Source organism: Cognatishimia sp. MH4019, assembly GCF_020177595.1.
Lineage (GTDB): Bacteria > Pseudomonadota > Alphaproteobacteria > Rhodobacterales > Rhodobacteraceae > JAHTBL01.
In genome coordinates this window covers 1-110,383 of the sequence record NZ_JAHTBL010000004.1, presented here as the reverse complement: position 1 = coordinate 110,383, position 110,383 = coordinate 1, and the positions used below count along the sequence as shown (strand labels likewise).

The 110,383-nt window shown below is 58.6% G+C and carries 119 protein-coding genes, 1 tRNA gene, 1 other RNA gene, 2 pseudogenes and 1 riboswitch (1 of these 124 cut by a window edge); of the genes and pseudogenes, 76 read left to right on the top strand and 47 right to left on the bottom strand.

Going from position 1 to position 110,383, the window contains the following annotated elements:
- Nucleotides 1-720, bottom strand: partial view of a polyprenyl synthetase family protein gene (locus KUW67_RS08645; protein WP_224824899.1) — the 5' portion only. The gene continues 282 nt to the left of window position 1, outside the view; the window shows 720 of its 1,002 coding nt (coding positions 1-720); its start codon is at nt 718-720; its stop codon lies off the left edge, out of view.
- A 65-nt stretch (nt 721-785) separates the two neighbouring features.
- Between KUW67_RS08645 and KUW67_RS08640 the strand changes: the two genes are divergently transcribed.
- The 3 genes from KUW67_RS08640 (at nt 786) to KUW67_RS08630 (ending at nt 1,989) form a co-directional block, all read left to right on the top strand.
- On the top strand, nt 786-1,001 hold the full coding sequence (locus KUW67_RS08640; RefSeq protein WP_224825140.1) for a DUF2007 domain-containing protein: 216 nt from the start codon (nt 786-788) through the stop codon (nt 999-1,001).
- Entirely contained in the window at nt 998-1,720 is a 723-nt protein-coding gene (locus KUW67_RS08635) for a tRNA1(Val) (adenine(37)-N6)-methyltransferase (RefSeq protein ID WP_224824898.1), read from the top strand. The genes KUW67_RS08640 and KUW67_RS08635 overlap by 4 nt, the downstream gene beginning before the upstream one ends.
- A 104-nt stretch (nt 1,721-1,824) precedes the next feature.
- Nucleotides 1,825-1,989 carry a YdcH family protein gene (locus KUW67_RS08630; RefSeq protein WP_224824897.1) on the top strand — a complete coding sequence of 55 codons (165 nt, stop codon included), beginning with the start codon at nt 1,825-1,827 and terminating at the stop codon, nt 1,987-1,989.
- A 3-nt stretch (nt 1,990-1,992) separates the two neighbouring features.
- Here KUW67_RS08630 and KUW67_RS08625 read toward each other — a convergent pair whose 3' ends face one another.
- The 5 genes from KUW67_RS08625 to KUW67_RS08605 all read right to left on the bottom strand — a co-directional run bounded on the left by KUW67_RS08625 (nt 1,993) and on the right by KUW67_RS08605 (nt 7,054).
- Nucleotides 1,993-2,856 carry a DMT family transporter gene (locus KUW67_RS08625; protein ID WP_224824896.1) on the bottom strand — a complete coding sequence of 288 codons (864 nt, stop codon included), beginning with the start codon at nt 2,854-2,856 and terminating at the stop codon, nt 1,993-1,995.
- A complete protein-coding gene (locus KUW67_RS08620; RefSeq protein WP_224824895.1) occupies nt 2,853-3,794 on the bottom strand; it encodes a transcriptional regulator GcvA in 942 nt (313 codons plus the stop codon). Before KUW67_RS08620 ends, KUW67_RS08625 begins: the two co-directional genes overlap by 4 nt.
- A 311-nt stretch (nt 3,795-4,105) precedes the next feature.
- Nucleotides 4,106-4,831, bottom strand: a complete 726-nt coding sequence (phbB, locus tag KUW67_RS08615; protein ID WP_224824894.1) for an acetoacetyl-CoA reductase — start codon at nt 4,829-4,831, stop codon at nt 4,106-4,108.
- A gap of 98 nt (nt 4,832-4,929) precedes the next feature.
- Nucleotides 4,930-6,105: an acetyl-CoA C-acetyltransferase gene (locus KUW67_RS08610; protein WP_224824893.1), complete on the bottom strand. Its 1,176-nt coding sequence runs from the start codon at nt 6,103-6,105 to the stop codon at nt 4,930-4,932.
- A gap of 172 nt (nt 6,106-6,277) precedes the next feature.
- Complete coding sequence (locus KUW67_RS08605; RefSeq protein WP_224824892.1) at nt 6,278-7,054, bottom strand: EAL domain-containing protein; 777 nt, start codon at nt 7,052-7,054, stop codon at nt 6,278-6,280.
- A gap of 177 nt (nt 7,055-7,231) precedes the next feature.
- On the opposite strand from KUW67_RS08605, the gene KUW67_RS08600 reads away from it, so the two are divergent.
- Nucleotides 7,232-7,810, top strand: a complete 579-nt coding sequence (locus KUW67_RS08600; RefSeq protein WP_224824891.1) for a DNA-3-methyladenine glycosylase I — start codon at nt 7,232-7,234, stop codon at nt 7,808-7,810.
- On the opposite strand, the gene KUW67_RS08595 is transcribed toward KUW67_RS08600, so the two are convergent.
- Nucleotides 7,793-8,344, bottom strand: coding sequence for a TlpA disulfide reductase family protein (locus tag KUW67_RS08595; protein ID WP_224824890.1), 552 nt, complete (start codon nt 8,342-8,344; stop codon nt 7,793-7,795). The two genes, KUW67_RS08600 and KUW67_RS08595, sit on opposite strands and share 18 nt — an antisense overlap.
- Nucleotides 8,345-8,369: 25 nt before the next feature.
- Between KUW67_RS08595 and argH the strand changes: the two genes are divergently transcribed.
- The 5 genes from argH to KUW67_RS08570 are packed head-to-tail and all read left to right on the top strand — an operon-like array spanning nt 8,370 to nt 14,217.
- A complete protein-coding gene (gene argH, locus KUW67_RS08590; RefSeq protein WP_224824889.1) occupies nt 8,370-9,758 on the top strand; it encodes an argininosuccinate lyase in 1,389 nt (462 codons plus the stop codon).
- The gene (locus KUW67_RS08585; RefSeq protein WP_224824888.1) at nt 9,755-9,949 is read left to right on the top strand and encodes a hypothetical protein; all 195 of its coding nucleotides are present in this window, start codon (nt 9,755-9,757) and stop codon (nt 9,947-9,949) included. Before argH ends, KUW67_RS08585 begins: the two co-directional genes overlap by 4 nt.
- Nucleotides 9,950-10,264, top strand: coding sequence for a DUF2834 domain-containing protein (locus KUW67_RS08580; protein WP_224824887.1), 315 nt, complete (start codon nt 9,950-9,952; stop codon nt 10,262-10,264).
- An 11-nt stretch (nt 10,265-10,275) separates the two neighbouring features.
- Nucleotides 10,276-11,541: a diaminopimelate decarboxylase gene (gene lysA / locus KUW67_RS08575; RefSeq protein WP_224824886.1), complete on the top strand. Its 1,266-nt coding sequence runs from the start codon at nt 10,276-10,278 to the stop codon at nt 11,539-11,541.
- 36 nt (nt 11,542-11,577) lie between these two features.
- Nucleotides 11,578-14,217, top strand: coding sequence for a TIGR02302 family protein (locus tag KUW67_RS08570; protein ID WP_224824885.1), 2,640 nt, complete (start codon nt 11,578-11,580; stop codon nt 14,215-14,217).
- 48 nt (nt 14,218-14,265) lie between these two features.
- On the opposite strand, the gene KUW67_RS08565 is transcribed toward KUW67_RS08570, so the two are convergent.
- The 3 genes from KUW67_RS08565 to KUW67_RS08555 form a co-directional block, all read right to left on the bottom strand.
- Entirely contained in the window at nt 14,266-14,805 is a 540-nt protein-coding gene (locus KUW67_RS08565; RefSeq protein ID WP_224824884.1) for a GNAT family N-acetyltransferase, read from the bottom strand.
- 24 nt (nt 14,806-14,829) lie between these two features.
- Nucleotides 14,830-15,057, bottom strand: coding sequence for a YjhX family toxin (locus tag KUW67_RS08560; protein ID WP_370634951.1), 228 nt, complete (start codon nt 15,055-15,057; stop codon nt 14,830-14,832).
- 282 nt (nt 15,058-15,339) lie between these two features.
- Nucleotides 15,340-16,143: a zinc-ribbon domain-containing protein gene (locus KUW67_RS08555; protein ID WP_224824882.1), complete on the bottom strand. Its 804-nt coding sequence runs from the start codon at nt 16,141-16,143 to the stop codon at nt 15,340-15,342.
- 145 nt (nt 16,144-16,288) lie between these two features.
- On the opposite strand from KUW67_RS08555, the gene KUW67_RS08550 reads away from it, so the two are divergent.
- The 5 genes from KUW67_RS08550 to KUW67_RS08530 all read left to right on the top strand — a co-directional run bounded on the left by KUW67_RS08550 (nt 16,289) and on the right by KUW67_RS08530 (nt 20,106).
- Nucleotides 16,289-16,966, top strand: coding sequence for a cell division ATP-binding protein FtsE (locus KUW67_RS08550; protein ID WP_370634950.1), 678 nt, complete (start codon nt 16,289-16,291; stop codon nt 16,964-16,966).
- Between the two features lie 29 nt (nt 16,967-16,995).
- A complete protein-coding gene (locus tag KUW67_RS08545) occupies nt 16,996-17,868 on the top strand; it encodes an ABC transporter permease (RefSeq protein WP_224825139.1) in 873 nt (290 codons plus the stop codon).
- Complete coding sequence (locus KUW67_RS08540) at nt 17,868-18,599, top strand: 1-acyl-sn-glycerol-3-phosphate acyltransferase (protein WP_224824880.1); 732 nt, start codon at nt 17,868-17,870, stop codon at nt 18,597-18,599. The genes KUW67_RS08545 and KUW67_RS08540 overlap by 1 nt, the downstream gene beginning before the upstream one ends.
- The gene (locus KUW67_RS08535; RefSeq protein WP_224824879.1) at nt 18,586-19,188 is read left to right on the top strand and encodes a pyridoxamine 5'-phosphate oxidase family protein; all 603 of its coding nucleotides are present in this window, start codon (nt 18,586-18,588) and stop codon (nt 19,186-19,188) included. The genes KUW67_RS08540 and KUW67_RS08535 overlap by 14 nt, the downstream gene beginning before the upstream one ends.
- Nucleotides 19,189-19,272: 84 nt before the next feature.
- The gene (locus KUW67_RS08530; RefSeq protein WP_224824878.1) at nt 19,273-20,106 is read left to right on the top strand and encodes a hypothetical protein; all 834 of its coding nucleotides are present in this window, start codon (nt 19,273-19,275) and stop codon (nt 20,104-20,106) included.
- A 6-nt stretch (nt 20,107-20,112) separates the two neighbouring features.
- On the opposite strand, the gene KUW67_RS08525 is transcribed toward KUW67_RS08530, so the two are convergent.
- Nucleotides 20,113-21,075, bottom strand: coding sequence for an acetyl-CoA carboxylase carboxyltransferase subunit alpha (locus KUW67_RS08525; protein WP_224824877.1), 963 nt, complete (start codon nt 21,073-21,075; stop codon nt 20,113-20,115).
- A 117-nt stretch (nt 21,076-21,192) separates the two neighbouring features.
- Between KUW67_RS08525 and KUW67_RS08520 the strand changes: the two genes are divergently transcribed.
- Nucleotides 21,193-22,029 (top strand): GyrI-like domain-containing protein, encoded by an 837-nt coding sequence (locus tag KUW67_RS08520; protein ID WP_224824876.1) that lies wholly within the window; start codon nt 21,193-21,195, stop codon nt 22,027-22,029.
- Between the two features lie 77 nt (nt 22,030-22,106).
- Here the strand turns inward: KUW67_RS08520 and KUW67_RS08515 are convergent, their stop codons facing one another.
- On the bottom strand, nt 22,107-23,063 hold the full coding sequence (locus KUW67_RS08515) for an L-malyl-CoA/beta-methylmalyl-CoA lyase (RefSeq protein WP_224824875.1): 957 nt from the start codon (nt 23,061-23,063) through the stop codon (nt 22,107-22,109).
- A 244-nt stretch (nt 23,064-23,307) separates the two neighbouring features.
- Here KUW67_RS08515 and dgcN point away from each other — a divergent pair, with 244 nt between their 5' ends.
- From dgcN to KUW67_RS08490, 5 genes are all read left to right on the top strand, one after another.
- On the top strand, nt 23,308-24,309 hold the full coding sequence (gene dgcN, locus KUW67_RS08510; RefSeq protein ID WP_224824874.1) for an N-acetyltransferase DgcN: 1,002 nt from the start codon (nt 23,308-23,310) through the stop codon (nt 24,307-24,309).
- Between the two features lie 9 nt (nt 24,310-24,318).
- On the top strand, nt 24,319-25,269 hold the full coding sequence (gene dgcA, locus KUW67_RS08505) for an N-acetyl-D-Glu racemase DgcA (RefSeq protein WP_224824873.1): 951 nt from the start codon (nt 24,319-24,321) through the stop codon (nt 25,267-25,269).
- 10 nt (nt 25,270-25,279) lie between these two features.
- Entirely contained in the window at nt 25,280-26,134 is an 855-nt protein-coding gene (locus KUW67_RS08500; RefSeq protein WP_224824872.1) for a D-amino-acid transaminase, read from the top strand.
- Between the two features lie 114 nt (nt 26,135-26,248).
- Nucleotides 26,249-26,446 (top strand): hypothetical protein, encoded by a 198-nt coding sequence (locus KUW67_RS08495; RefSeq protein WP_224824871.1) that lies wholly within the window; start codon nt 26,249-26,251, stop codon nt 26,444-26,446.
- Nucleotides 26,447-26,666: 220 nt separating this feature from the next.
- Complete coding sequence (locus tag KUW67_RS08490; RefSeq protein WP_224824870.1) at nt 26,667-27,545, top strand: IS1595 family transposase; 879 nt, start codon at nt 26,667-26,669, stop codon at nt 27,543-27,545.
- 96 nt (nt 27,546-27,641) lie between these two features.
- On the opposite strand, the gene KUW67_RS08485 is transcribed toward KUW67_RS08490, so the two are convergent.
- From KUW67_RS08485 to KUW67_RS08470, 4 genes are all read right to left on the bottom strand, one after another.
- Complete coding sequence (locus KUW67_RS08485) at nt 27,642-28,106, bottom strand: ImmA/IrrE family metallo-endopeptidase (RefSeq protein ID WP_224824869.1); 465 nt, start codon at nt 28,104-28,106, stop codon at nt 27,642-27,644.
- Complete coding sequence (locus tag KUW67_RS08480; RefSeq protein ID WP_224824868.1) at nt 28,106-28,489, bottom strand: hypothetical protein; 384 nt, start codon at nt 28,487-28,489, stop codon at nt 28,106-28,108. The genes KUW67_RS08485 and KUW67_RS08480 overlap by 1 nt, the downstream gene beginning before the upstream one ends.
- Nucleotides 28,490-28,905: 416 nt before the next feature.
- The gene (locus KUW67_RS08475) at nt 28,906-29,205 is read right to left on the bottom strand and encodes a DUF1244 domain-containing protein (protein WP_224824867.1); all 300 of its coding nucleotides are present in this window, start codon (nt 29,203-29,205) and stop codon (nt 28,906-28,908) included.
- Nucleotides 29,206-29,217: 12 nt separating this feature from the next.
- The gene (locus KUW67_RS08470; protein ID WP_224824866.1) at nt 29,218-29,952 is read right to left on the bottom strand and encodes an N-formylglutamate amidohydrolase; all 735 of its coding nucleotides are present in this window, start codon (nt 29,950-29,952) and stop codon (nt 29,218-29,220) included.
- Between the two features lie 105 nt (nt 29,953-30,057).
- On the opposite strand from KUW67_RS08470, the gene pyk reads away from it, so the two are divergent.
- The 8 genes from pyk (at nt 30,058) to KUW67_RS08430 (ending at nt 36,957) form a co-directional block, all read left to right on the top strand.
- On the top strand, nt 30,058-31,506 hold the full coding sequence (pyk, locus tag KUW67_RS08465; RefSeq protein WP_224824865.1) for a pyruvate kinase: 1,449 nt from the start codon (nt 30,058-30,060) through the stop codon (nt 31,504-31,506).
- A 34-nt stretch (nt 31,507-31,540) separates the two neighbouring features.
- Nucleotides 31,541-31,765 carry a hypothetical protein gene (locus KUW67_RS08460; RefSeq protein WP_224824864.1) on the top strand — a complete coding sequence of 75 codons (225 nt, stop codon included), beginning with the start codon at nt 31,541-31,543 and terminating at the stop codon, nt 31,763-31,765.
- A 115-nt stretch (nt 31,766-31,880) separates the two neighbouring features.
- Entirely contained in the window at nt 31,881-32,081 is a 201-nt protein-coding gene (gene rpmI / locus KUW67_RS08455) for a 50S ribosomal protein L35 (protein ID WP_014873788.1), read from the top strand.
- A 17-nt stretch (nt 32,082-32,098) separates the two neighbouring features.
- On the top strand, nt 32,099-32,461 hold the full coding sequence (gene rplT / locus KUW67_RS08450) for a 50S ribosomal protein L20 (RefSeq protein WP_224824863.1): 363 nt from the start codon (nt 32,099-32,101) through the stop codon (nt 32,459-32,461).
- 217 nt (nt 32,462-32,678) lie between these two features.
- A complete protein-coding gene (pheS, locus tag KUW67_RS08445; RefSeq protein WP_224824862.1) occupies nt 32,679-33,752 on the top strand; it encodes a phenylalanine--tRNA ligase subunit alpha in 1,074 nt (357 codons plus the stop codon).
- Nucleotides 33,753-33,962, top strand: coding sequence for a phenylalanyl-tRNA synthetase subunit beta (locus KUW67_RS08440; protein WP_224824861.1), 210 nt, complete (start codon nt 33,753-33,755; stop codon nt 33,960-33,962).
- A gap of 69 nt (nt 33,963-34,031) precedes the next feature.
- Entirely contained in the window at nt 34,032-36,428 is a 2,397-nt protein-coding gene (gene pheT / locus KUW67_RS08435) for a phenylalanine--tRNA ligase subunit beta (protein WP_224824860.1), read from the top strand.
- A 58-nt stretch (nt 36,429-36,486) separates the two neighbouring features.
- Nucleotides 36,487-36,957: a YtoQ family protein gene (locus tag KUW67_RS08430; RefSeq protein WP_224824859.1), complete on the top strand. Its 471-nt coding sequence runs from the start codon at nt 36,487-36,489 to the stop codon at nt 36,955-36,957.
- On the opposite strand, the gene KUW67_RS08425 is transcribed toward KUW67_RS08430, so the two are convergent.
- On the bottom strand, nt 36,938-37,633 hold the full coding sequence (locus KUW67_RS08425; RefSeq protein WP_224824858.1) for a glutathione S-transferase family protein: 696 nt from the start codon (nt 37,631-37,633) through the stop codon (nt 36,938-36,940). The two genes, KUW67_RS08430 and KUW67_RS08425, sit on opposite strands and share 20 nt — an antisense overlap.
- 149 nt (nt 37,634-37,782) lie before the next feature.
- On the opposite strand from KUW67_RS08425, the gene mscL reads away from it, so the two are divergent.
- Nucleotides 37,783-38,205, top strand: a complete 423-nt coding sequence (gene mscL / locus KUW67_RS08420) for a large conductance mechanosensitive channel protein MscL (protein ID WP_224824857.1) — start codon at nt 37,783-37,785, stop codon at nt 38,203-38,205.
- A 123-nt stretch (nt 38,206-38,328) separates the two neighbouring features.
- A complete protein-coding gene (locus KUW67_RS08415; RefSeq protein WP_224824856.1) occupies nt 38,329-38,523 on the top strand; it encodes a hypothetical protein in 195 nt (64 codons plus the stop codon).
- Here the strand turns inward: KUW67_RS08415 and ald are convergent.
- On the bottom strand, nt 38,520-39,638 hold the full coding sequence (ald, locus tag KUW67_RS08410) for an alanine dehydrogenase (protein WP_224825138.1): 1,119 nt from the start codon (nt 39,636-39,638) through the stop codon (nt 38,520-38,522). The two genes, KUW67_RS08415 and ald, sit on opposite strands and share 4 nt — an antisense overlap.
- Before the next feature lie 130 nt (nt 39,639-39,768).
- Between ald and KUW67_RS08405 the strand changes: the two genes are divergently transcribed.
- On the top strand, nt 39,769-40,227 hold the full coding sequence (locus KUW67_RS08405) for an Lrp/AsnC family transcriptional regulator (protein ID WP_224824855.1): 459 nt from the start codon (nt 39,769-39,771) through the stop codon (nt 40,225-40,227).
- An 81-nt stretch (nt 40,228-40,308) separates the two neighbouring features.
- Here the strand turns inward: KUW67_RS08405 and rpsU are convergent, their stop codons facing one another.
- Complete coding sequence (gene rpsU / locus KUW67_RS08400) at nt 40,309-40,515, bottom strand: 30S ribosomal protein S21 (protein WP_008207378.1); 207 nt, start codon at nt 40,513-40,515, stop codon at nt 40,309-40,311.
- Between the two features lie 106 nt (nt 40,516-40,621).
- On the opposite strand from rpsU, the gene KUW67_RS08395 reads away from it, so the two are divergent.
- Nucleotides 40,622-41,323 carry a COQ9 family protein gene (locus tag KUW67_RS08395; protein ID WP_224824854.1) on the top strand — a complete coding sequence of 234 codons (702 nt, stop codon included), beginning with the start codon at nt 40,622-40,624 and terminating at the stop codon, nt 41,321-41,323.
- A gap of 116 nt (nt 41,324-41,439) precedes the next feature.
- On the top strand, nt 41,440-42,420 hold the full coding sequence (locus tag KUW67_RS08390; RefSeq protein ID WP_224824853.1) for an NAD(P)H-quinone oxidoreductase: 981 nt from the start codon (nt 41,440-41,442) through the stop codon (nt 42,418-42,420).
- A 13-nt stretch (nt 42,421-42,433) separates the two neighbouring features.
- Here KUW67_RS08390 and KUW67_RS08385 read toward each other — a convergent pair whose 3' ends face one another.
- On the bottom strand, nt 42,434-43,063 hold the full coding sequence (locus KUW67_RS08385) for a ribonuclease T2 (RefSeq protein WP_224824852.1): 630 nt from the start codon (nt 43,061-43,063) through the stop codon (nt 42,434-42,436).
- Nucleotides 43,064-43,198: 135 nt separating this feature from the next.
- Here KUW67_RS08385 and KUW67_RS08380 point away from each other — a divergent pair, with 135 nt between their 5' ends.
- Nucleotides 43,199-43,948, top strand: coding sequence for a DUF1013 domain-containing protein (locus KUW67_RS08380; protein ID WP_224824851.1), 750 nt, complete (start codon nt 43,199-43,201; stop codon nt 43,946-43,948).
- A 70-nt stretch (nt 43,949-44,018) separates the two neighbouring features.
- Complete coding sequence (locus KUW67_RS08375) at nt 44,019-45,164, top strand: FAD-binding oxidoreductase (protein ID WP_224824850.1); 1,146 nt, start codon at nt 44,019-44,021, stop codon at nt 45,162-45,164.
- Nucleotides 45,165-45,329: 165 nt separating this feature from the next.
- Here KUW67_RS08375 and recR read toward each other — a convergent pair whose 3' ends face one another.
- From recR to KUW67_RS08360, 3 genes are read right to left on the bottom strand one after another with little or no spacing between them, the layout of a single operon-like run.
- Nucleotides 45,330-45,926 (bottom strand): recombination mediator RecR, encoded by a 597-nt coding sequence (gene recR, locus KUW67_RS08370; RefSeq protein WP_224824849.1) that lies wholly within the window; start codon nt 45,924-45,926, stop codon nt 45,330-45,332.
- 3 nt (nt 45,927-45,929) lie between these two features.
- The gene (locus KUW67_RS08365; RefSeq protein WP_224824848.1) at nt 45,930-46,274 is read right to left on the bottom strand and encodes a YbaB/EbfC family nucleoid-associated protein; all 345 of its coding nucleotides are present in this window, start codon (nt 46,272-46,274) and stop codon (nt 45,930-45,932) included.
- 9 nt (nt 46,275-46,283) lie between these two features.
- Nucleotides 46,284-48,038, bottom strand: coding sequence for a DNA polymerase III subunit gamma/tau (locus KUW67_RS08360; protein WP_224824847.1), 1,755 nt, complete (start codon nt 48,036-48,038; stop codon nt 46,284-46,286).
- Nucleotides 48,039-48,239: 201 nt separating this feature from the next.
- Between KUW67_RS08360 and KUW67_RS08355 the strand changes: the two genes are divergently transcribed.
- Nucleotides 48,240-49,748, top strand: a complete 1,509-nt coding sequence (locus KUW67_RS08355; RefSeq protein ID WP_224824846.1) for an ankyrin repeat domain-containing protein — start codon at nt 48,240-48,242, stop codon at nt 49,746-49,748.
- A 9-nt stretch (nt 49,749-49,757) separates the two neighbouring features.
- On the opposite strand, the gene ffs is transcribed toward KUW67_RS08355, so the two are convergent.
- Nucleotides 49,758-49,856, bottom strand: an RNA gene (gene ffs / locus KUW67_RS08350) — signal recognition particle sRNA small type.
- Nucleotides 49,857-50,096: 240 nt separating this feature from the next.
- Nucleotides 50,097-51,542 (bottom strand): annotated as a pseudogene (locus tag KUW67_RS18475) (5'-nucleotidase C-terminal domain-containing protein); the annotation flags it as partial.
- A gap of 195 nt (nt 51,543-51,737) precedes the next feature.
- Between KUW67_RS18475 and nudC the strand changes: the two are divergent.
- Together nudC and KUW67_RS08335 are read left to right on the top strand one after the other, a co-directional pair.
- Entirely contained in the window at nt 51,738-52,694 is a 957-nt protein-coding gene (gene nudC, locus KUW67_RS08340) for an NAD(+) diphosphatase (protein WP_224824845.1), read from the top strand.
- Nucleotides 52,695-52,732: 38 nt separating this feature from the next.
- Entirely contained in the window at nt 52,733-53,200 is a 468-nt protein-coding gene (locus KUW67_RS08335; protein WP_224824844.1) for an SRPBCC family protein, read from the top strand.
- Here KUW67_RS08335 and KUW67_RS08330 read toward each other — a convergent pair whose 3' ends face one another.
- Nucleotides 53,201-54,040 carry a prephenate dehydratase gene (locus tag KUW67_RS08330; protein WP_224824843.1) on the bottom strand — a complete coding sequence of 280 codons (840 nt, stop codon included), beginning with the start codon at nt 54,038-54,040 and terminating at the stop codon, nt 53,201-53,203.
- Between the two features lie 116 nt (nt 54,041-54,156).
- On the opposite strand from KUW67_RS08330, the gene KUW67_RS08325 reads away from it, so the two are divergent.
- The 5 genes from KUW67_RS08325 (at nt 54,157) to KUW67_RS08305 (ending at nt 60,631) form a co-directional block, all read left to right on the top strand.
- Nucleotides 54,157-54,666 (top strand): cytochrome c family protein, encoded by a 510-nt coding sequence (locus tag KUW67_RS08325; RefSeq protein ID WP_224824842.1) that lies wholly within the window; start codon nt 54,157-54,159, stop codon nt 54,664-54,666.
- 238 nt (nt 54,667-54,904) lie between these two features.
- Nucleotides 54,905-56,818 (top strand): extracellular solute-binding protein, encoded by a 1,914-nt coding sequence (locus tag KUW67_RS08320; RefSeq protein ID WP_224824841.1) that lies wholly within the window; start codon nt 54,905-54,907, stop codon nt 56,816-56,818.
- 19 nt (nt 56,819-56,837) lie between these two features.
- Nucleotides 56,838-57,917 (top strand): microcin C ABC transporter permease YejB, encoded by a 1,080-nt coding sequence (locus tag KUW67_RS08315; RefSeq protein WP_224824840.1) that lies wholly within the window; start codon nt 56,838-56,840, stop codon nt 57,915-57,917.
- A complete protein-coding gene (locus KUW67_RS08310; protein WP_224824839.1) occupies nt 57,918-59,024 on the top strand; it encodes an ABC transporter permease in 1,107 nt (368 codons plus the stop codon).
- Nucleotides 59,021-60,631, top strand: coding sequence for an ABC transporter ATP-binding protein (locus KUW67_RS08305; RefSeq protein ID WP_224824838.1), 1,611 nt, complete (start codon nt 59,021-59,023; stop codon nt 60,629-60,631). Before KUW67_RS08310 ends, KUW67_RS08305 begins: the two co-directional genes overlap by 4 nt.
- On the opposite strand, the gene KUW67_RS08300 is transcribed toward KUW67_RS08305, so the two are convergent.
- The 3 genes from KUW67_RS08300 to KUW67_RS08290 form a co-directional block, all read right to left on the bottom strand.
- The gene (locus KUW67_RS08300; RefSeq protein WP_224824837.1) at nt 60,618-61,295 is read right to left on the bottom strand and encodes a fumarylacetoacetate hydrolase family protein; all 678 of its coding nucleotides are present in this window, start codon (nt 61,293-61,295) and stop codon (nt 60,618-60,620) included. The genes KUW67_RS08305 and KUW67_RS08300 overlap by 14 nt on opposite strands.
- 42 nt (nt 61,296-61,337) lie before the next feature.
- Nucleotides 61,338-62,723 (bottom strand): D-alanyl-D-alanine carboxypeptidase family protein, encoded by a 1,386-nt coding sequence (locus KUW67_RS08295; RefSeq protein ID WP_224825137.1) that lies wholly within the window; start codon nt 62,721-62,723, stop codon nt 61,338-61,340.
- A 265-nt stretch (nt 62,724-62,988) separates the two neighbouring features.
- Nucleotides 62,989-63,687, bottom strand: a complete 699-nt coding sequence (locus tag KUW67_RS08290) for an HAD family hydrolase (RefSeq protein ID WP_224824836.1) — start codon at nt 63,685-63,687, stop codon at nt 62,989-62,991.
- A 91-nt stretch (nt 63,688-63,778) separates the two neighbouring features.
- Between KUW67_RS08290 and clpS the strand changes: the two genes are divergently transcribed.
- From clpS to KUW67_RS08275, 3 genes are read left to right on the top strand one after another with little or no spacing between them, the layout of a single operon-like run.
- Nucleotides 63,779-64,117: an ATP-dependent Clp protease adapter ClpS gene (gene clpS, locus KUW67_RS08285; RefSeq protein WP_224824835.1), complete on the top strand. Its 339-nt coding sequence runs from the start codon at nt 63,779-63,781 to the stop codon at nt 64,115-64,117.
- 10 nt (nt 64,118-64,127) lie between these two features.
- Entirely contained in the window at nt 64,128-65,123 is a 996-nt protein-coding gene (locus KUW67_RS08280; protein ID WP_224824834.1) for a class I SAM-dependent methyltransferase, read from the top strand.
- A gap of 35 nt (nt 65,124-65,158) precedes the next feature.
- The gene (locus KUW67_RS08275) at nt 65,159-65,962 is read left to right on the top strand and encodes an SDR family NAD(P)-dependent oxidoreductase (protein WP_224824833.1); all 804 of its coding nucleotides are present in this window, start codon (nt 65,159-65,161) and stop codon (nt 65,960-65,962) included.
- Here KUW67_RS08275 and KUW67_RS08270 read toward each other — a convergent pair.
- On the bottom strand, nt 65,959-66,333 hold the full coding sequence (locus tag KUW67_RS08270) for a hypothetical protein (protein WP_224824832.1): 375 nt from the start codon (nt 66,331-66,333) through the stop codon (nt 65,959-65,961). The genes KUW67_RS08275 and KUW67_RS08270 overlap by 4 nt on opposite strands.
- 105 nt (nt 66,334-66,438) lie before the next feature.
- Between KUW67_RS08270 and hemF the strand changes: the two genes are divergently transcribed.
- Nucleotides 66,439-67,332 carry an oxygen-dependent coproporphyrinogen oxidase gene (hemF, locus tag KUW67_RS08265; protein ID WP_224824831.1) on the top strand — a complete coding sequence of 298 codons (894 nt, stop codon included), beginning with the start codon at nt 66,439-66,441 and terminating at the stop codon, nt 67,330-67,332.
- A gap of 3 nt (nt 67,333-67,335) precedes the next feature.
- Here hemF and KUW67_RS08260 read toward each other — a convergent pair whose 3' ends face one another.
- The 3 genes from KUW67_RS08260 to hemE all read right to left on the bottom strand — a co-directional run bounded on the left by KUW67_RS08260 (nt 67,336) and on the right by hemE (nt 69,291).
- Complete coding sequence (locus KUW67_RS08260) at nt 67,336-67,530, bottom strand: hypothetical protein (protein ID WP_224824830.1); 195 nt, start codon at nt 67,528-67,530, stop codon at nt 67,336-67,338.
- Between the two features lie 67 nt (nt 67,531-67,597).
- Nucleotides 67,598-68,161 (bottom strand): hypothetical protein, encoded by a 564-nt coding sequence (locus tag KUW67_RS08255; RefSeq protein ID WP_224824829.1) that lies wholly within the window; start codon nt 68,159-68,161, stop codon nt 67,598-67,600.
- Between the two features lie 89 nt (nt 68,162-68,250).
- The gene (hemE, locus tag KUW67_RS08250; RefSeq protein ID WP_224824828.1) at nt 68,251-69,291 is read right to left on the bottom strand and encodes a uroporphyrinogen decarboxylase; all 1,041 of its coding nucleotides are present in this window, start codon (nt 69,289-69,291) and stop codon (nt 68,251-68,253) included.
- A 102-nt stretch (nt 69,292-69,393) separates the two neighbouring features.
- Between hemE and hemC the strand changes: the two genes are divergently transcribed.
- The 4 genes and pseudogenes from hemC to KUW67_RS08230 all read left to right on the top strand — a co-directional run bounded on the left by hemC (nt 69,394) and on the right by KUW67_RS08230 (nt 71,836).
- On the top strand, nt 69,394-70,341 hold the full coding sequence (gene hemC / locus KUW67_RS08245; protein WP_224824827.1) for a hydroxymethylbilane synthase: 948 nt from the start codon (nt 69,394-69,396) through the stop codon (nt 70,339-70,341).
- A gap of 174 nt (nt 70,342-70,515) precedes the next feature.
- Nucleotides 70,516-70,592 (top strand) — tRNA-Met (locus KUW67_RS08240).
- A gap of 139 nt (nt 70,593-70,731) precedes the next feature.
- Nucleotides 70,732-71,222: pseudogene (locus tag KUW67_RS08235) on the top strand (twin-arginine translocation pathway signal).
- A complete protein-coding gene (locus tag KUW67_RS08230; protein WP_370634937.1) occupies nt 71,219-71,836 on the top strand; it encodes a ferric reductase-like transmembrane domain-containing protein in 618 nt (205 codons plus the stop codon). Before KUW67_RS08235 ends, KUW67_RS08230 begins: the two are co-directional and overlap by 4 nt.
- Here KUW67_RS08230 and KUW67_RS08225 read toward each other — a convergent pair.
- From KUW67_RS08225 to KUW67_RS08190, 8 genes are all read right to left on the bottom strand, one after another.
- Nucleotides 71,833-73,047 carry a mandelate racemase/muconate lactonizing enzyme family protein gene (locus KUW67_RS08225; RefSeq protein ID WP_224824826.1) on the bottom strand — a complete coding sequence of 405 codons (1,215 nt, stop codon included), beginning with the start codon at nt 73,045-73,047 and terminating at the stop codon, nt 71,833-71,835. The genes KUW67_RS08230 and KUW67_RS08225 overlap by 4 nt on opposite strands.
- Nucleotides 73,047-74,126, bottom strand: coding sequence for a zinc-binding dehydrogenase (locus KUW67_RS08220; RefSeq protein WP_224824825.1), 1,080 nt, complete (start codon nt 74,124-74,126; stop codon nt 73,047-73,049). The genes KUW67_RS08225 and KUW67_RS08220 overlap by 1 nt, the downstream gene beginning before the upstream one ends.
- A gap of 69 nt (nt 74,127-74,195) precedes the next feature.
- On the bottom strand, nt 74,196-75,416 hold the full coding sequence (locus tag KUW67_RS08215; protein WP_224824824.1) for a TCR/Tet family MFS transporter: 1,221 nt from the start codon (nt 75,414-75,416) through the stop codon (nt 74,196-74,198).
- A 55-nt stretch (nt 75,417-75,471) separates the two neighbouring features.
- Nucleotides 75,472-76,224: an alpha/beta fold hydrolase gene (locus KUW67_RS08210; RefSeq protein ID WP_224824823.1), complete on the bottom strand. Its 753-nt coding sequence runs from the start codon at nt 76,222-76,224 to the stop codon at nt 75,472-75,474.
- A 3-nt stretch (nt 76,225-76,227) separates the two neighbouring features.
- Nucleotides 76,228-77,412 (bottom strand): endonuclease/exonuclease/phosphatase family protein, encoded by a 1,185-nt coding sequence (locus KUW67_RS08205; RefSeq protein ID WP_224824822.1) that lies wholly within the window; start codon nt 77,410-77,412, stop codon nt 76,228-76,230.
- A complete protein-coding gene (locus tag KUW67_RS08200) occupies nt 77,409-78,389 on the bottom strand; it encodes a threonine/serine dehydratase (RefSeq protein ID WP_224824821.1) in 981 nt (326 codons plus the stop codon). Before KUW67_RS08200 ends, KUW67_RS08205 begins: the two co-directional genes overlap by 4 nt.
- Complete coding sequence (locus KUW67_RS08195) at nt 78,386-79,207, bottom strand: alpha/beta fold hydrolase (protein WP_224824820.1); 822 nt, start codon at nt 79,205-79,207, stop codon at nt 78,386-78,388. Before KUW67_RS08195 ends, KUW67_RS08200 begins: the two co-directional genes overlap by 4 nt.
- Nucleotides 79,208-79,894 (bottom strand): haloacid dehalogenase type II, encoded by a 687-nt coding sequence (locus tag KUW67_RS08190; protein ID WP_224824819.1) that lies wholly within the window; start codon nt 79,892-79,894, stop codon nt 79,208-79,210.
- A gap of 157 nt (nt 79,895-80,051) precedes the next feature.
- On the opposite strand from KUW67_RS08190, the gene KUW67_RS08185 reads away from it, so the two are divergent.
- Together KUW67_RS08185 and KUW67_RS08180 are read left to right on the top strand one after the other, a co-directional pair.
- On the top strand, nt 80,052-80,285 hold the full coding sequence (locus tag KUW67_RS08185; protein WP_224824818.1) for a YdcH family protein: 234 nt from the start codon (nt 80,052-80,054) through the stop codon (nt 80,283-80,285).
- A gap of 66 nt (nt 80,286-80,351) precedes the next feature.
- Nucleotides 80,352-80,738 (top strand): VOC family protein, encoded by a 387-nt coding sequence (locus KUW67_RS08180; RefSeq protein ID WP_224824817.1) that lies wholly within the window; start codon nt 80,352-80,354, stop codon nt 80,736-80,738.
- Nucleotides 80,739-80,770: 32 nt separating this feature from the next.
- On the opposite strand, the gene KUW67_RS08175 is transcribed toward KUW67_RS08180, so the two are convergent.
- From KUW67_RS08175 to fabA, 3 genes are read right to left on the bottom strand one after another with little or no spacing between them, the layout of a single operon-like run.
- Nucleotides 80,771-81,559 carry an enoyl-ACP reductase gene (locus tag KUW67_RS08175; RefSeq protein ID WP_224824816.1) on the bottom strand — a complete coding sequence of 263 codons (789 nt, stop codon included), beginning with the start codon at nt 81,557-81,559 and terminating at the stop codon, nt 80,771-80,773.
- A 7-nt stretch (nt 81,560-81,566) separates the two neighbouring features.
- Complete coding sequence (fabB, locus tag KUW67_RS08170) at nt 81,567-82,793, bottom strand: beta-ketoacyl-ACP synthase I (RefSeq protein ID WP_224824815.1); 1,227 nt, start codon at nt 82,791-82,793, stop codon at nt 81,567-81,569.
- Between the two features lie 15 nt (nt 82,794-82,808).
- Nucleotides 82,809-83,321, bottom strand: coding sequence for a bifunctional 3-hydroxydecanoyl-ACP dehydratase/trans-2-decenoyl-ACP isomerase (fabA, locus tag KUW67_RS08165; protein WP_224824814.1), 513 nt, complete (start codon nt 83,319-83,321; stop codon nt 82,809-82,811).
- A 171-nt stretch (nt 83,322-83,492) separates the two neighbouring features.
- On the opposite strand from fabA, the gene irrA reads away from it, so the two are divergent.
- Nucleotides 83,493-83,909 (top strand): iron response transcriptional regulator IrrA, encoded by a 417-nt coding sequence (gene irrA, locus KUW67_RS08160; protein ID WP_224824813.1) that lies wholly within the window; start codon nt 83,493-83,495, stop codon nt 83,907-83,909.
- 130 nt (nt 83,910-84,039) lie between these two features.
- Here irrA and KUW67_RS08155 read toward each other — a convergent pair whose 3' ends face one another.
- Nucleotides 84,040-84,903: a hypothetical protein gene (locus tag KUW67_RS08155; protein WP_224824812.1), complete on the bottom strand. Its 864-nt coding sequence runs from the start codon at nt 84,901-84,903 to the stop codon at nt 84,040-84,042.
- 101 nt (nt 84,904-85,004) lie between these two features.
- Between KUW67_RS08155 and miaB the strand changes: the two genes are divergently transcribed.
- The 12 genes from miaB to KUW67_RS08095 all read left to right on the top strand — a co-directional run bounded on the left by miaB (nt 85,005) and on the right by KUW67_RS08095 (nt 96,369).
- Complete coding sequence (gene miaB, locus KUW67_RS08150; RefSeq protein WP_224824811.1) at nt 85,005-86,324, top strand: tRNA (N6-isopentenyl adenosine(37)-C2)-methylthiotransferase MiaB; 1,320 nt, start codon at nt 85,005-85,007, stop codon at nt 86,322-86,324.
- 90 nt (nt 86,325-86,414) lie between these two features.
- Nucleotides 86,415-86,831 carry a VOC family protein gene (locus KUW67_RS08145; RefSeq protein ID WP_224824810.1) on the top strand — a complete coding sequence of 139 codons (417 nt, stop codon included), beginning with the start codon at nt 86,415-86,417 and terminating at the stop codon, nt 86,829-86,831.
- 333 nt (nt 86,832-87,164) lie between these two features.
- Nucleotides 87,165-87,803, top strand: a complete 639-nt coding sequence (locus KUW67_RS08140; protein WP_224824809.1) for an OmpA family protein — start codon at nt 87,165-87,167, stop codon at nt 87,801-87,803.
- Nucleotides 87,804-87,815: 12 nt separating this feature from the next.
- Nucleotides 87,816-88,142: a hypothetical protein gene (locus KUW67_RS08135; protein ID WP_224824808.1), complete on the top strand. Its 327-nt coding sequence runs from the start codon at nt 87,816-87,818 to the stop codon at nt 88,140-88,142.
- A gap of 151 nt (nt 88,143-88,293) precedes the next feature.
- Complete coding sequence (locus KUW67_RS08130; protein WP_224824807.1) at nt 88,294-89,307, top strand: PhoH family protein; 1,014 nt, start codon at nt 88,294-88,296, stop codon at nt 89,305-89,307.
- A gap of 6 nt (nt 89,308-89,313) precedes the next feature.
- Nucleotides 89,314-89,817, top strand: coding sequence for an rRNA maturation RNase YbeY (gene ybeY, locus KUW67_RS08125; RefSeq protein WP_224824806.1), 504 nt, complete (start codon nt 89,314-89,316; stop codon nt 89,815-89,817).
- A gap of 42 nt (nt 89,818-89,859) precedes the next feature.
- Nucleotides 89,860-90,714, top strand: a complete 855-nt coding sequence (locus KUW67_RS08120; protein ID WP_224824805.1) for a hemolysin family protein — start codon at nt 89,860-89,862, stop codon at nt 90,712-90,714.
- Nucleotide 90,715: 1 nt separating this feature from the next.
- Nucleotides 90,716-92,233: an apolipoprotein N-acyltransferase gene (lnt, locus tag KUW67_RS08115; RefSeq protein ID WP_224824804.1), complete on the top strand. Its 1,518-nt coding sequence runs from the start codon at nt 90,716-90,718 to the stop codon at nt 92,231-92,233.
- A gap of 17 nt (nt 92,234-92,250) precedes the next feature.
- Nucleotides 92,251-92,299: riboswitch (SAM-SAH riboswitch) on the top strand.
- 5 nt (nt 92,300-92,304) lie between these two features.
- Complete coding sequence (gene metK / locus KUW67_RS08110) at nt 92,305-93,486, top strand: methionine adenosyltransferase (protein WP_224824803.1); 1,182 nt, start codon at nt 92,305-92,307, stop codon at nt 93,484-93,486.
- Between the two features lie 146 nt (nt 93,487-93,632).
- Nucleotides 93,633-94,346, top strand: a complete 714-nt coding sequence (gene trmB, locus KUW67_RS08105; protein WP_224824802.1) for a tRNA (guanosine(46)-N7)-methyltransferase TrmB — start codon at nt 93,633-93,635, stop codon at nt 94,344-94,346.
- Between the two features lie 59 nt (nt 94,347-94,405).
- Nucleotides 94,406-95,752, top strand: coding sequence for a 3-phosphoshikimate 1-carboxyvinyltransferase (gene aroA, locus KUW67_RS08100; RefSeq protein ID WP_224824801.1), 1,347 nt, complete (start codon nt 94,406-94,408; stop codon nt 95,750-95,752).
- The gene (locus KUW67_RS08095) at nt 95,749-96,369 is read left to right on the top strand and encodes a d(CMP) kinase (protein ID WP_224824800.1); all 621 of its coding nucleotides are present in this window, start codon (nt 95,749-95,751) and stop codon (nt 96,367-96,369) included. Before aroA ends, KUW67_RS08095 begins: the two co-directional genes overlap by 4 nt.
- A gap of 281 nt (nt 96,370-96,650) precedes the next feature.
- On the opposite strand, the gene KUW67_RS08090 is transcribed toward KUW67_RS08095, so the two are convergent.
- A complete protein-coding gene (locus KUW67_RS08090; RefSeq protein ID WP_224824799.1) occupies nt 96,651-97,427 on the bottom strand; it encodes a helix-turn-helix transcriptional regulator in 777 nt (258 codons plus the stop codon).
- Between the two features lie 140 nt (nt 97,428-97,567).
- Here KUW67_RS08090 and KUW67_RS08085 point away from each other — a divergent pair, with 140 nt between their 5' ends.
- The 10 genes from KUW67_RS08085 to rpsA all read left to right on the top strand — a co-directional run bounded on the left by KUW67_RS08085 (nt 97,568) and on the right by rpsA (nt 108,512).
- Nucleotides 97,568-98,629, top strand: a complete 1,062-nt coding sequence (locus KUW67_RS08085; protein ID WP_224824798.1) for an ABC transporter ATP-binding protein — start codon at nt 97,568-97,570, stop codon at nt 98,627-98,629.
- The gene (locus tag KUW67_RS08080) at nt 98,626-99,204 is read left to right on the top strand and encodes an ABC transporter permease (RefSeq protein ID WP_224824797.1); all 579 of its coding nucleotides are present in this window, start codon (nt 98,626-98,628) and stop codon (nt 99,202-99,204) included. Before KUW67_RS08085 ends, KUW67_RS08080 begins: the two co-directional genes overlap by 4 nt.
- On the top strand, nt 99,093-99,518 hold the full coding sequence (locus KUW67_RS18470; protein WP_370634949.1) for an ABC transporter permease: 426 nt from the start codon (nt 99,093-99,095) through the stop codon (nt 99,516-99,518). The genes KUW67_RS08080 and KUW67_RS18470 overlap by 112 nt, the downstream gene beginning before the upstream one ends.
- 23 nt (nt 99,519-99,541) lie before the next feature.
- A complete protein-coding gene (locus KUW67_RS08070) occupies nt 99,542-100,303 on the top strand; it encodes an ABC transporter permease (protein ID WP_370634948.1) in 762 nt (253 codons plus the stop codon).
- A gap of 27 nt (nt 100,304-100,330) precedes the next feature.
- A complete protein-coding gene (locus KUW67_RS08065) occupies nt 100,331-101,353 on the top strand; it encodes an extracellular solute-binding protein (RefSeq protein WP_224824795.1) in 1,023 nt (340 codons plus the stop codon).
- Between the two features lie 64 nt (nt 101,354-101,417).
- Nucleotides 101,418-102,455 (top strand): histone deacetylase family protein, encoded by a 1,038-nt coding sequence (locus KUW67_RS08060; RefSeq protein WP_224824794.1) that lies wholly within the window; start codon nt 101,418-101,420, stop codon nt 102,453-102,455.
- Between the two features lie 32 nt (nt 102,456-102,487).
- Entirely contained in the window at nt 102,488-103,765 is a 1,278-nt protein-coding gene (locus KUW67_RS08055; protein WP_224824793.1) for an FAD-binding oxidoreductase, read from the top strand.
- 18 nt (nt 103,766-103,783) lie between these two features.
- Entirely contained in the window at nt 103,784-105,127 is a 1,344-nt protein-coding gene (locus tag KUW67_RS08050; RefSeq protein WP_224824792.1) for a glutamine synthetase family protein, read from the top strand.
- A 276-nt stretch (nt 105,128-105,403) separates the two neighbouring features.
- Complete coding sequence (locus KUW67_RS08045; RefSeq protein ID WP_370634935.1) at nt 105,404-106,357, top strand: aldehyde dehydrogenase family protein; 954 nt, start codon at nt 105,404-105,406, stop codon at nt 106,355-106,357.
- A gap of 472 nt (nt 106,358-106,829) precedes the next feature.
- A complete protein-coding gene (rpsA, locus tag KUW67_RS08040) occupies nt 106,830-108,512 on the top strand; it encodes a 30S ribosomal protein S1 (RefSeq protein WP_224824791.1) in 1,683 nt (560 codons plus the stop codon).
- A gap of 192 nt (nt 108,513-108,704) precedes the next feature.
- Here rpsA and KUW67_RS08035 read toward each other — a convergent pair whose 3' ends face one another.
- Nucleotides 108,705-110,003: a PAN domain-containing protein gene (locus KUW67_RS08035; protein ID WP_224824790.1), complete on the bottom strand. Its 1,299-nt coding sequence runs from the start codon at nt 110,001-110,003 to the stop codon at nt 108,705-108,707.
- Nucleotides 110,004-110,383 lie beyond the last annotated feature (380 nt).

The window sequence follows — 110,383 nt, the reverse complement described above, 5'->3', positions numbered from 1 at the left end:
GAAATCATCGCCAAGATTCTTGCCAGTCGCAGACGGATCGCCTGCGTAATCCAGCAGATCGTCCACGATCTGGAACGACACACCCAGCGCGTCGCCATAATCATAAAGCGCCTGCACCTGATCTTCTGCGACCTCTGCGATCACGCCGCCTACTTGTGTCGCGGCGGAAAAAAGCGCCGCCGTCTTGCCGCGCACGACCTTGAGATAGACGCCCTCATCCGTCGCCAGATCCCGTGCTGCTGTCAGCTGAAGCACTTCGCCTTCGGCAATCGTCGCCGCCGCGTTTGCCAGAATGTCTAGAACGCGCAGCGATCCGGTTTCGACCATCAACTGGAAGGACCGCGCGAACAGGTAATCGCCGACCAACACGCTGGATGTGTTGTCCCAAAGCAGGTTCGCCGTAGGCCGCCCGCGCCGCTTGTCGCTTTCATCCACGACATCATCGTGCAGCAGCGTCGCAGTGTGAATGAACTCAACCGTGGCGGCCAGATGCACGTGATACGGCCCGCCATAGCCGCACATTTTAGCCGCCGCCAAGGTCAGCATGGGGCGCAAACGCTTGCCCCCGGCTTCCACCAAATGGGCCGTCACTTCGGGGATGCGCGGGGCGTGTTCAGACGCCATCCGGTCGCGGATCAGTGCGTTCACCGCGGTCATTTCATCAACCAGATCGGCGCTCAGGCGTTCATGGGGTTTGGTTGCCGCTTGATCCAAGCTCATCACCGCTCCGTCAGTTCGTGTCTCTGCGCCTCGACATAGCTGCGCAGGCCCCTTACGTCTATGGCATGAAAGAGCTTTTGCGCACCAATGATCCGACAATCATCGCCTTCGCGACGGCACTTCTGTCCGGCGAAGGCATTCAGAGCTTTACGATGGACGCGAATATGAGCGTGCTTGAAGGCTCCATCGGCATCATGCCGCGCCGCCTGATGGTGCGCGAGGCTGATTGGTTCATCGCCTCAAGCGTGATGCGCGACAACGATATCCACGTCTCGGAATGAGCCTGACGCAGGACGCTTTTCTAGGTGGACGGGTTCAGGCCTACCAACCGGCGAAAGGCTTTCGGTCCGGCATTGATGCGGTTTTGATGGCTGCGGCCGTGCCCGCCAAAGATGGCCAATCGGTGCTGGAGCTGGGCTGCGGCGCAGGCGTCGCCAGCCTGTGCCTTAAGGCTCGCGTCACGGTCGACGTCACCGGGCTGGAGCGGCAGGCCGATTACGTGGCGCTTGCTCAGCAGAACGGGCTACATGCGTTGCACGGCGATCTGGCGCATATGCCCGACTTGCTGCGCCAGAAAAGCTTTGATCACGTGATGGCGAACCCGCCCTATTACCGCGCGTCCGATCGTTCTGCCGCGCGAGATGCAGGGCGCGAGGCGGCCCTCACCGAAGAAACGCCGCTTTTTGCCTGGGTCGACGCCGCCATTCGCAGGCTCAAACCCAAAGGCTATCTGACAATGATCCAGAACGCGGATCGGCTGCCGGATGTGTTGTCCGCGATGGATGCCCGCCTTGGGTCGATCCGCGTTTTGCCTCTTGCCCCGCGCGCTGGCAAAGACGCACATCTGGCACTCGTGCAGGCCCGCAAAGGTGGGCGCACGCCGTTTGTCCTGCGCGCACCGCTGATTCTGCATGAGGGCGACACACACGCGCAGGACGGCGAAAGCTATCGACCAGAGGTCCGCGCAGTCTTGCGAGACGCCGCCGCACTGCCCATCTGATAAGCATCCACTGGGCGAGAGATGTCTTATGCTGCACCTGCGGCGTGACATTAACCTTTTTGCGTGGTGGACTATAAACACAACCAACAGAGAGGAGTTTGCCTATGTCCGTAAGTTCGCATGTTCAGGAACTGAGGAAGAAACACCAGAATCTCTCGGAGACAGTTGAACAAGCGCAACGAAGTCCGGGGGTGGACGATCTACAGATCGCCGCTCTCAAGAAAGAGAAACTTCGGCTCAAGGAACAGATTGAGCGCTTGTCGAGCTAAGGCTCAGTGACGACTGGCGCGGGCAGCCAGGATTGCCCCGCCAGTGATCAACGCCGCCGCAAGGGCGAGCGATAGGGTGGGTTCCGCCACCCCCGCCATCACCAAAATGAGCGTCGACAGCAACGGGGCCGCATAGGATGCGACGCCCAAAAGCTGGATATTTCCGCGCTTTACGCCGATATCCCAGACATAGAAGGCCAGCCCGACCGGGCCCAGGCCTAGTGCAATGACAGAAAGCCAACTTCCGGCGTCGTCGGGCCAGATCGTAGGTTCTAGCGCGAGATGTGCGAGCGCAGACAGAAGGGCTGTTGTCACGCAGAACACAGCGACGCTTTCGGTGGGCGTGTCGCCTAACCTGCGTGAAAATACCGAATAGCCAGACCACGTCAGCGCACACAGTAACGCCAGCCCGTAGCCGGGAAGGGCGGCTTGATCGACCGCGCCAATGCCATCCGCAAAAAGGATGACGGCAGCACCGCACAGACCGATCAGCGCACCAATGACATGACCCGTGCGCAGTGATTCTCCGGGCAGGAGGCCAGAGAACAGCACGATGAGCAGAGGCCAAAGATACGCAATTAGCCCGGCTTGGGCAGGCGGCGCCATTCTAAGCGCGGAAAAATACAGAAAATGGTATCCAAATAGCCCCGCCGTTCCGAAAACATAGACACCCAACGGGACCGCTTTCAGGCGTTTCGGATTGCCCTTCGTCACCAACCAGATCAACCCGATCACCCCCCCGACCGTGAAGCAAAGCGCGTTCAGTAGAAGCGGCGGCACAGGGCGGGACCCTTCTGTGAAAAGCGCCAGCATCGACCAAAGCAGGATCGCACCAAACCCCAGCAGTGTCGCCTTCGGAGCGCTCATACGATGCCTTCGACAGGTGTAATGCTCCGGCCTTCGCTGAACGCACCGATCTCGTCGGCCTGCGCCATGATCCACGCTTTGAAAGCGGCAACTTGCGGGCGGGTTTCGGCCCCTTTCGGGCAAATAAAGCGAAACCGGGCTTCTGAGGAGATACCCTGCATCAGTGGCGCCACAAGTCGCCCGGCCTTGATATCCTGATAGGCCAAGGACGCCCGGGCCAGAACAACGCCGCCGCCCGACAAGGCCGCGTCAATCGCGTGGTCTGCTTGGCTGAAGCGCGGGCCGCTGGTCACATCAGCGACAACACCCGCCGCGTTGAACCACGCGTTCCAGTCGCAGGGTGGGGAAAGAAATGCGATGCTGTCGTCATGCAAAAGCGGCATTCTCAACAGGTCCGAGGGCTGCGAAACCTCGCGCGCCAAGGTAGGCGTCATCACCGGTGTCATCCATTCACGCGACAGCGGTTCGGAATATAGACCGGTATCGGGGCCATAACCAAAGCGGATTGCAACGTCGATGTCGTCTCGGTTGAAATCCATGATCCGAAGCGAGGCGGAAAAGCGCAACTCAATTTCAGGGTGGGCTTGGGCGAAATCGTAAAGCCGCGGGGCAAGCCATTTTGCCGTGAAGGCCGGGCCGGCGGTCACCGTGAGTGACGTGGAATCGGTCAACCGTTTCGCGCCGCGCCATGCTGCCGTCAGGGCATTGAACCCGTCTGATGTGCCGGGAAGCAGGGTGCGCCCGGCCTCGGTCAGATCAACGGCACGGTTCAATCGGATGAACAGGGGTTGGCCCAAATGCTCTTCCAGCGACTTGATCTGGAAGCTGAGGGCTGCGGGCGTGACGTTTAACTCGGCCGCTGCTTTGGCAAAAGACATATGCCGGGCAGCGGCTTCAAAGGCGCGTAACGCAGTGAGTGGGGGGAGCCGATCTGACATACGTCAGTTCAATATCTCTTAACTGACGCGTTGGGAAGTCTCGTTTGTAAGAATTGTTAGCGAGGGTCATATTAGGGACAGTTCAGAAATTCATATGCTCAAGAAGGAGCCCCCCATGTTCGAGACACCGACAAACGCCCGCACCCGTGACGCCATCCGCGCAGCTCATAAAGAGCGCGCCGACGTTTTTGCCGCTGGCCTGCGCTGGATCACGCGGCGCAAGTAAGCGCCCTTTGATAGTCGCCTTCCTTACGGCAAATAAAAAGGGCCGGTCGCCATGACCGGCCCTTTTTCTATCCTGATGTTCTGTCTTAGACGAAGAACTGCGCGCCGTTGGCCGAGATGGTCGAGCCGTTGATGAAACCTGCATCATCCGACACCAGAAAGGCGACACACCGCGCGATTTCCTCGGGCTCGCCAAGGCGACCGGCAGGGATCTGCGGAATGATTTTTTCATTCAAGACCTTCTCGGGAATGGCGCGGACCATTTCGGTGCCGATATAGCCGGGGCAAACCGCATTGGCTGTAATGCCTTTGGCGGCACCTTCCTGGGCAAGGCTTTTGACGATGCCCAGATCGCCCGCTTTCGTCGCCGCATAGTTGACCTGACCGAACTGGCCTTTCTGACCGTTGATCGACGAGATGACAACGACACGGCCAAAGCCACGCTCGCGCATGCCGTTCCAGACAGGGTGAACAGTGTTGAAGACGCCGGTAAGGTTGGTGCCGATAACCTCGTTCCACTGCTCGGGGCTCATGCGGTGGAACGGCGCGTCACGGGTGATGCCCGCATTGGCGACGACCACTTCGATGGGGCCGAGGTCTGCCTCCACCTTGGCCAGACCTTCGGCGGACGCATCATAATCGGCGACATTCCACTTGTAGGTTGCGATGCCTGTCTCTTCGGTGAATTTTGCGGCGGCTTCGTCATTGCCAGCGTAGGTCGCGGCAACGGTGTACCCATCGGCTTTCAGTTTCTTGGAAATAGCTTCGCCGATACCACGGCTTCCGCCGGTCACTAGGGCTACACGGGACATTGGGGTCTCCTCATTCGTTCAGTCAGAAATGCCGGGATTTTTGAAGGCGGCCCGGTCATGGAAAAAGTAGGGGCGGCCGTTACAGCCGCCCGTCTGGATCAGTCGCGCTCGAGGCACATGGCAACGCCCATGCCGCCGCCAATGCACAGCGTGGCGAGGCCTTTCTTGGCGTCGCGGCGCACCATTTCGTGCAGCAGCGTGTTCAGGATGCGCGCGCCGGAGGCACCGATCGGGTGGCCGATGGCAATCGCGCCGCCGTTGACGTTCACGATCTCGGGGTTCCAGCCCATATCCTTGTTCACGGCGCAGGCCTGCGCGGCGAAGGCTTCATTGGCTTCGACCAGATCAAGGTCTTCTGCCTTCCAGCCCGCCTTTTCCAGCGCTTTGCGGGATGCATAGATCGGGCCGACGCCCATGATCGATGGGTCCAGACCAGCCGTTGCGTAGGAGGCGATGCGCGCGAGCGGCTTGATGCCACGCTTTTCTGCATTGTCAGCCGACATCAGCAAGGCACCGGCAGCACCGTCGTTCAGACCGGAAGCGTTGGCCGCCGTGACCGAGCCGTCTTTGGTGAAAGCCGGGCGCAGTTTCTGCATCGCTTCCATCGTTGCGCCGTGGCGGATGTATTCGTCTTTATCGACAACGATGTCGCCTTTGCGGGTCTTCACGGTAAAGGCTGTAACTTCGTCGTCAAACTTGCCAGCCTTCTGTGCGGCTTCGGCTTTGTTTTGCGATGCAACGGCGAATTCGTCTTGCTGCTCACGGCTGATCTGCCATTTTTCGGCAACGTTCTCGGCGGTTTGACCCATGTGGTAGCCATTGAACGCGTCCCACAGACCGTCGCGGATCATGGTGTCGATGTATTTGACGTCGCCCATTTTGTGACCGGCGCGAAGATGTGCGGCGTGGGGGCTGAGGGTCATGTTTTCCTGACCACCTGCTGCCACAATGTCGGCGTCACCCAGTTGGATGTGCTGAGCGGCCAAAGCCACGGCGCGCAAGCCAGAGCCGCAGACCTGGTTCAGCGACCAAGCCGCGCTTTCTTGCGGAAGACCAGCGTTGATGTGGGCCTGGCGCGCAGGGTTCTGCCCTTGCGCGGCTGTCAGAACCTGACCGAGGATCGTCTCGGAAACCTCACCTTTTTCGATGCCGGCGCGGGCAACGATTTCCTCAAGCACGGCTGCGCCGAGGTCATGGGCAGGCGTGTTGGCGAATGATCCGCCAAAACTTCCAACAGCCGTCCGGGCTGCGGAGGCGATTACGACATTGGTCATATTTGGTCCTCTTCAAGTCAGTTCCTGACGAGGACCAAGGTGGGCATTCTTATATGCCAGCCACCATGTGACGGGCCTCGCCCCATCACTGCGACTCGTATGTGCTGGAAAAACAGGGTTCAACGGGCGTTTCGTCTCACTTTGTGATTTGATTGGCCGGAAATAGGATGGCTTACGCTGTTTTTTGCGCCGCCGGCTGTCGCCACGGTGCCCGGATCGAGGGCGGGGCAAAATGATATCCTTGCAGGCAATCAACCCCAATCGAGGTCAGAAAATCGGCGTCCTCCGCCGTCTCGACCCCTTCGGCAACTGTAAACATCTCAAACTGCTGTCCGATCCCTGTCAGGGCTTTCACCAGAACCTGATTATCAGGGTCATGGTGAACATTGCGCACGAACTGACCGTCAATCTTGAGGATGTCGAAGTAGAAATCCTTGAAATGGCGAAGTGAGGTGAACCCCGCGCCGAAGTCATCAAGGGCAAAAGCAATGCCGCGCGACTGCAGATCATCCATGAAAGAGCAGACCAACTCAGGCACGGTCAGCGCCGAGGTCTCGGTAATCTCAAGGATCAGCCGCTCACCAATTGTTGGGCAGCGCCGCAATCCGGCATTCAGCACGTCCATCCATTCGCGATACCCGATAGAGCGCGCAGACATGTTGATCGACAGGCGCAGCCCCGGTTCTTCTGCCAGCGAGGCCAGGCCCATTTCCAAGGCGCGGCAGTCGATCTGGCGGCCAAGTTCCACTTCTTCGATCTGGTCGATGAATTGCCGCGCTGGAATAATCCGCCCGGTTTCATCCATCACGCGGATCAGCCCTTCGTAAAAGGCGACGCGTTTGTGATTTTTGGCCTGCACGACGGGTTGATAGGCCATCATCACGCGTTTCAACGCGACGGCACTGCGCACCATTTCCATCACGTTGCGGTCGCGTTGTTGTATGGCCATAGACAGCGGGCTTGTCCGTTTGCCCTTCTTTCCTTTGTTTTGCCGCATCGACGGGACCTTCGTGTGGAATCATGCTTTGTGCCCAAGCTGCGCCATAATCCCTAAGAGCCGGTAAAGATTCACATTTTGTTCTAATTGTCGTAATCAGGGCTCAGGACAAAGACGAAAGGGCTTTTCATGGGCGAGCGATGCGGCTGGGTCGGGCAAGAGCAGATTTATATCGACTATCACGACACCGAATGGGGCGTGCCCGAATGGGACAGTCGCGCGCTTTGGGAGAAGCTGATCCTGGATGGGTTTCAAGCGGGCCTCAGCTGGATAACCATCTTGAAAAAGCGCGAAAATTTCCGCGAGGCGTTCAATGGGTTTGATCCGCGCGAGATCGCCGGGTGGGGCGCGCCTGAGGTGGAGCGGCTGCTCCAGAACCCGGGTATCATTCGCCATCGCGGCAAGATCGAAGCGACCATCGGCAATGCGCAAGCGTGGTGCCGGATTGAGGATCGGATCGGATTTGATACGTATCTTTGGAATTATATGGGCGGCACACCGCTCCAGAACAGCTTTCGGACTTTAGAAGAGGTGCCCGCTGCGACGCCGCTTTCGACGCAAATCTCGAAGGATCTGAAGAAAGAAGGCTTCAAATTCTGCGGTCCGACGATTGTTTATGCGTTCATGCAGGCGGTGGGCATGGTCAACGATCATCTGATCACCTGTCCGCGCCACAAAGACGTCGCCGCTTTAGCTTTGCGCAAGTAGCGCCGCGATAATCGCTTTCGCGCTGTCACTGTCCCATTCGGCATCGCCGATCAGGCGCGCAATCTCGCGGCCCTCGGGATCAAGAATGACCGTGATCGGCAGGCCCAGCACCGCCATCTCGCGGGCCAGCTTCTGACGTGGGTCACGGTAGAGGGGCAGATTATCGACGCTGATTTCATCGAAGAACTTCCGCATGCCGGTCAGCGAGTTGCGACCGGTGGCGATGGTGACCACCTCGAACGTATCGCTCTGAAATTCGGTCTGTAGGTTCGACAGCATCGGCATTTCGTGACGGCAGGGCGCGCACCATGTGGCCCAGAAATTCAGCACCACGTATTTGCCGCGATAGGCTTCAAGCGACAGTTCGGCATCGCTTGCGTCAACAAACGCGGTTGATGGCACGACTTGTGGGTCTGAATGGAAGGTCAGCTTCTTCATGTCGCCTTCGCGCAGGGCCTCAAGCGCTGGGTCGGCATGTGCTGCAATTGCACCAAAGGCGAGGGCCGTATAGAGAGCCAGAGACTTGAGATACATTTTCCCTCCGAGGGTTCAGGACGACATGACAGACAGCGCTAATACAATGTGGGGTGGCCGGTTCTCCGGTGGGGTCGACGCCATCATGGAGGCGATCAACGCGTCCATAGATTTCGACCAGCGGATGGCGGCGCAAGACATTGCAGGTTCACGCGCCCATGCGAAGATGCTCGCCGCACAGGGTATCCTGACCAATAAGGACGCCGAGGCGATCCGGGAAGGCCTCCTCACAGTGTTGTCAGAGATTGAAACGGGGGATTTCCCGTTCTCGAAAGCGCTGGAAGACATCCACATGAATGTCGAAGCGCGTCTGAAAGAGATTATCGGAGAGCCCGCAGGCCGTTTGCACACGGGCCGGTCGCGCAACGATCAGGTGGCGACGGATTTCAAACTGTGGGTCCGCGATCAGCTGGATGCGGTGGACGGCGCGTTGGCGGCGTTGATGACCGCGCTTGTCGGGCAGGCCGAGGCCGGGGCCGATTGGGTCATGCCGGGCTTCACCCACTTGCAGGTCGCGCAGCCGGTCACATGGGGCCACCACATGTTGGCTTATGTTGAAATGCTGGGCCGGGATCGGTCGCGCTTTGCGGATGCACGGCGGCGGATGAACACATCGCCCTTGGGAGCGGCTGCCTTGGCGGGCACGTCCTTTCCGATTGATCGGGAGATGACCGCGAAAGAGCTGGGCTTTGACCGCCCCGCGGCCAATTCGCTGGATGCGGTGGCGGATCGCGACTTTGCGTTGGAGTTTCTTGCCGCGTCCTCCATCTGCGCGATGCATCTGAGCCGCTTGGCCGAAGAACTGGTGATCTGGTCCTCGGCGCAGTTTCGATTTGTGACGCTGTCCGACAGCTTCTCCACCGGGTCTTCAATCATGCCGCAGAAGAAAAACCCTGATGCGGCCGAGCTGATCCGCGCCAAGGTGGGGCGCATTTTCGGGGCCAATGCGGGTCTGATGATGGTGATGAAGGGGCTTCCGCTGACCTATTCCAAGGACATGCAGGAGGACAAGGAACAGGTCTTTGACGCGGCCGACAACCTGATGCTGGCGCTGGCTGCGATGGAAGGCATGGTCAAGGACATGACCGCCAACCGCGCAGAACTGCGCGCGGCGGCGGCCACCGGCTTTTCCACCGCGACGGACCTTGCCGACTGGCTGGTGCGCGAGCTGGGCCTGCCGTTCCGCGATGCGCATCACATCACCGGATCGTTGGTCGCACTGGCCGAATCCAAGGGCTGCGACCTGCCGGATCTGAGCCTTGAGGACATGCAATCCGTTCATGCTGATATCACGAAGACAGTTTTCGACGTTCTTGGGGTGGAAAACTCGGTCGCGTCGCGCATGTCTTATGGCGGCACGGCACCGACACGTGTCCGCGAACAAGTTGCCCGCTGGAAGGAAATCCTTGGATGAGACCGCTTCTTCTGATCGCTCCACTGATCCTCGCTGCTTGCGGCGCCGATGGCCCGCCGACGCCCCCGCCGCCAAAAGACGCGGAGGTGATCGTTCCGGCAGAGCCAATCACGACCCCGACGGACACCTCGACCGTGGAGGGCGACCTGTCGCGCCCCATCGACCCCTCGACCGTGACTGAGGGCGCATAGATGTCGCCGCTCCGCCTGACATACCTGGCCCTCGCGATCTGGGGGTCGATCCATCCGATGTATTACTTCATCAGCTGGTTCAATGAGAACGGCTATGACCTGATGGCGATGGTCGATGCGTGGCACGTGAATGCGGCAACAAGCGGGCTGGTCTGGGACCTGACGATTGCCGCCGTGGCCCTGACGGTCTTCATCATTTCCGAGACGCTGGTGCGCCGGAACTGGATCGCCCTCATCGCGATCCCGGCGACGTTCTGTATCGGCGTCAGCTGCGGTTTGCCGCTGTATCTGTTCCTGCGTTCACGACCGGTTTAGGGGCCCGCCTAATGGATCATTTCCTCTATCGAGACGGCGTTCTTTACGCTGAAGATATCCCCGTGTCCGAGATTGCGGCCAAGGTTGGCACGCCGTTCTATCTGTATTCGTCGGCCACGCTCTTGCGTCACTTCACGCTGTTTGATGACGCGTTGGATGGCATGCCGCATCTGGTGTGTTTTGCGATGAAATCAGCCTCGAACCAGGCAATCCTCAAGCTGTTGGCGGATGCGGGCGCAGGTATGGATGTGGTCTCTGGCGGCGAATATATGCGGGCCAAGGCGGCAGGTGTTCCGGGCGACAAAATCGTTTTCTCCGGCATTGGGAAGACCGCGGATGAGATGCGTCTCGCCCTCGAAGGCGGGATTCGGCAGTTCAACGTCGAATCTGAGCCTGAGATGCAGGTGCTGTCTGCTGTCGCCACGCAACTCGGCAAGACCGCCCCGATCACTGTCCGTGTGAACCCCGACGTGGATGCGAAGACCCACGCCAAGATCGCGACGGGTCGCAAGGAAGACAAATTCGGCATTCCCATCGCACGCGCGCGCGATGTTTATGCGCTGGCCGCCTCGCTTCCCGGTCTCAAAGTGATCGGAATCGACGTGCATATCGGGTCGCAACTCACCGAACTGGCCCCGTTTGAAGCGGCTTATCAGAAGGTTGCCGAGCTAACTGAGCAACTTCGCGCCGATGGACACGAGATTACGCGTCTGGACCTCGGCGGAGGTCTGGGCATCCCTTACACGCGCTCGAACGAGGCGCCGCCACTGCCCACAGAATACGGCGCGCTTATCAAGAATACCGTCGGCCATCTCGGCTGTGAGATCGAGATTGAGCCGGGGCGCCTGATCTCGGGCAATGCGGGCATCATGGTCAGCAAGGTGATCTATGTGAAATCGGGCGAAGGGCGCGATTTTCTTATATTAGACGGGGCAATGAACGATCTGATCCGCCCCGCGATGTATGAGGCTTATCATGACATTATCCCGGTGATTGAGCCTGCTCCGGGTGTCGATCAGCAGCCCTATGACATCGTCGGGCCGGTCTGCGAAAGCGGCGACACATTCGCCAAGCAACGCGATATGCCGCCTCTGAAAGCGGATGATCTGGTGGCGTTCCGTTCGGCCGGTGCCTATGGCGCTGTTATGTCCAGCGAATACAACACCCGCCCCCTGATCCCCGAAGTTCTGGTGCAAGGCGATCAATTCGCTGTCATTCGGCCCCGTCCCACCTTTGACGAAATGATAAATCGCGATACCATTCCCGAATGGCTTTGATCGCTATCCCGCGATGTGAGCCTTTGGGAATGATGTATGGCCAACACCACCCCTTTGCCTGATACCACCACGCGCGCCCTGCGCTGGCCTATTCGGTTGACCCGTCTCGGCATGCTGGCCGAGCGTGTCTTGCGGGGGTTCTGGCCACTTTTTTCGATCATTTTCCTTGTTGCTGCGCTCCTGATGATGGGCGTGCAGGACGAACTTGCGGTGGAGGCCGTCTGGGCCATCGCCGTCGCGTCCTTCGGCGGGGCGCTTTACGCGGTCTATTACGGCATCCGCAGTTTCATATGGCCCACCTGGGACGAGGCGTTGGACCGGTTGGATCAAACGCTTCCCGGTCGTCCAATTGCAGCGATCACGGACACGCAGGCCATTGGGTCGCAAGACCCCGCTTCGCAAGCCGTGTGGGACGCCCATATCGACCGAATGGCCGAGCGTGCGAAATCTGCCAAGCCGGTTCAGCCTGATCTGACCATCGCCCGCCGCGATCCGTTCGCGCTGCGCTATGTGGCCCTTTTGGCGTTTGTCACAGCGTTGATTTTCGGCTCTGTCCTGCGAGTGGCATCGGTCACGCAAATGACCCCCGGCATGGCGGATCAACTGGCCACGGGCCCTGCATGGGAAGGCTGGGTTGAACCGCCCGCCTACACTGGCGCACCAAGCCTCTATCTGAACGACATCACCAATGACGCATTCCGCGTTCCCGAAGGCAGTCGCCTCACGCTGCGCCTTTATGGTGAAGTGGGCGCGTTGACCGTATCCGAGACGGTGTCTGGCCGAACTGAAGATGTCGGCTCTGCCGCTGATATCAATCAAGAGTTTGAGGTCACGAAAAGCGGCACATTGTCCATCGACGGGCAGGGCGGGCGCAGCTGGAATATCGTCATGGTTCCAGATAGCGCGCCGTCCGTCTCGCTTTCCTCCAATATGGAGTCCGAGGCCGACGGCCAGATGCAACAGCGATTTCTGGCGACGGATGATTTTGGCGTCGTTGGCGGCACAGCGACGATCAACATTGACCTTGTGAATGTCGACCGCCGTCACGGGTTGGTTGTCGATCCAGACCCGCGTGAGCCGATTGTGCTGGATGCGCCGATGCCGATCTCTGGCAATCGGGCGGAGTTCGAAGAAACGCTGATCGAGAACCTGTCGGAACATCCTTTCGCGAACCTACCTGTGACGTTGCAGATCGAGGTTGAAGACGCGCTGGGCCAGACCGGTCAGACAGCCCTTGCCGAGGTCACGCTTCCGGGCCGCCGCTTCTTTGATCCGCTTGCGAAGTCGGTGATCGAGCAGCGCCGCGACCTGCTTTGGTCAAAGTCCAACGCGCCGCGCGTGGCGCAGATCCTGCGGACGGTCTCGCATCGCCCGGAAGATATCTATCGTTCAGAAACCGCCTACCTGCGCACCCGCATGATCATCCGCCGCCTTGAGGCTTTCGCGGCGTATGGTTTTGGCGATGAAGAGCAGGAAGAGATCACGCAGGCCCTTTGGGATCTGGCTATTCTGCTTGAAGATGGCAGCCTGTCGGACGCGCTGGAGCGTCTGCGTCGCGCGCAAGATCAACTGTCTGAGGCGATGCGCGACGGTGCCAGCGACGAGGAAATCGCAGAGCTGATGCAAGAACTGCGCGAGGCGATGCAGGACTACATGCGCCAGCTTGCCGAACAGTCAGACCCGCAGGATGGCCAGCAAAGCGCCGAAAACATGCAGGAGATCACGGGCGATCAGCTGCAAGACATGATGGACCGCATTCAAGAGCTGATGGAGCAAGGCCGTATGGCCGAAGCGCAGCAGCTTCTTGATCAGCTCAACCAGATGATGGAGAACATGCGCGTCACTCAAGGCCAGCAAGGTCAACAGGGCCAGCAAAGCCCCGGTGAACAGGCGATGGAAGGTCTGGCCGAGACGCTGCGCGAACAGCAGGGTCTGAGCGACGAGGCCTTCCGCGATCTGCAAGAACAGTTCAACCCGAATGCCCAAGCGGGCGAGAGCGCGCAGAATGAAGGCCGTTCTGGCGGGCAAGGTCGTGGGCAAGAGCACACCCAGCAGGGGCAGGGCCAGGGTCAGGGCGAACAGCAGGGCGAAGGCCAGCAACCCGGTCAGCAGCAAGGCTCTGGCCAGGGTCAGGCGCAGAACCAGCAGGACGGGCAAGGGGGCCCGGGCAGCCAAGCCGACACCCTCGCGGATCGTCAGCAAGCCCTGCGCGATGAGTTGAGCCGTCAGCAAGGCAGCATGCCCGGTGCCGGAACGCCGGAAGGCGATGCGGCGCGTGAGGCGCTGGGCCGGGCCGGTGAAGCCATGGATAATGCCGAAGAAGCGCTGCGCCAGAACGATCTGGCGGAGGCGATTGATAATCAGTCAGCAGCGATGGAAGCGCTCCGTGAAGGGATGCGCAACCTGGGCGATCAGATGGCCCAGCAGCAGCAACAGCAAGGTCAGGGCGAGCAAGGCGACCAGTTCGGTCAGAACGCCCCCAGCCAACGCGACCCGCTTGGTCGCGAGCAAGGCAATAGCGGCGGTCAACTTGGCACCGAACAGGGGCTTTTGCAGGATGAAGACGTCTATCGCCGTGCCCGCGATCTGCTTGACGAAATCCGCCGCCGCTCTGGCGAGACAGAGCGCCCCGAGGTCGAACGCGACTATCTGCGTCGCTTGCTGGACCGCTTCTGATCTGGGCGGCCAGACACCCGAGCTTTGCATCCGGATGTCTGCCTTACCTCACCAATACGCCGGATCGTTCAGCGCCTCGACACAATGAGACGATCCTTTAAGAGGCGCGAAGCCGTCGCCTTTCAACGACTGCCCAAGCCACCCATGGGGATAGCGCAACGGTAAGGGCGGTTGAGCCTGCGCGTCGGTGATCTGAGCAAATCCGACCTTTGTGTAGTACTTGATGTTGCCATAGGTCAGCGCCACATCGACGCCCGCGTCCCGCAGATGCTTCAGGCCGTAGTGCAAAAGCTGCTGCCCAACACCTTGCCCTTGATGGCTGGCGCCGATGGCGACAGGGGACAGCACAAACACCGTCCGAGGGTCTTGCGGATAGCTGATGCGCGTGAACATGATCGCGCCAACGATCTTTCCAGCCTCAAGGGCCGTGAAAACCAGCAGATCGTCCTTCGCGACAGTTGCCAGAATGTCAGCCGCCATCCGGCCGACCAACTGGCCTTCTGCATCGCCCTCCGAGGCGGCGAAGGTCGACGTGATCAGCGCGACAATCTCGCCGCCGCGCTCTTTGAAATTGGACGTAAGTTCCATTGTCTGGTCCTTTCGTGTTGTCTGTTAGCGTTGGTTCAGTTGCGCGCGCACGGCTTTGATCCCCAAACGCGAGGCGCGGTAGGGGCGTCCGTTTTGCGAGCGGATAAAGCGCCGTTTCTTGAGGCGCAGAAACACGGGCATCGTGCAGTCGGTTAAGACGTGACCAGCGCGCGTGTAACAGGTGACGGAACGTATTTTACCGTTCTCGCACCGTTCATGGTGGATGGATCCACCAAGGGCGAGTTCGTGCAAAACACGTTGTTCGTGCTTTGAGATATTCAACGGAGTGTCTCGATTTTATGAGAGTATACGAAATGAAGGCCACCCAGCGTCGCGCGTGCGTGTCCTTATCTGTTACTGACGTTCCTGAAAGGTGAGATCAGGAACGGGCTTATGCCCGGGGCTCTCGCATAAAATCTCCATCACATCAGGCGAAGGCCTGCTGCTGATGTAAGGGTAAGTATCAGGATGGGCGCGGGCAAGATGTGCCGCGCCACGCGGCTCCAACCGTGGATTTTTGGCCACGGCGGTCGGTCAACCCTCGCCACCATTCATCGTGTCGACGGCTATTTTCAGCTGGTTGTCGATGCTGATCCGCAATTGATCGACCTGCGCGACATAGCTGGTCAGCATGTCCGCCAGACCCGGCATCGCGGCACTGATCTGCGGCGCATAGACATAAGTAAGGGTCAAAGCAGCGGCGATCATCAAGGCCAGACCAAAGCCGATCCGAAAGCCACGACGGCCCTCGTTCACCGGTTCCTCGACTGCATCCGATAGCGGGACCGACGCATGCTCCAACCCGCCGCGCAGGGTCGAGTTGATCTCTTCAATATCGGGCAGCAATTCCTTGCGCGTCGGCTCTGCCGGTGGTTCCGGGGCGCTTTCGGGGTCTTCCGGATCCAGACCGCGCAGGCGGGCCATACGCTCGCGCGCCTGCACATCGCGGGGGCTTTCCTCCATCGCGCCGGACAGGCCTAAATCCTGTTGATATTCAAGGGCTTCAGCTTCTGCCTTGCGCGCTGTTTCCTCGTAAGCAGCTTCTTCCTGCAGCACCGCTTGCACGTCTTCGGGCAAGGGGCGTCGCGTGGGTTCACGCTGTGGTTCGGGCGCATCATCAAGGTCGCCATCGGTAAGCTCGTCTTCGTCTGCCGGGGGGCTCAGATCGACCTCTTCGGGGATCGGATCCTCGTCTGTTTCGTCCTCGACAGGGGTCTTTGCAGAGGTTTGAAACCACGTGTGCCCACAATTGGAGCATTGCACATCGCGCCCGTCTTCCGGGATCGCGTCGTCACCGATTTCGTATTGCGCCCCGCAATTCGGGCAGATCAGTCGCATCAGGCCCCCCTCGCCCAGTGTCCACCTTGGTTCATGCCATTTGTAGCAACCATTTGACGAAGGGCAATGAAATTGAGCTTCAGCATGATTGAAACCGAACCGTTGTTGAGGCATGACAACGGTTAACCAAACGCGGGGTGGAGACGTGATCGAGTTGCAGGAGGCAGGCTACGGCTATGACGGGAGCGCCCTGCTATCGGGCATGTCGCTGACGTTGGCGCCGGGCTCGTTTCACTTTCTGACCGGTCCGTCCGGGGCGGGCAAGACGACGTTTCTCAAGCTGCTTTATGCTGAACTGACCGCGACCAGCGGGCGGGTGCATATCTTTGGTCAGGACCCCAGACAGCTAAGCCGGGACGAGGTGTCGGACATGCGCCGTCGCATTGGGGTCGTGCATCAGGATTGCCAGTTTCTGGATCACCTTTCGATGCGCGAAAATGTGGCCTTGCCTCTGACCGTTGCGCGTCGTGACGTGAGCGCAGAGGCTTCAAATCTTGACGAACTGCTCAGCTGGGTGGGGTTGGCGCAGCAAGCGCGTTCACTGCCGCCAGAGCTGTCGGGTGGTGAACGGCAGCGCGCCGCCTTGGCCCGTGCGGTCATCACCTCGCCTGAGATCGTGTTGGCCGACGAGCCGACCGGCAATGTTGATTGGGAGATGTCCCAGAAGCTGCTCAATCTTCTGGTGCAGCTTAATAAAATGGGCAAGACGATCGTTATCGCGACTCATGATCTGAACCTGATACGGGCTGCGAAAGCGCAAGTCGCAACACGCGTCCTGCGGATCGTTGGCGGTTCGATCCAGGCCGCTGGAGCGGACTTGTGAACGCGCTTCTCTCTCGTCTCAACGCGCTCATGTCGCCTGAAAGCGGTGCTGACCGTGTCGTTCCGCCCAGCGGCTTTACGGCCTCACTGACCATGTTCAGCGCAGGCGCGATGGCCTTTCTGGCGGTTTTTGCGATGGCCCTGTCACTCGCCACGTCCCGGCTGGCGGATCGTTGGGGGGCCGAGCTTGCGCGCAGCTCCACCGTCCGCATCTCCGCGCCCGAGGAACAGATGGCTGCACAAACAGCCGCGGTCGTCGCGATCCTGCAAACAACACCGGGTGTCCGCGCGGCCCGCGCGCTCACCGATGAAGAGCAAACTGCGTTGCTTGAGCCGTGGTTTGGGCCCGATCTGCCGCTTGATACCTTGCCCGTTCCGCAACTGATCGAGGTGATCGAGGACACAGACGGGTTCGACCCCCAAGGACTGCGCTTGCGTCTGCAAGCCGAGGCGCCCGGCGCTGTTCTGGATGACCACACCCGTTGGCGTCGCCCATTGGTTGATGCCGCGAACAGGTTGCGCACACTTGGTATCATGTCCCTCCTGCTGATTGCTGCGACCACAGGCGCGATGATTACGCTGGCTGCAAACGCCGCCCTTTCGGCCAATGCGCAAGTGGTGTCGGTGCTGCGCCTTGTGGGCGCGCGCGACCGCTATATCGCCAACGCCTTCGTGCGTCGCTTTACCTTGCGCGCTTTGGTTGGTGCGCTGGGCGGCACTGCGCTGGGAATGATCTCCATCGCGCTCTTGCCCGAAGCCTCGACGGCTGGGGGGTTCCTGACCGGGCTTGGCTTTCAAGGCGTGCATTGGTTCTGGCCGCTGATCGTGCCGCCGCTGGCCGCCCTCGTCGCACTCATCGCCACGCGGGCCGCCGCTTTGCGTGTTCTGAAAGGGCTGACCTGATGGGTTACGCAATCCAGTGGCTGCGCTCGTTGATTTTCAATGCGCAGATGTATCTGATCATGCCGCTCTGGGGTTTGGCCTTCTTCCCATGGGCGCTGGTTGATCAGCGCGGCGCATTCGTCTGCTGCAAGTCTTTCTCGCGCTACATTCGATGGACAGCTTCCTGGATGATCGGCCTCAAGGTCGAGATCCGAGGCACACCGCCCACAGGCAATGTGCTGGTCGCCGCAAAGCACCAGTCTTTCCTTGATGTGATGATGATCTTCACCGCTCTGCCGCGCGGCAAGTTCATCATGAAAAAGCTGCTCAAATACGCGCCCGTCGTGGGGCAATACGCTGTGCGTCTGAACTGCGTCATGGTGGATCGCGGCAAACGCGGCGCCGCCATCCAGAAGATGATCGAAGACGTTCGCGCGGGCCATGGTGAGGGCCAGCTGATCATCTACCCTCAAGGCACGCGCATCGCGCCGGGCGTCAAGGCCCCCTACAAGGTCGGCACGGCTGTGCTTTATGAGCAGCTTCAACAGCCCTGTGTGCCGGTGGCCACAAATGTTGGCGTCTTTTGGCCAAAGCGCGGAATCTACCGCAAACAAGGCACGGCGATCTTCGAGTTTCTCGATCCGATTGAACCGGGCCTGCCGAAGAACGTGTTTTTGCAGAAGCTCGAAGAGGTGATCGAGACCCGCTCAAACGCGCTGAATGCAGAGGCGGGCTTTCATGCGGATCGTTAAGGACATCCCGGCGCTTGAGGCGCTTTACGGCACGCCCGGAGAGGCCTCGCTCCGCAAGGTCGCGCCTTGCCTGACGCCGACCTATCGCAAATGGATCATCACCTCGCGGTTCTGCATCCTGACGACTGTAGGGCCGGATGGCACAGACGGCTCGCCGCGTGGCGATGATGGCCCCGTTGTGCGAGAGCTTGCTCCACAGACCCTCGCGCTGCCCGATTGGCGCGGCAATCAGCGCTTGGATTCGCTGCGTAATATTGTCGTCGATGGCCGCGTTTCGCTGATGTTCATGGTGCCGGGGTCAAACACTGTCGTGAGGGTCAACGGCTCTGCTGTGCTCAGCGATGACCCGGAGCTTGTCGGCCAGTTTGAACAAAAGGGCCGGCATCCAGCGACCGTGATCGTTGTGCGCATTGCCGAGGTCTATACCCAATGTGCCCGCGCATTGATCCGTGCAGGTCTTTGGTCGCGCGATGACAGCGCCGAACTACCCAGCGTGGGTGAAATCATGACGGATGTCACAAACGGGGATTTCGACGGTGTCACCTACGACGCTGATTGGGCTGCGCGCGCGGCGAAAACGATGTGGTAACGGCAGCATTTCACCGGTTTGCAGGATGGTCTGACCGGCTTTGATGACAGCACCTTCCGCCCGTGCCATCCTTGCCCCATGCGAATGCTTGCCGCTTTCAGCCTCTTTTGTGCCATGGCCATGCCCGCCGCTGCGTCAGGCACGCTTTACCTGAACATGACCGACGGCTCGCAGATCGCGCTCGAGCCGATGGCGGATGGCACAGGCTCTGCAGGCCTTGTGATTGCGCCAGATGGGTTGGGTTGCCCAATGATCCATGATGGCGAGGCGATTGAAAGCGTTTCGGTTGAAAAGCCAAACCGCCTGAACGCCGTGCATCCTTTGGTCCGACGCGAGGATCTTGTGAGGATATCGCCCGAAGGTCTGGGCGTTATCAACTGTGTGCGCTGCGCGACGTCTGATCCTGACCAGCAGCTTGTCGGCAACCGCGTGGCGTTCTCTGGTGAGAATATTCGCGCGACTGAAGGCGAGGGGATGACCAGATATCAAATCCATCCCGTCGCCTTCACCTTGCGCGTGCGCTGGCAACAAGGCGACCGTAGCAACCGCGCGCCCATCCTTGGGTTTGTGCTGCGCACAGAGCGGTGGCTTTTTCCGTTGATGACGATGCGGACAGCGGCGCAGTTGGGGCAACTCTCGGATGCGGACCCGGCGTTCGCAAAAGCGACAAACGGGCTTTATGCCAGCGATGGTGCCTGCCTGTCCCCGCTTTTTGCGGAATTGGCAGATCGGGCGCGTGAGGTTCCTCAACCCATGGAGCAGCAAACCCGAACGCGTTGGCGCCCCCTGTTATGTTATGATCCTGATCGCGATCTTACATTCCTGCACATGCCCGGCGGGATGAGCCGCTGTGGCGGGGACAGCTACCGTATCTCGGAAATGGATTATCTCGCACGCGAGATTGCCGACGGGCGCTGACAAGCGTCAGGCGGCCAGCCCTTTGCTTCCCATCGACAGGAATTTCTTGCGCCTGTTCGACAAGATCACCTCTGGTGCTTCATTGCTGAGGTCTGCCAAGGCCGCGGCAATCGCCTCGCGAACACTGTCGATTGCGGCGTCCTTGTCGCGATGCGCGCCACCCAGCGGTTCGTCGATGATCCGGTCACACACGCCCAGCTCCTTGAGGTTTTGCGCCGTCAGCCTCAAAGCCTCTGCCGCTTCGCGCATCTTTTCCGCGTCTTTCCACAGGATCGACGCGCAGCCTTCGGGGCTGATGACCGAATAGACCGAATGCTCCAGCATCAGAACGCGGTTGGCGGTGGCGAAGGCCACAGCACCACCGGAACCGCCTTCACCAATGATTGCGGTGATCAGGGGCACTTTCACCTGCAGGCATTTCTCGGTCGAGCGGGCAATCGCTTCGGATTGACCACGCTCTTCCGCACCTTTGCCGGGATAGGCCCCGGCAGTGTCCACCAATGTAATGATCGGCAGACCAAACTTGTCTGCCATCTCCATCAAGCGGATCGCCTTGCGATATCCTTCGGGACGGGCCATGCCAAAGTTCCGCTCTATCCGGGACTTGGTATCGTTCCCCTTTTCCTGACCGATCACAACGACAGGCTGGTCATTGAACCGTGCAAGCCCACCCATCACCGCATGGTCGTCGGCAAAGTTCCGGTCGCCGGCCAGCGGCGTGTATTCGGTGAACAGCGCCTCGATATAGTCTTTGCAATGCGGGCGGTCCGGGTGGCGTGCCACCTGACATTTCCGCCAGGGCGTCAGCGACTTGTAAAGATCGACCAGCAGATCCGCGGCCTTCTTGTCCAGCGCTTTGGCTTCATCCTCGACATCCATTTCCTCGTTCGAGCGCGCCATGGCCCGCAGCTCTTCGGCTTTGCCTTCAATCTCGGCCAGCGGTTTTTCAAATTCGAGGTAATTGGTCATCGGGGGCTCCAAACTCACTGCAGGCTATATGACCAGACGTTGCGGAAAGTTCAACTCAGCAAGATTTGTGAAACGGGCCTGTGTCATGACATCCTTGGAACGAGGGAGACGACGACCATGGCTGCAAGCTACCACGACCGTATTCTGCGCGTGCTGGACTACATCCACGAAAACCCGGCAGGCGATCTGTCCCTGGACCGGCTTGCGGATGTGGCCGCCATGTCGCGGTTTCACTGGCACAGGGTGTTTCACGGCATGACCGGCGAAACCTGTGCGCAAGCCGTGCGCCGTGTGCGTCTGCACCGCGCGGCCTGCATGTTGGTGCAAACCGATGCCTCGGTTGCCTATGTGGCTCAGATCTGCGGCTATGACAGCGTGCAAGCGTTCAGTCGCGGGTTTCGCAAGGGCTTTGGCATGTCCCCGTCTGCGTTCCGTGTCCGCGGTGATCTCAGATCGCCGCTCAACAGCCCGGAAAAAGGAGAAAGACCGATGTTTCTCGTAGAAACCACAACCACCCCTGCACTGACCCTTGCCGCCTTGCCGCACAAAGGCCCCTATCTTGAGGTGGGTCAGGCGTTTGAGACGCTGCAACAGATTTGCACCGCGCAGGATCTGTGGCCCCATGTGCGCGGCATGACGGGTGTTTACTATGATGACCCGAACGCTGTTGCGGCTGCCGATCTGCGCAGCCATGCCGGGGTGGTGATCGCTGATCCTGGCGTTATCCCTGACACGCTTGAACGGGTCGACCTGCCTGAGGGTCGCGTCGCCGTGATGCACTACAAAGGCCCCTATGCCGGTCTCAAGGCAGCCTATGATTACCTCTACGGCGTCTGGTTGCCCCAAAGCGGCGAAGAAACGCGCGATGCGCCCCCGACCGAGGTCTATCTGAACGCGCCCCATGACACCGCGCCAGATGATCTTCTGACCGATGTCTGCGTCCCGATCCGTTAACCAAAAAGAGCGCGCGTTAACCTTAACGCGCGCCCTCTTGCTGTTTCACTTTTGCGAAAATACTCCCGCCGGAGGCATCAGCCCGCTATCATCTCGGACTGGTTCACGATCACCTCGGCCTGCTTGATTGACGCGATATCGACCAGACGGCCTTTGTAAACCGTGGCCCCTTCGCCATTGGCTTTGGCGGTTTCCATCGCCTCCAAAATTTCGCGTGCTTCGGCGACCGCTTCTGCCGACGGTGTGAACACCTCATTGGCAAGTGCGACCTGCTTGGGGTGGATCGCCCATTTGCCGACCATGCCCAATGTGGCGGATCGTTTGGCCTGCGCGACAAACCCATCATCATCGCTGAAATCGCCATAAGGCCCGTCCACCGGAAGAACGCCATGGGTCCGGCAGGCGGCGACAATCGCGGCTTGTGCCCAGTGCCATGGATCACCCCAATGCTTGGTGCCTTCGTGGATGATGTAATAGTTTTCCTGCGTGCCGCCGATGCCGGTCGTCTGCATCCCCATCGAGGCCGCGAAATCCGCAGCACCCAGGCTCATCGCCGTCAAACGCGGTGAGGCCGCCGCAATCGCCTCCACATGCGCAATGCCTGCCGCACTTTCGATGATGACCTCAAAGCCCAGCGACTTCGTGCGCCCCGTCGCACGCTCAACAGCCGTCACCAGCGCATCGACCGCATAAAGATCCTCGGCACAGCCAACCTTCGGGATCATGATCTGATCCAGACGTTCGCCACCTTTTTCCAGCAGATCGACCACATCGCGATACCAATAGGGCGTGTCCAGGCTGTTGATCCGCACCGACAGGGTCTTGTTGCCCCAATCAACCGCGCTGATGGCCTCAATCACATTGGCCCGGGCGCTGTCTTTGTCCGACGGGGCGACGCTGTCTTCCAGATCAAGGTTAATGACGTCTGCAGCGCTGGCCGCCATCTTTTCGAAAATGGCCGGGCGCGAGCCGGGGCCAAAAAGCTGGCAACGGTTCGGACGGGCAGGGGGCGTGGGCTGGAGACGGAAAGACATAGCGGCCTCTTGGTAAGGAAATTTCGATTTTTTCGCCGCAAGAGTTAGAATATTGCTCAAATGCAAGCAACCGGATTCGTGCAGGTGCAGCGTAAAATGCGGCATTGCAGCAATACGAAGCCAGATATCCTGAGCTTCATTCTTCTTACGGAAGAATCTTCGAAAATGAGACTGAAATGTGCAGTTTTACGAAGCACTTTGCCCGGCGTATCGGCGAAACCATCTCAGACATTTGGAGGCTGCCATGCTCAAAACACCTTATCTGCTTTTTCTGGGCGATGCCCCTGATGCTCTGGCCGCAAAGGTTGCGCAAGGCATCAAGGACTGGCGTCCCGATCACGTGGTTGGCCAGTTGCGCTTGCCCGGCTGTGGCGCGGATATGAAAGTGGCCGATATGGGCTTGGAAGAGGCCTATGCCGCCGGCGCGCGCACCTTGGTTATTGGCGTCGCCAACCGCGGTGGCGTGATCTCGAAGGCGTGGATGGAGGTGCTCAAAGACGCGCTGCGCCACGGCTACGATTTGGCCAGCGGTTTGCACAACTTGCTCAAGCACGAACCCGAACTCGTCGCCTTGGCCTATGAGTTGGGCCGTGCACTGCATGACGTGCGGGTGCCGGAAGTGATGTATCCCATCGCCAATGGCATCAAGCGCGCGGGCAAGCGGTGCCTTGCTGTCGGCACGGATTGTTCGGTTGGCAAGATGTATACCGGCCTCGCCATGGATGCCGAGATGCGCAAGCGTGGCTTGAAATCCACCTTCCGGCCCACTGGCCAAACCGGCATTCTGATTACCGGCGACGGCGTTCCACTGGACGCGGTGGTCGCAGATTTCATGGCGGGGGCTGTCGAATATCTGACGTCAGATAATGATGCCGATCACTGGGATCATATCGAAGGGCAGGGCAGCTTGTTCCACGTCTCTTATTCCGGTGTGACGATGGCGCTGATCCATGGTGGCCAACCCGACGCGCTGGTACTCAGCCACGAGCCGACCCGCACCCATATGCGCGGCCTGCCGAGCTATGATCTGCCCTCTCTCGAGGCACTGCGGGACATGGTTTTGCCCATCGCGCAGGTTGCCAATCCAAACGTTCGGATTATCGGCATTTCGGTGAACACCCAACATCTGGCGGAAGACGATGCGCTGGCCTATCTGGCCGAGGTCGAAGGTCGTATGGGCCTGCCCACGGTCGATCCGTTCCGTCAGGGTGCGGGACGTCTGGTCGATGCGCTTGCGGCCCTTTAGGGTCAGCGCATGATTACGGTTTCCAAAGACGTCTTCCCGCTCGCGCAGGTCTTCACCATCTCGCGCGGCTCACGCACCGAAGCGCAGGTCCTGACCGTCCGCGCAGGGCGGGGCTGGGGTGAATGCGTGCCCTACGCGCGGTATAGTGAAACGTTGGAGAGTGTGACGGCTCAGATCGAAGCGCTCCCCAAAGATGTGACGCCCGCCACGTTGCCAGAGCTTCTCCCCGCTGGCGCCGCCCGCAATGCCGTCGATTGCGCCTTGTGGGATCATGCCGCCAAAACCGCAGGCAAGCGGGTGTGGGATCTGGCTGGTCTGCCCATGCCTGGCCCTGAAATCACCGCCTATACGCTTTCACTCGATACGCCCGAGAAGATGCAAGCGCAGGCTGCACAAAACGCGCACCGCCCGCTGCTTAAGATCAAGCTTGGCACGCCTGACGACATGCCCCGCCTTGAGGCAGTTCGCAAAGGGGCGCCCACCGCCCGTATCATCGTGGATGCCAATGAAGGCTGGACGGCAGAGGTCTATTCCGACCTTGCCCCGCATCTGGTCCGCCTTGGCGTTGAGCTGGTCGAACAACCGTTGCCTGCTGGCGATGACGACATGCTGTCCGAGATCGCAAGGCCCTTGCCCGTCTGCGCAGATGAAAGCTGCCATGATCGCGCCAGCTTGCCTGCGTTGAAGGGCAAGTATGATCTGGTGAACATCAAACTGGACAAGACAGGTGGGCTGACCGAAGCACTCTTGCTCAAGAAAGAGGCCCAGGCCCAAGGCTACGGTGTCATGGTCGGCTGCATGGTCGGCAGTTCGCTTGCCATGGCGCCTGCCACGCTTCTTGCGCAAGGTGTGGCGTTTACCGATCTTGACGGGCCGCTGCTTCTGGCCGAAGACCGGGACAACGCTTTGCAATTTGATGACGCCGGAGTGCACCCGCCTGAGGCAGTACTCTGGGGCTAGGGAGACGATCATGAGCCGCACCGTTTACGTCAATGGAGACTACGTCGCCGAAGAGGATGCCAAGGTCTCTGTCTTTGACCGCGGCTTTCTGTTTGCCGATGGCGTCTATGAGGTCACCAGCGTTCTGGGCGGCAAGCTGATCGATTTTGATGGTCACGCCAAGCGGCTTGAGCGCTCTTTGACGGAGCTTGAGATGACCTCGCCGGTGACGATGGACGAGCTGTTGGAAATCCATCGCCAACTCGTCGAACGCAATGATGTCGAAGAAGGCATGGTCTATCTGCAGATCACGCGCGGCGCCGCGGATCGCGATTTCGCCTATCCCAAGGATGCGACGCCGACGATTGTGCTCTTTACCCAAGAAAAGAACCTGATCGAAAGCCCTGCGGCGAAGACCGGGATGAAGGTCATCTCGATTGAGGATCAGCGCTGGGGCCGTCGCGATATCAAAACGGTGCAGCTGCTCTATCCGTCCATGGGCAAGATGATGGCCAAAGCCGCAGGTGCCGATGATGCCTGGATGGTCGAGGACGGATTTGTGACCGAAGGCACCTCCAACAACGCCTATATCGTGACGAAAGAGGGTGTTCTTGTGACCCGCCATCTTGGCAACGAGATTTTGCACGGTATCACCCGCGCCGCCGTTCTGCGCTTTGCCCGCGAAGCCCAGATGAAGGTCGAAGAACGTCCTTTCACGGTCGAGGAAGCCAAGAATGCAGCCGAGGCGTTTATCACCTCTGCCTCCACCTTCGTGATGCCGGTCGTCGAGTTTGACGGTGACGCCATTGGGGAAGGCACACCCGGCCCTGTGGCCGCCCGCCTGCGCGAGATTTATCTGGACGAAAGCCAGAAGAAGGCGGTCTGAACGCCGCATTTGCCGCTTCCGGTGTTGCAGGCGCGGACGCTCTGTGGTGACGTAGTGATGATATCAACGGCGCGACCCACTTCGGGGCGTCCGGTCAACCTCAGGAGAGACCTCATGACCAAAACAACACTCACCACTATCGCCCTGATGACTGCTGCCGCTCCGGCACTTGCCCATGGCGATCATGGCACGGGTCTTGAGACCGTGCTGCATTTCGCGCTCAGCGCCGATCATCTGCTTGGCGCTGTCGTTGGTGCTGTCCTGACACTGGTTGTCATCGGTGGGCTGAAGTGGCTGCGCCGCGCGCGCTGATCCAGCAACATTCATCCAGACATATTCAAAGCCCGCGCTGAGCCTACAGCGCGGGCTTTTTCGTGTCTGACAGGCGGTCCGGGGGCTTGCCTCAAACCGTTTGCGAAGACGCGCTTTGTGGCGCTCATAAGGCAGTGACCGCCTCAGATGCGCCTCAAATCCGACATAGTTTGGGGTGTATCCCCTTGACATACGGTAGTCCAATGCCTGCATAAAGGGTATGAAACAGACCAATGTCCGCCAGTTCTTCCAGCAATTCCCCACAGATGAGGCTTGTCTTGAGCATTTGTTTAACGTCCGTTTTGGTCAGGGCCATGTCTGCCCCAAGTGTGAGCGTGAGGCTAAGTGGTATCGCCTGACCAATGAGCAGGCTTTCTCCTGCCAGTGGTGCGGTCACCACATTCATCCGATGGTTGGCAGCATTTTTGAAAAGAGTCGGACGCCCTTGCAGCTTTGGTTCTATGCGATTTTCTTGTTCACCACGTCCAAGCATGGCGTCAGCGGCAAGGAATTGCAGCGTCAGCTTGGCGTCACCTACAAGACAGCGTGGCGCATGGCGAAGCTGATCCGCGAACATATGGCTGCGGTAGACGGTGAAGAGCCTATTGGCGGCGAAGGCGTGGTTGTTGAGGTCGATGAGACTTTTGTGGGCGGCAAGACTACCGGGATGGACTGGCGCAAGCGCAAGAGCGTCGTTATGGCGATGGTAGAGCGCGATGGCACCGCGATTGCCAAGGTGGTTCCAGACCAGACACGCGGCTCTCTCAAGCCTCAAATCCTCGCCAACGTAGAGAAAGGCTCAGAACTACATACTGACGAACTGCGGGCCTATCAGAAGACGTTCCACCCTGCGGAATACACTCACAAGACAGTGAACCACGGTCAGGGTGAATATGTGGCCGAAGACGGTACCACGACCAACCAAGTAGAGAACTTTTTCCGCCACCTAAAAAACTCAATCTCAGGGACGCACATCAGCGTGTCGCCCAAGTATCTTGAGACCTACGTCAAAGAATTTGAGTACCGCTTCAATCGTCGGATGCGTCCTGAGACGATGCTGGGCGAGTTGCTTTCCCGCTTCCCTGAGTTGGACGCTTAATCACGGCGTCCAGCTTGTCGAGGTCACCTTCTGGGCCTGCCTCGTGCTCTTTGATGAAATCTTCAAGTCCTTGTTTTCTTGCTTCTCTAAGGCTGGTCACGTCGGAAGCCCAAGCCGGATGGACATTGCGGTAGGGGACACGCCGAATGTGTTCGCAAGGCCAGATACTGTCGAATTGCCTTGCTCCATTTCCTTTTGAATCAAGTCCATTGGCATCAAAAGGGCGGCAGCAAACTTATTTGCTTCTACCTCTTGCTGATTGCTCATGTTCTCAGAGCGCAACAGGTAGTTGTCTTCATTGCGCTCCCCAACAGCATCCCTGTGAAGAACAAAGTGACCAAGTTCGTGTGCCGCCGTGAACCGTTGACGATAAGACGGCTCATCAGAGTCCACAAAGATGACAAACCCAGATTGTGAACCATAGGACGGATCCCGCAGCAATACGCCAGACACTTTGTCCGCCAGTTTCGCTGAGAAGACCTGCACGCCCAACCGACGAGCCGCTTCCAGCACATCAACAGGAGCGGTTTCGGTAACCGATCTGATCTCTGCTGGTATCATTATTTCGCCTCCGGTGCTTGCGGGAAGGGATCTGGATCATCCCCGGACGGTTCCTCAGTTAGGTTGGCCAGGATTACCTTCTCACCAACACGAGACTTTACCTCCTGACGAACGTTTTTTTCGAGAACATTTGTGAACATTTCACTCTTAATATACTCATCAATGGCATCTTTTGCAATTTTTTCGGCTCGACGGCGCGCTGATCTGGCAATGAACCCCCAACCAAATAAGGCGATCAAAGCGATGATGATTGCAAACACCGCCAATACCCACATTGAGAGATTGAGAAGTGTATCAATCGACGTAAGGGCGCGATCAGCAACGTCCAAAGCCTTTGTTTGCTCAGTTTCGAGTGCGTCCTTGAGTTCTTGTATGGAAGCCACAGTTACCCCTCAAATTCTTGTGGGTAACACTGTGCAGCAATTGGAGGATTCTGCAACTACGTATGCTGAGGGGATACACCCCCATAGTTTTGCCGGAATCCTTTGCTGATTGGTTAACAATTCAACGGGCAGTGGGGTGTATTTGATATGCTGCCTAGGGGTTTCTGACGATTTTCAGAGGAACGGGACATGACATTGGAAATCGCATTTGTCTTTCTATGCCTTGCGCAGATTGTGCATTTTTCAAGACGCTGGTTTGTCTTGAGCGCTGATCTGCTGGAAAACTTTCGAGATACTCAAAGGCGCAAGGCCGTGGACTGGCGCGCGGGACAGCCTCGCGTGAAGCGCAAACCAAGTTTACTGTCGGAAGTCTTCAAGAAGCCGCGCGCGCCGTACTAGCGCAACGCTGCGACCCCTCATCCGTGCTCTTTATGGCTGACCTCAAACGCCGCTTTCTGAGCGTCATTCGCCTCGGTCTGATACTTCTCGCGCCACTCTGCGTAAGGCATCCCGTAAAACGCTTCGCGGCCTTCTTCTTTTGACATCTCGATGCCGCGCGCGTTGGCGGCTTCCTGATACCAGCGCGATAGGCAGTTCCGGCAGAAGCCCGCCAGGTTCATCATGTCGATATTCTGCACATCCGTGCGCTCTGCCAAATGGGCCTGCAGGCGGCGAAAGGCGGCGGCTTCAAGCTCAAGTTTGGTCTGGTCATCCATCAGTCATCTCCCTTAAAGGCCCGTTTCGGCCAAGACACGGATCAGCAATGGCGCGAGCCGGTCGGCCCAGTATTGCTGTCCCTTTGCATCAGATATGAGGTCGTTGCGCAGTTCGATCAATATGTTGGGATGACCTGCGCTAAGCGCGTGACGATCCACAGCGTCTCCGGGCAGGTGTCCCGCGTAGGGCTGGTTCTCGCCCACGGTCAGATCGCCCTCGGCCCGCAAGGCCGCAATCAGTGGATGCGCCAAGCGTGCGTCAGTGGCATAAAGCACACCCACTTCCCACGGTCGTGGAGAGCGGCCATTCAGCCGAGGCGTGAAGCTGTGAATCGCCAGCATTACCGGGTCGGGCCGCTGCATCAATTGGGCCAGAGCCGCATGATAAGGACGGTGATACGCGTTGAGCCGCGCCTCTATATCGGCGAGGATCACGTTGCGATTGGCCGGAATAATGGTGCCGTCATAGAGCCGCATTAGCAGCGTCGGATCATCCTCGCCGCGATTGGGATCAATCACCAGCCGCGAAAAGTTCGACAGGATTGCGGGGCTGTCCAGATGCTTGGCCAGTGCCTTTGTCACACCGGCAGCGCCCACATCATAGGCGATATGGCGGGCCATGTCGGCCTCAGGCAAGCCAAGCGTGCCGCCCAGTTCCGGCGGCACTGTGTTTGCCGCATGGTCGCAGGTCACAACCCAGCGGCCGGGCCGCTCGGCCCCTAAAATCTCAAATGGTTGATATGTCATTCGCGTGTCATCCCGTTCCCGCATTTGATAGGTCAGTTGTGGTGGGAATGGAATTGCGCGATAAGCACTTAAACCGACGTTAGCGGTAACAATCCGGGATGTAGAATGAGACGACTGAGAAATGTGAAAATCGTGGCGACGCTGGGACCGGCCTCCAACGATTACGAAATGATCCGCAAGCTGCATGAGGCCGGGGCCGATGTGTTCCGTCTGAACATGAGCCATGGCGATCATTCCGAGATCAAAGCCCGTCACGAGATCATTCGTCAGGTGGAAAAGGATCTCGACAGCCCGATTGCCATTCTGGCCGACCTGCAAGGCCCCAAGCTGCGTGTCGGCACTTTTGCCAATGGCGAAGAAGAGCTGGTCGAAGGGGCCGCGTTCCGCATGGATCTGGATGAGGCCGAGGGCGACGAAAGCCGTGTGCGCCTTCCGCATCCGGAGATTTTCGCAGCCCTTGAGGTGGGCGCGCATCTGTTGGTGAATGACGGCAAGATCCGTCTGGAAGTGACCGCTTGTGGCGCGGATTTCGCCGATTGCGTGGTGATCGCAGGCGGCACAATCTCGAACCGGAAAGGCGTGAACGTGCCGGATGTGGTGCTGCCACTGGCCGCTCTGTCGGACAAAGACCGCGCCGATCTGGAGTTTGTCTGCCAGTTGGGCGTCGATTGGCTGGCGCTGTCCTTCGTGCAGCGGGCCGAGGACGTGAACGAGGCGCGCGAGCTGGCACAAGGGCGCGCTGCGATCCTGTCGAAGATCGAAAAACCTGCTGCCGTGAAAGCGTTCAACGAAATCCTTGAAGTGTCGGACGGGATCATGGTCGCGCGGGGCGATCTGGGCGTAGAACTGCCTGTGCAGAACGTGCCGCCGATCCAGAAGCAGTTGATCCGGAAATGCCGGGCTGCGGCGAAGCCGGTAATCGTGGCGACCCAGATGCTGGAAAGCATGATCGAAAGCCCGATGCCCACCCGGGCCGAGGTCTCGGACGTGGCGACGGCGATCTATGAAGGTACTGACGCGATTATGCTCTCGGCGGAATCTGCGGCGGGCAGCTACCCGATTGAGGCGGTGACCACGATGAACAACGTGGCGATCGAGGTTGAGGATGATCCGACCTATCAGGAGATTATCGAGGCGTCCCGCACCGCCAATCGCACGACCGTGGCCGACGGCATCGTCGCTGCAGCGCGCGAAATTGCCGAGACGACGGATGTGAAAGCGATCTGCTGTTTCACGCAATCTGGCACCACCGCACTGCTGACCGCGCGCGAGCGCCCGCGCGTGCCAATCATCGCGCTGACCCCGCTGGTGGGCACTGCGCGCAGGCTTTGTCTGAGTTGGGGCACCAACGTGTTTCTCACCGGGGGCGATGTCGAGCGGTTCAAGATGGCCGTTGTCGGGGCAGCCCGTGCGGCACGTATGATGGGGCTGGCCGAAGAGGCCGATCAGATCGTCGTGACCGCCGGTGTGCCGTTCAACGTGACCGGTTCCACCAATATCCTCAGGGTTGCGCCTTGTGAAGAAAGGTTGATTTTCCGCACTGATCCTGAATGATAGAGTCCATTCTTCACCGCGTAACGTGGTTTAAATGGATAATGATCTTCTTTTTGTGATTGGCCTGGTCTTAGGCGGATTTTCTATTCCCGCAATTTTGTCGGCCCTGTCGGATGGCCGCGCGCCGCGCGTGGCCACGATCGTTGTGGTCCTGTCCGGGGTGATGGTGGTCTATGCGATCTCGAATAAACCGGGTGGCTATAAGATTAACGAAATCCCGGAAGTCTTCGTCGACGTCGTTGGCCGCTACATCCTTTAAATTAGGACTTGCCCTGAACCCGCGCCCTTCGTATACGGCGCGCCTGAGTTCGTGCGTCCGGCCCAAGCGGCATGCCGAGTCGCGCGTAAAGCGAACCTGAACGTAGGAGACGGAAATGCCCAAGATGAAGACAAAGTCGAGCGCCAAGAAGCGCTTTAAAGTGACGGCGACCGGTAAGGTCCTGGCTGGTCAAGCTGGCAAACGCCACGGCATGATCAAGCGCACCCGCAAATTCATCCGCGACGCACGTGGCACGACCACGTTGTCCGCTCCCGATGCCAAAATCGTCAAGGGCTTCATGCCCTATGACCGCTAAGTCGAAGGAGATTTGAGATGCGCGTTAAAGGTGGCACCACAACCCATGCCCGTCACAAGAAAGTAACGGATGCCGCGAAAGGCTATTACGGCCGTCGCAAAAACACCTTCAAGGTGGCCCGTCAGGCCGTCGACAAGGCAAACCAATATGCAACCCGTGACCGCAAGAACCGCAAGCGCAACTTCCGCGCTTTGTGGATCCAGCGGATCAACGCAGCTGTGCGCAGCCATGACGAAGCGCTGACATATTCGCGCTTTATTAACGGTCTGACGCTGGCTGGCATCGAGGTGGACCGCAAGGTTCTGGCCGATCTGGCCGTGAACGAGCCGGACGCATTTGGTGCGATTGTTGAGAAAGCACAGGCGGCGCTGGCTGCCTGATCCGTCGGGATCGGTTCTGAAAGATTGAAGCGCCGCTCCTGAATGGGGCGGCGTTTTTGGTTTTGAGGTATTGCGCCGCGGCTTCGCCTGCGTCGCGATGCTGGGGGGATTTCATCCCCCCAGACCCCCCTAGGATATTTTGAAAAAGCGAAAGAGGGGTGGGCTTGCTTTGGCCGCTGTCGCTTAGTAGCAGGTTTGCAACGAATTGGAGGGTCCGATGGACGATCTCAGAGACAAGTATATTTCGGCGATTTCCGGTGCTGCAGACGAGGCCGCGCTTGAGGATTTGCGCGTGCAGGCCGTTGGCAAAAAGGGCGAAGTGTCCTTGAAGATGCGCGAATTGGGCAAAATGACGCCCGAAGAGCGTCAAGTGGCAGGCCCTGCGCTGAATGCGTTGAAGGACGAGATCAATTCGGCTTTGTCGGCCAAGAAGGCAGCGCTGGCGGATGCGGCGTTGAACGAGCGGTTGAAGACTGAGTGGCTGGATGTCTCCTTGCCAGCGCGGGAGCGGCGGGTTGGGACGATTCATCCGGTGTCCCAGGTGTCGGAGGAAGTGACGGCGATCTTCGCTGATATGGGATTTGCTGTGGCCGAAGGTCCGCAGATCGAAAGCGATTGGTATAATTTCGATGCTTTGAACATTCCGGGCCACCACCCCGCACGGGCCGAGATGGATACATTTTATACGCATCGCGCCGAGGGCGACAATCGCCCACCCCATGTGTTGCGGACTCATACATCTCCAGTGCAGATCCGGTCGATGGAGGCGCAAGGCGCGCCCATTCGCGTGATTTGTCCGGGTCGTGTGTATCGCGCCGATTACGACCAGACCCATACGCCGATGTTCCATCAGGTTGAGGGTTTGGCGATTGATACCGATATCTCGATGGCGAACCTGAAATGGGTGTTGGAAGAGTTCTGCCGCGCGTTCTTTGAAGTGGACGGCGTAGAGCTGCGCTTCCGCGCCTCGCATTTCCCGTTCACCGAACCTTCGGCCGAGGTCGATATCCGGTGCAGCTGGGAAGGCGGCACGCTCAAGCTGGGCGAGGGCGACGACTGGCTGGAGATTTTGGGCAGTGGTATGGTGCACCCGAAAGTGCTTGAGGCGGGTGGCATTGATCCGGCCAAGTATCAGGGCTTTGCCTTTGGTATGGGGATCGACCGGATCGCGATGCTGAAATACGGCATCCCCGACCTGCGCGCGTTCTTCGACAGCGACCTGCGCTGGCTGCGCCATTACGGGTTTGCCGCGCTGGATCAGCCGAGCTTGCAGGGCGGGTTGTCGCGCTAGATGCGCCTTCGCCACGCCGTCATCGCCCTCCTAACGCTCGTTGTCATTGCCCACGTCTTCCTGTGGCTGTCCGACCGGATGCCGTTTGAAACGAAATGGCGGCTGACAGTGATTAATGCGCTGGGCTGGGCCGCTGTTTTGATCCCGGCCTATGGCGTCGGTAAGTGGCTGGATCATCGCTTTCCGGATCGCGACAAGACCAAGGACTGACCCGCTCTTTCCCCCGCGCATGCAATCGGATATGCCCTGCCCAAACCCGCCCCGATAGGACGAAATGCTATGAAATTCACGCTGAGCTGGCTCAAGGATCATCTGGAGACCGATGCGTCTTTGGACGATATCCTTTATGCGCTGACCGATTTGGGATTGGAGGTCGAGGGGGTCGAGAACCCGCTGGACCGGCTGGCTGATTTTACCATCGGCAAGGTCATGAGCGCGGAAAAGCACCCAGATGCGGACAAGCTGAAGGTCTGTCAGGTCGCCACCGACGCGGGCGAGACGCAGATCATTTGCGGTGCGCCGAATGCGCGGGAAGGCATCACTGTGGTGATCGCCAAACCGGGGGTTTATGTGCCGGGCATTGATACCACGATTGGCGTCGGCAAAATCCGTGGGATCGAAAGCTACGGCATGATGTGTTCCGAGCGCGAGATGGAATTGAGCGAGGAGCATGACGGCATTATCGAGCTGCCCTCGGGCGAGGTTGGGGATCGCTTTGTCGATTGGTTGGCCGCGCATGACCCGTCGAAGGTTGATCCGGTGATCGAAATTGCGATTACGCCGAACCGCCCCGATGCGCTGGGCGTGCGCGGGATTGCGCGCGATCTGGCGGCGCGTGGTTTGGGCGTGATGAAGGCGCGGGATTGCGATCCGATCAAGGGCAGCTTCCCCTGCCCGATCAACGTCACGATTGATGCGGATACGCTGGATCAGGCGCCTGTTTTTTATGGCCGCGTGATTAAAGGTGTGAAGAACGGGCCGAGCCCTGCGTGGCTGCAACAGGCGTTGAAAGCCATCGGGTTGCGCCCGATTTCGACACTGGTCGATATCACCAACTTCTTCACCTATGACCGCAACCGCCCGCTGCATGTGTTCGATGCGGACAAGGTGCAGGGCGATCTGCGGGTGCACCGCGCCAAGGGGGGCGAGACGTTCCTTGGGCTGGACGAAAAAGAATACACGCTGGCCGCTGACATGACCGCGATTTCCGATGAGAACGGCGTTGAAAGCCTTGCCGGGATCATGGGTGGGCTGGACACGGGCTGCACCGAAGAGACGGTGAACGTCTTTGTCGAGGCTGCGTTCTTCGATCCGATCCGCACCGCCTATACGGGCCGCGCTTTGAAGATCAACTCGGACGCGCGGTATCGGTTTGAGCGCGGGATTGATCCGGCGTGGACGCCCGTGGGCCTTGAGCATGCGACGCGGATGATCCTGGACTTGTGCGGTGGGGAAGCCTCGGATGTGGTGGTTGCGGGGGAAATCCCCGACCATTCGCGCGCCTACAAGCTGGACACGGCGCGGGTCGAAAGCCTTGTCGGGATGAGCCTGCCTGCGGATGAGCAGCGCGCGTCGCTCGAAGCGTTGGGCTTTGTGATGGATGGCGACATGGCGCAAGTGCCGTCCTGGCGGCCTGATGTGCAGGGCGAGGCTGATCTGGTGGAAGAAGTCGCGCGGATTGCGTCGCTGACCAAGCTGGAAGGCAAGCCGCTCAAGCGCGCCCATGCGGGTGTGCCAAAGCCGATCCTGACGCCGATGCAACGTCGCGAACAGGCCGCACGGCGGACCGCTGCGGCGCTGGGTTATAATGAATGCGTGACCTATTCATTCATCGACAAAGCTTCGGCCAGCCTGTTCGGCGGCGGTGATGATGCGACGATGCTCGAGAACCCGATTTCCTCGGAAATGAGCCATATGCGGCCTGCGCTGTTGCCCGGCTTGCTGCAAGCGGCTGCGCGCAATCAGGCGCGTGGCTTTAACAACCTCGCGCTGTTCGAGGTGGGTGCGGCCTTCCACGGCGGTGAGCCCGGTGAGCAGAATTTGCAGATCAGCGGTTTGATCGTGGGTCAGACTGGCCACAAGGATGTGCATGGATCGCAGCGCCCCGTCGATGTGTTCGACGTGAAGGCGGATGCCGAGGCTGTGCTGGCCGCTATCGGTGCCCCTGCCAAGGTGCAAATTCTGCGCGGTGCGCCGGAGTGGTGGCATCCGGGGCGGCACGGGATGATTTGCCTTGGGCCCAAGAAAGTGCTGGGCGTTTTCGGTGAATTGCATCCCAAAGTGCTGCAAGAGATGGACGTTAAAGGCCCTGCGATGGCCTTCACCGTTTTCCCTGCCGAAGTGCCGCTACCCAAGAAGCGCACGACCTCGCGCGGGGCGCTTGCGATGACCGATCTGCAAGCGGTCGAGCGGGATTTCGCGTTTGTCGTGGATGGAGACGTCGAGGCTTTGACATTGGTAAACGCCGCCGCCGGGGCCGACAAAGCGCTGATCGAAGAGGTGCGCGTGTTCGACGAGTTCATCGGCGGATCACTGGGTGAGGGTAAGAAATCGCTCGCGATCACGGTGCGCTTGCAGCCGACAGACGCAACTCTCAAGGACGCGGATATCGAAGCCGTCAGCGCCAAGATCGTCGAGAAGGTGACAAAGGCCACGGGCGGCACATTACGCGGATAGGGTCGAAATTCGGCCCATCCGCGCTATATCTGTGATAACGCAATAGGAGATCCGACCCATGACCCTCAACGTATACCTGTCCGGCGAAATTCACACCGATTGGCGTGAGCAGATCACCGAAGGGGCCAGCGGTCTTGATGTGACCTTCAACAGCCCCGTCACCGATCACGACGCGTCCGATGATTGCGGCGTGGCGATCCTTGGGGCCGAGCCGAACAAGTTCTGGCACGACAACAAGGGCGCTAACATCAACGCGATCCGCACCCGCAAGGGGATCGAGGATGCCGATATCGTGGTGGTCCGCTTTGGCGAGAAATACAAACAGTGGAACGCGGCGTTTGATGCGGGCTACGCGGCGGCGCTAGGTAAATCCCTGATTGTCATGCACGGGCCCGAGCATCAGCACCCGCTGAAAGAGGTGGATGCCGCGGCGCTGGCTGTGTGCGAAGAGCCGCGGCAAGTGGTTGAAATCCTCAACTATGTGCTGACAGGCAAGCTGCCCGAAGCGGCTATCCGCGCGGCGGAATAGTCAGACCTTTCGCAACGGCGGGGCGGGCCACGAACCGCTCCAGATAGGCGACGAGGTTGGGGTGATCGTCCCAGCCCAGCGTCTCTTTCGCGCCGTAGAAATCGAGCGCGCGCAGCCAAGGGGCAATCGCGATATCCGCGATGGAATAGTCGCCAGTGATCCAATCGCGACCCTCAAGCTGCTTTTCCAGCACGGCCATCAGGCGCTTGGCTTCGTTGATATAACGCTCGCGGGGGCGGGGGTCTTCGATCTCGGCCCCAGCGAATTTGGTGAAAAAGCCAAGCTGGCCAAACATCGGGCCAAGCCCGCCCATCTGGAACATCAACCATTGGATCGTCTCGGCTTTCTGCACCGCAGTCGATCCAATCAACTGGCCCGATTTTTCGGCCAGATAGATCAGGATCGCGCCGCTTTCAAACAGACCCAAGGGACCGTCCGGACCGTCGGGATCAATGATCGCGGGGATCTTGTTGTTGGGGTTCAGCGACAGGAATTCCGGGCTTTTCACATCCGCATCAGACAGGGTCACGGTGTGGGCCTCGTATGCCAGCCCCATCTCTTCCAGAGCGATCGAGATTTTCACGCCATTGGGCGTCGGAAACGAATAGAGCTGGATCACGGACGGGTCTTTGGCGGGCCAGCGTTTGGTGATCTCGAATTGGGATAGATCGGACATGGGAACTCCTTTGAAATTTTCCCACCAGACATACTCTTCTTTGATGCGTAAAAAACCCATGGTTCGGTTGAGAAATGCAGTTATGATTGTGCGTGGGTGAGCAGGCAAAGATCTGCGCCCCGTGTAAAAGACAGTGGAGATAGCCAAATATGTTACAAGAATTCAAAGACTTCATCGCCAAGGGCAATGTCATGGACATGGCGGTCGGTATCATCATCGGTGCTGCGTTTACCGCGATTGTGTCCTCGCTTGTCGGGGATTTGATCAACCCGATTATCAGCCTCTTTATGGGCGGCATCGATTTTGCGGGTCAGTATGTGCTGCTGGGTGAAGGCGAGTATGCCTCGATGGCGGAAGCCGAAGAAGCGGGGGCTGCGGTCTTCGCATGGGGCCGTTTCGTTATGGCGATCCTCAACTTCCTGATCATCGCGTTTGTGGTGTTCCTGCTGGTCAAGGCAGTCAACCGTGCCAAGGACGCAGCCGCCAAGGAAGAAGAGCCCGCCCCGGAAGAGCCGAAAGGCCCGACCCAGGAAGAGCTGCTGATGGAGATTCGCGACGCGCTCAAAAAGTAAGTAACCGAAGATTTGGTTCGAAGGCCCGCCCTGATCGGCGGGTCTTTTTATGTGCGACGAGGCGACCCGGAACACGTGCGGGACTGATGCGTTTTTCTATTGCCAAATATTTGTGGAGATAGAATGACCCGACTACAAATCGCAGCAGTTATATCCTTTGTTCTGGTTGGCCTCTCCGGTCTGGCCGAGATACTTTTTTACGGAGATATAGGCCCCCACGGCGCTGTGAACGAAAGTCTGTTCCTTCCTTTGACTTTCGTCTTTCTCGTCGCTGGCGTGGTCTTCCTCATCCTCTCGCATTTTGTGAACCGTCGCTAAGCTTTGAGCGCGAGTGTGGGTGACATTACATCCATCCCAAGAGCCTTGCCGACCGCGTAGTAGGTCAGATGGCCTGCATGGACATTCAGCCCGTTCAACAGATGCGGGTCGTCCTCGCAGGCTTGCCGCCAACCCTTGTCTGCCAGCGCCAGCATGAACGGCATCGTCGCGTTGCCCAACCCGATGGTTGACGTCCGCGCGACAGCGCCAGGCATGTTGGCAACGCAGTAATGCATGATGCCGTCGACCTCATAGATGGGATCCTGATGGGTCGTCGCCTTAGACGTCTCAAAGCAGCCGCCTTGGTCAATCGCCACATCAACGATTGCCGCGCCGGGCTTCATATCTGACAACTGCGCGCGGGTGACCAGTTTGGGGGCTGCCGCACCTGGGATCAGGACGGCGCCGATAACCATATCGGCGTCGGCCACCAGCTCGGCGGTATTGCCAGCGCTGGCAAAGCTCGTCTTGAAGAGGCCGCTGAACGCGTCATCCAGATAGCGCATCCGCGGCAACGAGCGGTCGAGCACTGTGACATCGGCGCCCATACCGGCTGCGACACGCGCCGCGTGGGTGCCAACAACACCTCCGCCGATGACAGCGACACGCGCCGGGCCGACGCCGGGGATACCGCCCATCAAAACGCCACGCCCACCATTTGCCTTTTGCAGCGTCCACGCGCCAACTTGCGGGGCCAGTTTGCCTGCAACCTCCGACATCGGGGCAAGCAACGGCAAACCGCCCGCAGCATCAGTGACGGTTTCATAAGCAATTGCTGTGCAGCCTGAGGCGAGCAAGTCTTTGGTCTGCTCTGGGTCGGGGGCGAGATGCAGATAGGTGAAAAGGATTTGGTTCTCGCGAAGCATCTTGCGCTCGACGGCCTGAGGCTCTTTAACCTTCACGATCATGTCGGCGGAGGCAAAGATTTCCTCTGCCGTGTCGGTGATTTGCGCGCCCGCCGCGATGTAATCCTCGTCTGGGAAGCCAGCGCCGGCACCAGCCTGTGTTTGCACAGAAACAGTGTGGCCGTGCGCCACCGCCTCGCGGGCGGCATTGGGCGTCAGGCCAACGCGAAATTCCTGTGGTTTGATCTCTTTCGGGCAACCGATATGCATGATGTAATCCTCCTGATCTGGGACCATATTCCCCTGCATAAGAATTGTGTCGCGATCTTAGGGCGTATCGTGTATTTTCGACGTAGATTTTTCCGCCGATCATGCATTTCTCCGAAGGAATTTCGACGCGATGACTTTAGACAGTATCGACCAACGCATTCTGGGGGTGTTGCAAAAGCAAGGCCGGATCTCCAACGCGGATCTGGCCGAGCGGATCAACCTCTCTGCGTCCGCCTGTCACCGCCGCGTGCAGCAACTGGAAAGCGCAGGCTTCATCCGGGACTACGTGGCGCTGGTTGATCCGCGCAAGGTTGGGCGGCAAACGACGGTCTTTGTCGAGATCACGCTGAGCGGTCAAACTGACGATGTGCTGGAGGCGTTCGAGAAAGCCGTGGCGCGCGTTCCGGATGTGCTGGAATGCCATCTGATGGCGGGGACGGCGGATTACATGCTGAAAGTTGTGGCCCGCGATACCGAGGATTTCGCCTCGATCCACCGCCGGTCTCTTGCGACCCTGCCGGGGGTGCAAGGGATGCGGTCGAACTTTGCACTGCGCACGGTGTTCAAGACGACGGCTTTGCCGGTCTAGTCTTTGATCTGATCCCCGGAAACGACAAACCCCCGAGCGATGCCGGGGGTCGTCAATTCGTGTCTGTCAAAGCTGAGGTGCTTAGAGCATCCCTTCGCGCTGGGCCTTTTTACGAGCCAACTTGCGAGCACGGCGAATCGCTTCGGCCTTCTCGCGCGCTTTTTTCTCGGACGGTTTCTCGAAATGTTGCTTGAGCTTCATCTCGCGGAAAACGCCTTCGCGCTGCAGCTTTTTCTTCAGGGCACGGAGCGCCTGATCGACATTGTTGTCGCGAACACTAACCTGCATGTGGTTTTCACCACCTTTCTAGATTGAGTTGCAAGGATTTGCAGGAAGTGGCCGTATAGCAAAGCGGCTCTAGCTTGTCTAGGGTAGCCGCCGACAGGAGACCCCGATGCCCAAAGCCCCCTATGAGATCGTGACCGACCAGCTTTTGGATGCCGCACTGGCCCATGTGGCCTTTGATGGCTGGTCCGATGCCACATTCCGTGCGGCCATCGCCGATACCGAAGTGGACCCGGCTTTGGCCCGGTCGGTTTGCCCGCGCGGCGCGGTTGATCTGGCGATTGCGTTTCACAAGCGCGGCGACGCAGAGATGGTCGCGCGGATCAAAGCCTCCGACATGTCGGAGATGCGGTTTCGCGACAAGATCGCGGCGGCTGTGCGCCACCGGATCGAGGCGATTGACGACAAGGAGGCAGTTCGCCGAGGGTCCACGCTGTTTGCCCTGCCGCATCTGGCTGGTGACGGCGCAAAGCTGGTTTGGGGAACCGTCGATCTGATCTGGGACACGCTGGGCGACAGCTCGGATGATGTGAATTGGTATACGAAACGCGGCACTTTGGCGGGTGTGTATGGCGCGACCGTGTTGTTCTGGCTGGGCGATGACAGTCTTGAAAATCAAGCAACATGGGAGTTTCTGGATCGGCGCATCGACAATGTCATGCAGATCGAGAAAGTGAAGGCACAGGTGAAGGAAAACCCGCTGCTCAGCAAGCTGTTGGCCGGTCCGAACTGGGCACTGTCGCAGATCAAAGCGCCGGGCCGTATGGCGCGCAGCGATGTGCCCGGCACATGGAGCGATCCGCAATCCTGAAGAGCGCGCCTGCGGCGCATTTTTACATTTTATTGAGGCGCTGCCTCAAACTCCGGGATATTTGACAAAAGCGAAGCCTGCGAAAGCCGGGCGGCGTTTTTGCGAAGGATAAACCCATGACCCAAATGATGCGCGCTGTTGAGATTAGAAAACCCGGTGGGCCGGAGGTATTGGCCACGACGGAGCGCCCGGTGCCCAAGGCGCGCGCAGGCGAAGTGGTCCTGAAGATCGCCTATGCGGGGGTCAACCGGCCAGACGCGTTGCAACGCGCGGGGCTTTATGATCCGCCCAAAGGGGCCAGTGATCTGCCGGGGCTTGAGGCGTCAGGCGTGGTTCATGTGATTGGCGCGGGGGTCAGCGATCTGGCGGTCGGGGACACGGTCTGTGCGTTGCTGCCCGGCGGTGGTTATGCCGAGTATGTCGCGACACCTGCTGCCCATTGCCTGCCTGTGCCGGAAGGGATGTCGCTTGATCAGGCCGCTTGCCTGCCGGAGACGTTTTTCACCGTGTGGTCGACCGTCTTCATGCGCGGCGGCTTGCAGGCGGGGGAACGCTTTTTGGTCCATGGAGGGTCCAGCGGGATCGGGACAACGGCTATTCAATTGGCGCGCACCTTTGGTGCGCGTGTTTTTACGACCGCTGGGTCGGATGAGAAATGTGCCGCTTGCGTCGCTTTGGGAGCCGAGCAGGCGATCAATTACCGTGATGCGGATTTTGTTGAGGTTCTGCGCGGTGAAGGCGGGGCGGATGTGATCCTGGATATGGTCGGCGGGCCTTACATCCCGCGCAATATCAAAGCCTTGGCAGATGATGGGCGGCTCGTGCAAATTGCGTTTCTGCAAGGCCCGAAGGTTGAGATGAACTTTGTGCATTTGATGGTGCGCCGTCTGACAGTGACCGGAGCCACCTTGCGACCGCAAAGCGATCTGGCCAAGGCGCGCATTGCTGACGCGCTTCGGGAGCATATCTGGCCCTTGTTGGCCGCAGGCACGGTTGCGCCTGTCATGGATAGCCAGTTTGCGCTGGAAGATGCGACCAAGGCCCATGCGCATATGGAAAGCTCTGCCCATATCGGGAAGATCGTGCTGAAGGTTTAGCGCACGGGTAGATTTAGCGCACCGGGTCCAGAAGCGCGTCGGACATCTGGCAGTCGCGGATCACATCTTGCCCGCAGGGAACGGGCGTAAGGTCTTTGGACAGGCAGATGCGTGCCTCTTGAATGCGGCCCTGGCGACAGGTGATCGTGATCATATCCGGTTCAAGCGCTGGGTTGACCTCAAGAAACGCCTCTTCCACTACCGAGGCGGGGACCTTCACGGCGTTCTCGAGCTTGCGGAAAACCGAAGGCCGCGCGATGCTGCCATAGGCGTCACGCGACAGCTCGTAATAGGCCTCGGCGCTCAGCCCTGAACACACGCCGTGCTTTTTCCACTGATGCCAAGCCAGACCGCCGCTGCCCATGATGTCGGCCATGGCCCCCGTTTGCCCGCGTGAGGGCGACCGCTGCGCTGTGCGGCAATAGGACGGCCAACCGCGATGAAACTGTGGCCAAAGGCCGTGCAGCGTCCAGCCGTGGTCATGGCGCGCGGCGCATTGATCAGAGCCGCGCGCATCGCCTTCCAACGCGCACCATGTGGGCGACCAGCTGAGCGCCATGACGTAGTAGTCGAACACGCCAGCGCGTTCCCCGTCCGCACGGGCCATGCCTGCCAGTAAAACCAGTATCAGCGCAAATCGCATTCGCTCTTCCCTCTTCGCGTCGGCTTGACTATATAGCGTCCAAGTTCCCCGACAATGCGAACCCGTTTCGGCCTCCGAAACCGCCATTCAGGCGCCAGGGAAGACGTGGTTCGCGCGAAGACAAGGAGAGACCTGATGGGCAAACCGATTATGGCAAAAGCGACCGCTGTCTGGCTGGTCGACAACACGACGCTGACCTTCAAGCAGGTCGCGGATTTCTGTGGTCTGCACGAGTTGGAAGTGCAGGGCATTGCGGATGGTGACGTGGCCGCGGGCGTGAAGGGCTTTGATCCGATCGCTAACAATCAGCTCACGCAAGAGAACATCGACGCGGCTGAGAAAGACCCGCTGGTCAAGCTGGAGCTCAAGTTCAACGCCGCTGCTGTGGGTGAAGAAAAGCGCCGTGGGCCGCGGTATACGCCGCTGTCGAAGCGTCAGGACCGCCCGGCGTCGATTCTGTGGTTGGTGAAGTTCCACCCGGAACTGACCGATGGTCAGATCAGCAAGCTGGTAGGCACCACAAAGCCGACCATTCAGGCGATCCGCGAGCGGACCCACTGGAACATCTCGAACATCCAGCCAATTGATCCGGTGGCTTTGGGCCTCTGCAAGCAGTCCGAACTGGACGCAGCTGTGCAGAAGGCAGCTGCCAAGAAAGCCCGTGACGGCGAAGTGATGAGCGATGACGAGCGCCGCAAGCTCGTCTCGACCGAGCAATCGCTGGGCATGGACAGTGAGCCGAAAATCCCCACGGCGATTTCCGGGCTGGAGACGTTCACGCTCAACACCGATGTCGAGGAAGAAAAGGAAGAGGCCGTGCCGGATGCGGACAGCTTCTTCAATCTGCCGGACGACAAGAAGGACGAGGACGACGACAAGTCTTGATTGGTTGTCACATTGTGGCAAAACTCGACGGGCGTGCTGAAAGGCGCGCCCGTTTTGCATTGGAGCGACTATGCGCATTGCCGTTATCGGACGCGGCCTGATCGGGTCCGCTGCCGCTCGTCATTTGGCTGAGGCGGGTCATGAGGTGGTTTTGATCGGTCCTGGAGAGCCAGCAGATTATGCTACGCATAGCGGGGTATTCGGCAGCCATTATGACGAAGGCCGGATCACCCGCGGGTTGGATCGCATGCCGTTTTGGAGTGCGGTCAGCCGCGCCTCTATCGCGCGCTACCGGGCGCTTGAAGCGGCAACGCAGGTGCCTTTTTATTCAGAGGTGGGCACGCTGATGGCAGGACCGGAGGGGACTGCGGGCGTGTCAGATGTTGGGGATGTGGCGCAACAATCGGGTATCACATGCGAGCGATTTGACCGCGCTTCGCTTGCGGCCCGCTTTCCCTTTTTCGACTTTCCATCTGACACGATTGGTTATTTCGAGGCGCAGAATGCTGGCTATATCAGCCCGCGTAATCTGGTGCGGGCGCAAGGCATTGCTGTTGAGGCTGCAGGTGGACAGATCGTTGATGCCGAGGTGACCGGATTTGAGGAAATCGCGTCTGGCGTGACCATTGATGTCGCAGGTGACAGGTTCAAGGCTGACCGTGTTTTGATTGCGGCAGGCGGTTTCACAAATGGCCTTCTGGGCGACGCTCTGCCGCTCAAGGTCTATGCGCGCACGGTTGCGCTGTTTGAGATTGATACGGCAGAGGCCACGCGCCTCGCCGCGCAGCCATCGCTGATCTATCTGGGGCCGAATGGCGAAGACCCCTATCTGCTGCCACCAATCCGATATCCCGATGGTAGAACATATCTCAAGCTGGGCGGCGATGTGGTCGACAGGGATTTGACAACGCAAGAGGCGCGTCAGAACTGGTTCCGCGCCGGTGGTTCGGTGGAGGTCGGGGTCATGCTGACCGACCATATCCGGGCGCGTATGCCGGAGCTTGAGATCCGCTCCACGCATATCCGACCTTGCGTGACGACGTACACGCCAACCGATTTGCCGATCATTGATTTGCTGTCCGGGCGTGTTGCCGTGGCCGTTGGGGGCAATGGCAAGGGTGCCAAGAATAGCGATGAGCTTGGTCGGTTGGGCGCCGAGGCTGTTCTGGGCGATGTTCGCCCCGATCTGGCGCTGGCCGCCTCAATGGTGGCGTGAGCGTTTCGGGCTTCTGAGGGAGCCTCCGGCGGGAGGTATTTTTGCACAAAAGATAGGCAGATAGGCGCGTTAACCTTAATCGATGCTTAATTGCTTAATTGCTTAATTGCTTAATTGCTTAATTGCTTAATTGCTTAATTTTTGTGCAGAATCGAGGGTCTGGTTTCAGAACCCTTTGCGCGCTTTCAGGGCGGCGGTGATGGTGCCGTCGTCAAGGTAATCCAGTTCGCCCCCGATCGGGACGCCTTGCGCGAGGGATGTGACTGTCACCCGATGTTCGAGTTGGTCTGCGATGTAATGGGCCGTCGTTTGCCCATCTATTGTGGCATTCAGCGCGAGGATCACTTCGGTAATGCCTTCCGAGGTCACACGATCCAAAAGTTTGGGGATGCGCAGTTCATCCGGGCCGATTGCGTCGAGCGCGGAGAGTGTGCCGCCCAGCACATGATAGCGCCCCTTGAAGACTTGCGCGCGTTCCATGGCCCAGAGGTCTGCAACATCTTCGACGATGCATAGTTCCCCATTGGCGCGTTTTTCGCTTTCGCAAATCTCACAGATATCGCGTGTGCCGACATTGCCGCAATTCAGGCATTCGCGCGCTGTGGCGGCCACGGCTTGCATCACATCGGCCAAAGGCGTCAGCAGCAATGCGCGTTTCTTGATCATATGCAGCACAGCGCGGCGGGCCGACCGCGGGCCAAGCCCCGGGAGCTTGGCCATCATCTCGATCAGCGCTTCGATATCGCTGGGCGCGTTGGCCATCGCCTAGAAGGGCAGCTTCATGTCGGCGGGCAGACCCATGCCTTCGGTGAGCTTGCTCATTTCCTGCTGTGCCTTCTCGGATGCTTTCTGCTGAGCGTCCTTGATTGCGGCGAGGATCAGGTCCTCGACGACTTCCTTGTCATCACCGGAAAAGATCGAAGGATCAATGTCGAGCGCTTTCAGCTCGCCCTTGGCAGAGGCGGTCGCTTTGACAAGCCCTGCACCGCTTTCGCCGGTGACCATCATGCTGTGCATTTCTTCCTGCAACGTGGCCATTTTGCCCTGCATCTCCTGCGCGGCTTTCATCATTTTGGCCATGTCGCCCATGCCGCCAAGTCCTTTGAACATCTTGCTCTCCTAGTCTTCTTCGAACGGATCCCACTCTTCGTCGACCTCAGGGAGGGCGTCGAGAGCGGCTTCCGCCTCGTTTGCTTTTGGGGTTCTGATTTCGGTTATTTTCGCGCCGGGGAAGGCCGTAAAGACGGACTGCACCAGCGGGTGTTGCTTTGCTTCTTCTTCCAATGCCAGCTTTTCGGCGTCGCGCAGTTCGGCGATGGTTTTGCCGCCACCGGATGCGATGGAGACGGCCCAGCGTGCGCCCGTCCAGGCTTGTAGCTTGGCGCCAAGACGTTGGGCCAGATCACGGGGCGCGGTGTCGGTCGGTTCCATCTCGATCCGACCAGGGGAGTAGCTGACGAGGCGCAGGGTCGTTTCGACCTCGACCAGCAGCTTCACGTCGCGGTGCGCGCGGATCAGTTCCACGACATCCTCAAAGCGCGCATAACGCGCCAGCGCGTTTTCGCTTTCAACCGCGACCGCCGGAGCAGCCGAGGCGACAGGTCCGCGCGGGGCGGAATGTGTCGGGGCCGGGGTCCCTTGCGCGATGGTTGTGCCACCGGCTTGCGGTGCCATGCTGCCGCCACCGCCGCCGCCGGGGGGTGGGGGCGGTGTGTCGCCCAGCTTGCGCACCAGTTCTTCAGGTGTCGGCAGATCGGCCACATGGGTCAGCCGGATCACGGCCATTTCCGCGGCCATCATGGCGTTGGGGGCCGCGGCGACTTCTTCCAGCGCCTTGAGCAGCATCTGCCACATACGCGACAGTACACGCATCGGGAGCGCTTCGGCCATCGCCTGACCACGTGTGCGCTCATCAGGGCTGATCGTGGGGTCTTCGGCGGCATCGGGTGTGATTTTCACGACGCTCACCCAATGGGTGACTTCGGCCAGATCGCGCAGCACCGCCATCGGGTCGGCCCCATCGGCATATTGCGCGCTCAGCTCTGCCAAGGCACCTGCCGCATCGCCCTTCATGATAAGATCAATCAGATCGAGGATACGCCCCCGATCCGCCAGACCCAGCATCGCACGGACCTGATCGGCGGTCGTCTCGCCTGCACCGTGGCTGATGGCCTGATCCAGCAGCGAGGTCGCATCGCGGGCGGAGCCTTCTGCAGCGCGGGTGATCAGCGCCAACGCGTCATCGGTGATTTCGGCCTTTTCGGCGGTGGCGATCTTGCGCAGAAGGCCGATCTGGTCTTCCGGCTCGATCCGGCGCAGATCGAAGCGTTGGCAGCGCGACAGCACGGTCACGGGGACTTTGCGAATCTCGGTTGTGGCGAAGATAAACTTCACATGCGCTGGAGGTTCTTCCAGCGTCTTGAGCAGCGCGTTGAAGGCGCTGGTCGAGAGCATGTGAACCTCGTCGATGATGTAGATCTTGTAGCGGGCCGAAGCCGCGCGGTAGTTCACGCTGTCGATGATTTCGCGGATGTCGCCAACGCCTGTGCGTGACGCCGCGTCCATCTCCATTACGTCGACATGGCGGCCTTCCATGATCGCCACGCAATGCTCGCATTTCCCGCAAGGTTCGGTCGTGGGGCCGCCTTGGCCGTCTTCACCGATGCAGTTCATGCCCTTGGCAATGATCCGTGCGGTTGTGGTTTTGCCGGTGCCGCGAATGCCGGTCATGATGAAGGCCTGCGCGATGCGGTCGGCCTCAAACGCGTTTTTCAGCGTGCGGACCATGGCGTCCTGACCGACCAGATCGGCAAAGGTCTCGGGCCGGTATTTCCGGGCGAGGACTTGGTAGCCGCTGTCGGGAGTTTCGCTCATGGGGGGCCTTTGCCTACTAACCTGCCAAACCTAGGCGAGGCATTGGCAGAGGTCCAGCAATCCTCTAAGGATATTTGCAGGCCGACAGGGCGGCCACCTGGTTCGCGGAAAGCGTATGCACCCTCTCATCTCAAGACGACACCATATTTCGGTATGTCTCTGGCCCGATCAGCGAACCTTGGGCCGCGATGGAGGACACCGATGACCGATCCCCTAGAGCCGTTAAAACGGTCCGCGAAGGCTTTGCAGAAAGCCTATGAAGCGCGTGACAAGAATGCCTGCCTGCAGGTGCATTCCTTTGTTCCTGCCACCAAGACGTTGAAACGTGCGGATTTCCTGTACGTGATCGCGCGGCAGAAAAATTTTGAAAGCTGGCCCAAGCTGAAGGCAGCGGTAGAGGCGCGGGGTTTGGCCCGTGTCGAGGCACAGGAGCGGTTGAAGATCGCGCTATTTCTTGGCCAAAGGCCGATTGTTGACCGTTTGCTGGCCGATATGCCTGATTTGGCCTCTGATCACTTTGGTCTGCAGATCGCTCTTTATGATCGCGCGGCGGTCAAAGCGACCTTGTGGAGCGATCCCTCCCTTGCCACGCGCCTGATTGGCCCGCGTCGTCCGATCTTGCATCTGACATTCTCGCGCTATCATCAGATGGCGCCCGAACGTGAGGCCGATATGCTGGCGATTGCGAAAATGCTGCGTGATTGCGGTGCGGATGTGAACGAAGCCTACCCCCATCAGCCCGGCAGTGATGAATTGCTCTCGGCGCTTTATGGCGCGGTGGGGCATTCCGGGAATATGCCGCTGGCGCGTTGGCTTCTGGAACATGGTGCTGACCCCAATGACGGAGAATCGCTTTATCACGCGACAGAGCTTGGTCATCACGAGGGTCTCAAGCTGTTGCTGCACCATGGTGCCACTCCGCGCGGGACCAACGCGCTGCTTCGGGCGATGGATTTCAATGACCACAAAGCGGTTGAGATGCTGCTTGCTGCCGGGGCGGACCCAAACGAGGATCTGACCGACCATGGGTTCACGGCCCTGCATCAGGCGGCGCGGCGTATGTGTGATGGTGCCATGGCAAATCTGTTGTTGCAGGCTGGTGCAGACCGCGACCGGCTTTGGAATGGCCTGACCGCGCTGAGTCTTGCCCGGCTTCATGCCAATGATGCGGTGTCTGACGCCTTGAGCGAGGCTGGTGCGACTGCGCAAACGGACCCCGCGCTTGAGAACATCATCGCTGTTGTTCAAGGCAAGCCTCACACGCCGATTGATCCTGCAAAGCTGCCTGATGCCATTGGCGAATTGCTACATCATCTTATTACTTTGCCGGGGTCCGAGCGGCAGGTCGAACGGCTTGTTATCGCTGGTTGGCCCTGGGATGGCGTGGACAACTATAACATGACGCCCGTGCAATTGGCCGGATGGCAGGGCTTGCCAAGGATGATGCGCTTTTTCCTGCGGATGAAACCTGATCTGGGCCATGTGAACGGCTATGGAGGTACGCTTCTCAGCACGATTATCCATGGTTCGGAAAACGCACCAAGTCGCGAAGGGCAAGATCATGTCGGCTGCCTGATCCTTGCGCTTGAAGAAGGTGTTGCCTTGCCACGTCCCGCGATTGAATTGGCGGGTCGCGAGGATGTTGCCGAATTCCTCAAGGACTGGGCCAAACGCTATCCCAGTCAGGTTGTGGCGCATGGGATTGGATAAAGAGGGGTAGGGTGAGAGGCTGGACAACGACCCAAGCGGGGCTCGTTACGGCTGCTTCCTTCCGGACCTGACCGGGTTGGCGAGGTGCTCGCCCGCGCCAACCTCTCGACTCTCCATATAGGGCGACTGAAACTCTTGCGCAAGCGTCTGCAAAGTGTCTGACCCCAGGCTGATCACTTGGGCGCGCAGCGCATCGCCGAAGGTCAAAACGGCTGACTGGCCTTCTTGGGGTGTAAGCTCCCAACCCAAGGCGGACTTGGGGGACACGCGCCGGTGGGTGGCCAGATACTGCTCCATCATCAGGGTAATGGGGATCGTGTCTGCCCAGACGATCTTGGCCTGAGGGAAGGCGCCACCGCCATTGGCGCGGTAGGTTGATGTGGCCAGCAAGAAACTGGCCTCGGGCGTCACGGCTTGCCCGTCATGGCGCAAATCGCGGATCCGGTCGCCGGTCGGGGCGAACGGATCAATGCGGTAGCTTAGCCCATGCAGCGTGTCGAAGTTATAGCTTGGCACGGTTGCGTCGATCAGCGGACCGACGATGCCCTCGTGGTGTTTGGCAAAGAAATGCGCTGCATGCTCCAGCCAGTCTTTTATCCCTGAACCGGTCATGCGCAGCACACACATGGCATTGGGATAAGGATAGAGCGTGAAGAGATCGCAACGGCTGATCGGGCCGGGCGGCAGGCATAGACCGCCGGGCGCGGTCGGAATGCGGTACGGGGCGGTGGCAACGATCAGCGGTGCCTCAAGATGCATCTGCGTGCCGACGCGCCAGCGTTTGGCGTCCGCCATCAAGGATTGACCGGCGTCAAAGCCAAAGGCGAAGCCAGTGCCTGAGATCGGTGCGTCGGTTGTTGCGATCATCCTTGTAATGAAGCGCTTGGTGCGTGCGTGCTGCGGGGCGAGTGTCGCGGTGAGTTCAGGGCACGGCGCGTGGTCCTCAAGTGCGATCAGCCTCGCTTCATGTGTGGCGACCCGCCAGCGCCCGCCATCCTTGGTGAGCCGCAGGTCCATCTGCGCGATATGGCTGGCATTCGCACCGGGCATCATGGTGGGTGTTCCCGCAAGTCTCGCCGCATCCGTATCAACGCCGGGCATGTCGTTATAATCTTCAGATGGCAGCGCTTTGTGGCTGTGGCCTGCCAGAACGATATCGACATCCGGCAAGGCTGCGATCTCATGCGCGCGGTTCTCGGCCCCGGTGGGCTGTGGGCCGGACGCGGGAGCCGTATGTGCCAAGGCGATAATCAGATCGGCACCTTCCGAGCGCAGCTTTCGGGCCGCACGCATGGCCGCATCAACCATATCTTCGACGGTTACGCGTCCCAACAGTTTGTCGCGGTCCCATTTGAGGATCTGAGGCGGCAGGACGCCCAGAAGCCCGATCTTGAGCGGATGTTCGTCACCCGCTGTGTCGCTCAAGGTCCGCTCCAGCAGAACTGTGGGGGAGAAAAGCGATGCGCCATCTGCGTCGGACACATTGGATTGAACAACAGGGCAGGTGAGTGCGCTGTAAAGTCTGGTCGCGGTCTCAAGCCCGAAATTGAAATCATGATTGCCAAGCGTTACCGCATCATATCCCAAGGCCGTGATTGCTTTGCAGGCCGGATGCTCGTTTGGCGCGTTTTGCGCGAAAAGCGTGGCCATTGGTGTGCCTTGCAGCAAATCGCCCGTATCCAGAAGCAAGGTTGTGCCTTCACGACGCGCCGCGTCGATCACCGGGACGGCGCGAGCTAGCCCGCGCATCGGGTCGGGTGCGTTTCGGAAATAGTCGTAAGGCAGGATATGCATGTGCACATCACTGGTCTGCAGTATCCGCAATGTCCCCGTAACTGGCATTCAAACCCTCCCCTTGCCAGCCAAGCTGCGGCTCTCGCCGTAAATTGCAACCTTCGCGTGTGGTTGCCGCGGCCATTGCGTCAAAATGCCCATCGTGCGATGGGTCGGCAAAACAAGAGCCAGCACAGCAGGGGTCGAGGGCAGATCATGAAATTGGCGGAAACGGTGACATTTGGCGGCTCTGCCTTGGATCGGGCTGCGCAGTTGCGCGACAAGACAGATACACTTGCGGCTTACCTGAGTGAAGGCACGCCCGTCTTGATGATCTGGCGCGGCAAACCGCTGGTGGACGGTGATGCGCTGGGCTGGGTGGCTGCGACGCATCCGCTTGTCGCAGATCATCACGCCAAGACCGTGTTTCTGGGGCTGGACGACGGGCAGCCCCGGTTTGCAGTCGATGTCTCTGATTGGGAGCCTGAGGACCTGGACGGGGCCGAGATTGGCGGTTTTGTCGATTTGAGCGAGCAACGCCCGATGGACGTCCCCGACACTGCCGGATTTGCAGAGTTGCGCGCGACGATGACCCGTCTGGGTCCACGAGACGCAGAACTGGCCGCGACCGGCAAAGCGGTTCTGGATTGGCACCGCTCACATCGGTTTTGTGCGCGCTGCGGGGCTGAAAGCGCGATGGCCATGGCCGGGTGGCAGCGCAATTGCCCGTCTTGTGGCGGCAAGCATTTTCCACGCACGGACCCGGTGGTCATCATGTTGATTACCCATGGCAATTCTGTTCTGATCGGGCGCTCGCATTTCTGGCCTGAAGGCATGTATTCGTTGCTTGCGGGCTTTGTGGAGCCTGGCGAAACCGTAGAGGCCGCCGTGCGCCGCGAAGTGTTCGAGGAAGCGGGCGTGCAGGTTGGGCGCGTCGACTATCTTGCCTCGCAACCCTGGCCATTCCCGGCCTCGCTGATGATTGGCTGCCACGGCCACGCGACCAGCACCGACATCACAATCGACCCGGTCGAGATTGAAGACGCGTTCTGGGTCACCCGCGAGCGCATGATGGACGTCTTTGCGGGCAATGACCATACAATCAAGCCGGCCAGAAAGGGCGCAATCGCGCATTTTCTTCTGGCAAACTGGCTTGCGGACACTCTCGATTAGTCGAAATATGCGGCACAAAGAAAAGCAGGGGGAGGCAAATGCAGTTTAAGGCCAGCGAGGACATTGAAGTTCCGATCGACTTTGTCTTCGAGCAACTCTCTGATTTCGAACGGTTTGAGCGCACGGCACTGCGCCGCGGTGCGGATGTTGTACGGACGGATGCGCTCAAGCAGCCGGGCGTCGGAATGGGCTGGCAGGCACAGTTTGTCTTTCGTGGAAAAGCCCGTGAAATGCGCGGTTCCCTCAGCGAATATGACCCGCCCAACCGCCTGAAATTCGATGCCCGCGTCGGGGGGCTTGAGGTTGTGATGGCGATTGATCTGGTTGCTTTGTCCAGAGCGCGCACACGGGTCATGGTCGTGTCAGATCTGAAGCCGCACAATATCCCTGCGCGGCTGCTTTATCAGTCAATCAAGCTGGTGAAGACAAACATGATGCGCCGGATGAACACGCGTCTGGCCGACTATGCCGAGGAACTTGAAGACCGCTACGCGCGCATTGCGTGATCACTTGTCCGACGGAATTTGTCCGGCGGGATAAACGCCCAAAAGCTCTAGCTTGTCGGTGAAATAGTCCAGCTCTTCAAAAGCCAGTTGCACGCTTTTGTCGTCCGGGTGGCCTTCAATATCGGCATAAAACTGGGTCGCGGTGAAATGGCCGTCAACCATGTAGCTTTCCAGTTTCGTCATGTTGATGCCGTTCGTCGCGAAGCCGCCCATCGCCTTGTAAAGCGCGGCTGGAATGTTGCGGACCCGGAAAACAAAAGTGGTCTTCATACCAACCCTGCCGCGCCGCTTCATATCCATATCTCGTGACATGATCAAAAACCGGGTCGTGTTCTTGTCGTGATCCTCGATATGACGTGCGAGCACATTCAGCCCATAGATTTCGCCCGCAAGCTCCGAGGCGAGTGCGGCGCATGTCGGATCGCCCAGTTCGGCAATGTGCTGGGCCGAACCTGCAGTATCCGCGCCGATCAACGGAGCGATATCATTGTCGCGTAAGAAGTCGCGACATTGGCCGAGCAGCACCGTGTGGCTTTGGGCGATTTTGACGTCACTCAGCTTCGCACCCGGCACCACGAGCAGGTTGATATGCACGCGCACGAAACACTCTTCGATGATCTTCAAACCACTGTCGGGGAGCAGCTGGTGAATGTCCGCCACCCGCCCATAGGTCGAGTTCTCGACCGGCAGCATCGCTTGCACGGCGTCGCCCTTGCGCACGGCCTCGATGGCGTCCTCGAATGTGGCGCAGGGGAGGGGCTCCAGATCGGGGCGCGCTTCGCGGCAGGCCTGATGCGAATATGCACCCGGTTCTCCTTGAAAGGCGATACGATTTGTCATTGAGGCCCCTTCGCGCATTCGCCCCAAAATGGGCGTTTGGTCGCGCCTTCTACATCTTGCACACCGACGCGTGAACCGAATACATAGCGGCTAGCAAAAAGCCAAATGGATGCGACATGTTCGACACAATGACGATAACAAAAGCCGGTGGCGCTTTGTGCGGTGCACTTCTGGTCTTTCTTCTGGGCGCTTGGGCAGCGGAAGAGCTCTATCACACCGGCGGGCACGGCAAGCACAGCGAACAGGCTTACGTGATTGAAACCGGCGATGATGAGGTCGCTGAAGTTGAAGAAGAAGTGCCGTTCGAGGTGGTCCTTGCGTCCGCCGATCCTGATCGCGGAGAGCGCGTTTTCGGAAAATGCCGCGCCTGTCACAAACTTGAAGACGGTGCCAACGGCACAGGTCCGCATCTTTATGGTGTTGTGAACCGTGCGGTTGCGTCCGAGGATTTTGGCTATTCCGGCGCCCTGTCCGAGGTAGCCGAGGTGTGGACGCCCGAAAACCTCAACGGTTTTCTTGAGAGCCCGCGCAACTATGCGCCCGGCACATCCATGGGCTTTGCGGGCCTGCCTGATGTTGAAGATCGCGCGAACCTGATTGCGTATCTGGCCAATATCGGCAGCTAAGCCGCATTATATCGCAGACCAAGGGCCGCCTTTCTGGGCGGCCTTTTTTTTGTTTCGGCACGCCCCCCCGTTCTGTGCCTGCTCAGGTGTCCGATCACGCGCTCGATCACGCGCTCGATCACGCGCTCGATCACGCGCCCGATCACGCGGTTGTCACGGAATCTCGCCTTGAACAGTCGACAAATCAGGAATTACCTTACTTTTTAAAGAACAGTTGTCGTCAAACAGGAGAGTTTGGATGCAGAAATCTCGTGCGCGCGGTGTTGCGATTCCTCGGTTGCGGGTCGGACAGACCCTTTTGTTTGCTGGGCTGACAAGCCTTGTTATTGCCTTCGCGGCACTGCAAGCCAAAGCCACCGACGGCTCTGCACAACCTCTCATCAAGTCGCACGGCATCTCGACCTTCGGGGATCTTAAATACTCCGCCGACATGACCCATCTCGATTATGTGAACCCGGACGCGCCCAAGGGTGGCGAGATCTCCATCTGGGGGTTTGGTGGGTTTGACAGCCTCAACCCTTATACACCCAAAGGACGCGCTGCGCGTTTGTCGTCTATTTTCTACGAAAGCCTTCTGGTTGGCACCGCGGACGAGATCGGCAGCAGCTACGGGCTGGTCGCCGAAAGCCTTGAGTATCCCGAGGACCGGTCTTTTGTCATCTTTAACTTACGCGAAGACGTGACCTTCTCGGACGGTTCGCCGCTGACAGCCGAAGACGTTGTCTTTTCATATGAACTGTTCCTCGAAAAAGGTCTGCCCAGCTTCCGTGCCGTGCTGTCTCAGCAGGTCGACACGGCCGAGGTGCTTGGCCCCCACCGCGTCAAATACACCTTCAAGGAGGGCTTTCCGACCCGTGACTTGCCCGAAACCGTGGGCGGCTTGCCGATCTTCTCGAAAGCGCATTACGAGGCAAATGACCGCGATTTCGAGGAAAGCTCGCTTGAACCGCTCCTTGGCTCTGGCCCATACGTTCTGGACGAGGTCGATGTGGGCCAGTCCATCACTTACAAGCGCAACCCTGATTATTGGGGCTGGGATCACCCGCTGATGGCCGGGCGCAGCAACTTCGATGAAATCACGGTCGAGTATTTTGGGGATTACAACGCCGCCTTCGAGGGCTTCAAAGGCGGGGCTTATACGTTCCGCAATGAGGCGAGTTCGAAAAGCTGGGGCACTGGGTATGACTTCCCGGCTGTGACAGAACGCGGCTGGATCAAGAAAGAGGCGGTGCCGGACGGCACCCTTGCCACGGGTCAGTCTTTCGTTCTGAACACCCGTAAAGAGCGCTTTCAAGACCCGCGCGTCCGCGAAGCGATCGGCTTGATGTTCAATTTCGAGTGGTCGAACGAGACCCTGTTTTATGGCCTCTATGCCCGCGTCAACTCGTTCTGGGAAAATTCGGAGCTTGCCGCCGAAGGTTTGCCGTCTGAGGCAGAGCTGGCCTTGTTGGAGCCGCTTGCAGAACATCTTCCCGCTGGCGTTTTGGATAGCGAGCCGGTGATGGCCCCTGAATCCAGCGCGCGATCGTCCACGGATCGCCGCAATCTGCGTCGTGCGTCCGCTCTGCTGGACGAAGCTGGCTGGGAGGTCGGCGCTGACGGTCTTCGCCGCAAGAATGGGGAAACCCTGCGCGTGGAGTTTCTGAATGACAGTCAGACCTTTGATCGGGTTATCAATCCTTACGTGGATTCCCTGCGCCAACTGGGTGTCGACGCGATCCACAACCGGGTCGATCAAGCCGAAGCGGTAAATCGCGAGCGTGCTTATGATTTTGACATCGTCACCACCCAGTTCCCGATGGGGTATATTCCCGGCGCCGGCCTGAAGCAGTTTTTCGGGTCTGAAACGGTCGATGTCTCGACCCGCAATCTGATGGGGCTCCAAAACCCGGCTGTTGATGCACTGATCGACCATGTGGTCGCCGCAACCTCTCAAGAAGAGCTTGAAACTGCCGTCTCGGCGCTTGATCGCGTCCTGCGGGCCGAGCGTTTCTGGATCCCGCAATGGTATAAGGATGCCCATACCATCGCTTACTACGATATCTACGAATACCCTGATCCGTTGCCGCCATATGCGCTGGGCCAGTTGGATTTCTGGTGGTATAACGCAGAAAAAGGCGAAGCACTGAAGGCCGCAGGCGCCTTCCAATAATAAAGGCAGAGCAGGGTAAATGGGCGCCTATATTCTCCGGCGATTGCTGCTGATCATTCCGACTTTGTTCGGTATTATGGTCATCAATTTCGCATTGATCCAATTTGTGCCCGGTGGCCCGATCGAACAGATCATCGCCCAGCTTGAAGGCGAAGGCGATGTGTTTGAAGGCTTTGCAGGTGGCGGTGATGCCGGCATTCAGCAAGGCGGCGGAGATGAGCGCTATCTGGGCGCGCGTGGCCTGCCGCCGGAATTCCTTGAGGAACTTGAGCGCGAGTTTGGCTTTGACAAGCCGCCTCTGGAACGTTTTCTCAACATGATGTGGAACTACATCCGGCTCGATTTTGGAGAGAGCTATTTCCGCTCGATTTCCGTGATTGATCTGGTGATTGAAAAGCTGCCCGTGTCGATCACGCTGGGGCTTTGGTCCACGCTCATCGCTTATCTGATCTCTATCCCGTTAGGTGTGCGCAAAGCGGTGAAGGACGGCACGCCGTTCGACACCTGGACCTCGGGCGCGATCATCGTCGGCTATGCGATCCCCGGCTTTTTGTTTGCGATCCTGTTGCTGGTTTTGTTCGCGGGGGGGTCTTATTTCCAGATCTTTCCGCTGCGCGGCCTGACGTCGGACAACTGGGAAGACCTAAGCCTTCTCGGCAAAATCGGTGATTATTTCTGGCACATCACGCTGCCCGTTTTGGCCTCGACCATCTCGGCCTTCGCGACGCTGACATTGCTGACGAAAAATAGCTTTCTGGATGAGATCAAGAAGCAATACGTGATGACCGCCAAGGCCAAGGGTCTGACCGAGCGACGCGTGATGTATGGCCACGTGTTCCGCAACGCCATGCTGATTGTGATCGCCGGGTTCCCGGCCGTCTTTATCGGCGTTTTCTTCGGCGGCTCGCTTATTATCGAAACGCTCTTCTCCCTCGATGGGCTCGGCCGACTGGGGTTTGAGGCCGCGGTTTCGCGCGACTACCCGGTCATGTTCGGCACGCTTTTCGTCTTTGGCCTGATCGGTCTTGTCGTCGGCATCCTGTCGGACCTGATGTATGTCTTCGTCGATCCGCGCATCGACTTCGAGAGGCGCGGATAGATGGCGCTTTCTCCGCTCAACCAGCGCCGCTGGCGCAACTTTCGCCGCAACGGGCGCGCATACTGGTCGCTGATCATTTTCACGGTGCTTTTCGGTCTGTCGCTCTTTGCTGAGTTTATCGCGAACGACAAACCGATCCTCGTCAGTTATCAGGGCGAGCTGCATATGCCGATCTTCAATTTCTACCCGGAGACGAAATTTGGCGGCGACCTGCGGACCGAAGCGCAATACCGCTATGAAGACGTGCAATGTCTGATCATCACGGGCGGCATGGTCGACTGCTACGACATCCCCGAAGAACTGATTGAGGATGCAGCAGACGGCAACATTGCCGGTGCCGAGATTGACAAAGGCTGGCTGATCTGGCCGCTGATCCGCTACAATTACTCTACCATTGTGGATCGCGGCGGCGTGGCGCCCGCGCCCCCTTCTGCCGAGAACCTGCTGGGCACCGATGACACCTCGCGTGATGTGCTTGCCCGCGTGATTTATGGCTTCCGGCTGTCGGTGCTGTTCACGTTGATGGTCACGGCATTGGCCGCCTCCATCGGGATCATCGCAGGTGCGCTGCAAGGTTATTTTGGTGGCTGGCTCGACCTGATCTTCCAGCGCATCCTGGAAATCTGGGGTTCTACCCCATCGATCTACATCATTATCATCATGTTCTCGGTGCTGGGGCGAAGCTTCTGGCTGTTGGTCTTTTTGATGGTCCTCTTTGGCTGGCCCGCACTTGTCGGCGTCGTGCGCGCTGAATTCCTGAGGGCGCGGAATTTTGAATATGTCCGCGCGGCCCGCGCGCTGGGCGTGTCGAACTGGACGATCATGTTCCGCCACATGCTGCCCAACGCGATGGTCGCAACCTTGACCATGCTGCCCTTCATTATCACCGGCACCATCGGCGGCCTCGCCGCCTTGGACTTCCTGGGCTACGGCCTGCCATCCTCGGCCCCGTCGCTGGGAGAACTCACGCTGCAAGCCAAGCAGAACCTGCAAGCGCCTTGGCTGGGCTTCACCGCCTTCTTTGCCTTCGCTCTCATGCTGTCCCTGCTGGTCTTCGTCTTCGAAGGCATCCGTGACGCGTTCGACCCCCGAAAGACTTTCACATGAGCGTGCTTCTTGATGTCAAAGACCTGCGCGTCAGCTTCTCTCAGGATGGGGAGGTCAGCCACGCAGTGCGCGGTGTCTCCTTCCAGCTTAACAAGGGCGAGACGGTCGCGCTGGTTGGTGAATCCGGCTCTGGCAAGTCCGTCACTGCGCTTTCGACTGTGGACCTTCTGGCGGACAGCGCGACCGTCGAAGGCTCCATCACCTATGACGGCCAACAGATGGTTGGGGCGGATGAAAACATGCTCCGCAAAGTGCGCGGCAACGATGTCAGCTTCATCTTTCAAGAGCCGATGACCTCGCTCAACCCGCTGCACACGCTTGAAAAACAGTTGCGCGAAAGCATTGAGCTGCATCAGGGTTTGCGCGGCGATGCCGTGCGCGAAAAGATTGTCGAATTGATGAACAAGGTTGGCATCCGCGACGCGGAAAGCCGTCTCAGCGCTTACCCGCACGAGCTTTCCGGGGGCCAGCGCCAGCGCGTGATGATCGCCATGGCGCTTGCCAACGGCCCGGAGCTTCTTATCGCGGATGAGCCGACAACCGCGCTTGATGTCACGATCCAGGCGCAAATCCTCGACCTGCTTGCGGACCTCAAGGAAGCTGAAGGCATGTCGATGCTCTTCATCACCCATGACTTGGGCATCGTGCGCAAGATCGCTGACCGCGTCTGCGTGATGAAAGACGGTGAGATCGTCGAACACGGGCCCACGGCAGAGATTTTCGACAACCCGAGGCACCCCTATACCCAAATGCTGCTCAGCGCCGAAGCGACCGGTGTGCCTGTTGAAGTGCCCGCTGGTGCAGAGACGATGGTCACCACCGATGCCCTGCGCATCTGGTTCCCGATCCATGCAGGCTTGCTGAAACGGACCGTCGGTCATGTCAAAGCGGTGAACGCTGCCACCATTGATGTCAGGGCAGGGGAGACGTTGGGCATCGTCGGTGAATCCGGGTCCGGCAAGACGACGCTTGCGCTGGCCATCATGCGGTTGATCCGCTCTGAAGGGCCAATCAGTTACATGGGTCAGCGGATTGACCAGTGGAACAGCCGTAAACTGCGCGATTTGCGCAAGGACATGCAGATCGTCTTTCAGGACCCATACGGATCGCTTTCTCCACGCATGACGGTGGAGCAGATAATCTCGGAAGGGCTGGGCGTTCACGGGACACCCTCTGGGCAGAACGCACATGATATGGTGGCCGAGATCATGGCCGAGGTTGGCCTTGATCCGAATACGATGCATCGCTACCCGCACGAATTCTCAGGAGGCCAGCGTCAGCGTATCGCCATCGCCCGTGCCATGATCCTGCGCCCCAGGCTGGTCGTGCTTGACGAGCCGACAAGTGCTTTGGACATGACCGTGCAGGTGCAGATCGTAGAGTTATTGCGAAACCTTCAGCAAAAATACCAACTGGCCTATCTGTTCATCAGCCACGACCTGAAGGTCGTCCGCGCGCTGAGCCACAAGGTGATGGTGATGAAGCAGGGCGATGTCGTCGAATTCGGGTCCCGCGACCAGATATTCGATAGCCCCGAGACAGATTACACCAAGGCGCTTATGGCCGCTGCGTTTGATCTCAAAGCGACTGCCGCTATCCCAGCGTAACAGTCGCCTCGGCCAGTCCCTCAATCTTAACGGTGCATACCTGACCGGGCCGAATTTGCCCGACGCCCGCAGGGGTTCCTGTCATGATCAAATCGCCCGCGCGCAGATGCACCAAGCGGCTGAGATAAGCGATGATGTCGGGCACCGGCCATGTCATATCCGCGATATCAGCGTCCTGTTTGACCTCACCCTCCAGCGTGCAGGTGATGCGCGCGGTGTCTCGGTTCCAATCGGCAATCGGCGTGATCGCCCCGATGACGGCAGAGTTGTCAAAGCCCTTCGCCATGTCCCAAGGCCGCCGCGTCTCTTTAGCTTGTGCCTGTAGATCGCGGCGCGTCAGGTCGTTCCCGGCGGCATAGCCGAACACGTGATCAAGCGCGGTATCGCGGTTAATTGCAGAGCCGTCGGTGCCAATCGCGACCACCAGTTCGGCCTCAAAATGCAGGTTCTCGGTTGCGACAGGGAAGGGCAGCTTTGCCCCGCTTTCGATCACCGCATCGGCGGGTTTGGTGAAGAAAAACGGTGGGTCCTTGGGGTTGTTCCCAAATTCTTTCGCGTGGTCTTCATAGTTACGGCCTACGCAGAAGATCCGCCGCACAGGGAAGCGCGCATCGGTGCCTTGAACCGCCACGGACGGCGTCGGAAGATCGAAGAGATATGTCATATGCGGACCCTTGCACGGGGTCCGCGAGGGCTCAAGCCTGCATCAGGAGGGCCCGAGCGTTTGGCATTCCGTCCCGCGCGCGGCAAGGCGTCGGCACGCCAGGTCGGCGGTTTCTTCGGTCAGACCCATGAAGTTCGCATCGAACCCGCCCGAGCGCTGAATGATTTTGCGGATTGAGCCGTCAAGCGAGGCCATCTCCATCAGGGCAGTCTTCAACAGGACCTTCTCGGCTGCGTGGCGCGAGCCATAGCGCCCTACGTTGATCCCGTAATGGCGCCCTCCCGAACTGGACAGGCGCGAGACGATCTCGACCACCGGGTCGGCGACCACCTCGGGCTGAATTGACGCGACCGCCACTTGTGTCGGGCGCGCCACTGGCTTTGGAGCGTCCACGATCACTGTCGCATTTTTTGTCACTTCAACCGGTTGTGCCTCGGTCTGCTCGGCCGCTGAGGCCAAGGCCGCCGCATTTGCATCCGCAACAGCGTCTTGAATTTCTTGCTTCATCGCCAAAAGCATCGGATCCGGCTCGGCGCCGGGACGTGAGGTGGGCCGATCACTACGCTTCACGGCTGTCACCAGACGGATCGTCTTGCCAGCAGCGCCTGCAGGCGCGGTCTCGTCGGGCAGGTTATCGTAACGTGGCGGCGCAGGCTTGCGCACGGCTACGCGGCTTGGGGCGCGGTTGAAGCCCATATCCAGCAGCTCGGCCACACGTGCATTGCGTGTTGCGGTGGAGCGGCCGCCAAATACCGTCGCGATGATACGCTCGTTGCCGCGCTCAGCCGAGGCGACAAGGTTAAATCCTGCGGCGCGCGTGTAGCCCGTCTTGATCCCGTCTGCGCCGCGATAGGCGTTCAGCAGGCGGCGGTTGGTGTTGTTCACGCTGGCAATGCCCGCATCGGTGGAGCGGCGCGAGAAGAGGTTGTAGTATTCGGGATAGTCATAGAACAACCGCCGCCCCAGCGTGGTCATGTCCCGCGCGGTCGACAGATGCCCGGATTCGGTCAGGCCGTGGGCGTTCTTGAAGGTCGTCTTGGTCATGCCGAGTGCTTTGGCAGTACGGTTCATCCGGCGGGCAAACGCAGCCTCGGAGCCGGAGATCGCTTCGCCAATTGCTGTGGCCGCGTCATTGGCAGATTTCACGGCGGACGCGCGGATCAGGTAGCGCAGCTCAATACGCGATCCGGCCCGCAGCCCCAGTTTCGAGGGGACCTCCGATGCGGCTTTCTTGGAAATGTGCACTTTGGTGTCGAGAGAAATCTCACCGCGCTCAATCGCTTCAAATGCCACGTAAAGTGTCATCATTTTGGTCAAAGAGGCGGGGTGGAGCCGCGTGTCGGCGTTGCGCGAGTGCAAAACCTCACCCGTGCGCGCATCAATCACCATCGCCGCGTAAGGAGCTGCCATCGCTGGTGGCACAGCCATCAGCAAAACAATAAATACAGTCACGAATAGTCGACGGACGCACTGCCCCAGCTGCGTTTCCACGTTTAACACCTATGATCTGCCTCATGCCGCGCGGTTTTTTGGTGCGCGATCATTTCTGCTGGTAGCCTAACATGGACGGCATTTTCAGAAAATACCTTATTTTCAAGAACTTTACCGATGCGCGCCCAAACGCTACCCCCAGATGTAGCGGGGAGGATGGGGTCAGACTCAAGATCGTGAATGTGGCAGGAATGTGGCAGGGCTAGCCAAGTGACCGAACGAGGTTTGGCAACGCACCCAAATCAGTCAATTCGCGAAACCGTGGCGCATCTGTTGGCGGCTCTGACTGTTCGATGACCCATGTCAGATCGTGGGGCACGTAAACGCCCCAAGCGCCGCTTTCCAACGCTGGCACCACGTCTGAGCGCAAAGAGTTACCGACCATCATCGCCGCCTTGGCACCACCATCAAAGCTGGCGAAAATGCTTTCGTAGATCTGGGGTGTCTTATGGCTCACAATCTCGACACGGTCGAAAAGATCGCCCAACCCGGATTGTGCCAGCTTGCGCTCTTGATCCAGCAGATCCCCCTTCGTAATCAAGACAATCGTATGCGCTTCGGCCAGCGCCCCAACGGCTTCAGCCGCATGGGGCAACAAATGGATCGGATGGCGCAGCATATCCCGCCCTGCCGCCATGAGCTCTGCAATCACAGAGGCCGGGACCCGTTCGTCAGTAACCTCAATCGCTGTCTCAATCATCGACAGAACAAAGCCTTTCACACCAAATCCATAATGCCCCAGGTTGCGCCTTTCGGCTTCCAGCAAGCGCGCGTGCAGGTGATCAGGCTCTGCGAAATCGGCGAGCAGATTGGCAAAACGGTCCTGCGTGATGCGAAAGAACTGCTCGTTTTGCCAAAGCGTGTCATCGGCATCAAAGCCGATTGTCTTGAGTTTCGCCACGTTCTGCCTCCTGCAAAGCCATGCTTGCCCCTTTTCACATCATCTACGTCGATTATATAGTCCACCAACCCAGCCAATGGATTCGCACTTCATGTCGATGCAGCCTGTGACGATGTCAGACAAGAAAGACGACGACGGAGATGTCGGTGTCGTCCTTGAGACGCGTCAGAAGACGCAAAAACCACCGATGTATAAGGTGATGATTTTGAACGATGATTACACTCCGATGGAGTTCGTCGTTCACGTGCTGGAGCGTTTCTTTGGCATGACCCATGCTCAGGCGTTCGAGTTGATGTTGACTGTTCACAAGAAGGGGCTTGCCGTTGTCGGTGTCTTTTCTTTCGAAGTGGCAGAGACAAAAGTGACCCAAGTGATGGATTTCGCCCAGCGTCATCAGCACCCGCTGCAATGCACAATGGAAAAAGAATAACCTTTCCCAGATGCGCCCTACACGATTGAGCCTTGCCCAAGATGGCGGCACCTTTGCGCTGCCCGATGAAGGTACGATTGCTGTGTTCCGTCCACGCTGGGGCGATGATCTGGCCGCGCTGCCGAAAGAGCGCGTTCAGATCGTGCAGGGCTTCAAACCCGATCACGACGCATTCGCCCAAGCGGGCTATGATGCGCAGATCGCGCCGCAGGGCCGTTTTGCGTTCAGCATCGTCTGCATTCCTCGTGCCAAGGCCGAAGCGCGCGTGCTGATCGCGCAGGCTTGCGCGTTGACCGACGGGGTGGTCGTTGTGGATGGCCAGAAGACCGACGGGATCGACAGTCTTTACAAGGCCTGCCGGAAAGAGGCTGATGTGACGGCGGCGTTTTCAAAAGCCCATGGGAAAACCTTTGCGTTCCCTGCGACCGATGCCTTCGCTGATTGGGCGGCATCCGCGTCACCGCAGAAGGCCGAAGATGGTTTTTACCGGCGGCCCGGTGTCTTTTCTGCCGACGGCATTGATGCAGGTTCAGAGGCTTTGGCGAATGCCTTGCCAAAGCTCAAAGGCACCGGCGTCGATCTGGGCGCAGGCTGGGGCTATCTGAGTGCACAGGCGCTGGCCCAAGAGACCATCAAGACCCTGCATCTGGTAGAGGCAGAGGCCGCCGCCCTCGACTGCGCGCGCCTGAACGTTACCAACCCGCGCGCGCAATTCCACTGGGCCGATGCTACCCGGTTCACGCTGCCTGACCCGGTTGATTTCGTGCTGACGAACCCACCGTTTCACACCGAACGCGCCGCGGACCCCGCGATAGGGCAGGCCTTCTTGCAAGCCGCTGCCCACCTGCTCACACCGAGGGGGGAGGTCTGGGCTGTTGCAAACCGCCACTTGCCCTATGAAGCGCATCTCGCGACGCTGTTTCAACAGGTCGAAGAGGTTGGCGGCACACGCGGATTCAAGCTGCTGCGCGCAGTACGGCCAATGCGCTCTCGCTCCTCGCGTTAAACAGCGCTAGGCTTTCCTCTCATAGGAGATCTCTCATGTCGTTCAGCATTTCCGGAAAAACTGCGATTGTTACCGGCGCAGCGAACGGGGTTGGCCTTGCAATCGGGCGGCACTTTTTGGAGAATGGTGCAAATGTCGTCTTTGCCGATAAGGACGAGAAAGCGCTGCGCCACGAATTGGGTGATATCGTCGGCGATGACACTCAAGCCCGGATTTTTGCCGGTGACCTGCGCGAGAAACTGACCATCGCGAACCTGCTTTCGGCCACGATTGATGCGTTCGATCGGGTCGATATCCTGATCAACGCAAGCCGCCAGATTGTGCAATCCGACCCGCTCAACCCTGATGACGACGGGGTTGAACTGCTGCTGCAGCAGAACATGCTGGCCAGTCTGCGGCTGTCGCAGATGATCGCGAAACGCATGATCAAACAGGCCGAAGATCAGGAAGAGGGTATGGCGGGGGCTATCGTAAACCTGTCCTCCATCGCGGCGCGGCGCGCCCATCCCGAAACGCTGGCCTATTCGATCAGCTCTGCCGCGATGGATCAGATGACGCGGTCGCTGGCGGTCGCTTTGGCCCCGCACCGGATTCGCGTGAATGCTGTGGCCTTTGGCAGCGTCATGTCCGCCTCGCTCAAAGATACGCTGCGCGAGCACCGCGAGATGCGCGAAGAAATTACATCGCACACGCCGCTTGACCGGATCGCGAGCCCTGGGGAAGTGGCCCACGCGGTGCAATTTCTCTGTTCAGATGGCTCAGGCTTTGTGACGGGCGAGATTATGACCGTCGATGGCGGGCGCACGCTTCTTGATCCGGTTGGCAACGCGGCGCATTAACTGTCAGGAAACTGTGCCCGGCAGGCGCGAATGTCGCGCCCGGCTTGCGCTTTCAGCTGTGCCAGCTTTTCGCGCATCCCATTCAGTTTGCGTTCTTCAGCAGCCAGATCAATCGCCACCGGCACCTTTTTGGTGCGGATATCGCGTTCCCGGCACAAGGCCCAAACGCCGCGCCGATTGAAGCAATACTGATAGCTGATGCGTGGCTCTATCTGCTCGTCGACGGCAAATCCGCGTGCGATATTGGCTTCGGTCTCTGCGATCAATCCGCTGAGCGTGTTTGCATCGCGGGTCGCCTCGCTCACGCAGCGGTCATAGGGGCTGGCGCAAGCGGCCAGCGCACAGATCAAAAGAACCGGTGAAACACGCATCTTTCGCCTCGAATGCTGCGGATTGGTCGCAGTGTAGGCGGATGCAAACTCTGGTGCAATCAGCGAGGAGAGTGATAGAATGTGTCAAGTTTAGGAGACAGGTTCATGACGGAACAATTTGACGATCGCAAGATCCGGGCTTCAGCGTGGTTTCGCGAATTGCGCGATCAGATCGTCGCCGCATTTGAGGCATTGGAAGACCGCCAGACGGGGGGCGCGACGGCGCATTTACCGGCTGGCCGATTTGAAGTGACAGAGACCAAGCGGGCATCTGAGGATGGATCAGACGCAGGTGGCGGCTTGATGAGCGTGATGCGCGGCGGGCGTGTTTTTGAGAAGATCGGCGTTAATGTCTCGACCGTGCATGGCACGTTGGGCGAACGCGCGCAGGCGGCGATGGCCGCGCGCAAGGGCATTCCCGGCATGAAGGATGATCCGCGCTTCTGGGCTTCGGGCATTTCGCTGGTGGCGCATATGCAGAACCCGCATGCACCGGCTGTTCACATGAACACCCGAATGTTCTGGACACCGCATGCCTGGTGGTTCGGCGGCGGATCCGACCTGAACCCTTGCATTGAATATGACGAAGACACGGCACAGTTTCACAGCGTTCAGAAAGAGCATTGTGACCGGCATGGCGACGAACATTATCCTCGTCTGAAAGCCTGGGCGGATGAGTATTTCTACGTCCCTCATCGAGGCCGCGCTCGTGGCGTCGGCGGTATCTTTGTCGATGATTATTGCACCGGTGACTGGGAAGCTGACTTTGCCTTCATTCAGGACATTGGCCGGGCGTTTCTACCCGCCTATGTCCCACTGGTCGACAAGCGCCGCGACACCGACTGGACTGATGCCGACAAGGACACCCAGCTGGTTCATCGTGGGCTCTATGCCGAGTATAATCTTGTTTATGATCGCGGCACGAAATTCGGTCTTGAAACAGGTCATGACGCGAATGCCGTGCTCATGAGCTTGCCGCCGCTTGCCAAATGGGTCTGATCCCTAAAACCGCAAACTGATTTCAATCAGGCCATCCAGTGATGCTGCTTTGCCCAAAAGGATTGGGTCTTGCAGTGGCGCTGTTTGCCCCGCCAGCGGTGCAACGAAAGCCGTTGTCGGTGCAGGCACGTTCACTTCGGCCACGCGCGCGGTGGTCAACAGAAGGCCGATGAGGACGAATAGGGAAGCGTATTTCATAGCAGCAATCTCCACGATTCCCTTCAGTTGAAGGCAATATAGTAAAGATTCAGATAAGCGCCGCGCCTCAGCCGTGTTTACACAGCAACGAGCGGACTGATTTCTCGCGATCCGACTGCGGCTTTTCATCGGCCAATGCGGGGCTGGGCGTATTGCCCGACAGCACCCATTTGTTCAGCGCGGCCGTCACAATTGGCGTGCAGCCCGCCTCGCGCGAGAAGACCCCGCAGATTGGCGCCCCTGCATCGGGGGCCGCAATCACAGCCTTGCGTTTCGGGGCTTTCACACGTTTCGCCCCAGTGACCGAGCGCAGGGTATTGCGACCCAAAAGGCTTTCGCGCACCTTCGCGCCATGGGTGCCCAGACCGCAGGAATTGGGATTGTGCATCAACCGCGTCTCGGACTGATCGAGGATCGGACCCGACCCCGTCACGGCACTGAACAGGGCGGCTTCAAAGCTGCCCGGTTCAATCTCGGGGGTGTCTACGCGCTTTGTCTTCCGTTCAATCTGAGGCATCGGGGCGTCAAGGCTCGCGACCTGAACACCCTCAACCTTGTCGCCTTGCGACAAAGGCATCACCGCGCCAAAAAGCCCGATTGAAAAGACAGTCATGAACAGCATCAAACGCATCGCGCAAATCTCCTATGGAGGTTTGTCTACTGCGTCATCGCGACCAAACCGCGCCGCAACCTTGTGCAAATCTGGGCAATTTTAGGAAATTACGACGCGTTTTCGCGAACCGTGTCGATCATCAATTGCACATTGGCGGGGTCTGCATCGGGTGTGATGCCGTGACCAAGGTTGAAGATATGCGGCCCGCCCGAGAACGCTTTCACGATGCGCCGCGTCTCGTCGATCAGTGCCTTCCCACCGGTGACCATGTGGCCCGGGGCAAGGTTGCCCTGCACGCAGCCATCGACTTGCAGGTGCTTCGCTGCCCAATCGGCATCAACCGAATTGTCCAGTGCCAGACAATCTGCGCCGACCTCTTTGGCGAAGCCGATATAGTTCTCGCCCGCCTCACGCGGAAAGGCGATCACGTGAATGCCCGGATGCTTGGCTTTCAGCGCGGCGGTGATCTTTTTGGCAGGCTCCAGCGCGTATTTGCGGAATGCATCGCCTTTCAAAGAGCCCGCCCAACTGTCGAAGATTTTGACAACTTCGGCCCCGGCTTCGATCTGCATCGACAGGTAATCAATCGTGGCTTCGGTGATCCGGTCCAAAAGCGCTTCGAACGTGGCTGTGTCTTCCTGGCGCAGCGCATGGGCCGGGCCTTGGTCCGGCGTGCCGCGGCCAGCGATCATATAGGTCGCCACGGTCCAGGGTGCGCCTGCAAAACCGATCAGTGTCGTCTCTGGCGGCAATTCCCGCGACAAAATGCGCACCGTTTCGTAGATCGGCGACAGCACTTCGTGGATGTCGGACGCAGGCTTGAGTTTGGCGAAATCATCCGCAGATGTGATCGTTGACAACCGGGGGCCTTCGCCTGTGACGAACCACAGGTCCGCACCCAACGCCTGCGGCACCAATAGAATGTCCGCAAACAGGATCGCTGCATCAAAGCCGTAGCGGCGGATCGGCTGGAGCGTCACTTCTGCTGCTAAATCAGGGTTATAGCAGAGTGAGAGGAAATCCCCGGCCTGCGCGCGCGTCGCTTTATATTCGGGCAGATAGCGCCCCGCTTGCCGCATCATCCAGATGGGTGGGACATCAAGCCGCTCTCCATTCAGGGTTCTGAGCAGCTTTTTTGTTTGCGCCATAACGGGTCTTTCGTAAGTCATATATCGTCACCTAATTGTTGGCGTCATGTTGACCGGACAAACGAGGTTGTCAAGTTAAGTTGACACAACTAGGAATACCCCATGGCTATCACACTTCCGTCCCCCGCTTCACCCCTGAATATCGGCACACGCGGCTCCCCTTTGGCGCTGGCGCAGGCCCATGAAACGCGGGAGCGTCTGGCCAAAGCCTTCGATCTGCCGTTTGAGGCGTTCACCATCGTCGTCATCAAAACGACCGGGGATAAAGTGCTGGACCGCCCCCTGAAGGAGATCGGTGGCAAAGGGCTGTTTACCCGCGAAATTGAGGACGACATGCTGTCGGGTAAAATCGACATTGCGGTGCATTCCATGAAGGACATGCCTGTCTCCCAACCAGATGGTTTGCTGCTGAACACTTACCTGCCGCGCGAAGATGTGCGTGATGCGTTCGTTTCGCTGGATGGCGGTAGGCTGGCTGATTTGGCGGAAGGTGCCATCGTAGGAACGTCCAGCCTGCGCCGCAAAGCGCAACTGCTGAACTATCGCCCCGATCTGGAGATCGTGGAGTTTCGTGGCAACGTGCAAACCCGGTTGATGAAACTTGAGAATAAGGTGGCCGAGGCGACGTTTCTTGCAATGGCAGGCCTCAACCGGCTCGACATGAAAGACGTGCCCCGCACGGCGATTGAGACCGACGAAATGCTTCCTGCCGTCGCGCAAGGTGCGATCGGGATCGAACGCCGCGCAGATGACATGCGCGTGGCCGAAATGCTTGAAGCGATCCATGATGTCGAAACCGGACAACGGCTTGCAGCCGAACGCGCGTTCCTGGCTGCTCTTGATGGGTCTTGTGAGACGCCCATCGGTGGCTTGGCCGAACTGGACGGCGGCACGATCAAACTGCGCGGGGAAATCCTGCGCACCGATGGTTCCGAAGTTATCGCGGATAGGGGCGATGCCCCCATTGAGGACGGCGCTGCCCTCGGCACCGAGTTGGCCAATACCCTGCGGTCGCGCGCTCCAGCGGATTTCTTCTCTTGGGTCGCCTGACGGTTTTAGGTATTTTGGGACAAAAGAAGCCGGTAACCGCCCATTAACCTTAACGCGGGCCTTTCATCTTTGCCTAAATACTCAAGCTGACGTCGGCCGCGCAAATCAGCTTTCGAAAAGACGCGAAACAGGGCTTGACGGGGCCGCGCGCTGGTTTTAGGTCAGCGCCTCAGTGGCGGAGTAGCTCAGGTGGTTAGAGCAGCGGAATCATAATCCGCGTGTCGGGGGTTCAAGTCCCTCCTCCGCTACCACTTCCGGAAAATCTTGCTTTATTTTGTGCATCTCACGCAGCCGTGAGCTGATTTGACATGCCGACCTTTGTCGATGCCTTCGGAAATGCATCCGGGCACGCTATGTTCTTAGGAAGCCATCCGGAGGGAGATCACCTGAATGCAATCGCCCAAGACCACCCGTCGCACCGTTTTGACCACTGCCAGCGCTGCTTTTTTGACTGCAGCGTCGGGTTTGCTTTTGCCCGCCCGCGCCGCCGGTCTGGCCCCCACGCCGACCATGCGCGGCGGGGCAAAAACTATCGTCCCGGCGCGCCTATTGTGGAGCGTATCGGCGGGGGTGGCTTCTGGATGTCTGGAACAGTGCGCCGCGCGGGCGATGGCGCGCCGTTGCCAAACAGGCGCATCCAGATCTGGGCGCATACCACGGAAGGCCACGAACGCGATCAGCGCAGCCACGGGGCCACACTCACCGATGCCAGCGGGGCGTTCCGCCTTGAAATGCCGCAGATCGTTCCGGCCTTTGGTCAGCCGCATGGCCACTTGGCCTATGACGATGATGCAGAGTTCAAGACGGTCTTCTTGCGCCCGATCATGCCCAGCGCCAGCGACACCAGCCTCGCGGTTGATTTTGTGCTTGAGCCCGTGTGAACGTCCCAAGTCGGCACGCCAGAAAAGCCCGACAGAACGGCCTGATCCTTGCTGTTGCAGGCGTGTCGATCACTGTCGCCCTTTATGCTGCAGCGACCAGCCCGCTGCTGCAATGGCGTGATCCGATCTACATCACCGGTGGGCTTGCCGGCGTCATCGCTTTGGCTCTTTTGCTGATCCAGCCGCTGCTTGCGGGCGGTCGGATCGCAGGTCTTTCCGCTGCCAAAAGTCGTCGCATTCACCGTTGGGTCGGGGCTGCGCTTGTCTTTTCGGTGCTGACCCATATCGGGGCGCTCTGGATCACCAGCCCGCCTGATGTAATCGACGCACTTTTGTTTGTCTCGCCCACGCCGTTTGCAGTTTGGGGCGTGCTTGCCATGTGGGCGATCTTCGCAGCCGCCGCCCTTGCGAGTGTCCGCAAACGGTTGCCGTTTCATATCTGGCGTGCGGCCCATACAAGCCTTGCGGTCGTTATTGTTACCTGCAGCGTCCTGCACGCGGTTCTGATTGAAGGCACCATGGGACCAGAGTCAAAAGCGGTGCTTTGCGCTCTTGTCATATTGGCTACTGGAGGTGTGATCGCCGAGTTGCGCGGCTGGTTCCGGCGCGCCTAGCCGCCTTGAAAATCATTGCCATCCTGATAATCGCAAGGCGTCGACTGCATCTCTAAGTGCAGCTTATTGCCCTCGTAAGGATGCGCGCGCGCCAAGTCCTCATCCAATGTGATCCCAAAGCCCGGCACGTCTGATAATTCTACAAACCCGTTCTCCACCCGGATCGCGCCGCCGATCAGCTGATCGTGAAAGTCGGTCTCAATCGTCTCTGCCATCAGAAGGTTCGGGATCGACGCCCCGAAATGCAGGTTTGCCGCCCATTCCACCGGTCCGGCGTATAGGTGTGGGGCCATCTGCGCGTTATAGACCTCGGCCAAGGCGGCGATCTTTTTGGCCTCCCAGATGCCACCAACGCGGCCCAAGGCCGGTTGCAAGATCGTCGCAGCACCTTGGCGTAGGACGGGTGCAAATTCGGCCTTCGTGGTCAGACGTTCCCCCGTTGCGACGGGGATCGACGTCGCCCCCGCCACGCGCGCCATCTGTGCCACGTTGTCCGGCGGGATCGGTTCCTCAAACCAAAGTGGAGCGTAAGGTTCCAACGCTTTGGCCAGCCGGATCGCGCCGCCGGTCGAGAACTGCCCGTGGGTGCCGAACAGCAAATCCGCACGGTCGCCGACAGCCTTGCGGATCGCCTTGCAGAACTGGGCAGAGCGAGAGATATCGCTCATACTAGGCTGGTGACCCGCATGGATCGTGTAAGGGCCTGCAGGGTCGAACTTCACCGCAGTATAGCCGCGGTCGACTGCGTCTAATGCCGCCTCAGCCGCCATATCGGGCGAGGTCCAGAAGGCTGCCGGATCATGGTGGGGCAGGGGATAGAGATAGGTATAGCAGCGCACACGCGGTGTCACCTTGCCGCCCAACAATGCATAAACAGGCCGCTCGCGTGCTTTGCCAAGGATATCCCAGCACGCGATTTCAAGTCCTGAAAACGCGCCCATCACCGTCAAGTCAGGCCGCTGCGTGAAGCCCGCCGAATAGGCGCGGCGGAACATCAGTTCGATACTCTCGGGGTTTTCGCCTTCCATATGGCGCGAGAAGACATCCTCGATCACGGCTTCCATCGCTTTCGGCCCGACGGAGGATGCGTAGCATTCTCCCACTCCTTCGATCCCGCAAGCTGTCGTGAGTTTTACGAAGATCCAATAGCGCCCACCCCAGCCTGGAGCAGGGGGTGCGACGGTAAATATCTGAAGGTTCTGGAGCCGCATCAAAACACAATCACGTTGCGCTTTGCCGCCCCGCCTTTGGTATCTTCGATGGCCTCATTGATCTGATCCAAGGACCAACGGCCCGAGATAAGCTCGTCCAGCTTTAGTCGCCCTTGCTGATAGAGATCCACCATCCACGGAATGTCCCGCTGAATGACCACATCGCCCATCTTGGAGCCGACCATGCCTTGGCCCGTTGCCGCAAGGATCACCGGCTCATAAGAGGACGCCTGTCCGCTATGGGGCATGCCCACCATGACCACCTTGCCGCCCGCCGCCAGATAGCGTGGTGCCGTATCGTAGGCCGGGATTGCGCCCACAGTTACAATCACCGCATCCGCCCCGCGCCCCATTGCTTTGAACGCGGCTTTCCACGGCTTGGCGTCGGTTGCCAAGACGCCGTCCGTTGCGCCGAATTCCCGCGCCATAGCGAGCTTTTCGTCCGACATATCCACTGCCACGATCCGCCGCGCGCCTGCGATCCGCGCGCCCTGAATGGCGTTTAACCCAACGCCGCCTGCGCCAATCACGACAACGTCTTGCCCTGCGCGCAAGTGCGCGGCATTCACCACCGCGCCGACGCCAGTAATAACCCCGCATGAAATCAGCGCTGCCGCGTCTTTTGGCAGATCGTCCGAAATCACCACTACCTGTGACTGATCCACGACGACTTTCTCTGCAAACGCTCCGCAGGCCATCGCCTGATGCAATTTGCCGCCGTCGACTGTTTTCAAAGGCCCGTGATCCCCGTCATAGGGGGTCTCGCAGATCGTCGGTTTGCCAGTGGCGCAATTTGGGCAAGTCCCACATGCCCGGATCAGCGTGACAACGACAGATGCGCCCAGTGGCACCATCGCAGCATCGCCCACAGCGGTCACAACGCCTGCTGCCTCATGCCCGTAAACCGCAGGTAGTGATCCACCCCACGCCCCATCTGCGAAAGAGATGTCTGAATGGCAGATCGCCACCGCGTTCAGAGTGACCTCGACCTCACCGCCCAAAGGCGCACGGAGTACGACATCCTGAATGGTGAGCGGAGCGCCAAATTCATGGCATACGGCGGCTTTGATTGTTGGCATGAATGTCTCCCAAATCGTGCTTTACCGTCGCCGCGTCGCGTCCTGGGCGCAAGCCAAAACGCGACGCGTTCAAGCCACCGCGCGGCGCGGACGCATGACAAAAACGGCAAAACAGACCAGCATCAACGCCGCTGCCAATCCGAACGGTGCACCTGGCAGATACAGTCCGTCTCCGCTTGTGAACATCCAGAACACCTGTGTCATCACCAGCGGCGACAGGATCATTGCAACCGCCTTGCTGGACGCGATCACCCCCTGCAGCTCGCCTTGCTGATCGTCACTTGCGATGCGGCTCATCATGCCTTGTACCGCTGGCGTCACGACCGCACCCAAGGCGGTGATCGGGGTGAAAGCCAATGCCACCCAGCCGCTGGACAGAAGCATCAGCACCGTGAAAGCGAAGAAGTTGAACAGAAACCCGTAGATGACCGTGTTTCGATCTCCAAAGCGCGGAATGATCCAGCGGATGATCCCGCCTTGCACAATCGCCATCGACACCCCGAATGAGGCCAGCGACAGGCCCACCATTGCGGGCGACCAGCCAAAGCGCTCTTGCGTGAAGAATGCCCAAGTGGCGGGATAAACGATGAAGGCGAACTCGTAGAGAAAGACCAAAAGCAGCAATCGTGCGACCCCCGGCAACCGCCCCAGTGCCTGGAACGCGCCGAACGGGTTCGCGCGTGACCAGTCGAAGGGGCGTCGAATGCGGTTCGTGACGGTTTCGGGCATCACGAAATAGCCAAAGATCAGGTTGGCCGTCGCCAATGCTGCCGCTGCATAAAACGGCGCGCGATGGCCGAACTCCGACAACAGCCCGCCGATCATCGGCCCAAAGATGAACCCCATCCCGAACGCCGCGCCGATCAGCCCGAAATTCTGCGCTTTCTTTTCGGGCGGAGAGATATCGGCAATAAACGCTCCCGCCGTTGATTGCGTGGCTGCTGTTATGCCGCCTACCACACGGGTCAAAAACAGCAGCCAAATGGTGCCAGCCACAGCCATCACCAGATAGTCTACCGCCATAACCGCCAGCGATATCAAAAGGATAGGTCTGCGCCCGTAGCGGTCTGACAGCGATCCCAGCGTCGGTCCAAACAAGAACTGCATCACCGCAAAAGTCGTCGCCAACACGCCGCCCCAGACGGCGGCCTCTCCCAGATCGCCGCCATTCACATCGCGGATCAGGTCCGGCATCACCGGCAGGATCAACCCGATCCCCATCGCGTCCAGCACCAGCGTGATGAGGATAAAGGTAAACGGCAAACGTGTGGAGGGCGTCTCGGTCGTCATTCCGCGACCCTAAAACCGCCATGCACCGACGCAAAGGCCGAATAAACCGCCCGGTTCAGATATGCCCAATCTCTTTCAAAAATGTCACAAGATGTGCGGTGAACCCATCCGGATCATCCAGCGGCGACAGATGCCCGGCTTCTTTCATCAACGCAAACCGCGACCCCGGTATCAAATCGCTGGTTTCACGCACCAGATCCGGCGGGGTAGAGCGATCCTTGCTCCCTGCAATCCCAAGGGCCGGGAGGCGCAACCCGCTGGTTGGTGTGTAAAAATCGGTCCCCGCAATCGCGTGACATACGCCTGCATAGCCAACCGGGTCGCAGCGCATCAGCCATTCTTCCACACCTGCATCACGACACTGCCAACGCTCCAAGGTGGCTTCCCGAACAGCCTCCATCCCGCCCTCAAGAACCGCCGCCGCCCGGTCCTCCCAAGGCCTCGGCTGGCCGAATTTCGCGGCCGTATTCGCCAGCACCAGCCCGCGCACCAGATCAAGCCGCTTCACCGCCAACCCTTGCGCAATCATCCCGCCAACGGATAACCCCACGACCACCGCATCGCGCAGTTCCAGTCGTTCCATCGCGGCCTCTGCATCGGACACCAGCGCGCCCATTCGGTAGGGCCCCTCGGGTACCGCACTCGCCCCGTGTCCGCGTAAACCCATCACGCCCGCAGACACGCCGTCAGGCAGCCGATCAATCACCCCGTCCCAAATCTGGTGATCCAGCCCCAGACAATGGAGGAAGAAAACCGGCGCGCCGCTCCCCTTCTTTTGTCCAAAAATACCTGAATCCGACGGTAACAAAGCTCACTCCACCAACCGCACATGCGCCATGATTTGCCCGTGGTCCGAAGCGAGCTTGTTATACGGCGCTTCCGGATGCGACCCATCGGTCAGATGATCATTAAAGCAGCTGAAATACTCCATATCGCCAATGCGCCCCGAGAAATCCGGATGGAAATGCCGCGATAGGAAAATCTGGTCGATGGATTCGAAAACGCCACCAAACGCCGCTGTATAAACCATATCTCTCAACGACTTGCGTACGAACAGCTTCTCTGCCGAGTGCAGCTGCACCGCTTCAATCGCCTCGGTAATCTGCAAACTCTCTTCGTCGGAATACCGATCATTCCGGCTTTGCGCATCATGCCGCCGCATCCACGCATAGTTCTTGAAGGGCCGCTCTCCGCTGATGATTTCCGAGCTGACAGCATGCTCGCCATCGTTGAAATCGCCCAACACCATGACCGGCGCGCCGGTCGCCAACTCGTCCAGAATGGCTTTGCGCAGCACCCACGCCTCCGCCATCCGCCGGAGCGCCGCGCGCAGCGATCCCATGGCGCGGCCGGCTGGGTCGTAGTTCACCAAATCCGTCTCCGGCGCGACGCCACCCACACGCTGGTACTCCCCCAGCTTTGACTTCAAATGGCAGTTGAAAACCGTCACTACACGTCGGCCAACCGGCACGCGCACTTTCAAAACAGGGCGCGACAGCCGACTGATCCGATAGGACCCGCCATCCCCTCCGCCCAGATCGGAAAACGGAATCTCCAGCGGCTCCGGCAGCACCTGAATGACTTCCGGCGCTCCAACAAACCCAAAGCGCGACACCACCGCAACGCCGGGGCGCCGTTGTCCCGGTGCGCCATCATTTGCATTCGGTGCGAAGGCCAACGCGGCATCGGTGTAAGGCCGATAGGCCAGCTTCCGAAAAATCGCCTTGCGGTGGTAACGCTTGTTTCGATCAGGGATCACAGCCTCATTCGCCTCAGCCCCGCGTCGGTCGGCCTCTGCGATCACGGTTTCCAACGCCTCTTGCTCAAAGATTTCCTGAAAGCAGACGATGTCGGCATCCAGCGTCAAAAGCTGATCTGCCAACCAATCCTCTTTCCAGGCATATTCCTCGGGCGTGTATTCCTCGAAGCGGTAGTATTCCTTGCCCGCTCCGATCAGGTTCTTGACGTTGAAACTGGCAATCGTGAACTCGGTCATACCTTGTCTCCATACTCATTCAGAGCGCGCTGAAACATGGGTGCGTCGACATTTCCGCCCGAAGCGGTGCAGATCACTGCGTCCCCCTCAATCTCATCGCCATAAAAGAGCGCACCCGCCAAGGCCGACGCGCCGCCCGGTTCCAGCACCAGTTTCAGATGGGCAAACGCATAGGCCATCGCGTGCAAGCACTCCGCATCGGTCACGATGATTCCGGGCCCGCATAAACGGTGCAGGATCGGAAATGTGATCTCTCCGGGTTGGGGCGAGATGATCGCATCGCAGATCGACCCGCTCATGGTCGCGTTTATCTCGCGCTGCCCCGAGACCAGCGACCGCGCCACATCGTCGAACCCTTCCGGCTCGACCGGGCGCACGCGCATCTCTGGTGCCTCAGCCTCCAGCGCCAGGGCGATACCTGATGTAAAACCGCCCCCGCCACAACACACCAGAACCTCGCCCGAGGTCACCCCCGCATCGCGGGCTTGATCCGCGATCTCCAGGCCCGTTGTGCCTTGTCCCGCGATCACCTGGGCGTTGTCAAACGGCTCGATCATGGTTAGCCCACGTGCGTCCGCGAGGGTCCGCCCGATGGCTTTGCGATCCTCGGTTGCGCGGTCATACAACACGACCTCTGCGCCCAAGGCCCGCGTCGCGTCGATCTTGGTGTTCGGTGCGTCTGAGGGCATCACGATCACTGCTGTCACCCCATGCTCTCGTGCAGCCAAAGCCACGCCTTGGGCGTGGTTTCCCGACGAAAACGCGATCACCCCTGCTTTGCGCTGGGCCTCGTCCAGCGCCGACACTGCCGACCAACCACCGCGAAACTTGAAAGACCCGGTGTGCTGCAAGTTCTCGGCCTTCAGGAAAAGCCGCCGACCCGCGATCTCGTCCAGACAAGGTGCGCTCAGCAGAGGCGTGCACCGTGCATGCCCCTCCAGCCGCTTTTGCGCGGCACGGATCATCTCGATATTCATTGCATTGCCTCAATCCACTGACGCAAGGCCGCGACGGACTCAGGCTCGTCCAGAAAGGGGATATGCGCACGGTCGGGCACAACGGCTGCGATCATATCGGGCCGACGCCTTTGCATTTCGGCGAGTGTTTGTGCACTCAGCAGATCGGAGTTTGCGCCCCGGATCGCGCAAAGGGGCAGCCCGTCGAACGCATCGAAAAATGGCCATAGGTCCGGTGCTGGCGGCGCGCCCGCTTCCAGCACTGCGTCGCGCAGCTTTGGGTCATAGCGGATCACCAATCCGTCCTCGGTCTCGCGAAATTGCTTGCGCATTTCCTCCAGCCAGCGGCCCTCTGGGACGTTGGCAAAGCCTGGCATGGTCTCGCGGATGGCTGCCGCCTCAGCATGTGTCTGCTGCGGAGGATTGTGACCGATGTAAGTCTTGATGACCTCCAAACCCGCAGGGTTCAACTCCGGGCCGATGTCATTCAATGCAACGCCCAGCAACCGATCTTTGACCGTGGCCGCGAGCGCCATCGAGATCAGCCCACCGCGTGAAGTTCCAAGGATGGCAGCGCGCTTTAATCCAAGGTGGCCCATCAGTTCAACACAGTCACGGCCTTCAATCGGGATCGCATATGTCAAATAATCATCGGCCCAATCCGATTGCCCGCGCCCGCGATAATCCAGCCGGATCAGGCGCACATCGCTCAGATGGGGTGCGACGTAGTCAAAATCAGACCCGTTCCGTGTGAGCCCTGCCAAACAGATCATGGGCAAGCCCGCACCCTCATCCGTGTAGTGCAATGACAGCCCGTCCGAAGTGGTGAAACGCGGCATCTAGAGGCTCCTCGCGAGGTTGGGAATTGTGCGGAGATCGGACAAGATCTGAGCTGGTATGCCGGGCAAGCGGTCCGTTGGAAGCCCTGCACGGTTCACCCAGACGGTCTGGAACCCGTAGGCAGCGGCCCCTGCCGCATCCCATCCGTTGGAGGACACAAAAAGCACCTCGTCCCGTGCGCACCCAAAACGCGCTTCGACCATATCGTAAACGCGCGCGTCGGGTTTGAAGACACCCACAGTCTCGACACTCAGAACCGCGTCCAGAAGGCCTTCAAGCCCGGCACTTTCCACAGCGCCGCTTAACATGTTCGGCGATCCGTTGGAGAGAATCGCGGTGCTGAAGCCCGCCGCTTTCAGATCGGCAAGCATATCCGGGACCTCGGCATAGGCGGAAAGCTCCCAATAGAGCGCCAAAAGCCGTTCGCGCAACGCTGGATCTGCCAGGCCTGTCGCCTCCATTGCCCAATCCAGACCGTCTTGGGTGACTTGCCAGAAATCCGTGTGATCGCCGGTGATCGCGCGCAGCCACGTATATTGCAGTTGTTTGTCACGCCAATGAGCCGCCAGCGCCTGCCAGCAATCGCGCAAGGCGGCATGTCCCGGCTCTTCGGCGGCCTCACGTGCTGCGGCGGTGACGTCAAACAGCGTCCCGTAAGCGTCAAAAATGCAGGTCGTTATGGTCATGGTTGTTCCTTTGGTCTGGGCAGACCAAAACTCTTTTGAAGAGTTTTGCAAAGAGTTTTGCTGAAAACTCTTTTGCGGCGCGCGCTTGATTCACATCAATGTTGAAAGCCGGGCTGCGGCCTAGCGTTGGGCTGACTTTGCAAATGGGAGAGCGCGAATGTCCAACACACCTCACGAACTGGCCGAAGAATTTCCCGACAAGATCGAGGCCATGCAAAGCCTCAAGGAAAGCGATGCGCATTTTGCCAAGCTCGCAGATGAGTATCATGAGGTGAACCGTGCCATTCATCGGGCGGAAACCAATGTTGAGCCGATGGATCGATTTGCCGAAGAAGATCTTCGAAAACAACGCATGCGCCTGAAAGACGAAATTGCGCGGATGCTGGCCTGACGCAAGACGCCCGGAAATCTGCTATACTGGTTCCATTATCTGAGAACGGATGGGAGGCCAGAACAGATGTCCGAGACACATGGAACAGTGCATTGGAGCGAGTTGATGACCCGCGACGTGCCGAAGGCGCTGGAGTATTACGGCGCAGTTTGCGGGTGGCGGTTCGACAGGATGCCCATGCCCGAAGGTGACTATCACATCGGTATGGTCGGTGATCGGCCGGTGGCCGGCATCGTGGATATGAGCATGATGGATGAGGGGACGCCGCCTCATTGGTTGACCTATATGGCGGTCGATGACGCGGACAAGGCCGTGGCTCAGACCCGCGAGGCGGGTGGTCAGATTTACCGCGATTGCTTTGATGTTCAGGGTGTGGGCCGGATCGCGATTGTTGCGGATCCGACAGGGGCCGCCGTCGGGGTCATCACGCCCAGCGATGAGCCCATGGAGTAGGGTGTTCTTCGGTATTTAGAGACAAAAGAAGTCTAGAGGTTTTCCGGCTGCGGCATTCCGAGCACATGATAGCCACCGTCCACGCGGATGATCTCTCCGGTCGTGCAAGCGCCGTGGTCTGACGCGAGATAAAGCGCGGTGCCGCCAACAGCCTCAAGCGTTGCATTGGCGCGCAGGGGCGCGTTTTGTTCGGTTTGCCGATAGGTCTTGCGTGCGCCGCCGATCGCGGCACCGGCCAGCGTTTTCATCGGTCCGGGTGAGATGGCATTGACGCGGATACCGTCTGGGCCAAGGTCATTGGCCAGATAGCGCACGGTGGATTCAAGCGCAGCTTTGGCGACGCCCATGACGTTGTAGAATGGGGTTACGCGGTTGGAGCCTTGATAGGTCAGTGTCAGGATGGTGCCGCCGTCTGTCATCAGCGGATGTGCGCGGCGGGTGACTTCGATCAGGGAGTAGCAGCTGATCTCGAGCGAGGTTTTGAAATTCTCGCGCGAAGTGTTCACGAAGCGCCCTGTCAGCTCATTTTTGTCTGAAAACGCAATTGCGTGGACGACGAAGTCGAGCTTGCCCCATTTGTCTTTGAGCGTGGCGAACGCGGTGTCCAGAGACGCGTCATCTGTCACATCCACATCGACCAGAATGTCCGAACCAACCGAGGCAGCCAGCGGCTCTACCCGCTTGCCGAACGCCTCGCCCTGATAAGTGAAGGCCAGTTCTGCGCCCGCGTTGGCCATAGCTTTGGCGATGCCCCACGCAATCGAGCGCTCGTTGGCGACGCCCATAATCAGGCCGCGCTTGCCCTTCATCAAATCCGACATGTCTACGTTATCCGTGATATTTGCTCATAACCAATGTGGCGTTTGTGCCGCCGAAGCCAAAGCTGTTCGACAGCACCGTGTCGAGGGTCACGCCTTCGCGCAGTTCTGTTACGATCTCGTCTTTGTGCAAGGCCGGGTCCAGTTCGGTCACATTGGCCGAGGCGGCGATGAAATCGTTTTCCATCATGATCAGTGAATAGATCGCCTCATGCACGCCGGTGGCGCCCAGCGAATGCCCGGTCAGCGATTTGGTCGATGCGATGGGCGGCGTGCTGCCTTCGCCAAAGACGCGGCGCACGGCTTCCACTTCGGTCACATCCCCTGCAGGGGTCGAGGTGCCATGGGCGTTGATGTAATCCACCTTGCGGTCGCCCAGATCGGCAATCGCCACACGCATGGAACGTTCACCGCCTTCGCCGGAGGGTGCGACCATATCATGCCCGTCCGAGGTCGCGCCGTAGCCCGTCACCTCGGCGTAGATCTTCGCGCCACGGGCCTTGGCATGCTCCAGCTCTTCGAGAACAACCATGCCGCCACCACCGCCAATCACGAAGCCATCGCGGGTTGCATCAAAGGGGCGGGAGGCCGTTTCGGGTGTATCGTTATACTTGCTGCTCATCGCGCCCATGGCGTCGAAGAGGCACGACAAAGTCCAATCGACTTCTTCGCCACCACCGGCAAAGACCACGTCTTGTTTACCCAGCTGGATCTGCTCAACCGCGTTGCCGATGCAATGGGCTGATGTAGAACAAGCCGAGGTGATCGAATAATTGATGCCCTTGATCTTGAAAGGCGTCGCCAGACACGCACTGACGGTCGACGACATGCCGCGGGTGACCATGAACGGCCCCATCCGCTTGGGCGCACCTTTCTCGACCACGATGTTATGCGCGGCGAAAAGATTGCTGGTCGATGGCCCGCCCGAGCCTGCAATCAGGCCGGTACGCTCGTTGGAGACCTCATGCGGCTCAAGCCCGCTATCGGCCACCGCCTGCTCCATCGCCAAATAGGCGTAAGACGCGGTTGGCCCTTGAAAGCGCAGCTGTCGCTTGTCGATATGCTCGGCCAGATCAATCTGCGGGATGCCAGCGATCTGGCTGCGAAAGCCGCGCTCTGCATATTCAGGCTCTGCGGCGATGCCCGATTTGCCCGCACGCAGAGAGGCCTCAACTTCGGCCACAGTGTTTCCGATGGGCGAGATAACCCCCATCCCGGTGATGACAACGCGACGCATAAGCGGCTCCTTACATCAGGATTCTGCGGTGGCGAGACCCACCTTCATGTCTTTGACAGCATAGATCACCTCACCATCGGCTTCCACACGTCCATCCGCAACGCCCATCTTCAAGCGGCGGTCAATGACGCGCGTGAAATCGACATAATAGGTAATCATTTTGCGATCCGGTTTCACCATTCCGGTCAGCTTCACTTCGCCGACACCAAGAGCAAACCCCTGACCCTGCCAGCCGCGCCAGCCCAGATTGAAACCGGTCAGTTGCCACAAACCGTCCAGGCCCAAACAGCCGGGCATTACCGGGTTGCCGGGGAAGTGGCACGAAAAGAACCAAAGGTCAGGATGAATATCAAACTCGGCAACGATATGGCCTTTTCCATGCGCGCCACCATCGGCGGAGACATCGGTGATCCGGTCCATCATCAGCATGGGTGGTTCGGGCAATTGCGCATTCCCTGGGCCAAACAATTCGCCCCGTGCGCATTTCAGCAGATCGTCCTTGTCGAAACTCGTCGGATATTGGGCCATTCAGCCACGCCCCTTTGTCGCATTTCCCGTTCCGCAGCCCCTTAGCATCGCGCGTGAACCACTGGCAAGTGCGCCGCAATCTGGCAGGCGCATACAGATGCGACTGAATATCATTTGAAATCCGGCCCCCGGACCCCCTATATTAAGCAGGTGAGGCAATGGACCAAGGCAATGACCCAGGACGCAACAACTCGTGGAACCGACTGGCTGACCACCGCCAATGTGCGCCCAACGCGACAGCGCGTGTCATTGGCGACCCTTCTGGTGGGCGATGGCAAAAACCGCCATGTCACTGCCGAAAGCCTCTATGAAGCGTGCAGTTCTGCTGGCGAACGGGTTTCGCTGGCAACGGTGTACAACACGTTGCGCACCTTTTGTGATGCCGGTTTAATGCGTGAAATAACGGTCGATGGCTCGAAAAGCTACTTTGACACCAACATGTCAGATCACCCGCATTTCTATTGGGAAGACGACAACACCCTCAGTGACGCCCCTGCCGCCGAGCTTGAGATCGCGTCCCTCCCTGACGCCCCAGAAGGCGCCGAGATTTCGAAGGTCGACGTGGTCATTCGCCTGCGCCGCAAGTAACACGCGGCCCTTTTCGCTTTTTCAAAATATCCCCGCCGGAGGCAGAACTGATTCTGTCTGAAAAGGCAGAAACAGATCAATCACGTCCGCCGAAGGCGGTCTTTCTGGCAAATTGAAGACGATAGCGCGCCTAGAACCATTGGCCGGGTTCCATCAGCCCCAAATCCAGCAATTGCTGCGAGTGCCATTCGAACGGCGTGGAGTTGTGCCAGCGGAAGGTCTCAATATCAAAGGTGCTGCCGGGGTTCAGCTTTAGCGCCTTTGCGGTGCGAAATGACGCCAGTGCTGCGGTCGGGCTGTGATGCCATGGGCAGGCATAGGTATTGTATTCCTCGTCATTGAACGTGTGATCTGAAAAGATCTTCAGTCCCGGTTTGGCGCGAAAAAGCGCCACACGGTCGATCCGGCGTCGCGGCGCCGGGATATGTTCTTCGAACCGCCAGCGCAGCCCACCGAAGAAATCCATCTGACGGTCTTTGTCGTTGTTCCACTTGTCCTTGCGGTTCAGCGCGTAATAACCCGACCGGTCCATATGGGCGTCTTCGATACTGACGGCATTGGGGTGCCGCCCCAGATCGCCGGCATAAAGATCAACGACATAGGTCAGCACCGTATCGCGCCGCTCTTCTGTGACGAAGGCAATCATTTCCGATACCGTGCGGCTCTCGCTAAAGGGATGAAACAGGTACTCCGCGTTAAAACAGTAATAGAGCCAGATATCCCCTGCCGCCGCGATCACCTGATTGATCAGCGTCTCCATCGAGCGTTCGATAGTGTGGTTATAGGGGATGACATGCAGGTTCTCGATCAGATCTTCCGGCACCTCAACTTCAGGCTGCGCAAAAACGCAGACCTGTTTAAAGCCGCAATCGCCGTGATGGCGGATTGTGCTGTCCAATTCAGCGGAATCCTCGGCCAGGATCAACGCGACGGGTCCCTTGGCCAGCACGGTCTTGGCCTCGGCCAGAAAGGATTTCAAATCGGAATACTGCATACACGGCCTGCCTTCTTTTGCCCAAAATCGGCCATGCCGCATCGCATTGCAAGTGGGCGCTGCCCTGAGATAGACACGAGCGCGAAACAAAGGGTGCGATCATGGCCGACGCAAAGAAGCTCTATATCAAGACCTATGGCTGTCAGATGAATGTCTATGACAGTGAACGCATGGCGGAAACGCTGGGTGGGCAGGGTTATGTCGAGACGAAAACGCCCGATGATGCGGATATGATCCTGCTCAACACCTGCCATATCCGCGAGAAGGCGGCCGAGAAGATTTATTCCGAGCTGGGTCGCTATAAAGGTCTCAAGGCCGATAAGCCTGATCTGAAGATCGGCGTGGCCGGTTGCGTGGCCCAGGCTGAGGGCGAAGAGATCATGCGCCGTCAGCCGATGGTCGATCTGGTCGTCGGCCCGCAAAGCTATCACCGCCTGCCCGCCATGGAAGAGGCTGTCGCCAAGGGCGGTAAAGCGCTCGACACCGATTTTCCCGAAGAAGACAAGTTCGAGCATCTCAAATCGCGCCCCAAAGCCAAGCGCGGGCCAACCGCGTTTCTGACCGTGCAGGAAGGCTGCGATAAGTTTTGCGCGTTTTGCGTTGTCCCCTACACCCGTGGGGCCGAGGTCTCCCGCCCGGTGGAGCGGATCCTGACCGAGGCGCGCGATCTGGTGGAGCGCGGCGTGCGCGAGATCACCCTGCTGGGCCAGAACGTAAACGCGTATCATGGGGCAGGTCCGGACGGGGACATGACGCTGGCGCAGCTGATCTGGGCGCTGGACGAAATCGATGGGCTGGAGCGTATCCGTTTCACGACCAGCCATCCCAATGACATGGATGATGCGCTGATCGAAGCCCATGGCTCTTGTTCCAAGCTGATGCCTTATCTGCATCTGCCCGTGCAATCTGGCTCGGACCGCATCCTCAAAGCGATGAACCGCAAACACACTGCCCAGGACTACCTGCGCGTGATCGAACGCATCCGTGCCGCGCGTCCTGACATTCTACTGTCAGGCGATTTTATCGTCGGCTTCCCCTGCGAGACGGATCAGGATTTCGAGGATACGATGGCGCTGGTTGAGGCTGTCGAATACGGGCAGGCCTATTCGTTCAAATACTCCACTCGCCCCGGCACGCCTGCCGCCGAAAAGCCGCAGATTGACGACGGGTTGGCGACAGAGCGTCTGCACCGCCTGCAAGAGCTGCTCTGGACCCAACAGCGCTGCATTCAGGACAACATGGTAGGCCGTGAAGTCAGTGTGCTTTTTGAAAAGCCGGGCCGTTTGGCGGGTCAGATGGGCGGCAAATCAGAATACCTCCACGCGGTGCATGTCGACGATGCGCCTGTTGAACGTGGTGACATCCGCAAGGTGAAGATCGTGGGCAGCGAAAAGAACTCGCTGCGCGGGGCAATGATCTGAGGGGTTGTCTGTAGAGCCGCCGTCAAATGTCGTCGCGTGCGACATGCGCTTTTGATGCGCTCGACGACCTAGCAAAAAGGCAAATACAGCATGATAGCATATGTCACCGTCGGTGCTGACGACATTGCCCGCGCGAAGCGGTTCTATGGAGCGTTTCTACCGGCCCTCGGTTATGGGCTGGAAGAAGGTCCAGAGGGGCTAAGCTATGTGTTGCCCGTTGCGGCGGGGCAGTCTGTGGTCCAACCGGATTTCTACGTCAAACCAACCTTTGATGGGCGGCCTGCCTCGGCTGGCAATGGCGCAATGGTCGCGTTCGAGGCGCGCAGTCAAGACCAAGTGCGTGCGCTTCACGCCGCGGCTCTCGATGCAGGTGGGTCGGACGAGGGCCAGCCGGGGTTTCGCGCGTCCTACGGACCGCAATTCTACGTTTGCTATCTTCGTGATCCTCAGGGCAATAAGATCGCCCTGTTTTCCAGTAACCCGAACGAGCCGGGGCGAGACGGATAGGGTTTTCGATAGAGGTAATGAGAACTGCTGCTCTAGCTGCAGAAAGCCGAAGGGGACGCTTAGTGAGATAGGGTGAACGGCCTGTTCTGAAGAGCATTCTGACAGACATTAACGGAAGCCCTTTTGACCTAATCAAGTGGCAATTCTTGCCGTTACGGCAGGGTGCATTAAAAAATGCGCCGTTAAACTCGTCTTTGTTTCGATTTCGGACACAATATCTGGTAAATAAATCTTCACAATTACGCTAAATTTGCTAGGGTCACCGAAATGGTGTGAGTGTTCGGTATTGCAGATATCCTCGCACGTTTGGGACAACAGCAGAGGATGAGGGCTGTGAGAAAACAAATCGCGAAAGCAGCAGCAGGGGCACTCAGCGCAATTGCCTTGTCGATTGTAGGGCTGGTGGCGACACCCGCGCCGGTTGCCGCAGATGGGCACGGCTATAGTGGCTATGTCAGCAACACGCCGCGCGTCGGAAACGCAACGACTGGCACCCGGACCCGCACCGTGATTGGTGAGCGCTATGTGCCGACGATCTGGGTTGATCCCGATGGATGCGAGCATTGGGTGATGGATGACGGTGCCGAGGGTTACATGACCCCGCATGTCACCCGTCAGGGTATCCCGGTCTGCCGCCGTGGCAATGTCTGTGGTGTGATGAATTCGGACCAGTTCTTCGCCACTGACAGCCACCACATCACGCGTAACGGCAAGCAGCGTTTGCAGGAGTTCTTCCAGTCCTCCAGCGCCAGCGCGTTTGTAATCTCGGGTCACACCGACAGCCGTGCCTCTGATGCTTACAACATGCGCCTGTCGCTGAATCGCGCCAACAGCGTGGCCCGCGTAGGTCAAAGCGTTGGTGCCCGCATCGTTGATGTGCGGGGCTACGGAGAGCGGATGCCGCGTGCTTCCAATCGTTCGGCTGGCGGCATGGCCAAGAACCGCCGCGTCGAAATCATCTGCATTCGCTAAGGGATCAGGAACATGAAACTTCTCAAAGCAACATTGGTCCTGGCTCTCGGCGTCGCTGTGTCTGGCTGTGCAAACGAGCGTTTGCTCCGCGAGGGGCCGCGCAACACCATCGACAAAACGGTTGATGCAGGCCGCGACACCAAGGATCTGAGCCAACTCAAGGCCGGTGTCTGGATTGATCCGAATGGCTGTGACCACTGGATTATCGACGACGGTGTCGAGGGATATCTGTCGGCGCGTCTGGACAAATACGGCAAGCCTGTCTGCTCTGGTGCAGCCCCTCCGGGCGTGGCAACCGGGCCGTTCAAATCGGGTTCCAGCTTCCCCGACACGATCTAACGTGTCACCGAGCGATCAAAACAAAGGCCGTGGGCACCTCGCCCGCGGCCTTTTTCGTTATATTTACGTGACAATGGGTGCTCAGACCTTGCGTGTGACGCCCGCCCTTGGCACGGTTGCTGAACAGGCACCCCTCAAACCGGAGATATGATTGGCCCTTAGCGCGCTGACCCCACCGCCCAACCAAGCAGACGTTCAGGAACTGCTGCTGGAATTCCCTGACAACAGACTTCTGATTGATCTGTGCGGGGAGTATGACAAGAACCTCGCTCATATCGAAAATGCGCTATCGGTGCAGATCATCCGCCGCGGCAATCAGCTTGTCGTCATGGGTGGTGAGACCGGGGACCGTCTAGAGGCGCATCAGTTGTTGCAAGAGATGTATCAACGCCTGGAGACCGGCAAAACGCTGGAAACCGGCGATATTGATGCAGCTATCCGAATGAGCGGATCAGAAGCCGGCACCGGCACGCGCGGCGGCGACCAGATGGAGCTGTTCCAGGGCGGCAAGGTCGAGATCAAGACGCGTAAGAAAACGGTAGAGCCGCGGACGGATGCCCAGAAAGCCTATGTTCAGGCGCTTTTCGAGAATGAGCTGGCCTTTGGCATTGGTCCGGCAGGGACCGGCAAGACTTATCTGGCCGTCGCTGTTGGTGTGTCGATGTTTATCGGTGGCCATGTGGACCGGATCATTCTGTCGCGGCCAGCTGTTGAGGCGGGCGAGCGTTTGGGCTTTTTGCCCGGTGACATGAAAGACAAGGTCGATCCCTACATGCAGCCGCTTTATGACGCGCTGAATGACTTTTTGCCGGGCAAGCAAACCGCCAAGCTGATCGAGGAAAAGCGCATCGAGATTGCTCCCTTAGCGTTCATGCGCGGCCGCACTTTGGCCAACGCATTCGTCGTTCTGGACGAAGCTCAGAACGCCACGTCGATGCAGATGAAGATGTTCCTGACCCGTCTTGGCGAAGGTTCACGCATGGTTATCACCGGGGACCGCTCTCAGATCGACCTGCCGCGAGGCGTGCAATCGGGTCTTAAGGATGCCGAGAACCTGCTCAAGCATATCCCCAAGATTTCCTTTAACTATTTTACCTCCAAGGATGTCGTGCGGCACCCGCTGGTGGCAGCGATCATTGACGCTTACGAGAAAGCTGAAGGCTAAGCGCCCGTGTCAGAGCTTGTGGAAACGCTCATCGAGGATGCGCGCTGGAAGGATGTGGGTCTTGCCGCGCTGGCCGAGGTCGCAGCGCGCAACACGCTGGTGCACCGCTCCCTCAATCCCGACCACTTCGCGATCAGTTTGATGGGTTGCGATGACGCGCGGATCATGACGCTGAACAACGATTTCCGCGAGAAACCGAAGCCCACGAATGTGCTCAGCTGGCCTTCCGAGGATCGTGCGGCCGCGACCCCCGGCACGCATCCCAATCCTCCGCATATCGGCCCGATGCCGCCGGAGGAACTGGGTGATATCGCGATCGCCTACGAAACATGTCTGGCCGAGGCTGAAGCAGCCTCTAAGCAGATATCGGCGCATGTAACGCATCTGATCGTGCACGCGACGTTGCATTTGTTGGGTTACGATCACATATCCGACGCTGATGCGGCCCTTATGGAGGGTCTGGAGGTGGAAATCCTTGCGTCCATGGGCCAACCGGACCCATATAGTTAGAAGGCGGGCGTTTGAGCCCCCGCGTATTTTGGAAAAGGAACAATGGCCGACACGTCCGAGGGAAGCTCTAGCGCAGCGCAAAGCGCGCAAGACCCCGATACCGATAAAACGCCCGGCTTTTTTGGGCGCATCATTTCCTCTCTCAGCCCCGGCGAAGACGAGCCTCCTGTCATCGAAGCCCCCGCGCGCCATGTGCCGACCGGCCACGGCATGGGAAACCTGCGCAAGCTGCAGGTCGAGGATGTGATGATCCCCAAGGTCGAGATTACGGCCGTCCCCAATGATATTACCAAGGCCAATCTGGTGCAGGTGTTCCGCGATAGTGGCCTGACGCGTCTGCCCGTCTACGAAGGCACGCTGGATAGCCCGATGGGGATGGTCCACCTCAAGGATTTCGCGCTCAAGTTTGGATTTAACGGCAACAAGAGCTTCAAGTTAAGCGATGCGATGCGCGAGGTGCTGTATGTGCCGCCGTCTATGCCTATCGGTGTGCTGCTGCAAAAGATGCAAAGCGACCGAACGCATATGGCATTGGTGATCGACGAATATGGCGGCGTGGACGGCTTGTTGACCATCGAGGACCTGATTGAACAGGTCATCGGCGAGATCGAGGACGAACACGATATCGACGACGAGCAGCAATGGACCGAGGAAAAGCCCGGCACCTATCTGGCGCTTGCCACGACCCCGCTTGACGATTTCGAAGAGGCAGTGGGCGCATCGCTGACTGAAGATCTGGACGATGACGAGATCGACACTTTGGGTGGTCTGGTATTTGTGCTGACAGGTCGGGTGCCTGCGCGCGGCGAGGTTGTGCCACACCCCGCGGGTGCCGAATTCGAGGTAGTAGATGCCGATCCGCGCCGGATCAAACGGCTCCGCGTGCGCTTGGGCTAGTATGGATTTGCGGGAGAGCTGGATCGCGATGCAGACCCGTCGCCGGGTCATCGCGATAGCTATTCTTTCAGGTGTCGTTGCGGCACTCGGACACGCGCCATTCGATTTGCCGATCTTTAGCCTTTTGGGTCTCATGGCCGCGATGGCGCTGTATCTGTCTGCCACGACATGGCGCCGCGCTTTTCTGATTGGTTGGGCCGTGGGCTTTGGCTGGTTTGCCCCAAGCCTGCACTGGATTATCGAGCCCTTCTTGGTTGATATCGCGCGCCATGGCTGGATGGCGCCGTTTGCTTTGGTGCTCTTGGCGGGCGGATTGGCGCTGCTTTGGGGCGCGGGCTTTGCGCTCAGCGCAAGGTTTCGTGCGGGGCCGGTGCAAGCGGTTTTGCTGCTCTGCGTTATCTGGACCGGGGCCGAGGCTCTGCGTGGTGTGCTGTTTACAGGGTTTCCTTGGGCGCTGGTGGGCCATGTGCTGATCGACACGCCATATGTGCATCTGGCTGCCTACATCGGTGCGCTGGGCCTGACATTCGCGCTGCTGCTTGCGGCGGCCTGCCTGCTAACAGCGCTGTGGTTCAAGCGCTGGGCGCTGGTCCCAGCGGTCGGGCTGCTGGGCTTGCCCTTGCTTGTTGTGCCAGAGCCGCTTGCGGTAGGCCCGGATCGTCCCATGGTGCGCTTGATCCAGCCCAACGCCCCGCAGCACCAGAAATGGGATCCGGATTTCATCCCGATCTTCTATAATCGTCAGCTAGAGTTCACTCGCGCCGCGCCAGCCGTCGATCTGGTGGTCTGGCCTGAAACGGCAATTCCTTATGCGCTTGAGCGCGCAGGCGGTATCATCGCCCAGATAACTGAGGCTGCGAATGGGGCAGGCGTCATTCTGGGCGCGCAACGCTCCGAAGGCCCGGATTATTTCAATTCACTCGCCGTCGTGGGTCCGTCCGGCGCTCTGAGCGCGGTCTATGACAAGCATCATCTCGTGCCATTTGGCGAATACATCCCCCTGGCCGATCTCTTCTCGAATATCGGATTTCTGGGTGCGGCGGCACAGACCACAGGCGGCTACACGCCCGGCGCTGGCCCTGAGATCCTCGATATAGGCGCTTTGGGCAAAGCGCTTCCGCTGATCTGTTATGAAGGTGTCTTTCCACGCAATCTGCGGCTGCCAGGTCGGCCAGACTGGCTGCTGCTGATCACCAATGATGCGTGGTTCGGCACTTTTTCAGGCCCCTACCAGCACTTGGCCCAAGCCCGCTTACGCTCGGTCGAGCAGGGACTGCCGATGGTGCGCGTCGCCAATACAGGCATTTCGGCGATGATTGACCCGCATGGCCGCATCCTCGACAGCCTCCCGCTGGGCGAGGCGGGCTATCGCGATATCGCACTTCCTGCCCCACTTCTGCCCACATTTTATTCCAGAACCGGCGACGGGCCTTTGCTACTGTTGCTCGTTTTCGTTTCTTTGACGCTGGTTATGGCGCGAAAACGGTCTTCGATTGACGGCCCTGCGCCACAAGCGTAAGCGAGCAGCCATATAAACATCTGCCACAACGGCTTCCTGACGTGGCGGGATAACCTCAATGGAGCACTTTCATGTCACGTAAGAATTACACATTCACCTCGGAATCCGTCTCCGAGGGGCACCCCGATAAGGTGTGCGACCGCATTTCCGACGCCGTTCTCGATGCGTTTTTGGCCGAAGAGCCCGAAGCCCGCGTCGCCGCGGAGACCTTTGCCACCACAAACCGCGTTGTAATCGGTGGTGAGGTGGGCCTGTCTGACAAATCCAAGCTGAATGACTATCTGGGTCGGATCGATGACATCGCCCGCGCCTGTATCAAGGATATCGGCTATGAGCAGGACGAATTTCATCACGCAACCTGCGAAGTAACGAACCTGCTGCATCCGCAATCCGCGCATATCGCCCAGGGTGTCGATGCAGGCGAAGACAAGGATGAAGGTGCCGGTGACCAAGGTATCATGTTCGGCTATGCGACGACCGAAACCGACGCCTTGATGCCTGCGCCCATTCAATATGCTCATGCGATCCTGCGCCGTCTGGCCGAGGTCCGCAAAGACGGAACCGAGCCGACGCTGCGCCCGGATGCGAAATCGCAGCTGTCCGTTGTCTATGAGGACGGCAAGCCCATTGGTGTGTCGTCCATTGTGCTGTCGACCCAGCACGAGTCCGAGGATCAGACCAGTGACGATATCCGCGCCATCGTCGAGCCCTATATTCTGGAGGTCCTCCCTGAAGGTTGGGTGACAGAAGACACCGAGTGGTGGGTGAATCCCACGGGCACCTTCGTGATCGGTGGTCCTGACGGTGATGCGGGTCTGACGGGTCGCAAGATCATCGTGGATACCTATGGCGGCGCAGCCCCCCATGGCGGCGGCGCTTTTTCGGGCAAAGACCCGACCAAAGTGGACCGCTCTGCGGCCTATGCCGCGCGCTATCTGGCGAAGAATGTTGTCGCCTCTGGCATGGCCGACCGCTGCACGATCCAACTGAGCTATGCGATTGGTGTGGCCAAGCCGCTGTCGATCTATGCCGACACATTCGGCACTGGACAGGTGCCGGATGCCGAAATCGAAAAGGCGGTTGCACAGGTCATGGACCTGACCCCGCGCGGTATCCGCGAGCATCTTCAGATGAACCGCCCGATCTATGCCCGCACCGCAGCTTACGGCCATTTCGGTCGTCAGCCAGCCGCCGATGGCGGTTTCAGCTGGGAGAAAACCGATCTGGCCGAAGCGCTAAAGAAAGCCGTTTGATCGGATATTTCTAAAAAGCGAAACACAAAAAGGCGCGCGTTAAGGTTAACGCGCGCCTTTCGTCTTCTTTTGTCTGAAAATACCTGAAAACGCGCGGTCCTCCTCAGGCGTTGCGCTTGCCGGGAAGGCGCACTAGACCCCGGCGCATGACAGACAAGCACCCCTCTGGCGCGCCGTGGCGCAATTTTTATGGTCGGTTCAAAGGCAAAGGCCTGCGGGATAGCCAGCAGGCTTATCTGGATGAAGACCTGGCACAGTTCTCTCCGGGAGCTGTGGGATGGGAAGAAAACCCCGACCGTGTGCCTTTGGATGTAGAGGCGCTTTTTGGTGGCAAAGAGATCTGGCTTGAGATCGGTTTTGGCGGCGGTGAGCATCTGGTGCATCAGGCTGCCACGAACCCGGATGTCGGTATCATCGGTGCGGAGCCATACATAAACGGGGTCGCGATGCTGTTGGGCAAGGTGCGCAAAGCGGGGGTCAAAAACCTGCGCATCTATCCCAATGATGCGCGGCATTTGTTTGATGTGTTGCCTGAGGGCAGTGTTTCGAAAGCGTTTCTTCTCTACCCCGACCCTTGGCCGAAAAAGCGCCATCATCGGCGACGATTTGTAACTGCAGAGCATTTGCAGCCCTTGGCGCAGGTCTTGAAACCCGGCGCGGAGTTTCGCGTGGCGACTGACATTCCAGACTATGTGCGCCAGACTTTGGAACAGGTCCCAAAGGCTGGTTTTACCTGGACAGCAGAGCGCCCATCGGATTGGCGCGCGCCGTGGGATGACTGGATTTCGACGCGGTACGAGCAAAAGGCGCTGCGCGAGGACCGCGTGCCGCATTACCTGACTTTCCGACGCGACAGTTGAGGGTTTTCCCTGCAAGCGCAGCGCGCTAAGACGCGAGGAAGTGTAGAAGAGGGTTCCCCATGTCCAGCCACGGCACGCCAATACCGATGACCTCATACCCTTGTGGACCGCTGAGCGGCGTAGCTGAGGTGCCCGGCGACAAGTCGATCTCTCACCGCTCATTGATCCTTGGGGCGCTGAGCGTTGGTGAGACCAAGATCAGCGGTTTGCTGGAAGGCGAGGACGTATTGGACACGGCCAAGGCGATGCGCGCCTTCGGGGCCGAGGTGACGGATCATGGCGGTGGCAACTGGTCGGTGCATGGCGTTGGTGTCGGTGGGTTTGCCGAACCCGATCAGGTGATTGATTGCGGCAACTCCGGCACTGGGGTCCGGTTGATCATGGGCGCAATGGCGACATCGCCGATCGCAGCGACCTTTACCGGGGATGCGTCCTTACGTGGGCGTCCGATGGGGCGGATCACCGACCCGATTTCCGAATTTGGCGCAGCGTCCTACGGGCGCGAAGGCGGGCGTTTGCCGATGACGATTGTGGGTGCCGCGCAGCCTGTTCCGGTGCGGTACGTGGTGCCGATGCCGTCCGCTCAGGTCAAATCGGCGGTGCTTTTGGCGGGGCTGAATGCGCCGGGTCAAACCGTTGTCATAGAAAAGGAAGCAACCCGCGACCACACGGAACGGATGTTGGCGGGGTTCGGGGCTGAGATCAGTGTCGAGGACACCGACGAGGGCCGCGTGATCACGCTGACGGGCCAGCCGGAGCTCCAAGCGCAGACGATTGTGGTGCCGCGCGATCCCAGCTCGGCGGCGTTTCCGGTCTGTGCGGCACTAATCACCAAAGGCTCTGATGTGTTGGTGCCGGGGATTGGACTGAACCCGACGCGGGCCGGGCTTTACACCACCCTGCGAGAGATGGGCGCGGACCTGACCTACGAGAACGAGCGCGTTGAGGGCGGCGAGCCTGTGGCCGATCTGCGGGCGCGCTATTCGCCTGATATGACGGGCATTGCGGTGCCACCCGAACGGGCTGCCAGCATGATCGACGAATACCCGATCCTGTCGGTGGTCGCGGCTTTTGCGACAGGCAAGACGGTCATGGACGGCGTCAAGGAGCTGCGCGTCAAGGAAAGCGACCGGATTGATGCGATGGCCGTGGGTTTGCGCTCCAACGGGATCACCGTGGACGAGACCGAGGACAGTATGACGGTGCACGGGCTTGGCCCGGAAAGCGTGCCGGGTGGGGGCGAGGCCGCGAGCCATCTGGACCACCGCATCGCCATGTCCTTCATGTGTCTGGGCATGGGTTCTCAGAACGCGGTTCGCGTGGATGATGGAGGCCCGATTGCCACGTCCTTCCCGATTTTCGAGCCGTTGATGGCTCGGCTTGGGGCCAAGCTGGAGCGCGCATGAGCTTTACGATTGCCATTGATGGGCCGGCAGCGGCGGGCAAGGGGACGGTGTCGAAAGCAGTCGCAGCCCATTTCGGCTTTGCGCATCTTGATACAGGGCTGCTGTATCGGGCCGTTGGAGCGCTGACCTTGAAAGGCACGCCTGCGATTGACGCGGCTCGAGCGCTGGTGGCTGAAGACTTGGAAGATCCGGCTTTGCGCACGCCTGAAGTTGCGGATGCAGCGTCAAAAGTGGCGGTGATCCCTGAGGTCCGCGCGGCGTTGGTGGATTTCCAACGCGCTTTTGCGCGGCGCGCGGGCGGGGCGGTTTTGGACGGGCGCGATATCGGAACGGTGATCTGCCCGGAGGCGGAGGCAAAGCTGTTCGTCACCGCCTCGGCCCAGGTGCGGGCAGAGCGGCGGTTCAAGGAGTTGACCGAACGCGGGCTTGAGACATCTCTCAAAGCGGTCCTTGCCGACGTGGAAGAGCGCGACGCACGGGACCGCGAACGCGCAACGGCTCCGCTGAAGGCAGCAGAGGGCGCGGTCGTGATCGACACGTCCGAAATGGATATCGAGACGGCAGTGGCCACCGCGATTGCACATGTCGATGCGGTGCGTGGCGGTCTTTCGAAATAGAATGCGGCGCCGCATCAGCGGTCTCACATGATAGCGGGTCGCCCCGCCCCTACCGGGGGAGTTCCCCCGCTCTGATCAGATCAAGTGCCCTCGGTCAGAGGGAAACGTGAGCCTGTTTTGCAGTGGACAACCCTTGGCCCTCCTCCTGCTGGATCCGGGGATGGGTTTTATGAGGGCTGGTTTAAGGAAATGGAAATGCGGCGTGCGTTGGGGGATTGGTGAAATGACTTTCGCGTGTTGAACCGTCTCAATGGGAAAGCGGCTTCGACACGATGTTCTCGTTATCCTTCAATACTGACGGAGTTTACCAGCAAACTGAAAAGTTCGTTCTGAGACGAGATTTCCAACTTCTTGTAGAGTGATCGTCGGTGAACTTTAACCGTGTGGATGGAAATGCAGAGCTTCAATCCAATCGCCCGGCTAGAATGGCCTTGTACAATCAAGGCCGCTACTTCTGCTTGCCGCATGGAGATATCGGTACCACGAGATTGGGACATGGCGTAAAATCTTTGGTCCAATGGGACGGCGTCTGCTTGGCTGGTTATCGGGGTGTTTGGCTGGATTTGTCTGAGTTTTGGGGCGAGCACCTTCGCATAGAGCTTAAATTGCGCGACTTCGCTTGCCCGAAAGCGTCGTTGACCAAGGTTGCGGCCCATCGAAAGATGCACGGCTGTATTTTCATCAATCCGTGCCACAAAACCGACTTCATCGACCATTTTGGTCGCACCGAAGTATCTCGTGAAGTATTCGCTTGCCTCAAAGCGATCCGGTGCGATTTCCTTCAACCTGCTGGCCTCCCAGTCCGTCACCACGAAGGCGCGTTGAAAATACGGGTCGAGCATAAAGCCTAACTTCTCGTATCCTTCGTTGAAGACGGTGCGCAGATCTTCGTCTGGGATCCAACAAAACAGAACTTCTGGAAAGCCGTGGCGGTGGAACCGGATGGCCAAGATGTTCGTGACCGAGAAGGCCTTGCTGCAGAAAGGCACAACTGCGTCTTGATAGTCGGCAATATTGTCCGCGAGGGCGACACTGCAAAAAAAGTCAAATTGGTCCATGTCGCGCCTCGCTACACTACCAAAAAATGGAAAATATCGAGATAATATACCACTCTGGTGGTATTGGTCATGCTCAAGCCTGTCAACTAACGTCGATCTTGAGGGCTTGCGAGCCTCAGTTTCAGATCGGTGGAGATGCCATGACGGCCGCAATCGAAATATCGGGTTTACGGAAAATCTACCCGGGCTCGCCCCCTGTGCAGGCTCTGCGCCACGCGGATTTGACAATCCAAGACAACGAGTTCTTCACGTTATTGGGGCCATCGGGCTGCGGCAAAACCACGTTGTTGCGCCTGATTGCCGGTTTCGAGATCCCTACTGCGGGCGCGCTGAACTTGTTTGGGGAAGACATCTCGTACCTGCCGCCGGAGAGGCGTCCGATCAACACAGTCTTTCAGCATTATTCACTTTTCCCGCATATGACCGTCCTGGACAATGTTGCCTTCGGCCTCAAGCGGTTACGCAAAAGCGATGCCGAGGCAAAGAAAGTTGCCCAAGAAATGCTCGATCTGGTGCATCTGGCAGAATTTGGGTCACGCAAACCTAGCCAGTTATCTGGGGGCCAACAGCAACGCGTGGCCTTGGCCCGTGCTCTTGCACCTCACCCGCGAGTGCTGCTGTTGGACGAGCCTTTGTCCGCGCTTGATTTGAAATTGCGCCAGTCCATGCGGACCGAACTGAAGCGTCTTCAGAAAGAAACTGGGATCACCTTCGTTTTTGTAACGCACGACCAAGAGGAAGCGTTGGCGATGAGTGACCGGGTCGCCGTGATGTCACAGGGTGAGATTCAGCAGATCGGTGAACCTGCCACTATCTACGAGTACCCGGAGAACAAATTTGTTGCTGAATTTATAGGCGACGCCAATTTTTTTCACGCCAAGGTGTTGGGCGGAACCAACTACGGCCTGCCCAACGGAGAAACACTGGTCGGACCGGATATTGGTGCCGAAGTCGGGTCGACGGTAACGCTGTTCTTTCGACCTGAGAAGATCAACCTTCGAACGTCTGGTTCCGGGTTGGCAGGAACTGTTTCCGAAATCCTCTATCTGGGGAATAGCACGGATTACCTCATTGAATTGACACAAGGCGGAACGACAACCGTCCGTTCAGAAAATCACAAGGATGGCACGGCGCTGGCAGAGGTTGGCGCTGATGTGCGCGTGGATATCAATCCGGCTGCAGTGCGGGTTTTGATCAAATGAAACACGTTGGGGCCAGTCTCAGATCGCATTTGGCGCTGATCCCCGCGATCGTGGTCATCGGCGTTTTCATGATCGTGCCGATCCTGATCATCTTTGTGTATTCGTTTCTCGTGCCGGGAGATTACGGCGGAGTAACCCTTGAATTCACGACAGATGCCTATCGACGCTTGCTGTTCCAGCGGAACCTTTTTGATGAGATGGTGTTCGATCCGGCCTATCTGAAAATCGCGTTCCGGTCTCTATGGGTGGCGACGGTAGCGGTTGTCGGCTGCCTTATCCTTGGATTTCCGGTGGCCTACTACATCGCTTGTCAGTCGGAAGAGCGGCGCAACACCTTGCTGTTGCTTATCACAATCCCATTCTGGACGAACCTTCTGATCCGCACCTATTGCTGGATACTTGTGTTGCGCGATACGGGGCTGATTAACTCAACCTTGATCCGTGTAGGCCTGATAGACGAGCCATTGACCCTGCTTTACACCGAAGGGGCGATCGCCCTTGGCCTGATCTATACCTATGTGCCGTTCATGGTACTGCCGATTTATGCCGCTTTGGAAAGCTGGATCGGCGTCTGATCGAGGCAGCCCGAGACCTTTACTCCAACCGCTGGGTTGCTCTGCGCTACGTCGTGATTCCGCTCGCGTTGCCGGGGATTGTCGCGGGTTCGATCCTTGTTTTCATTCCGGCGCTTGGCGCATTTATCGCACCTGATCTTCTGGGCGGTGGCAAGAACCTGATGTTGGGATCTCTGGTGCAGCTGCAATTCTCTTCAGCGCGCAATTGGCCCTTCGGGTCGGCACTGGCGATGGTGATCATGGCCGTCGTTCTGTTGTGCCTGTTCTTCTATGCCCGCAGCGCCAAGAAAAATGGTGGAGGGATACAACATTGACCCAGAAACATGACATACGCCGGATGCCGGGCTTCAACTGGGTCACACTTCTCTTCTTTCTATTTCTATATCTGCCTTTGATTATCTTGGTGGTGTTTTCCTTCAACGCGTCACGGTCAGCCACGGTCTGGAGCGGGTTCTCGTTGGAATGGTACGTCAAGGCTTTCGCCAATGACGACATTCAACGTGCCACGAAAAACAGTCTGGTCATTGCGGTCTTTTCTACCATCAGTGCCACGACCATGGCGACAATGGCTGCCCTGTCGCTGGCGCGAAACCGCGACGTGAAGAAGAAAAACCTGTTTGGTGGCATTTTGATCCTGCCGCTGATGGTGCCTGAAATTGTCACCGCCGTGGCGACGCTTACCTTCTTCTCTGCCATCGGGTTGTCGCTTGGGTTGGGGAACATCATCATCGCGCATTCGGTGTTCTGCATTCCGTTTGCCTATCTGCCGATCCGCGCGCGACTTGACGGGATGGATGAGAACCTGGAGATCGCCGCCCGGGATCTCTACGCCAACAAATGGCAAACGCTAAGGCTGGTCACGCTGCCGCTTTTGATGCCCGGCATCGTTTCGGGTGCAATGCTCGCGTTCATCATCTCGCTGGATGACTTCATCATCACGCTGATGGTCGCCGAGGCCGGGTCAACCACCTTGCCGATCTACATCTACAGCCTTGTGCGCATTGGCATCACGCCAGAGGTCAACGCAATTTCGACCGTTCTCTTGGGGGTTTCGATCCTCGTCGTCACCGTGTCCTTCTTGGTCGGGAAAAAGAAATAGGACGCAATCTACGACATGGAGGCTACAATGAAAAAGATCACTATATCGTTGCTGGGCGTATTGCTTAGCTCAAGCGCGGCCTTGGCCGAGGGAGATCTGTTTCTGTACAACTGGACAGATTACACCGCTCCCGATCTGATCGAAAAGTTCGAGACTGAAACCGGTATTTCGGTGACGCTCGACACTTACGATTCCAATGAAACCCTGTTGGCCAAATTGCAGTCTGGCGCCACGGGATACGACATCGTTGTGCCCAGCCACAACTTTGTAGAGATTTTCATTTCGGAAGGTCTGTTGCAGCCCATAAATGCGTCCGAGCTTTCGTCCGCTGGCAACCTGAACGCGGATTTCACCAGCCCGTCCTGGGATGAGAACAACACCTATACAGTTCCGTGGCAATGGGGCACGACGTCTTACACCGTGAACACGGATGTGTTTGGCGGCGACATCAATACCTACGACGTTCTGTTCCAGCCACCGGCTGAATTGCAGGGTAATATCGGGATGTTCAAGTCACCCGACGAGGTGATTTCAATGGCGCAAATTTCGCTTGGATTGCCGCTCTGCAGTGAAGACCCGGCGGAAATGCAGCAAGTGCTGGAACTTCTGGAAGCCCAAAAACCACATGTCAAAACCTACAACTCCGACGGTATTTTGGAGCGTCTGACCTCAGGTGACGTTGCCGCCCATCAGAACTGGAACGGCTATTCAATCCGGGCGCGCAATGAAAACCCGGCCATGAGATACGCGTTTCCCAAGGAAGGTGTGATTACATGGGCCGATAACTTGGCCGTACCGGTGGGTGCTCCGAACTATGACAATGCCATCAAGTTCATCGAATTCATGATGGAGCCCGAAAATATCGCCATTCAGTCGAATTTCGCGGGCTATTCCAACGGAATTACCGGCAGCGATGCATTCATGAGCGAAGAACTGAAAACGGCGCACGAACTCTCACCACCCGAGGGTACGCCGCTTGTCTTTTCACAAACCTGCTCTCCTGCGGCAGTGGATCTTCAGAATCGCGTTTGGACCGCGCTTCTGCAGTAAGACCAATTCCTCCCGACCTCAGGCGGGGCGTCATGCTCCGCCTGTTTTTTTAACCGGAGAAACCATGCACACAGTTTATTCCGACAAGCACAAATTGCGCGATGCCAAGATCGAGATACATGAAGGCAAGGTGGTCGCACCTTTCGAGTGTCCACGCCGGGCGGAAATCATTCTTGCACGTGTCATTTCCGAACAGCTTGGCGACGTAGTTGAACCGGAATTCTACAATCTTGAACCTGTACTTGCGGTTCACGATGCCGGGTTTGTCCAGTTCTTGGAAACCTGTGCGTCGGATTGGGCAGCCGCTGGCTTCGCGGGCGAGGCCATTGCCAATTGCTGGCCGACGCGCACGATGAATTCACCCCACATACCCGAAATGATTGAAGGCAAGGTTGGATACTATGCCTTGGCCAGCGAAACGACAGTGTCAGAGGGCACTTGGGAAGCGGCACTTGCCAGCAAGGATGTGGCATTGACCGCCACCGAGCTGGTTCTTGACGGACAGAGAGCCGCCTTTGGCCTTTGCCGCCCGCCCGGCCATCATGCGGCCTCTGATCAGTTCGGCGGCTACTGCTTTTTGAACAATGCCGCCATCGCCGCCCAACACGCGCTGGAAAAAGGCGCAAAGAAGGTCGCGATCCTGGATGTCGATTTTCACCATGGAAACGGCACGCAACAGATCTTTTATGGGCGCGATGACGTTCTGTTCCTGTCCATCCACGGTGACCCGATGGAGGCGTTCCCATATTTCTTGGGGCATGCCGACGAAGAAGGACAAGGATCAGGCCAAGGCTACAACGTGAACTACCCTCTTGCATCGGGCGCCACCTACGAGGTCTGGAAAGCAGCGCTTGAACAGGCCCTTGCGCGCATCAGGGAATACAAGGCCGATGTCCTGATCGTTTCGCTTGGCGTCGACACATTCGAAGACGACCCGATCAGCTTCTTTAAGTTGGAAAGTGACGACTTCACGGATTACGGCGGCATGCTTGCTGCGCTGGACCTGCCGACAGTCTTCTTGCTGGAGGGCGGCTATGCTGTCGAACAGGTCGGCATCAACGTGGTGAATGTATTGCAGGGCTTTGACCGGGCGGCCGGCTAGTTCCTCAAGGAAAATCCAGAAGGACCAAAGCTTTGCACACCGAAAGCTACTATGCGGCAACGCGCAATGATGTTGCTCCCTATCCGGAACTGACAGGGGACCACCGTGTCGATGTGGTGATCATCGGCGGTGGATTTTCAGGCATTTCGACGGCAGTGGACCTAACGGAACGCGGGCTGAAAGTTGTCGTTTTGGAAGCCAAACAAATCGGCTGGGGTGCCACGGGACGCAACGGCGGTCAAATCACCGGCAGCCTCTCCGGCGATAAGGCCATGGCACGGGAGTTTCGGAAATCCATCGGATCGGATGCGGATGATTTTGTCTGGGGCCTGCGTTGGCATGGACACGACATCATTCGAAACCGCGTTCAGAAATACGGCATCGCGTGTGATTTGAAGTTTGGCCAGATGCAAACCGCGATGAAGCCCAGCCATATGCAGGAGCTTACCCAGATTTATGACGAAGGCCAGCGGCGGGGCATGGGGGATGTGCTGACCATGCTCGACGGGTCGCAGATGCCAGAGTATCTGGAAACCGACCTGTATTGCGGCGGATTGCTGAACACCAAGAACATGCATGTGCATTCATTGAACCTGTGCCTGGGCGAGGCCCGCGCCGCTGCGAATGCCGGGGCGTTGATCTTTGAACAATCCGAAGTGACGCATATCGAACACGGGGCAACACCACGCGCCGTTACACAAAAAGGGTCCGTGGCGGCCAATGCGGTGTTGATCGCAGGCAATGCTTATCACTTGCTGGACCAGAAGCGACTAGGGGGTGCTTTGTTTCCCGCATCGCTGAGCATCATGGCGACAGAACCCTTGGGTGACATGGCTGACCAGATCAACCCCAAAGACATCGCCGTGTACGATTCCAGGTTTGTGCTCGATTACTATCGTCTAACGGCGGATAAGAGGCTCATGTTCGGCGGCGGCACGAATTATTCCGGCAGGAACACAACAGATGTCGAAGCACAGTTGCGCCCGGCCGTCGAACGAACGTTCCCGCGCTTGAAAGGCGTCAAAGTCGACTACTCCTGGAGCGGCATTGACGGGATCATCATCAACCGCATTCCCGAGGTTGGGAGGCTTTCTGACAACGTCTTTTTCGTTCAGGGCTTTTCCGGTCACGGCATCGCGCTTTCCCATATTCTGGGCGAGATCATGGCCGAAGCCATCACAGGCCATCTGGAGCGCTTTGATGTATTTGCCAACGTCAAACACCTGCGTCTGCCATTCGGACGACGGGCGGGCAGCCTGATGGTGGCTGTCGGCATGATCTACTATTCGCTTCTTGAGAAGCTTCGCTAACCCAAAGTAGGTGCGAAAATGACCAGCATTCGTGAAGCTTATGACACGTATTGCGCTCAATATGGCCCACCTGATCGCATCGAAATGATGATGTGCGATCTGAACGCGGTCTTGCGTGGAAAATGGCTTCCCGGCGAGGATATCTCAAAGTTGCAGAATGGCGACGTGCGGCTTCCTTTGTCTGCCTACGCCGCCAATATCGGGGGGCATGAGGTTGATGAAACCGGCCTTGGCAGCATCGCAAATGATCCCGACGGTGTTGTGATCGCCGTGCCTGAAAGCATGTCCGCTGTCCCGTGGGCCTCTGACAAAGTTCTTCAGGTTCTGGTAGATCTGAAGGACGAGAATGATCAGATTTGCTTGCTTTCCTCGCGGAATATGCTCCGTAAAATGCTTGATCGCTTTGAGGGATTGAACCTGTCACCGGTCGTCGCGACCGAGTTGGAGTTTCACATCATCCAGACAAGGGAGACTTCGTCCGAGGCGCCCAAGCCGTTGGAGTTGTCGCCAGACGCACAATGCTATGATCTTGATGCGATGGCCGATCAGCAGGCAATCCTGAATGAAATTATGGATACATGTGCGGTGCAAGGCATCGCCGCGGATACACTGATCGCCGAATACGGCCCGGGCCAGTTTGAAGTGAATTTCCATCACACGAATGATGTCATGCACGCCGCAGATACAGTTATCCTGTTCCGTCGCATGGTGCGCGGTATCCTGAAAAAACACGGCCTTGGCGCAACATTCATGGCCAAACCCTATGCTGACAGCCCGGGGAACGGCATGCATGTTCATGTGTCGCTAAATGATGGCGAGAACCGAAATATCTTCAGCAGCACTGCGCAATCATTGTCACCGACCCTTGGGTCGGCGGTGGCTGGTGTTTTAAGCAGCATGCAGGATTTGCAGGCGGTGTTCGCACCGCACATGAATTCATTTCGCCGGTTTCAAACCAACAGTTTTGCCCCCACGACGCCTGATTGGGGCATCGATAACCGCAACGCGGCGGTGCGGATACCGGAGATTTCCGGGCGCGGTGCACGGTTGAAACACCGCATCTGCGGGGCGGATGTGAATCCATATCTTGCCCTCACCGCAATTTTGGGGGGCATCTTGCACGGACTGGAGCACAAGCTGACACCGCCGCTTGCGCTTGAAGATCCCGCTTGCCGCCCTGCGCCACCGCTGGAGCATGACTGGAAGAACGCGGTTGAAAGATTTGCAAACTCGACGATCGCCAAGGCGATTTTCGGTGTGCCGTTCATTGAGGTTTACTCTGCCATCCGCCGCAGTGAGATCGATCTGCTCAGAACGCCCGTCACCCCTGCGGAATACGCCTATTATCTCGGCAGAATGTAGCTGTCCTACACCTCAGGCGCTCAAATGATCATCCGCCACAACCACACCAGAAAGAATGGTCCTCATGGCCGAAGTAATCTGTACATCGCCGGTTGATGGAAGCGTCTATGCCCGCAGGACTGTTCTGACGCGGGATGAAGCTCGGGATGTTAGTGCCCGTTCAAGGGCGGCTGGCCTTCTTTGGAAAGAAAAGTCCTTGGCCGACCGTGTGGCGCTTGTGTTGGGTTTTGTCGACAAGATGATCGAGGACCAGGACAGCGCCGCCAAAGAGATTGCGTGGATGATGGGACGGCCGGTGCACCAATCGGCGAGTTCTCAGGCTGCATCGAACGCGCAACATACATGGCGTGTATCGCCGAAAAGGCGCTTGCGCCTATGGTGATTGAGGACAGCGCGCAATTCGAGCGCCGCATCGAACGAGAGCCGCATGGCATCGTGTTTGTGGTTGCTCGGTGGAACTATCCCTATCTGACCTCAATCAATACAATCGTACCGGCTCTGATTGCAGGCAACACCGTCGTTATGAAGCATGCAGCACAGACCCTGCTGGATGGTGAACACATGATCCGCGCTGCAAAATCCGCCGGTCTGCCCGATGACATTTTGCAGAATGTATATCTTGATCATCACACAACTTCAGAGTTGATCGCAGAGTCCACCTTTGACTTTGTCAACTTCACGGGCTGCGTAGGTGGAGGGCAAGCGATGGAGCGCGCGGCGGCCGGAACATTTGTAGGAGTAGGCAACGAGTTGGGTGGCAAAGATCCTGCCTATGTGATGGAGGACGCAGATTTGGACGAGGCCGTCGCGTCCTTGATGGATGGGGCATTTTACAATGCAGGCCAATGCTGCTGCGGTATCGAACGCGTGTATGTGCATCATGCTGTTTATGATGAATTCGTGAAGCGGGCTGTGGTCGAGGTTGAAAAATCCCACAAAGGATGGGGGCTCGGCGTCGACACGTATTGCGTGAGTGATTGGCCTGCGGACCTTGGAAACCCACCCGCTACGCTTCGGATGCAGGCCTATCATCAGGATCAAGTGACCGCTATTCCTGCTTCGGCGCGCTGCATTGCACAGTCGAATTTTGTGAATTTGCCGCGCTTTGGTATCCGGGTGCCTCACTCACCGTCCAAGGGCATCCCGAGTTTACGCAGTCATATGCAAGAGCGCTCATTCAGGATCGCAGAGGCACGATCCTTCAAGAGGAAGTCGCTGTCGCAGCGTTAAGCACAGTTTCGGCAGAAACCAACATGGATCAGTTGGCGCTTTCCATTTCAAGTCTCGTTACGAAGCATCGGTGTATCTGACCAACCCAACCTTACCGGCCCGGTCAGATTGTAAATGCAAGATCGGTTGGCGCCCCATTTCTTGCGCCGCGAGCGTGTGCAGTGAGAACACCCCAAGTATAGGTTGGGCTGGCAGCAGACGGTCCCGACGATTACAGTCTTTACACTTGGCGACGTACCTCCGGGCAACAGCGAAACCCCCATCCCCCTTGATCCCAAGGGGAATCCTGCGTATAGCGGCGCTGTCAAACGGCGGAACAGTCGTGGCACATGAGCCTTGAGCAGGGTCGGTATTATACCGGCCCTCATTGTTTTGGGTTCAACGCTGCGGGGAAGACGCCCCGACCAAACCCCAAGACCGGCGGAGCCAACCGCGCGGCCAGAAAACAAACGTGTAAGGAAAACAAACGCTTATGGCGAATGCAACCATGGAGGAGTTTGAAGCACTCCTAAACGAAAGCTTCGAAATTGACACGCCCGACGAGGGCTCTGTTGTCAAAGGCAAGGTCATCGCTATTGAGGCGGGCCAGGCCATCATCGACGTCGGCTACAAAATGGAAGGCCGTGTCGAGTTGAAAGAATTCGCAAATCCCGGCGAAGCTCCTGAGATTGAAGTTGGCGACGAGGTGGAGGTGTTCCTCCGTCAGGTCGAGAACGCGCGTGGCGAGGCTGTCATCAGCCGCGAGATGGCCCGCCGTGAGGAAGCCTGGGATCGTCTTGAGAAGGCCTATGCCGATGAGAACCGCGTTGAAGGCGCGATCTTTGGTCGGGTCAAAGGTGGCTTCACCGTTGATCTGGGCGGCGCTGTTGCGTTCCTGCCCGGCTCTCAGGTCGATGTGCGCCCCGTGCGCGACGCCGGCCCGCTGATGGGCATGAAGCAGCCGTTCCAGATTCTGAAAATGGACCGTCGCCGTGGCAACATCGTTGTCTCGCGTCGTGCTATTCTTGAGGAATCCCGTGCGGAGCAGCGCGCCGAGGTTATCGGCAACCTGACCGAAGGCCAGGCTGTGGACGGTGTGGTCAAGAACATCACCGAATACGGTGCGTTTGTGGACCTCGGCGGTGTCGACGGTCTGCTGCACGTGACCGACATGGCATGGCGCCGTGTGAACCACCCCTCCGAAATCCTTGCGATTGGCGAGACGGTCAAGGTTCAGGTCATCAAGATCAACAAAGAGACCCACCGCATCAGCCTTGGTATGAAGCAGCTGCAGGACGATCCGTGGGATCTGGTTGCTGCGAAGTACCCGCTGGAATCGGTGCATACCGGTCGCGTCACCAACATCACCGATTACGGTGCGTTTGTTGAGCTGGAGCCCGGTGTCGAAGGTCTGGTTCACGTCTCGGAAATGTCCTGGACGAAGAAGAACGTACACCCGGGCAAGATCGTCTCCACCTCGCAGGAAGTGGAAGTCATGGTTCTGGAAATCGACGGTGCCAAGCGCCGCGTCTCCCTTGGTCTCAAGCAGACCATGCGCAACCCCTGGGAAGTCTTTGCCGAGCAGTTCGCTGTCGGCACAGAGGTCGAGGGCGAGGTCAAGAACATCACCGAGTTTGGTCTGTTCATCGGTCTGGAAGGCGACATCGACGGCATGGTTCACCTGTCGGATCTGACATGGGAAGGCCGTGGCGAAGACGTGATCGGCGACTACCGCAAGGGCGACGTCGTGAAGGCCGTTGTCACCGAAGTGGACACCGAGAAAGAGCGTATTTCGCTGTCGGTCAAGGCGCTGGGCAATGACCAGTTTGCCGAAGCTGTGGGCGGCGTGAAGCGCGGTTCGATCATCACCGTCACTGTGACGGCGATCGAGGATGGTGGCATCGAGGTCGAGTATGAGGGCATGAAGTCCTTCATCCGCCGTTCGGACCTGTCGCGTGACCGTGCCGAGCAACGCCCTGATCGCTTTGGCGTAGGCGACAAGGTCGACGTGCGTGTCACCAATGTGGACGCCAAGACCCGCCGTCTGGGCGTGTCGATCAAGGCGCGCGAGATCGCGGAAGAGAAAGAGGCCGTCGAACAGTTCGGCTCCTCGGACTCAGGTGCATCGTTGGGCGATATCCTTGGTGCGGCGCTGAAGGGCGACGACGAGAAGTAATTGCATCCTTCGGGATGGATGGGCCTCGCCTTTAGGCGGGGCCTTTCTTATGTGGACGTCTGTCAAGCCCACCCACTGATGCTGCGAATGCTCATGCAATCTGTAAATGTCGGCAATGAGCCCAGAGTTACCGATGCTGCGCATTATTCAAACGACAGCAATGCGCGCGATGCTGACGCCTAACAGGACCTATCACTTGTGCCCGCTGATTATTCCTCGTTTCGATATGTGACGACCGATCCCAAATTTTGGAAAGCACCATTGCGAAGTCTGAACGTAACTATATGCTCTGCAATTCTGCTCCGCATCGCAGATCGCTTCGCACCTCTCAAGAGCTATGCCTTTGATCCCAGTCTGCGTTAGGTCAGCGCCGAAGAAGTCCGTATCAGTGTATCTCTGGAATCTCTGTGTTGGTTTCACGGCAGCGGATAACGGGCAACTGTTCTCGATCCCTAACATCAACTTTTTTGCGCCGTCGAGGTTCATACCGGATATGCCGAGGAAGACAGGTGCATCGTAGGCAAACTGAAACTGCATTCCGATCTGATCGCCATTCTTTATAGCTGCCCAAAATCTAGTTGGAACGATGAAGGTAGCATTCAGCCACCCGTTCACGATTTCCGGCTCACCTATTAGAAATTCTGTGAAGGGATAACGCTCTCCGTCTAGCTCTAAGCTGATCGCCCTCATCGAGCGCGCTTCTTCAGTTCGCCCTTGGGGATCGAAGATGACATGCGTCGCTATTTGGGATCCGTTAGGTGAACAATAAAAGAGCATTTTATTTATGCCAAATGAGGTGTTTCTCTCCCCTTTCAAATATAGAATGCTGTTGCCCGTGACCGGATCCGTTGCTGTGACAGTCCAATTAGTGCGGCCAATGCCATTGTTTGCGATCCCTAGATGCAACATCTGGGATAGGTCCAACAGCCGCATCGATTGGGATCCTGCCTTGGTCATTTCCACAAAGAAGGCTGACCCGACATCCATTTCCTCTAGGAAGCTAATGATTGCTGCAGATGCAACCTGAGCGAGTTCTCCATCATTTTCAGAGGGCTCCTTGCTGTAAAAGCGATGTACTCCGAATACGTCATCATCCTGGAAATAGCGAAACACGCCACCTAAATATGCGAAGGTGCATGCCGACATACAAATGGCCCCGCCTCTAACCGGTTCTCCGGCATCATCTAGCCTTGAGACGCCGGTGCTAAATCCGTGTTTTCGGATAGTTCTGGCCAATTCCATGCCACCAAAGAGTGAGCCACCAGGTGAATTGAAATAGATAGTCGAATACGGTGTGACCTTGCCATCGGCAATCAGCGCTTCAAGCCTTTCGGCTTCGTTCCCATCGAAATCACCATCTATGTAAACCGAAACACCCGACCCACAAATCACTTCGGGACAGCCAGAGGAGACCACTTCAATCCTTGCGTCCGCGCGGGTGTCTGCTCCCCAGACGACTAAGAAGCTGGCGACTAAGAAGCGGAAAAACATGAAAAGTCCTAACGTTGGGCAAGTAGAGGGAATATCTAGTCATAATAACTTTCAAGCAAGAGGAGGCTTGTGCTCTGCACGCAAAAAACGAGGCGATCACTCCGTCTGTCCGAAAAGGGTTGGCTGCGGTCGTTGCCATGAGTTGCACAGACGGCAGCAAAGTCCCGCGCCTTACCAGTTGATGCGGCGTGCAGCGAAAGGCAGGACTTCCTAGACCCGACCTTCGTAGATCACGCGGCGAAAGTGTCCGCAGAGCCGATTTTGTTGAAAAACTCTTCTTTTCTGACGCTTTGGTTTGCGTCATCGCGTTAATTTACTGGGATGTCCGAAGTAGGACCGCGCTCTTACTCAAAGGCTGGGTCCATCGGCTTGAGCTTTGC

Excerpts from the sequence above, each read along its gene's own strand:
- KUW67_RS08355 (WP_224824846.1), top strand. The coding sequence starts at position 48,240 with ATGACCGATCCCCTAGAGCCGTTAAAACGGTCCGCGAAGGCTTTGCAG.
- KUW67_RS08320 (WP_224824841.1), top strand. The coding sequence starts at position 54,905 with ATGCAGAAATCTCGTGCGCGCGGTGTTGCGATTCCTCGGTTGCGGGTC.
- KUW67_RS08335 (WP_224824844.1), top strand. The coding sequence starts at position 52,733 with ATGCAGTTTAAGGCCAGCGAGGACATTGAAGTTCCGATCGACTTTGTC.
- KUW67_RS08215 (WP_224824824.1), bottom strand. The coding sequence starts at position 75,416 with ATGACGACCGAGACGCCCTCCACACGTTTGCCGTTTACCTTTATCCTC.
- KUW67_RS08625 (WP_224824896.1), bottom strand. The coding sequence starts at position 2,856 with ATGAGCGCTCCGAAGGCGACACTGCTGGGGTTTGGTGCGATCCTGCTT.
- hemC (WP_224824827.1), top strand. The coding sequence starts at position 69,394 with ATGGCTATCACACTTCCGTCCCCCGCTTCACCCCTGAATATCGGCACA.
- recR (WP_224824849.1), bottom strand. The coding sequence starts at position 45,926 with ATGGCCAACGCGCCCAGCGATATCGAAGCGCTGATCGAGATGATGGCC.
- hemF (WP_224824831.1), top strand. The coding sequence starts at position 66,439 with ATGACGGAACAATTTGACGATCGCAAGATCCGGGCTTCAGCGTGGTTT.
- KUW67_RS08225 (WP_224824826.1), bottom strand. The coding sequence starts at position 73,047 with ATGCGGCTCCAGAACCTTCAGATATTTACCGTCGCACCCCCTGCTCCA.
- KUW67_RS08495 (WP_224824871.1), top strand. The coding sequence starts at position 26,249 with ATGACCAAAACAACACTCACCACTATCGCCCTGATGACTGCTGCCGCT.
- dgcA (WP_224824873.1), top strand. The coding sequence starts at position 24,319 with ATGATTACGGTTTCCAAAGACGTCTTCCCGCTCGCGCAGGTCTTCACC.
- KUW67_RS08190 (WP_224824819.1), bottom strand. The coding sequence starts at position 79,894 with ATGACCATAACGACCTGCATTTTTGACGCTTACGGGACGCTGTTTGAC.
- pyk (WP_224824865.1), top strand. The coding sequence starts at position 30,058 with ATGAGACGACTGAGAAATGTGAAAATCGTGGCGACGCTGGGACCGGCC.
- hemE (WP_224824828.1), bottom strand. The coding sequence starts at position 69,291 with ATGGCGCAAACAAAAAAGCTGCTCAGAACCCTGAATGGAGAGCGGCTT.
- irrA (WP_224824813.1), top strand. The coding sequence starts at position 83,493 with ATGACCCAGGACGCAACAACTCGTGGAACCGACTGGCTGACCACCGCC.
- KUW67_RS08430 (WP_224824859.1), top strand. The coding sequence starts at position 36,487 with ATGACCCTCAACGTATACCTGTCCGGCGAAATTCACACCGATTGGCGT.
- KUW67_RS08120 (WP_224824805.1), top strand. The coding sequence starts at position 89,860 with ATGGCCGACACGTCCGAGGGAAGCTCTAGCGCAGCGCAAAGCGCGCAA.
- KUW67_RS08425 (WP_224824858.1), bottom strand. The coding sequence starts at position 37,633 with ATGTCCGATCTATCCCAATTCGAGATCACCAAACGCTGGCCCGCCAAA.
- KUW67_RS08360 (WP_224824847.1), bottom strand. The coding sequence starts at position 48,038 with ATGAGCGAAACTCCCGACAGCGGCTACCAAGTCCTCGCCCGGAAATAC.
- lnt (WP_224824804.1), top strand. The coding sequence starts at position 90,716 with ATGGATTTGCGGGAGAGCTGGATCGCGATGCAGACCCGTCGCCGGGTC.
- KUW67_RS08305 (WP_224824838.1), top strand. The coding sequence starts at position 59,021 with ATGAGCGTGCTTCTTGATGTCAAAGACCTGCGCGTCAGCTTCTCTCAG.
- KUW67_RS08310 (WP_224824839.1), top strand. The coding sequence starts at position 57,918 with ATGGCGCTTTCTCCGCTCAACCAGCGCCGCTGGCGCAACTTTCGCCGC.
- KUW67_RS08635 (WP_224824898.1), top strand. The coding sequence starts at position 998 with ATGAGCCTGACGCAGGACGCTTTTCTAGGTGGACGGGTTCAGGCCTAC.
- KUW67_RS08330 (WP_224824843.1), bottom strand. The coding sequence starts at position 54,040 with ATGACAAATCGTATCGCCTTTCAAGGAGAACCGGGTGCATATTCGCAT.
- KUW67_RS08255 (WP_224824829.1), bottom strand. The coding sequence starts at position 68,161 with ATGCGTTTGATGCTGTTCATGACTGTCTTTTCAATCGGGCTTTTTGGC.
- KUW67_RS08180 (WP_224824817.1), top strand. The coding sequence starts at position 80,352 with ATGTCCGAGACACATGGAACAGTGCATTGGAGCGAGTTGATGACCCGC.
- KUW67_RS08540 (WP_224824880.1), top strand. The coding sequence starts at position 17,868 with ATGGGTTACGCAATCCAGTGGCTGCGCTCGTTGATTTTCAATGCGCAG.
- KUW67_RS08600 (WP_224824891.1), top strand. The coding sequence starts at position 7,232 with ATGGGCGAGCGATGCGGCTGGGTCGGGCAAGAGCAGATTTATATCGAC.
- KUW67_RS08365 (WP_224824848.1), bottom strand. The coding sequence starts at position 46,274 with ATGTTCAAAGGACTTGGCGGCATGGGCGACATGGCCAAAATGATGAAA.
- KUW67_RS08155 (WP_224824812.1), bottom strand. The coding sequence starts at position 84,903 with ATGCAGTATTCCGATTTGAAATCCTTTCTGGCCGAGGCCAAGACCGTG.
- metK (WP_224824803.1), top strand. The coding sequence starts at position 92,305 with ATGTCACGTAAGAATTACACATTCACCTCGGAATCCGTCTCCGAGGGG.
- KUW67_RS08220 (WP_224824825.1), bottom strand. The coding sequence starts at position 74,126 with ATGCCAACAATCAAAGCCGCCGTATGCCATGAATTTGGCGCTCCGCTC.
- fabB (WP_224824815.1), bottom strand. The coding sequence starts at position 82,793 with ATGCGTCGCGTTGTCATCACCGGGATGGGGGTTATCTCGCCCATCGGA.
- KUW67_RS08050 (WP_224824792.1), top strand. The coding sequence starts at position 103,784 with ATGACCAGCATTCGTGAAGCTTATGACACGTATTGCGCTCAATATGGC.
- clpS (WP_224824835.1), top strand. The coding sequence starts at position 63,779 with ATGTCGATGCAGCCTGTGACGATGTCAGACAAGAAAGACGACGACGGA.
- KUW67_RS08555 (WP_224824882.1), bottom strand. The coding sequence starts at position 16,143 with ATGCGACTGATCTGCCCGAATTGCGGGGCGCAATACGAAATCGGTGAC.
- KUW67_RS08095 (WP_224824800.1), top strand. The coding sequence starts at position 95,749 with ATGAGCTTTACGATTGCCATTGATGGGCCGGCAGCGGCGGGCAAGGGG.
- KUW67_RS08580 (WP_224824887.1), top strand. The coding sequence starts at position 9,950 with ATGTCGCCGCTCCGCCTGACATACCTGGCCCTCGCGATCTGGGGGTCG.
- KUW67_RS08060 (WP_224824794.1), top strand. The coding sequence starts at position 101,418 with ATGCACACAGTTTATTCCGACAAGCACAAATTGCGCGATGCCAAGATC.
- pheT (WP_224824860.1), top strand. The coding sequence starts at position 34,032 with ATGAAATTCACGCTGAGCTGGCTCAAGGATCATCTGGAGACCGATGCG.
- KUW67_RS08485 (WP_224824869.1), bottom strand. The coding sequence starts at position 28,106 with ATGATACCAGCAGAGATCAGATCGGTTACCGAAACCGCTCCTGTTGAT.
- rplT (WP_224824863.1), top strand. The coding sequence starts at position 32,099 with ATGCGCGTTAAAGGTGGCACCACAACCCATGCCCGTCACAAGAAAGTA.
- KUW67_RS08630 (WP_224824897.1), top strand. The coding sequence starts at position 1,825 with ATGTCCGTAAGTTCGCATGTTCAGGAACTGAGGAAGAAACACCAGAAT.
- KUW67_RS08315 (WP_224824840.1), top strand. The coding sequence starts at position 56,838 with ATGGGCGCCTATATTCTCCGGCGATTGCTGCTGATCATTCCGACTTTG.
- KUW67_RS08300 (WP_224824837.1), bottom strand. The coding sequence starts at position 61,295 with ATGACATATCTCTTCGATCTTCCGACGCCGTCCGTGGCGGTTCAAGGC.
- KUW67_RS08295 (WP_224825137.1), bottom strand. The coding sequence starts at position 62,723 with ATGGCTGTGCCACCAGCGATGGCAGCTCCTTACGCGGCGATGGTGATT.
- KUW67_RS08605 (WP_224824892.1), bottom strand. The coding sequence starts at position 7,054 with ATGGCCATACAACAACGCGACCGCAACGTGATGGAAATGGTGCGCAGT.
- KUW67_RS08175 (WP_224824816.1), bottom strand. The coding sequence starts at position 81,559 with ATGTCGGATTTGATGAAGGGCAAGCGCGGCCTGATTATGGGCGTCGCC.
- KUW67_RS08595 (WP_224824890.1), bottom strand. The coding sequence starts at position 8,344 with ATGTATCTCAAGTCTCTGGCTCTCTATACGGCCCTCGCCTTTGGTGCA.
- KUW67_RS08395 (WP_224824854.1), top strand. The coding sequence starts at position 40,622 with ATGCCCAAAGCCCCCTATGAGATCGTGACCGACCAGCTTTTGGATGCC.
- KUW67_RS08535 (WP_224824879.1), top strand. The coding sequence starts at position 18,586 with ATGCGGATCGTTAAGGACATCCCGGCGCTTGAGGCGCTTTACGGCACG.
- KUW67_RS08545 (WP_224825139.1), top strand. The coding sequence starts at position 16,996 with ATGTCGCCTGAAAGCGGTGCTGACCGTGTCGTTCCGCCCAGCGGCTTT.
- KUW67_RS08195 (WP_224824820.1), bottom strand. The coding sequence starts at position 79,207 with ATGCCGCGTTTCACCACTTCGGACGGGCTGTCATTGCACTACACGGAT.
- KUW67_RS08270 (WP_224824832.1), bottom strand. The coding sequence starts at position 66,333 with ATGCGTGTTTCACCGGTTCTTTTGATCTGTGCGCTGGCCGCTTGCGCC.
- mscL (WP_224824857.1), top strand. The coding sequence starts at position 37,783 with ATGTTACAAGAATTCAAAGACTTCATCGCCAAGGGCAATGTCATGGAC.
- KUW67_RS08610 (WP_224824893.1), bottom strand. The coding sequence starts at position 6,105 with ATGACCAATGTCGTAATCGCCTCCGCAGCCCGGACGGCTGTTGGAAGT.
- ald (WP_224825138.1), bottom strand. The coding sequence starts at position 39,638 with ATGCATATCGGTTGCCCGAAAGAGATCAAACCACAGGAATTTCGCGTT.
- KUW67_RS08640 (WP_224825140.1), top strand. The coding sequence starts at position 786 with ATGAAAGAGCTTTTGCGCACCAATGATCCGACAATCATCGCCTTCGCG.
- KUW67_RS08145 (WP_224824810.1), top strand. The coding sequence starts at position 86,415 with ATGATAGCATATGTCACCGTCGGTGCTGACGACATTGCCCGCGCGAAG.
- argH (WP_224824889.1), top strand. The coding sequence starts at position 8,370 with ATGACAGACAGCGCTAATACAATGTGGGGTGGCCGGTTCTCCGGTGGG.
- KUW67_RS08585 (WP_224824888.1), top strand. The coding sequence starts at position 9,755 with ATGAGACCGCTTCTTCTGATCGCTCCACTGATCCTCGCTGCTTGCGGC.
- KUW67_RS08390 (WP_224824853.1), top strand. The coding sequence starts at position 41,440 with ATGACCCAAATGATGCGCGCTGTTGAGATTAGAAAACCCGGTGGGCCG.
- KUW67_RS08375 (WP_224824850.1), top strand. The coding sequence starts at position 44,019 with ATGCGCATTGCCGTTATCGGACGCGGCCTGATCGGGTCCGCTGCCGCT.
- dgcN (WP_224824874.1), top strand. The coding sequence starts at position 23,308 with ATGCTCAAAACACCTTATCTGCTTTTTCTGGGCGATGCCCCTGATGCT.
- KUW67_RS08035 (WP_224824790.1), bottom strand. The coding sequence starts at position 110,003 with ATGTTTTTCCGCTTCTTAGTCGCCAGCTTCTTAGTCGTCTGGGGAGCA.
- KUW67_RS08065 (WP_224824795.1), top strand. The coding sequence starts at position 100,331 with ATGAAAAAGATCACTATATCGTTGCTGGGCGTATTGCTTAGCTCAAGC.
- KUW67_RS08380 (WP_224824851.1), top strand. The coding sequence starts at position 43,199 with ATGGGCAAACCGATTATGGCAAAAGCGACCGCTGTCTGGCTGGTCGAC.
- KUW67_RS08405 (WP_224824855.1), top strand. The coding sequence starts at position 39,769 with ATGACTTTAGACAGTATCGACCAACGCATTCTGGGGGTGTTGCAAAAG.
- KUW67_RS08280 (WP_224824834.1), top strand. The coding sequence starts at position 64,128 with ATGCGCCCTACACGATTGAGCCTTGCCCAAGATGGCGGCACCTTTGCG.
- KUW67_RS08275 (WP_224824833.1), top strand. The coding sequence starts at position 65,159 with ATGTCGTTCAGCATTTCCGGAAAAACTGCGATTGTTACCGGCGCAGCG.
- KUW67_RS08620 (WP_224824895.1), bottom strand. The coding sequence starts at position 3,794 with ATGTCAGATCGGCTCCCCCCACTCACTGCGTTACGCGCCTTTGAAGCC.
- rpsA (WP_224824791.1), top strand. The coding sequence starts at position 106,830 with ATGGCGAATGCAACCATGGAGGAGTTTGAAGCACTCCTAAACGAAAGC.
- KUW67_RS08470 (WP_224824866.1), bottom strand. The coding sequence starts at position 29,952 with ATGACATATCAACCATTTGAGATTTTAGGGGCCGAGCGGCCCGGCCGC.
- KUW67_RS08525 (WP_224824877.1), bottom strand. The coding sequence starts at position 21,075 with ATGACCAATTACCTCGAATTTGAAAAACCGCTGGCCGAGATTGAAGGC.
- KUW67_RS08080 (WP_224824797.1), top strand. The coding sequence starts at position 98,626 with ATGAAACACGTTGGGGCCAGTCTCAGATCGCATTTGGCGCTGATCCCC.
- fabA (WP_224824814.1), bottom strand. The coding sequence starts at position 83,321 with ATGGCCCAATATCCGACGAGTTTCGACAAGGACGATCTGCTGAAATGC.
- miaB (WP_224824811.1), top strand. The coding sequence starts at position 85,005 with ATGGCCGACGCAAAGAAGCTCTATATCAAGACCTATGGCTGTCAGATG.
- KUW67_RS08515 (WP_224824875.1), bottom strand. The coding sequence starts at position 23,063 with ATGTCTTTCCGTCTCCAGCCCACGCCCCCTGCCCGTCCGAACCGTTGC.
- KUW67_RS08460 (WP_224824864.1), top strand. The coding sequence starts at position 31,541 with ATGGATAATGATCTTCTTTTTGTGATTGGCCTGGTCTTAGGCGGATTT.
- lysA (WP_224824886.1), top strand. The coding sequence starts at position 10,276 with ATGGATCATTTCCTCTATCGAGACGGCGTTCTTTACGCTGAAGATATC.
- KUW67_RS08490 (WP_224824870.1), top strand. The coding sequence starts at position 26,667 with ATGAAACAGACCAATGTCCGCCAGTTCTTCCAGCAATTCCCCACAGAT.
- KUW67_RS08565 (WP_224824884.1), bottom strand. The coding sequence starts at position 14,805 with ATGGAACTTACGTCCAATTTCAAAGAGCGCGGCGGCGAGATTGTCGCG.
- phbB (WP_224824894.1), bottom strand. The coding sequence starts at position 4,831 with ATGTCCCGTGTAGCCCTAGTGACCGGCGGAAGCCGTGGTATCGGCGAA.
- aroA (WP_224824801.1), top strand. The coding sequence starts at position 94,406 with ATGTCCAGCCACGGCACGCCAATACCGATGACCTCATACCCTTGTGGA.
- KUW67_RS08090 (WP_224824799.1), bottom strand. The coding sequence starts at position 97,427 with ATGGACCAATTTGACTTTTTTTGCAGTGTCGCCCTCGCGGACAATATT.
- KUW67_RS08205 (WP_224824822.1), bottom strand. The coding sequence starts at position 77,412 with ATGACCGAGTTCACGATTGCCAGTTTCAACGTCAAGAACCTGATCGGA.
- KUW67_RS08085 (WP_224824798.1), top strand. The coding sequence starts at position 97,568 with ATGACGGCCGCAATCGAAATATCGGGTTTACGGAAAATCTACCCGGGC.
- KUW67_RS08520 (WP_224824876.1), top strand. The coding sequence starts at position 21,193 with ATGGCTGCAAGCTACCACGACCGTATTCTGCGCGTGCTGGACTACATC.
- KUW67_RS08070 (WP_370634948.1), top strand. The coding sequence starts at position 99,542 with ATGCCGGGCTTCAACTGGGTCACACTTCTCTTCTTTCTATTTCTATAT.
- KUW67_RS08440 (WP_224824861.1), top strand. The coding sequence starts at position 33,753 with ATGCGCCTTCGCCACGCCGTCATCGCCCTCCTAACGCTCGTTGTCATT.
- KUW67_RS08415 (WP_224824856.1), top strand. The coding sequence starts at position 38,329 with ATGACCCGACTACAAATCGCAGCAGTTATATCCTTTGTTCTGGTTGGC.
- rpsU (WP_008207378.1), bottom strand. The coding sequence starts at position 40,515 with ATGCAGGTTAGTGTTCGCGACAACAATGTCGATCAGGCGCTCCGTGCC.
- KUW67_RS08200 (WP_224824821.1), bottom strand. The coding sequence starts at position 78,389 with ATGAATATCGAGATGATCCGTGCCGCGCAAAAGCGGCTGGAGGGGCAT.
- KUW67_RS08530 (WP_224824878.1), top strand. The coding sequence starts at position 19,273 with ATGCTTGCCGCTTTCAGCCTCTTTTGTGCCATGGCCATGCCCGCCGCT.
- nudC (WP_224824845.1), top strand. The coding sequence starts at position 51,738 with ATGAAATTGGCGGAAACGGTGACATTTGGCGGCTCTGCCTTGGATCGG.
- KUW67_RS08185 (WP_224824818.1), top strand. The coding sequence starts at position 80,052 with ATGTCCAACACACCTCACGAACTGGCCGAAGAATTTCCCGACAAGATC.
- KUW67_RS08570 (WP_224824885.1), top strand. The coding sequence starts at position 11,578 with ATGGCCAACACCACCCCTTTGCCTGATACCACCACGCGCGCCCTGCGC.
- KUW67_RS08500 (WP_224824872.1), top strand. The coding sequence starts at position 25,280 with ATGAGCCGCACCGTTTACGTCAATGGAGACTACGTCGCCGAAGAGGAT.
- KUW67_RS08385 (WP_224824852.1), bottom strand. The coding sequence starts at position 43,063 with ATGCGATTTGCGCTGATACTGGTTTTACTGGCAGGCATGGCCCGTGCG.
- KUW67_RS08260 (WP_224824830.1), bottom strand. The coding sequence starts at position 67,530 with ATGAAATACGCTTCCCTATTCGTCCTCATCGGCCTTCTGTTGACCACC.
- pheS (WP_224824862.1), top strand. The coding sequence starts at position 32,679 with ATGGACGATCTCAGAGACAAGTATATTTCGGCGATTTCCGGTGCTGCA.
- trmB (WP_224824802.1), top strand. The coding sequence starts at position 93,633 with ATGACAGACAAGCACCCCTCTGGCGCGCCGTGGCGCAATTTTTATGGT.
- KUW67_RS08325 (WP_224824842.1), top strand. The coding sequence starts at position 54,157 with ATGTTCGACACAATGACGATAACAAAAGCCGGTGGCGCTTTGTGCGGT.
- rpmI (WP_014873788.1), top strand. The coding sequence starts at position 31,881 with ATGCCCAAGATGAAGACAAAGTCGAGCGCCAAGAAGCGCTTTAAAGTG.
- KUW67_RS08475 (WP_224824867.1), bottom strand. The coding sequence starts at position 29,205 with ATGGATGACCAGACCAAACTTGAGCTTGAAGCCGCCGCCTTTCGCCGC.
- KUW67_RS08135 (WP_224824808.1), top strand. The coding sequence starts at position 87,816 with ATGAAACTTCTCAAAGCAACATTGGTCCTGGCTCTCGGCGTCGCTGTG.